At 72.0% G+C, this 112762-nt stretch carries 105 protein-coding genes and 3 pseudogenes (1 of these 108 only partly in view); 57 read left to right on the top strand and 51 right to left on the bottom strand.

Annotation, left to right across the window (positions count from 1 at the left end; translation table 11 throughout):
• Both AQJ84_RS09740 and AQJ84_RS09735 read left to right on the top strand, forming a co-directional pair.
• Positions 1 to 240, top strand: partial view of an MBL fold metallo-hydrolase gene (locus tag AQJ84_RS09740; RefSeq protein WP_030045547.1) — the 3' end only. 507 nt of this gene lie to the left of the window's left edge; the window shows 240 of its 747 coding nt (coding positions 508-747); its start codon lies off the left edge, out of view; it ends in the stop codon at positions 238 to 240.
• Positions 241 to 299: 59 nt separating this feature from the next.
• Complete coding sequence (locus AQJ84_RS09735) at positions 300 to 1538, top strand: DUF4032 domain-containing protein (RefSeq protein ID WP_030045546.1); 1239 nt, start codon at positions 300 to 302, stop codon at positions 1536 to 1538.
• A gap of 6 nt (positions 1539 to 1544) precedes the next feature.
• Here AQJ84_RS09735 and AQJ84_RS09730 read toward each other — a convergent pair whose 3' ends face one another.
• The gene (locus AQJ84_RS09730) at positions 1545 to 2417 is read right to left on the bottom strand and encodes a universal stress protein (RefSeq protein WP_030045545.1); all 873 of its coding nucleotides are present in this window, start codon (positions 2415 to 2417) and stop codon (positions 1545 to 1547) included.
• A gap of 63 nt (positions 2418 to 2480) precedes the next feature.
• Between AQJ84_RS09730 and AQJ84_RS09725 the strand changes: the two genes are divergently transcribed.
• The 5 genes from AQJ84_RS09725 (at position 2481) to AQJ84_RS09705 (ending at position 9622) form a co-directional block, all read left to right on the top strand.
• Entirely contained in the window at positions 2481 to 2834 is a 354-nt protein-coding gene (locus AQJ84_RS09725; RefSeq protein WP_030045544.1) for a VOC family protein, read from the top strand.
• Positions 2835 to 2964: 130 nt separating this feature from the next.
• Positions 2965 to 4641 carry an FAD-dependent oxidoreductase gene (locus AQJ84_RS09720; RefSeq protein ID WP_053191407.1) on the top strand — a complete coding sequence of 559 codons (1677 nt, stop codon included), beginning with the start codon at positions 2965 to 2967 and terminating at the stop codon, positions 4639 to 4641.
• Complete coding sequence (locus AQJ84_RS09715) at positions 4638 to 6104, top strand: ATP-binding protein (RefSeq protein WP_030045541.1); 1467 nt, start codon at positions 4638 to 4640, stop codon at positions 6102 to 6104. Before AQJ84_RS09720 ends, AQJ84_RS09715 begins: the two co-directional genes overlap by 4 nt.
• Positions 6101 to 6463 (top strand): UBP-type zinc finger domain-containing protein, encoded by a 363-nt coding sequence (locus AQJ84_RS09710; RefSeq protein ID WP_030045540.1) that lies wholly within the window; start codon positions 6101 to 6103, stop codon positions 6461 to 6463. The genes AQJ84_RS09715 and AQJ84_RS09710 overlap by 4 nt, the downstream gene beginning before the upstream one ends.
• A 183-nt stretch (positions 6464 to 6646) precedes the next feature.
• The gene (locus AQJ84_RS09705) at positions 6647 to 9622 is read left to right on the top strand and encodes a helix-turn-helix transcriptional regulator (protein ID WP_053191409.1); all 2976 of its coding nucleotides are present in this window, start codon (positions 6647 to 6649) and stop codon (positions 9620 to 9622) included.
• Positions 9623 to 9638: 16 nt separating this feature from the next.
• Here AQJ84_RS09705 and AQJ84_RS09700 read toward each other — a convergent pair.
• From AQJ84_RS09700 to AQJ84_RS44030, 3 genes and pseudogenes are all read right to left on the bottom strand, one after another.
• Positions 9639 to 10787, bottom strand: a pseudogene (locus tag AQJ84_RS09700) (SGNH/GDSL hydrolase family protein); the annotation flags it as partial.
• A 47-nt stretch (positions 10788 to 10834) separates the two neighbouring features.
• Entirely contained in the window at positions 10835 to 11437 is a 603-nt protein-coding gene (locus tag AQJ84_RS44950; protein WP_030045538.1) for a hypothetical protein, read from the bottom strand.
• A gap of 65 nt (positions 11438 to 11502) precedes the next feature.
• A pseudogene (locus AQJ84_RS44030) lies at positions 11503 to 12000 on the bottom strand (alpha-galactosidase D); the annotation flags it as partial.
• Between the two features lie 130 nt (positions 12001 to 12130).
• Between AQJ84_RS44030 and AQJ84_RS09685 the strand changes: the two are divergent.
• The 6 genes from AQJ84_RS09685 to AQJ84_RS09660 all read left to right on the top strand — a co-directional run bounded on the left by AQJ84_RS09685 (position 12131) and on the right by AQJ84_RS09660 (position 19320).
• The gene (locus tag AQJ84_RS09685; RefSeq protein WP_053191413.1) at positions 12131 to 13369 is read left to right on the top strand and encodes a serine hydrolase domain-containing protein; all 1239 of its coding nucleotides are present in this window, start codon (positions 12131 to 12133) and stop codon (positions 13367 to 13369) included.
• A 94-nt stretch (positions 13370 to 13463) separates the two neighbouring features.
• Positions 13464 to 14141, top strand: coding sequence for an AIM24 family protein (locus tag AQJ84_RS09680; protein ID WP_030045537.1), 678 nt, complete (start codon positions 13464 to 13466; stop codon positions 14139 to 14141).
• Positions 14142 to 14320: 179 nt separating this feature from the next.
• Positions 14321 to 15430, top strand: a complete 1110-nt coding sequence (locus tag AQJ84_RS09675) for a tetratricopeptide repeat protein (protein WP_079022665.1) — start codon at positions 14321 to 14323, stop codon at positions 15428 to 15430.
• Positions 15427 to 16452, top strand: a complete 1026-nt coding sequence (locus AQJ84_RS09670) for a polyprenyl synthetase family protein (protein WP_030045534.1) — start codon at positions 15427 to 15429, stop codon at positions 16450 to 16452. The genes AQJ84_RS09675 and AQJ84_RS09670 overlap by 4 nt, the downstream gene beginning before the upstream one ends.
• 109 nt (positions 16453 to 16561) lie before the next feature.
• The gene (locus AQJ84_RS09665) at positions 16562 to 17521 is read left to right on the top strand and encodes a threonine/serine dehydratase (RefSeq protein ID WP_030045533.1); all 960 of its coding nucleotides are present in this window, start codon (positions 16562 to 16564) and stop codon (positions 17519 to 17521) included.
• A gap of 161 nt (positions 17522 to 17682) precedes the next feature.
• A complete protein-coding gene (locus AQJ84_RS09660) occupies positions 17683 to 19320 on the top strand; it encodes a serine/threonine protein kinase (RefSeq protein WP_053191415.1) in 1638 nt (545 codons plus the stop codon).
• Here AQJ84_RS09660 and AQJ84_RS09655 read toward each other — a convergent pair.
• Entirely contained in the window at positions 19312 to 20760 is a 1449-nt protein-coding gene (locus AQJ84_RS09655; RefSeq protein WP_053191418.1) for a serine hydrolase domain-containing protein, read from the bottom strand. The genes AQJ84_RS09660 and AQJ84_RS09655 overlap by 9 nt on opposite strands.
• Positions 20761 to 20846: 86 nt before the next feature.
• Here AQJ84_RS09655 and AQJ84_RS09650 point away from each other — a divergent pair, with 86 nt between their 5' ends.
• The 3 genes from AQJ84_RS09650 to AQJ84_RS09640 all read left to right on the top strand — a co-directional run bounded on the left by AQJ84_RS09650 (position 20847) and on the right by AQJ84_RS09640 (position 23433).
• Positions 20847 to 21818 carry an LLM class F420-dependent oxidoreductase gene (locus tag AQJ84_RS09650; protein ID WP_030045529.1) on the top strand — a complete coding sequence of 324 codons (972 nt, stop codon included), beginning with the start codon at positions 20847 to 20849 and terminating at the stop codon, positions 21816 to 21818.
• A gap of 94 nt (positions 21819 to 21912) precedes the next feature.
• On the top strand, positions 21913 to 22944 hold the full coding sequence (locus AQJ84_RS09645) for a hypothetical protein (protein WP_030045528.1): 1032 nt from the start codon (positions 21913 to 21915) through the stop codon (positions 22942 to 22944).
• Positions 22945 to 23007: 63 nt separating this feature from the next.
• Positions 23008 to 23433, top strand: a complete 426-nt coding sequence (locus AQJ84_RS09640; protein ID WP_030045527.1) for an SsgA family sporulation/cell division regulator — start codon at positions 23008 to 23010, stop codon at positions 23431 to 23433.
• A gap of 51 nt (positions 23434 to 23484) precedes the next feature.
• On the opposite strand, the gene AQJ84_RS09635 is transcribed toward AQJ84_RS09640, so the two are convergent.
• Entirely contained in the window at positions 23485 to 23985 is a 501-nt protein-coding gene (locus tag AQJ84_RS09635) for a DUF6328 family protein (RefSeq protein ID WP_030045526.1), read from the bottom strand.
• A 144-nt stretch (positions 23986 to 24129) separates the two neighbouring features.
• Between AQJ84_RS09635 and AQJ84_RS09630 the strand changes: the two genes are divergently transcribed.
• The gene (locus AQJ84_RS09630; RefSeq protein ID WP_030045525.1) at positions 24130 to 24561 is read left to right on the top strand and encodes a hypothetical protein; all 432 of its coding nucleotides are present in this window, start codon (positions 24130 to 24132) and stop codon (positions 24559 to 24561) included.
• A gap of 231 nt (positions 24562 to 24792) precedes the next feature.
• Positions 24793 to 25134 (top strand): hypothetical protein, encoded by a 342-nt coding sequence (locus AQJ84_RS09625; protein WP_030045524.1) that lies wholly within the window; start codon positions 24793 to 24795, stop codon positions 25132 to 25134.
• 15 nt (positions 25135 to 25149) lie between these two features.
• Here AQJ84_RS09625 and AQJ84_RS09620 read toward each other — a convergent pair whose 3' ends face one another.
• Positions 25150 to 26133, bottom strand: coding sequence for an aldo/keto reductase (locus AQJ84_RS09620; protein ID WP_030045523.1), 984 nt, complete (start codon positions 26131 to 26133; stop codon positions 25150 to 25152).
• 169 nt (positions 26134 to 26302) lie between these two features.
• Here AQJ84_RS09620 and AQJ84_RS09615 point away from each other — a divergent pair, with 169 nt between their 5' ends.
• Positions 26303 to 28030 carry a cholesterol oxidase substrate-binding domain-containing protein gene (locus AQJ84_RS09615; protein WP_053191419.1) on the top strand — a complete coding sequence of 576 codons (1728 nt, stop codon included), beginning with the start codon at positions 26303 to 26305 and terminating at the stop codon, positions 28028 to 28030.
• 14 nt (positions 28031 to 28044) lie between these two features.
• On the opposite strand, the gene AQJ84_RS09610 is transcribed toward AQJ84_RS09615, so the two are convergent.
• On the bottom strand, positions 28045 to 29262 hold the full coding sequence (locus AQJ84_RS09610) for an FAD-dependent monooxygenase (RefSeq protein ID WP_030045521.1): 1218 nt from the start codon (positions 29260 to 29262) through the stop codon (positions 28045 to 28047).
• Positions 29263 to 29609: 347 nt separating this feature from the next.
• On the opposite strand from AQJ84_RS09610, the gene melC1 reads away from it, so the two are divergent.
• From melC1 to AQJ84_RS09595, 3 genes are all read left to right on the top strand, one after another.
• Positions 29610 to 29984, top strand: a complete 375-nt coding sequence (melC1, locus tag AQJ84_RS09605) for an apotyrosinase chaperone MelC1 (protein ID WP_053191421.1) — start codon at positions 29610 to 29612, stop codon at positions 29982 to 29984.
• A gap of 31 nt (positions 29985 to 30015) precedes the next feature.
• Positions 30016 to 30840: a tyrosinase MelC2 gene (melC2, locus tag AQJ84_RS09600; RefSeq protein WP_030045519.1), complete on the top strand. Its 825-nt coding sequence runs from the start codon at positions 30016 to 30018 to the stop codon at positions 30838 to 30840.
• Positions 30841 to 30931: 91 nt separating this feature from the next.
• Positions 30932 to 31384, top strand: coding sequence for an SRPBCC family protein (locus AQJ84_RS09595; protein WP_030045518.1), 453 nt, complete (start codon positions 30932 to 30934; stop codon positions 31382 to 31384).
• Between the two features lie 50 nt (positions 31385 to 31434).
• Here AQJ84_RS09595 and AQJ84_RS09590 read toward each other — a convergent pair whose 3' ends face one another.
• The gene (locus AQJ84_RS09590; RefSeq protein ID WP_030045517.1) at positions 31435 to 32139 is read right to left on the bottom strand and encodes a ribonuclease H family protein; all 705 of its coding nucleotides are present in this window, start codon (positions 32137 to 32139) and stop codon (positions 31435 to 31437) included.
• 31 nt (positions 32140 to 32170) lie between these two features.
• Entirely contained in the window at positions 32171 to 32971 is an 801-nt protein-coding gene (locus AQJ84_RS09585; RefSeq protein WP_078632485.1) for a VOC family protein, read from the bottom strand.
• A 238-nt stretch (positions 32972 to 33209) separates the two neighbouring features.
• On the opposite strand from AQJ84_RS09585, the gene AQJ84_RS09580 reads away from it, so the two are divergent.
• Positions 33210 to 34118, top strand: coding sequence for an SGNH/GDSL hydrolase family protein (locus tag AQJ84_RS09580; RefSeq protein ID WP_030045515.1), 909 nt, complete (start codon positions 33210 to 33212; stop codon positions 34116 to 34118).
• A 4-nt stretch (positions 34119 to 34122) separates the two neighbouring features.
• On the opposite strand, the gene AQJ84_RS09575 is transcribed toward AQJ84_RS09580, so the two are convergent.
• Positions 34123 to 34605, bottom strand: coding sequence for a VOC family protein (locus AQJ84_RS09575; protein WP_030045514.1), 483 nt, complete (start codon positions 34603 to 34605; stop codon positions 34123 to 34125).
• Positions 34606 to 34726: 121 nt separating this feature from the next.
• Between AQJ84_RS09575 and AQJ84_RS09570 the strand changes: the two genes are divergently transcribed.
• The 3 genes from AQJ84_RS09570 (at position 34727) to AQJ84_RS09560 (ending at position 37309) form a co-directional block, all read left to right on the top strand.
• Positions 34727 to 35938 carry an epoxide hydrolase family protein gene (locus AQJ84_RS09570; protein ID WP_030045513.1) on the top strand — a complete coding sequence of 404 codons (1212 nt, stop codon included), beginning with the start codon at positions 34727 to 34729 and terminating at the stop codon, positions 35936 to 35938.
• Between the two features lie 128 nt (positions 35939 to 36066).
• On the top strand, positions 36067 to 36705 hold the full coding sequence (locus tag AQJ84_RS09565; protein ID WP_030045512.1) for an ATP-dependent Clp protease proteolytic subunit: 639 nt from the start codon (positions 36067 to 36069) through the stop codon (positions 36703 to 36705).
• A 1-nt stretch (position 36706) separates the two neighbouring features.
• Positions 36707 to 37309: a ClpP family protease gene (locus AQJ84_RS09560; RefSeq protein WP_053191423.1), complete on the top strand. Its 603-nt coding sequence runs from the start codon at positions 36707 to 36709 to the stop codon at positions 37307 to 37309.
• Positions 37310 to 37333: 24 nt separating this feature from the next.
• On the opposite strand, the gene AQJ84_RS44945 is transcribed toward AQJ84_RS09560, so the two are convergent.
• Complete coding sequence (locus AQJ84_RS44945; protein WP_030045510.1) at positions 37334 to 37753, bottom strand: helix-turn-helix domain-containing protein; 420 nt, start codon at positions 37751 to 37753, stop codon at positions 37334 to 37336.
• A gap of 295 nt (positions 37754 to 38048) precedes the next feature.
• Here AQJ84_RS44945 and AQJ84_RS09550 point away from each other — a divergent pair, with 295 nt between their 5' ends.
• The gene (locus AQJ84_RS09550; RefSeq protein WP_030045509.1) at positions 38049 to 38939 is read left to right on the top strand and encodes an RNA polymerase sigma factor SigF; all 891 of its coding nucleotides are present in this window, start codon (positions 38049 to 38051) and stop codon (positions 38937 to 38939) included.
• A gap of 112 nt (positions 38940 to 39051) precedes the next feature.
• Here the strand turns inward: AQJ84_RS09550 and AQJ84_RS09545 are convergent, their stop codons facing one another.
• Together AQJ84_RS09545 and AQJ84_RS09540 are read right to left on the bottom strand one after the other, a co-directional pair.
• A complete protein-coding gene (locus AQJ84_RS09545; protein WP_030045507.1) occupies positions 39052 to 39507 on the bottom strand; it encodes an ATP-binding protein in 456 nt (151 codons plus the stop codon).
• 145 nt (positions 39508 to 39652) lie between these two features.
• Positions 39653 to 40861 carry a DUF6777 domain-containing protein gene (locus AQJ84_RS09540; RefSeq protein ID WP_079022666.1) on the bottom strand — a complete coding sequence of 403 codons (1209 nt, stop codon included), beginning with the start codon at positions 40859 to 40861 and terminating at the stop codon, positions 39653 to 39655.
• Positions 40862 to 41021: 160 nt separating this feature from the next.
• Here AQJ84_RS09540 and AQJ84_RS09535 point away from each other — a divergent pair, with 160 nt between their 5' ends.
• The gene (locus AQJ84_RS09535; protein ID WP_030045503.1) at positions 41022 to 42314 is read left to right on the top strand and encodes a streptophobe family protein; all 1293 of its coding nucleotides are present in this window, start codon (positions 41022 to 41024) and stop codon (positions 42312 to 42314) included.
• 41 nt (positions 42315 to 42355) lie between these two features.
• Here the strand turns inward: AQJ84_RS09535 and AQJ84_RS09530 are convergent, their stop codons facing one another.
• Genes AQJ84_RS09530 through AQJ84_RS09515 form a run of 4 tightly spaced genes read right to left on the bottom strand, consistent with a single transcriptional unit; the run spans position 42356 to position 46688 of the window.
• Positions 42356 to 43348, bottom strand: a complete 993-nt coding sequence (locus tag AQJ84_RS09530) for a serine/threonine-protein kinase (protein WP_053191428.1) — start codon at positions 43346 to 43348, stop codon at positions 42356 to 42358.
• Positions 43338 to 43883 (bottom strand): hypothetical protein, encoded by a 546-nt coding sequence (locus tag AQJ84_RS09525; protein ID WP_053191429.1) that lies wholly within the window; start codon positions 43881 to 43883, stop codon positions 43338 to 43340. Before AQJ84_RS09525 ends, AQJ84_RS09530 begins: the two co-directional genes overlap by 11 nt.
• Before the next feature lie 8 nt (positions 43884 to 43891).
• Positions 43892 to 46231 carry an ABC transporter ATP-binding protein/permease gene (locus AQJ84_RS09520; protein WP_030045498.1) on the bottom strand — a complete coding sequence of 780 codons (2340 nt, stop codon included), beginning with the start codon at positions 46229 to 46231 and terminating at the stop codon, positions 43892 to 43894.
• 46 nt (positions 46232 to 46277) lie between these two features.
• A complete protein-coding gene (locus AQJ84_RS09515) occupies positions 46278 to 46688 on the bottom strand; it encodes a hypothetical protein (RefSeq protein WP_030045497.1) in 411 nt (136 codons plus the stop codon).
• 335 nt (positions 46689 to 47023) lie between these two features.
• On the opposite strand from AQJ84_RS09515, the gene AQJ84_RS09510 reads away from it, so the two are divergent.
• Both AQJ84_RS09510 and AQJ84_RS09505 read left to right on the top strand, forming a co-directional pair.
• A complete protein-coding gene (locus AQJ84_RS09510; RefSeq protein ID WP_030045496.1) occupies positions 47024 to 47407 on the top strand; it encodes a nuclear transport factor 2 family protein in 384 nt (127 codons plus the stop codon).
• A gap of 91 nt (positions 47408 to 47498) precedes the next feature.
• Positions 47499 to 47783: a DUF1905 domain-containing protein gene (locus AQJ84_RS09505; protein ID WP_030045495.1), complete on the top strand. Its 285-nt coding sequence runs from the start codon at positions 47499 to 47501 to the stop codon at positions 47781 to 47783.
• A 164-nt stretch (positions 47784 to 47947) separates the two neighbouring features.
• Here the strand turns inward: AQJ84_RS09505 and mgrA are convergent, their stop codons facing one another.
• Entirely contained in the window at positions 47948 to 48940 is a 993-nt protein-coding gene (mgrA, locus tag AQJ84_RS09500) for an L-glyceraldehyde 3-phosphate reductase (RefSeq protein WP_030045494.1), read from the bottom strand.
• Between the two features lie 125 nt (positions 48941 to 49065).
• Between mgrA and AQJ84_RS09495 the strand changes: the two genes are divergently transcribed.
• The 3 genes from AQJ84_RS09495 (at position 49066) to AQJ84_RS09485 (ending at position 52123) form a co-directional block, all read left to right on the top strand.
• Positions 49066 to 49983: a LysR family transcriptional regulator gene (locus AQJ84_RS09495; RefSeq protein WP_030045493.1), complete on the top strand. Its 918-nt coding sequence runs from the start codon at positions 49066 to 49068 to the stop codon at positions 49981 to 49983.
• 66 nt (positions 49984 to 50049) lie between these two features.
• Positions 50050 to 51561, top strand: a complete 1512-nt coding sequence (locus AQJ84_RS09490; RefSeq protein WP_053191432.1) for a carotenoid oxygenase family protein — start codon at positions 50050 to 50052, stop codon at positions 51559 to 51561.
• Between the two features lie 46 nt (positions 51562 to 51607).
• Positions 51608 to 52123 (top strand): mycothiol transferase, encoded by a 516-nt coding sequence (locus AQJ84_RS09485; RefSeq protein ID WP_030045491.1) that lies wholly within the window; start codon positions 51608 to 51610, stop codon positions 52121 to 52123.
• Here the strand turns inward: AQJ84_RS09485 and AQJ84_RS09480 are convergent.
• Together AQJ84_RS09480 and AQJ84_RS09475 are read right to left on the bottom strand one after the other, a co-directional pair.
• Entirely contained in the window at positions 52105 to 53175 is a 1071-nt protein-coding gene (locus tag AQJ84_RS09480; RefSeq protein WP_030045490.1) for an adenosine deaminase, read from the bottom strand. The two genes, AQJ84_RS09485 and AQJ84_RS09480, sit on opposite strands and share 19 nt — an antisense overlap.
• Complete coding sequence (locus AQJ84_RS09475) at positions 53172 to 53600, bottom strand: VOC family protein (protein ID WP_051870310.1); 429 nt, start codon at positions 53598 to 53600, stop codon at positions 53172 to 53174. Before AQJ84_RS09475 ends, AQJ84_RS09480 begins: the two co-directional genes overlap by 4 nt.
• Positions 53601 to 53768: 168 nt before the next feature.
• Between AQJ84_RS09475 and AQJ84_RS09470 the strand changes: the two genes are divergently transcribed.
• Together AQJ84_RS09470 and AQJ84_RS09465 are read left to right on the top strand one after the other, a co-directional pair.
• Positions 53769 to 54476, top strand: a complete 708-nt coding sequence (locus AQJ84_RS09470) for a dienelactone hydrolase family protein (protein WP_030045488.1) — start codon at positions 53769 to 53771, stop codon at positions 54474 to 54476.
• Entirely contained in the window at positions 54473 to 54979 is a 507-nt protein-coding gene (locus tag AQJ84_RS09465; RefSeq protein ID WP_030045487.1) for a GNAT family N-acetyltransferase, read from the top strand. The genes AQJ84_RS09470 and AQJ84_RS09465 overlap by 4 nt, the downstream gene beginning before the upstream one ends.
• A gap of 106 nt (positions 54980 to 55085) precedes the next feature.
• Here AQJ84_RS09465 and AQJ84_RS09460 read toward each other — a convergent pair whose 3' ends face one another.
• Positions 55086 to 55772 (bottom strand): maltokinase N-terminal cap-like domain-containing protein, encoded by a 687-nt coding sequence (locus AQJ84_RS09460; RefSeq protein WP_030045486.1) that lies wholly within the window; start codon positions 55770 to 55772, stop codon positions 55086 to 55088.
• A 76-nt stretch (positions 55773 to 55848) separates the two neighbouring features.
• On the opposite strand from AQJ84_RS09460, the gene AQJ84_RS09455 reads away from it, so the two are divergent.
• The gene (locus tag AQJ84_RS09455; RefSeq protein WP_030045485.1) at positions 55849 to 56307 is read left to right on the top strand and encodes a pyridoxamine 5'-phosphate oxidase family protein; all 459 of its coding nucleotides are present in this window, start codon (positions 55849 to 55851) and stop codon (positions 56305 to 56307) included.
• Positions 56308 to 56399: 92 nt separating this feature from the next.
• On the opposite strand, the gene AQJ84_RS09450 is transcribed toward AQJ84_RS09455, so the two are convergent.
• From AQJ84_RS09450 to AQJ84_RS09440, 3 genes are all read right to left on the bottom strand, one after another.
• Entirely contained in the window at positions 56400 to 57305 is a 906-nt protein-coding gene (locus AQJ84_RS09450) for an aldo/keto reductase (protein ID WP_030045484.1), read from the bottom strand.
• Positions 57306 to 57379: 74 nt separating this feature from the next.
• Positions 57380 to 58267, bottom strand: a complete 888-nt coding sequence (locus AQJ84_RS09445) for a glycoside hydrolase family 19 protein (protein ID WP_030045483.1) — start codon at positions 58265 to 58267, stop codon at positions 57380 to 57382.
• A 251-nt stretch (positions 58268 to 58518) separates the two neighbouring features.
• Positions 58519 to 59841, bottom strand: a complete 1323-nt coding sequence (locus AQJ84_RS09440) for an aldehyde dehydrogenase family protein (protein WP_053190152.1) — start codon at positions 59839 to 59841, stop codon at positions 58519 to 58521.
• A 190-nt stretch (positions 59842 to 60031) separates the two neighbouring features.
• Here AQJ84_RS09440 and AQJ84_RS09435 point away from each other — a divergent pair, with 190 nt between their 5' ends.
• On the top strand, positions 60032 to 61069 hold the full coding sequence (locus tag AQJ84_RS09435) for an acyl-CoA dehydrogenase family protein (protein WP_053190151.1): 1038 nt from the start codon (positions 60032 to 60034) through the stop codon (positions 61067 to 61069).
• A gap of 80 nt (positions 61070 to 61149) precedes the next feature.
• Here the strand turns inward: AQJ84_RS09435 and AQJ84_RS09430 are convergent, their stop codons facing one another.
• From AQJ84_RS09430 to AQJ84_RS45090, 6 genes are all read right to left on the bottom strand, one after another.
• Positions 61150 to 62295 carry an LLM class flavin-dependent oxidoreductase gene (locus tag AQJ84_RS09430; protein ID WP_030045768.1) on the bottom strand — a complete coding sequence of 382 codons (1146 nt, stop codon included), beginning with the start codon at positions 62293 to 62295 and terminating at the stop codon, positions 61150 to 61152.
• Between the two features lie 35 nt (positions 62296 to 62330).
• Positions 62331 to 63515 (bottom strand): SfnB family sulfur acquisition oxidoreductase, encoded by a 1185-nt coding sequence (locus AQJ84_RS09425; RefSeq protein WP_053190150.1) that lies wholly within the window; start codon positions 63513 to 63515, stop codon positions 62331 to 62333.
• Positions 63516 to 63520: 5 nt separating this feature from the next.
• Positions 63521 to 64075: an NADPH-dependent FMN reductase gene (gene ssuE, locus AQJ84_RS09420; protein ID WP_030045765.1), complete on the bottom strand. Its 555-nt coding sequence runs from the start codon at positions 64073 to 64075 to the stop codon at positions 63521 to 63523.
• A gap of 59 nt (positions 64076 to 64134) precedes the next feature.
• The gene (locus AQJ84_RS09415; RefSeq protein WP_053190149.1) at positions 64135 to 65352 is read right to left on the bottom strand and encodes an acyl-CoA dehydrogenase family protein; all 1218 of its coding nucleotides are present in this window, start codon (positions 65350 to 65352) and stop codon (positions 64135 to 64137) included.
• 47 nt (positions 65353 to 65399) lie between these two features.
• Positions 65400 to 66521, bottom strand: coding sequence for a dimethylsulfone monooxygenase SfnG (sfnG, locus tag AQJ84_RS09410; RefSeq protein WP_030045763.1), 1122 nt, complete (start codon positions 66519 to 66521; stop codon positions 65400 to 65402).
• Between the two features lie 150 nt (positions 66522 to 66671).
• Positions 66672 to 66749, bottom strand: a complete 78-nt coding sequence (locus AQJ84_RS45090; RefSeq protein WP_353962189.1) for a putative leader peptide — start codon at positions 66747 to 66749, stop codon at positions 66672 to 66674.
• Between the two features lie 143 nt (positions 66750 to 66892).
• On the opposite strand from AQJ84_RS45090, the gene AQJ84_RS09405 reads away from it, so the two are divergent.
• On the top strand, positions 66893 to 67810 hold the full coding sequence (locus AQJ84_RS09405) for a LysR family transcriptional regulator (RefSeq protein WP_053190148.1): 918 nt from the start codon (positions 66893 to 66895) through the stop codon (positions 67808 to 67810).
• Between the two features lie 15 nt (positions 67811 to 67825).
• On the opposite strand, the gene AQJ84_RS09400 is transcribed toward AQJ84_RS09405, so the two are convergent.
• The 3 genes from AQJ84_RS09400 to AQJ84_RS09390 all read right to left on the bottom strand — a co-directional run bounded on the left by AQJ84_RS09400 (position 67826) and on the right by AQJ84_RS09390 (position 70845).
• Complete coding sequence (locus AQJ84_RS09400; RefSeq protein WP_030045762.1) at positions 67826 to 68005, bottom strand: hypothetical protein; 180 nt, start codon at positions 68003 to 68005, stop codon at positions 67826 to 67828.
• Positions 68006 to 68088: 83 nt separating this feature from the next.
• Positions 68089 to 70185, bottom strand: coding sequence for an MMPL family transporter (locus tag AQJ84_RS09395; RefSeq protein ID WP_053190147.1), 2097 nt, complete (start codon positions 70183 to 70185; stop codon positions 68089 to 68091).
• Positions 70186 to 70338: 153 nt separating this feature from the next.
• Positions 70339 to 70845 carry a MarR family winged helix-turn-helix transcriptional regulator gene (locus AQJ84_RS09390; protein ID WP_030045758.1) on the bottom strand — a complete coding sequence of 169 codons (507 nt, stop codon included), beginning with the start codon at positions 70843 to 70845 and terminating at the stop codon, positions 70339 to 70341.
• 100 nt (positions 70846 to 70945) lie between these two features.
• Here AQJ84_RS09390 and AQJ84_RS09385 point away from each other — a divergent pair, with 100 nt between their 5' ends.
• Both AQJ84_RS09385 and AQJ84_RS09380 read left to right on the top strand, forming a co-directional pair.
• Positions 70946 to 72487, top strand: coding sequence for an SDR family oxidoreductase (locus AQJ84_RS09385; protein WP_030045757.1), 1542 nt, complete (start codon positions 70946 to 70948; stop codon positions 72485 to 72487).
• 82 nt (positions 72488 to 72569) lie between these two features.
• Complete coding sequence (locus AQJ84_RS09380) at positions 72570 to 73943, top strand: cryptochrome/photolyase family protein (protein WP_053190146.1); 1374 nt, start codon at positions 72570 to 72572, stop codon at positions 73941 to 73943.
• A gap of 15 nt (positions 73944 to 73958) precedes the next feature.
• Here AQJ84_RS09380 and AQJ84_RS09375 read toward each other — a convergent pair whose 3' ends face one another.
• Positions 73959 to 74960 (bottom strand): MerR family transcriptional regulator, encoded by a 1002-nt coding sequence (locus AQJ84_RS09375; protein WP_030042605.1) that lies wholly within the window; start codon positions 74958 to 74960, stop codon positions 73959 to 73961.
• A 91-nt stretch (positions 74961 to 75051) separates the two neighbouring features.
• Here AQJ84_RS09375 and AQJ84_RS09370 point away from each other — a divergent pair, with 91 nt between their 5' ends.
• Together AQJ84_RS09370 and AQJ84_RS09365 are read left to right on the top strand one after the other, a co-directional pair.
• Positions 75052 to 75636, top strand: coding sequence for a sigma-70 family RNA polymerase sigma factor (locus tag AQJ84_RS09370; protein WP_030042607.1), 585 nt, complete (start codon positions 75052 to 75054; stop codon positions 75634 to 75636).
• Between the two features lie 115 nt (positions 75637 to 75751).
• Entirely contained in the window at positions 75752 to 76192 is a 441-nt protein-coding gene (locus AQJ84_RS09365) for an SPW repeat protein (protein WP_030042608.1), read from the top strand.
• A gap of 73 nt (positions 76193 to 76265) precedes the next feature.
• Here the strand turns inward: AQJ84_RS09365 and AQJ84_RS40730 are convergent, their stop codons facing one another.
• Both AQJ84_RS40730 and AQJ84_RS09360 read right to left on the bottom strand, forming a co-directional pair.
• A complete protein-coding gene (locus tag AQJ84_RS40730) occupies positions 76266 to 76424 on the bottom strand; it encodes an SRPBCC family protein (RefSeq protein ID WP_259294263.1) in 159 nt (52 codons plus the stop codon).
• Positions 76415 to 77158, bottom strand: a complete 744-nt coding sequence (locus AQJ84_RS09360) for a phosphotransferase (protein WP_030042609.1) — start codon at positions 77156 to 77158, stop codon at positions 76415 to 76417. Before AQJ84_RS09360 ends, AQJ84_RS40730 begins: the two co-directional genes overlap by 10 nt.
• A 129-nt stretch (positions 77159 to 77287) precedes the next feature.
• Here AQJ84_RS09360 and AQJ84_RS09355 point away from each other — a divergent pair, with 129 nt between their 5' ends.
• Positions 77288 to 77551, top strand: a complete 264-nt coding sequence (locus tag AQJ84_RS09355; protein ID WP_030042610.1) for a GlsB/YeaQ/YmgE family stress response membrane protein — start codon at positions 77288 to 77290, stop codon at positions 77549 to 77551.
• Between the two features lie 242 nt (positions 77552 to 77793).
• Positions 77794 to 78675, top strand: coding sequence for a GNAT family N-acetyltransferase (locus tag AQJ84_RS09350; RefSeq protein WP_030042611.1), 882 nt, complete (start codon positions 77794 to 77796; stop codon positions 78673 to 78675).
• A gap of 225 nt (positions 78676 to 78900) precedes the next feature.
• Here AQJ84_RS09350 and AQJ84_RS09345 read toward each other — a convergent pair whose 3' ends face one another.
• The gene (locus AQJ84_RS09345; protein ID WP_053190145.1) at positions 78901 to 79677 is read right to left on the bottom strand and encodes a GNAT family N-acetyltransferase; all 777 of its coding nucleotides are present in this window, start codon (positions 79675 to 79677) and stop codon (positions 78901 to 78903) included.
• Between the two features lie 214 nt (positions 79678 to 79891).
• Between AQJ84_RS09345 and AQJ84_RS09340 the strand changes: the two genes are divergently transcribed.
• The 3 genes from AQJ84_RS09340 to AQJ84_RS09330 all read left to right on the top strand — a co-directional run bounded on the left by AQJ84_RS09340 (position 79892) and on the right by AQJ84_RS09330 (position 85626).
• Positions 79892 to 80377 (top strand): nucleoside deaminase, encoded by a 486-nt coding sequence (locus tag AQJ84_RS09340; RefSeq protein WP_053190144.1) that lies wholly within the window; start codon positions 79892 to 79894, stop codon positions 80375 to 80377.
• 158 nt (positions 80378 to 80535) lie between these two features.
• Positions 80536 to 84846: an aminotransferase class I/II-fold pyridoxal phosphate-dependent enzyme gene (locus AQJ84_RS09335; protein WP_053190143.1), complete on the top strand. Its 4311-nt coding sequence runs from the start codon at positions 80536 to 80538 to the stop codon at positions 84844 to 84846.
• A gap of 48 nt (positions 84847 to 84894) precedes the next feature.
• Positions 84895 to 85626, top strand: coding sequence for a class I SAM-dependent methyltransferase (locus tag AQJ84_RS09330; RefSeq protein ID WP_030042617.1), 732 nt, complete (start codon positions 84895 to 84897; stop codon positions 85624 to 85626).
• 206 nt (positions 85627 to 85832) lie between these two features.
• Here the strand turns inward: AQJ84_RS09330 and AQJ84_RS44940 are convergent, their stop codons facing one another.
• Complete coding sequence (locus tag AQJ84_RS44940) at positions 85833 to 86576, bottom strand: chaplin family protein (protein ID WP_030042618.1); 744 nt, start codon at positions 86574 to 86576, stop codon at positions 85833 to 85835.
• 269 nt (positions 86577 to 86845) lie between these two features.
• Between AQJ84_RS44940 and AQJ84_RS09320 the strand changes: the two genes are divergently transcribed.
• Together AQJ84_RS09320 and AQJ84_RS09315 are read left to right on the top strand one after the other, a co-directional pair.
• Positions 86846 to 88441, top strand: a complete 1596-nt coding sequence (locus AQJ84_RS09320; protein WP_030042619.1) for an alpha/beta hydrolase — start codon at positions 86846 to 86848, stop codon at positions 88439 to 88441.
• Between the two features lie 143 nt (positions 88442 to 88584).
• On the top strand, positions 88585 to 89682 hold the full coding sequence (locus AQJ84_RS09315) for a baeRF3 domain-containing protein (RefSeq protein WP_053190142.1): 1098 nt from the start codon (positions 88585 to 88587) through the stop codon (positions 89680 to 89682).
• Between the two features lie 28 nt (positions 89683 to 89710).
• Here the strand turns inward: AQJ84_RS09315 and AQJ84_RS09310 are convergent, their stop codons facing one another.
• Positions 89711 to 90124: an SsgA family sporulation/cell division regulator gene (locus tag AQJ84_RS09310; protein WP_030042620.1), complete on the bottom strand. Its 414-nt coding sequence runs from the start codon at positions 90122 to 90124 to the stop codon at positions 89711 to 89713.
• Between the two features lie 416 nt (positions 90125 to 90540).
• Here AQJ84_RS09310 and AQJ84_RS09305 point away from each other — a divergent pair, with 416 nt between their 5' ends.
• Positions 90541 to 91974 (top strand): PP2C family protein-serine/threonine phosphatase, encoded by a 1434-nt coding sequence (locus AQJ84_RS09305; RefSeq protein ID WP_030042621.1) that lies wholly within the window; start codon positions 90541 to 90543, stop codon positions 91972 to 91974.
• Positions 91975 to 92014: 40 nt separating this feature from the next.
• Here the strand turns inward: AQJ84_RS09305 and AQJ84_RS09300 are convergent, their stop codons facing one another.
• Entirely contained in the window at positions 92015 to 93502 is a 1488-nt protein-coding gene (locus tag AQJ84_RS09300; RefSeq protein WP_030042622.1) for a DNA-binding protein NsdB, read from the bottom strand.
• A gap of 245 nt (positions 93503 to 93747) precedes the next feature.
• Between AQJ84_RS09300 and AQJ84_RS09295 the strand changes: the two genes are divergently transcribed.
• Together AQJ84_RS09295 and AQJ84_RS09290 are read left to right on the top strand one after the other, a co-directional pair.
• A complete protein-coding gene (locus AQJ84_RS09295; protein ID WP_053190141.1) occupies positions 93748 to 94887 on the top strand; it encodes an aminoglycoside phosphotransferase family protein in 1140 nt (379 codons plus the stop codon).
• Between the two features lie 273 nt (positions 94888 to 95160).
• Positions 95161 to 97128 carry an N-acetylmuramoyl-L-alanine amidase gene (locus AQJ84_RS09290; protein ID WP_030042624.1) on the top strand — a complete coding sequence of 656 codons (1968 nt, stop codon included), beginning with the start codon at positions 95161 to 95163 and terminating at the stop codon, positions 97126 to 97128.
• Positions 97129 to 97137: 9 nt separating this feature from the next.
• On the opposite strand, the gene AQJ84_RS09285 is transcribed toward AQJ84_RS09290, so the two are convergent.
• The 8 genes from AQJ84_RS09285 to AQJ84_RS09250 form a co-directional block, all read right to left on the bottom strand.
• Positions 97138 to 97635, bottom strand: coding sequence for a hypothetical protein (locus AQJ84_RS09285; RefSeq protein ID WP_030042625.1), 498 nt, complete (start codon positions 97633 to 97635; stop codon positions 97138 to 97140).
• Between the two features lie 55 nt (positions 97636 to 97690).
• Complete coding sequence (locus AQJ84_RS09280; protein ID WP_030042626.1) at positions 97691 to 98290, bottom strand: CGNR zinc finger domain-containing protein; 600 nt, start codon at positions 98288 to 98290, stop codon at positions 97691 to 97693.
• A gap of 70 nt (positions 98291 to 98360) precedes the next feature.
• Positions 98361 to 99263: a universal stress protein gene (locus tag AQJ84_RS09275; RefSeq protein ID WP_030042627.1), complete on the bottom strand. Its 903-nt coding sequence runs from the start codon at positions 99261 to 99263 to the stop codon at positions 98361 to 98363.
• Between the two features lie 187 nt (positions 99264 to 99450).
• Entirely contained in the window at positions 99451 to 99693 is a 243-nt protein-coding gene (locus tag AQJ84_RS09270; protein ID WP_030042628.1) for a DUF397 domain-containing protein, read from the bottom strand.
• An 82-nt stretch (positions 99694 to 99775) separates the two neighbouring features.
• Entirely contained in the window at positions 99776 to 100942 is a 1167-nt protein-coding gene (locus AQJ84_RS09265) for a thiolase domain-containing protein (RefSeq protein WP_030042629.1), read from the bottom strand.
• Complete coding sequence (locus tag AQJ84_RS09260) at positions 100939 to 101964, bottom strand: thiolase domain-containing protein (RefSeq protein ID WP_053190140.1); 1026 nt, start codon at positions 101962 to 101964, stop codon at positions 100939 to 100941. Before AQJ84_RS09260 ends, AQJ84_RS09265 begins: the two co-directional genes overlap by 4 nt.
• Positions 101961 to 102902, bottom strand: coding sequence for a Zn-ribbon domain-containing OB-fold protein (locus AQJ84_RS09255; protein WP_030042632.1), 942 nt, complete (start codon positions 102900 to 102902; stop codon positions 101961 to 101963). The genes AQJ84_RS09260 and AQJ84_RS09255 overlap by 4 nt, the downstream gene beginning before the upstream one ends.
• Before the next feature lie 47 nt (positions 102903 to 102949).
• Positions 102950 to 103750, bottom strand: coding sequence for a crotonase/enoyl-CoA hydratase family protein (locus AQJ84_RS09250; RefSeq protein WP_030042633.1), 801 nt, complete (start codon positions 103748 to 103750; stop codon positions 102950 to 102952).
• 195 nt (positions 103751 to 103945) lie between these two features.
• On the opposite strand from AQJ84_RS09250, the gene AQJ84_RS09245 reads away from it, so the two are divergent.
• Together AQJ84_RS09245 and AQJ84_RS09240 are read left to right on the top strand one after the other, a co-directional pair.
• Complete coding sequence (locus AQJ84_RS09245) at positions 103946 to 105565, top strand: acyl-CoA synthetase (protein ID WP_053190139.1); 1620 nt, start codon at positions 103946 to 103948, stop codon at positions 105563 to 105565.
• A 115-nt stretch (positions 105566 to 105680) separates the two neighbouring features.
• Positions 105681 to 107501, top strand: a complete 1821-nt coding sequence (locus AQJ84_RS09240; RefSeq protein ID WP_030042634.1) for an alkaline phosphatase family protein — start codon at positions 105681 to 105683, stop codon at positions 107499 to 107501.
• Between the two features lie 33 nt (positions 107502 to 107534).
• Here the strand turns inward: AQJ84_RS09240 and AQJ84_RS09235 are convergent, their stop codons facing one another.
• Positions 107535 to 108407, bottom strand: coding sequence for an alpha/beta fold hydrolase (locus tag AQJ84_RS09235; protein ID WP_053190138.1), 873 nt, complete (start codon positions 108405 to 108407; stop codon positions 107535 to 107537).
• 177 nt (positions 108408 to 108584) lie between these two features.
• Between AQJ84_RS09235 and AQJ84_RS42110 the strand changes: the two are divergent.
• A pseudogene (locus AQJ84_RS42110) lies at positions 108585 to 108752 on the top strand (phenylacetate--CoA ligase); the annotation flags it as partial.
• 696 nt (positions 108753 to 109448) lie between these two features.
• On the opposite strand, the gene AQJ84_RS09225 reads toward AQJ84_RS42110, so the two are convergent.
• Positions 109449 to 110066: a TetR/AcrR family transcriptional regulator gene (locus AQJ84_RS09225; RefSeq protein ID WP_030042637.1), complete on the bottom strand. Its 618-nt coding sequence runs from the start codon at positions 110064 to 110066 to the stop codon at positions 109449 to 109451.
• 68 nt (positions 110067 to 110134) lie between these two features.
• On the opposite strand from AQJ84_RS09225, the gene AQJ84_RS09220 reads away from it, so the two are divergent.
• On the top strand, positions 110135 to 111469 hold the full coding sequence (locus AQJ84_RS09220; protein ID WP_053190137.1) for an alpha/beta hydrolase: 1335 nt from the start codon (positions 110135 to 110137) through the stop codon (positions 111467 to 111469).
• A 575-nt stretch (positions 111470 to 112044) separates the two neighbouring features.
• The gene (locus AQJ84_RS44025) at positions 112045 to 112404 is read left to right on the top strand and encodes a hypothetical protein (RefSeq protein ID WP_225877340.1); all 360 of its coding nucleotides are present in this window, start codon (positions 112045 to 112047) and stop codon (positions 112402 to 112404) included.
• Positions 112405 to 112762: the final 358 nt, after the last annotated feature.

The following is a 112762-nucleotide window of genomic DNA, read 5'->3' as shown; positions in this document are numbered from 1 at the left end:
CACCTCCCCGACACCGGGGTGGTGATCTCGGGCGACGCCCTGGTCAGCGGGCACCCCACCTCGCGGGTCGAGGGCCCGCAGCTGCTTCCCGACATGTTCCACCACGAACGGGCCCGTGCCGTGGCCTCGCTGGACGTCCTCGCGGACCTCGCGGGCGACACCCTGCTGCCCGGCCACGGGCCGGTGCACCGCGGTCCGGTCCGTGGAGCGTCGCTTCAAGCCAGGGAGCGCGCACTCTAAGGTGAGGTGACGATCACCGGCGCGGCAGCACGCGACACGCACATAAGGACACACGAGCCATGGCCCTGCAGATCAGCGCGACCAACCCGGAGCACCCCGCGCTCCTGCTCGAACTGCCGTGGCACCTCCCCCTGGAGGAGTGGCCCGAGGAGTACCTGGTGCCGTTGCCGCGCGGCATCTCCCGCCACGTCGTGCGCTACGCCCGCGCCGGCGACGAGGTGATCGCCGTCAAGGAGCTCGCCGAGCGTCCGGCGCTGCGCGAGTACGAACTGCTGCGTGACCTGGACCGGCTCGGCATCCCCGCGGTCGATCCGCTGGCCGTGGTCACCGGCCGCACCGACTCGGGGGCAGGGCCGCTGGAGTCGGTGCTGGTCACCCGGCACCTGGGTGGCTCGATGCCGTACCGGTCGATGTTCGAGACGACCATGCGGCCGGCGACCATGCACCGGCTGATGGACGCCCTGGCGGTCCTGCTGGTGCGGCTGCACCTCGCCGGGTTCGCGTGGGGCGACTGCTCGCTGTCCAACACCCTCTTCCGACGCGACGCGGGCGCCTACGCCGCGTACCTGGTGGACGCGGAGACGGGTGATCTGCACTCGCAGCTCAGCGTCGGCCAGCGCGAGTACGACCTCGATCTGGCCCGGGTCAACATCAGCGGTGAGCTGCTCGACCTGGAGGCGTCGGGGGCGTTGCACCCCTCCGTGGACCCGATCGAGTTCGGCACGGAGATCTGCGCGCGCTACGGGCGGCTGTGGGAGGAGCTGACCCGCAGGTCGGTCTACCCGGCCGGCAAGTACCACTACATCGAGCGCCGGATCCGCCGGCTGAACGAGCTCGGTTTCGACGTGGCCGAGATGCAGATCGAGCACTCCTCCAACGGCGACTCGGTCACCTTCGTGCCCAAGGTCGTGGACGCGGGCCACCACCAGCGCCAGCTGCTGCGCCTTACGGGCCTGGACACCGAGGAGAACCAGGCCCGGCGCCTCCTGGGCGACCTGGAGAGCTGGATGGCCACCCAGGACGACTACGCCCCGGGCGACCCCCTCGCCGCCCGTCCCGAGGTGCTCGCGCACCGCTGGGTGCGGGACGTCTTCCGTCCGACCGTGCGGGCCGTGCCCCTGGAGCTGCGCGGGTCCATGGACGCGGCCGAGATCTACCACGAGCTGCTGGAACACCGCTGGTACCTGTCCGAGCGGGCCCAGCACGACATCGGGCTGGACACGGCCGTCGAGGACTACCTCAACAACATCCTCCCCACGGCCCGCGAGACGCTCAGGCCCACCCCGGCCGCCGACTGACCGGCCTCAGGCGTGCGGCACCACGGCCACCGGGCAGCCGGCGTGGTGCAGGACGCCGTGGGCGACCGAGCCGATGCGGGCGCCGACGGCCGTACGGTGGGCGCGACGGCCGACGACCATCAGCTGGGCCGCGCCGGCCACCGAGAGCAGCACCTGTCCGGCGCTGCCCATCTCCACGTGCTCGGTCACCGGCACGTCCGGGAAGCGGTTCCGCCACGGCTCCAGCGCCGCGGACAGGGCCTTCTTCTCGTACGGCTCCAGTCCGCCGGCCTCGTCGAGGAGCCTGAGCGAGCCCGGGCTGTAGGCGAAGACCGGCGGCAGGGTCCAGGCCCGGACCGCACGGACCGACGCGCCGCGCGCCGCGGCCGTCTCGAAGGCGAACCGCAGCACCTCGGCGCTGTCCTCCGGGTCGCCCTGCTGACCCACGACGATCTCGCGGCCTGCGGCCTCACCGGAGGCCTTGTCGCCGGAGCGCACCAGGACGACCGGGCGCGGGGCCTCCACGATGACCTGCTGGCCTACCGAGCCCACCAGGAACCCGACGACCGGGCCGTGACCGCGCGAGCCGAGGACCAGCATCTCGGCCTCGGCCGCGGCGGCGACCAGGGCGTCCACGCTGCCGCCCGCCACCACGTCGGTGGACACCTCGAGCTCGGGATGCCGCTCGGTCACGGTCCGGGCGGCCTCGCCGACCGCCTCCTTGGCCCATCCGGCCTGCACTTCGGGGTCCGCCGCCTCGATCACCTCGTACGGCTGGAACCGCCAGGCGTGCACCACCCGCAACGCCAGCCTCCGCCGGACCGCCTCCCTGGCCGCCCAGGCCAGCGCGGCCAGGCTCTCCTCGGATCCGTCGACCCCTGCCGTGATCGGGCGCGTCATTCTGTGGGCCTCCCCTGTGTCGTGGTCTCGTGACCGGTACCCAGTCTTCACTACGCTGACGACATGACCTTGGAATGGGAACAGGTTGTCGTGGACGCGGCCGACCCGGGGGCTCTGGGCCGCTGGTGGGCCGAGGCGCTCGGGTGGGTGGTCGTGGGCGATCTCCCCGACGAGTTCGAGATCCGGCCCCAGAAGGACCGGCTTCCGGGGCTGCTCTTCGCGCCGGTGCCGGAGGGCAAGACCGTCAAGAACCGCCTCCACCTCGATTTCCGGCCCGTCGACCAGGAGGCCGAGGTGGCCCGCCTCCTCGCCCTCGGCGCACGGCACGCGGACGTCGGCCAGGGCGAGCAGTCGTGGGTGACGCTCGCGGACCCCGAGGGCAACGAGTTCTGTGTGCTGGGGCCCCGCCACGGCTGACGCCCGCGAGCTCCCGCGCGCCTGAGCGGAGCGGGACGATCGAACATACGATGGACGGGAACCGGCACGGTGGCTTGATGACAGCGGGGACCGCCGTGCCGTGCATCCGGACGCTCGGGGTGGGAGACGTATGGCACAGGCCGCGGAGACGGCGCGGACCGTCATCCTGACCGTGGACGACGACCCGGGAGTGTCCCGAGCCGTCGCCCGGGACCTGCGGCGCCGCTACGGCGAGTCGTACCGGATCGTGCGCGCGGAGTCCGGCGAGTCCGCCCTGGAGGCACTTCGCGAGCTGAAGCTGCGCGGTGACCTGGTCGCCGTGATCCTGGCCGACTACCGGATGCCGCAGATGAACGGCATCGAGTTCCTGGAGCAGGCCCTGGACGTGTATCCGGGGGCCCGGCGGGTCCTGCTGACCGCCTACGCGGACACGAACGCCGCGATCGACGCCATCAACGTCGTGGATCTTGACCACTACCTCCTCAAGCCGTGGGATCCGCCCGAGGAGAAGCTGTATCCCGTCCTCGACGACCTCCTCGAGGCCTGGCGGTGCAGCGACTTCCGGCCGGTGCCCGCCACCAAGGTGGTCGGTCACCGCTGGTCGGCGCGCTCGTCGGAGGTACGGGAGTTCCTGGCCCGCAACCAGGTGCCGTACCGCTGGTACTCGGCGGACGAGCCCGAGGGGCGGCGGCTGCTGGCGGCGGCCGGGCAGGACGCCCGGCGGCTGCCGCTGGTGATCACACCGGACGGCACCGCGCTGGTCGAGCCCGAGGCCCCCGAACTGGCCGCGCGGGTGGGTCTCGCCACCACGCCCGCGGCCGACTTCTACGACCTCGTCGTCATCGGCGGCGGTCCGGCCGGGCTCGGCGCGGCCGTGTACGGGGCCTCCGAAGGCCTGCGGACCGTGCTCGTGGAGCGCTCGGCGACCGGCGGACAGGCCGGGCAGAGCTCCCGGATCGAGAACTACCTCGGCTTCCCGGACGGCGTGTCGGGCGGCCAGCTCACCGACCGGGCTCGGCGGCAGGCGACGAAGTTCGGCGCCGAGATCCTCAGCGCGCGCGAGGTGACCGGGCTGGAGGTCAACGGGGCCGCTCGGGTCGTACGGTTCTCGGACGGCTCGGCGATCGCCGCGCACAGCGTGATCCTGGCGACCGGCGTGTCCTACCGGCAGCTGGAGGCGCCCGGCACCACCGACCTGACCGGCTGCGGGGTGTTCTACGGTTCGGCGTTGACCGAGGCCGCGTCCTGCCAGGGCCACGACGTGTACATCGTGGGCGGCGCCAACTCCGCGGGGCAGGCGGCGATGTACCTGGCCCGGGGCGCCAAGTCGGTGACACTGCTGGTGCGCGGCGCGTCGCTGTCGGCGTCGATGTCGCACTACCTGATCCAGCAGATCGAGGAGTCCCCCAACATCTCGGTGCGCTGCGGCACGGTCGTCGAGGCCGCGCACGGCGCCGGACACCTGGAGCAGCTCACGCTGCGCGACCTCGGCAGCGGGGCGAGGGAACTCGTCGACGCACAGTGGATGTTCGTGTTCATCGGCGCGGCCCCGCTGACCGACTGGCTGGACGGCACGGTGCTGCGCGACGAGCACGGGTTCATCCTGGCCGGGCCCGACCTCACCCCGGACGGGCGACCCCCGGCGGACTGGGAGCTGGACCGGCCTCCGTACCACCTGGAGACCAACGTTCCCGGCGTGTTCGTCGCGGGCGACGCCCGCGCCGAGTCGGCGAAGCGGGTCGCCTCCGCCGTCGGAGAGGGAGCCATGGCCGTGATGCTCGTACACCGGTATCTGGAGCAGTCGTGAGCGGGCAGCCCATGCCGTGCAGCCCGCAGGAGATCGGGGCGCTGTTCCTGTTCGAGAAGCTGTCCCCCGGGCAGCTGGGCCAGCTGTGCGCCGCGGGGCGGGTGGAGAGGTTCGAGGCCGGGCCCGTCTACACCGAGGGCGAGCCCGCCACCTGCTTCTACGTGATGCTCGAGGGCACGGTCGTGCTGTCCCGCCGGGTCGGCGGTGACGACGTGGAGGTCAGCCGCACCTCGCAGCGCGGGGTGTACGCCGGGTCCATGCAGGCGTATCTGGGCGACCGGGTGCGGCAGGTCTACAACAACTCGATGCGTGTCACGGAACCGACGCGGTTCTTCGTGCTGCCCGCGGACGTGTTCGCGAGCTTCATGCAGGAGTGGTTCCCGATGGCGGTACATCTGCTGGAGGGGCTGTTCTTCGGCTCGAAGAACACCCAGCGGGCGATCGGGCAGCGCGAACGGCTGCTGGCGCTCGGTTCGTTGTCGGCCGGTCTCACCCACGAGCTGAACAACCCCGCGGCGGCGGCCGTCCGGGCCACCGCGACCCTGCGGGAACGGGTGGGCAAGATGCGGCACAAGCTCGCCGTCATCGCCCAGGGCTCCTACTCCCCCGAGGTGATGGCGAACCTCATCGACATCCAGGAACGCACCGCCGAACGCGTCGCCAAGGCCCCCACGTTGAGTCCGCTGGAGGCCTCGGACCGGGAGGACGCGCTCACGGACTGGCTCGACGACCACGGCATCCCGGAGGGCTGGCGGATCGCGCCCACCTTCGTGCAGGCGGGTCTGGACGCGGACTGGCTGGACCAGGTAGCGGCGGCCGTGGCCGCGGAGATCCTGCCGAACGCGATCGGCTGGCTCAACTACACGGTCGAGACCGAGCTGCTGATGGACGAGATCAACGACTCCACCAACCGCATCTCTCACCTGGTGGACGCCGCCAAGCAGTACTCCCAGCTCGACCGGGCCCCCTACCAGGTCGCCGACGTCCACGAACTCCTCGACAGCACCCTGCTGATGCTGTCGGGCAAGATCGGCCCGCGGATCAAGGTCGTCAAGGAGTACGACCGCACGCTCCCGAGGGTGCCGGCGTACCCGGCGGAGCTGAACCAGGTGTGGACCAACCTGATCGACAACGCGGTGCAGGCCGTCAACAGCGCGGGCGGGGAAGGCACGTTGACCGTGCGCACGGCTCTCGACCACGACCGGCTGCTGGTGGAGTTCCGTGACACCGGGCCCGGCGTCCCACGGGAGATCCGCAGCCGGATCTTCGACCCGTTCTTCACCACCAAGCCGGTCGGTGAGGGCACCGGGCTCGGGCTGGACATCTCCTGGCGGATCGTCGTCAACAAGCACCACGGCACCCTGCAGGTGGAGTCCGAGCCGGGCGACACCCGCTTCCAGGTCCTTCTGCCGCTCACGGCGGCGGAGTCCGAATCCGACACGGCACCCGAGGAGCTCGCATGACCAGCGACAGCGGAGTCGACTCAGTCGCTCCGGACATCCCGCCGAGCGGCGCCGGATGCGTGGAGTGCGACGCGGCGGGCGGCTGGTGGTTCCACCTGCGGCGCTGCGCGCGGTGCGGGCACATCGGCTGCTGCGACTCCTCCCCGGGCCGGCACGCCACCGGTCACTACCGGGCCACCGGGCATCCCCTGGTGCAGAGCTTCGAGCCCGGCGAGGGCTGGTTCTGGGACTACGCGACGAACGAGCTGTACGAGTCGGGACCGGAGCTGGCGCCCCCGGCCAGCCACCCCGCGGACCAGCCGGCACCGGGCCCGGCGGGACGGGTACCGGCCGACTGGGCCCGGACGTTGCGGCAGTGAGCGCCGGTCCGCGACCGCGGAGGTGAGGGAGGGTTCGCCCCTGCCGCCCTGAGGGCGCGGCCCGGCGGCTCCGGTGACCACGTGGAAGCCGTCGCGAGGCCGCCCGGCGCTCGTCCCCTCCGGGTGCTGTCCTTGGCCTCGCGGCCGGCCGGATGTGCCGGTGTGACGTGCCAGGATGGGTTCGTGCCGACGATCTCGAACATCACACCGCTCATCGGCCGGGAGGACGAACTCGCCCGCCTCTCCGGTCTGCTGGAGCGTGCCCGCAGCGGCGAGTCCCGGGCGGTGCTGATCGCCGGGGACGCGGGGGTCGGCAAGACCCGGATGCTGGACGAGATGGCCGGGCGGGCCGCCGCGGCCGGTATGACGGTGCTGACCGGGCACTGTGTGGACCTGGGGGACGTCGGTCTGCCCTATCTGCCGTTCACCGAGGTCCTGGGCGTGCTCGCGGCCGACGAACGGTTCGCGGACGCCCTCGCCGCGCATCCGGTGATCGACCGGCTGCTGGGCGGCGGCACGGACGCCGTGCGGGACTTGGGCGGCCGACTGCGACTGTTCGAGGGCATCGCGGGCGTGCTGGCCGATCTCGCGGACATCTCGCCCCTGCTGCTGGTCCTGGAGGATCTGCACTGGGCTGACCAGTCCTCCCGGGACCTCCTGCGGTTCCTGCTCAGCCGCGGCGTCCTCCAGCGGGCCGCGGGCGGTGTGCCCACCCACCGGCTCGCGGTGTTCGCCTCCTACCGCGCGGACGACCTGCACCGCCGCCATCCGCTGCGTCCGTTGCTGGCCGAGCTGGTGCGGCTGCCCGCCGTGGAGCGGCTGGAGCTGCGGCCCATGGCCGACGCCGAGGTGACGCGGCTGGTGCGCGCGGTGGAGGCCCGTCCGCTGCCCGAGGCCACGGTCCGGCGGATCGTCGAGCGCGCCGAGGGCAACGCCTTCTACGCGGAGGAACTCGTCGCGGCCACCGCCACGGAGGCCGACGGGGTGCCCAGCGGGCTCGCGGACGTCCTCCTCATCCGCTTCGAGCAGCTGTCCGAGACGGCCCAGCAGGTGCTGCGCACGGCCGCGGTCGCGGGCCGCCGTGTCGAGCACGACCTGCTGCGGCGGGCCGTGGGGCTCCCCGAGGACGAGCTGGAGTCGGCGCTGCGCGAGGCCGTGGGGCGGCAACTGCTGGCCCCCGGCGAGGGCGACACGTACGCGTTCCGGCACGCCCTGGCCCGAGAGGCGGTGTACGCGGACCTGCTGCCCGGCGAGCGGGCCCGGCTGCACGGCGCGTTCGCCCGGCTGCTCGCCGGCCGGGGCCACCGGGCCGAGAGCGCGGCCGAACGGGCCCACCACTACCGGGAGAGCCACGACCTGCCCGAGGCGCTGGCCGCGTCGCTGGAAGCCGCGGACCACGCCCAGGGGGTCGGCGCGCCCGCAGAGGAGCTACGCCATCTCGAAGCCGCCCTCGACCTGTGGTCGGCGGTGGAACCGACGGCACGGCCCGGCGGCGAAGGTGTCGACCGGGTGACCCTCACGCTGCGGGCGTCGGCGGCCGCCGCTCACGCCGGCGAGGCGCACCGGGCGGTCTCCCTCACCCGGGCCGCGCTCGCGGGCGTCGGCCAGGACGCGGACTCCGAGCTGGCCGCCCGGGTGCGGTACACGCTCGCCGGGAACCTGCTGAGCGTCGACAGTCTGACGGCGGCCTTCGCCTACAGCAGCGAGGCGCTCGCCCTGATCCCCGCCGAGCCCCCGTCCCGGACCTGGGTGTGGGCGGCGGCCACACATGTGATGACGGCACGTCAGGTGGGTGAGAACGAGACCGCGTTGCGGGTCGCCCGGCAGGCCCTCGCCGTCGCCGAGCAGCTGGACGTCGCGGACGCCAGGGCCGACCTGCTGGTCTCCCTCTCGACGCTCGAGGGCGGCGGACGGCGTACCCCGCGGGGGCAGGAGCGACTGCGGGAGGCGCGGGAACTGGCACGCGGTGCGGGCAACGCTCTGGTGGAGCTGCGCGCTCTGTTCAACCTCGCCGTCGGCTGCTTCGAGTCCGGTGATCTCGACGCGTGTCTGCCCTGGCTGAACGAGGGGCTCGACCGGGCTCGTCGCGCCGGGCTGCTGTCCTCGCCGTATCCGCTGGAGATGCGCTACCTCCGGCTGCTGGCGCTGTACACGCTGGGGCGGTGGGACGAGTGCGTGAGCGCGGCGACCGCCGACTCGGATGTGCTCCCGGCGGCCGGTGGCTACACCGTCGGGCCCGCGCTGTACGTGGCGACGGCACGCGGCGATCTCAGGGCCGCCGACCGGGCCGGCGCCCTGCTGGACGGGCCGTTCGACTGGATGGCCACGCTCGTCGCGGGCATCGTGCTGACCGACGCGGCGGCGCGGCGAGGGGAGCCGGAGGCCGCCGTGGAGCGGATGCGGTCCACCGTCTCCGCGCTGACCGACAACGCGGGCACACTGCCGGACGTCACCGTCCGGCTGGCCGCCCTCGCCCTCTCCGCGGTGGCCGACCGGGCCGCCGCTCTCCGTCTCACCGGCGACGAGACGGGGGCGCGCGCGTGGGCGGACACGGCGACCGAACTGCGCGACCTGGCCCGGATCACGGCCGGGCGAGGCGAGGACGGCACACCGCAGGGGCCGGAGGGCCAGGCGTGGCTGGCCCGGACGGAGGCGGAGTGGACGCGGGCCGTGACCGGGCCCGACGTCGAAGTCTGGGCGAAGGCGGTCGAGGCCTTCGACTCCGGTGACGCGTACGAGCGGGCTCGCTGCCAGGAGCGGCTGGCCGAGGCCCTGCTGGTGGCCGACCGGCGTGAGGAGGCCGCCGTACAGGCGCGCGCGGCGCGGGAGACGGCCGTCCGCTTCGGTGCGACACCGCTGCGGGAGCGGCTCGACTCGCTGATCCGCCGCGGCCGCCTCTCCGACTCCCCGGCCGCCGCCGACCGCGCCGCCGTGCTCACCGCCCGCGAGCAGGACGTGCTACGGCTCCTCGCCCTCGGCCGCAGCAACCGGCAGATCGGCGAGGAGCTGTTCATCAGCGGCAAGACGGCGAGCGTCCACGTCTCCAACATCCTCGCCAAGCTGGGTGCGGCGAGCCGGACGGAAGCGGTGGCCGTCGCCTACCGGCAGGGCCTGATCGCCCCGGAGACGAGCGGACCGGGCCGCGGTTCGTCGTCCTGAGCCAGGGCAGTGGGTCGGCGCAGTCCAGTCGCGCCAGGTCGACGGCGTCGGCCATGGCCTGCATGCCCTTGTCGTTGGGGTGGAGGTGGTCACCGTCGTCGAAGGCGGGGTGGATGCGCTCGGGGTCGGAGGGGCTGCGCAGGACGCGGTCGAAGTCGGTGACGGCGTCGAACTCGTCGCTGTTCCTGATGAACTCGTTGACCTCCCGGCGTACGGCCTCGGCGTCCTCGTCCCATTCGGACCAGCCCTTGAAGGGGCCGACGGTGGCCGCGGCGACGCACTTGCCGGCCGCGTGGGCCCGGTCGACGATCTCGCGGTAGCCGTCGATCAGAGCGTCCGCGGAGACACCGGGGTGGGCCTTGATGTCGTTGACGCCCTCGAAGAGGAAGACGGTGTGCAGGCCCGGCTGGGACAGCACGTCCCGGTCCAGGCGGTTCAGGGCGCTGTCTCCGGCGCCGTCGGCGAGGACCTTGTTGCCGGCGACGCCCTCGTTGGCGACGCCCTTGACGGTGGTGTCCGCCTGTCGGAGGCGGCGGGCGAGGTAGTCGGGCCAGCGGCGGTTGTGGTCGCTGGTGGAGTGCCAGCCGTCCGTGATCGAGTCGCCGAGGGCGACGACCGCTCCGGTCGAGGGGCTCGCCCGGACGGAGACGGCGTCGAGGTAGAACCAGGAGCCCGTGGTCTCCGTCCAGTTTGTGGCGTTCTCCTCGGCGGTGTGGTCGCCCCAGGTGGCGTAGGAGCTCTGCATGGCCATCCAGTGACCGGTCGCCGGTCCGGCCGCGTCGGGTGTGTGGATGCTGACCACCAGGTTGCTCTGGGCTGGCAGCCTGCCGGGGAGCGGGTCGCTCAGTACCGTCTCGCCGGCCGGGACGGTGACGGAGCGGGCCCCGTCGAAGGTCACCCTGCGGTTGCTGCCGCGGACCAGTTCGGCGCCCTGCCTCTGGAGACCGGCGTAGGCGCTGCCGAAGGTCACCGGCCGGTCGCCGAAGGCGTTGGAGAGCCGGATCCGCGGCTCGCGGCCTCCGACGCTGGTGTGCACGACGAGCCGGTAGCCGCGGTCGGCGGCGGCCTCGCCGAAGCGGTCCGCGCTCGCTCCCCAGGTGACCACACCGGCCGGGACGTCGAACGTCCCGGCCGGTGTGGACGGGGACTGGCAGGCACAGGCCAGCAGTAGGACGGCGACCGGGCGGCCGGCCAGGCGGGCGCGACGGGCCTTCACCGGGCGAAGTCCTTCCGGGTGACGGACTCCCCAGACCGCGGACTCACGGTCCGTGCCTGTTCGATGTGCCCCGGACGGGAGTAGAGCAGCATCACGGTCATCGCGGCCGGTGTTCCGAAGTGGGCGTCGGTCTGGAAGATGCCACGGCCCTGTGACACCTCGTGGATGTCGAAGAGGTTCGGGGCGGCGCCGGTGCTGCCGCCCGGACGCCACCACCAGCCGTTGCCGCCGTGGGGGTTGGTGGAGATGGCGACGGTCCAGCCGGCCTTCCTCCCACTGAGGTTGCGGTAGCGGTTGCGGGGGTCGTTGACGTGTCTTCGGGTGAGGTCCGGGAGGACTTCGCGGCCGGGGTCGTTGCCCGCGAGGGCCCCGAGGTGGCCGTGGCCGACGGGCAGTCCCTGTTCGATCACCGAACGGTCGTCGGCGGGGGCCCGCCACCACAGTTCGTGGCGTGGGTCGGCGTCGGGCAGGGGTGGGTGGACGGGTCGCCGCGGAGCGGCGGTGGCGGTGAACGTGGGCAGGGTGGCGAGTGCGCCCGTCATCGCGGCGCGGCCGATGAGGTGGCGCCTGGGCAGGCCCGAAGGGCGGTCGGGGTCCATGGCGGGGGCTCCTGGGAGGCGGGTCGGGACGGCTTCGGGACGTCGATGCGGTCGAGGTCGGGGGCCTAACCCGGACCGCTGTCGAAGGTGACCGTGTTGCCGCCCGCCTTCAGCGTGACCGGCACGGACACCGTCTCCACGGGTCCCCGGTCGCCGGTGGGCGGGAACGTGTGGCGGGTGGCGCCGCCGGTGTTGGCACAGACGTCGACCGATCGGGCATCACCGCTGACGTAGGAGACCTTGATCCAGTAGGTACCCGCCTTACCGACCACGACGTCGTCGAAACGCACTTGCCGCCGAGACACAGGTTGCCGGCCTTCTTGCCACCGGAGCAGGCGGAGCGGTCGGCGGGCGCGGCGTCGCCGCCGAGGGTGTGGGCCGGGGCCTCGGCCTCGTGGGCGGTCGTGCCGAGCGCGTCGCCGCGCGGGCGGACGGTGAACAGCCGGGAGCCGCGGACGAGCAGGGCCACGGTGACCTTGTTCGGACGGGGTGACCGGGCGCGCGGGCGGGGTGGGGCCCTGGTTGAGGGCGACGGCCTCCCGGTTGGCCGGCAGAGACAGCCCCGAAATGGCCGATTTGGGGCTATTGAGCGGCAATACTGCACGCACCCACACCGCGTGGTGATCACCCAAGGGTCAACCGGGTGCCCGCTGTGCGGAGGTGACTGGCCGACAGGAACAGGAGAGCAGTCGCATGACATCAGCGAAGGCGCGCGGGGGCACGGCGGTGGGGGCGGTCCTGCTCTGCCTCACGGCGGTCCCCGCGCAGGCCGCACCCCAGGATCCGACGGCCCACGAGGCGGCCGGCAGCTCGGCCGCCGCACTGCCGGAGCCCGACCTCATCGGCCTGCGGGACGTCCTGCGCACGGCCCTGAAGCAGGGCGCGCCCGGCGCGATGGCCCGGATCGACGAGGGCGGCACGGTCCGGCTGGTCACCACGGGTGTCGCCAACCGCACGACGGGGCGCGCCCTCGACGACATCGACCGCTTCCGGATCGGCAGCGTCACCAAGACCTTCACCGCGACGGTGCTGCTGCAACTGGTCGACGAGAAGAGGCTGGACCTCGACGCCTCGGTGAACCGCTACCTGCCGGGGCTCCTTCCCGACAGCGGGATCACCGTGCGGCACGTGCTGAGCCACCGCAGCGGGCTGTACGACTACACCAACGACATGTTCGCCAGGACCGCCCCGGGCTTCGAGGCGGTGCGCACCAAGGTGTTCACCCCCCGCCGGCTGGTGGAGCGCGCACTGCGCAAGCCGCGGACCAACGCGCCGGGCGCGGTCCACGCGTACTCCAACACCAACTTCGTCGTCGCCGGCATGCTCGTCGAGAAGCTGACCGGCAACCCGGTGGGGACCGAGTACCAGAAGAGGATCATCGAGCCGCTGCGGCTGCGCGACACCTTCTATCCGCATCCCGCCACGACGATCCCCGGCCGCCACGCCCGCGGCTACCTCACCCCCGACACGGCCGGCGACGCCCTGGTCGACGCCACCCGGCAGACGGTGTCGTGGGCGCAGAGCGCGGGTGCCGTCGTCTCCAGCACCCGGGATCTCAACACCTTCCTCGGCGCACTGCTCGGCGGCCGGCTGACCTCGGCCGCCCGACTGGCCCAGATGCAGCGGTGGGTGCCGGCGGGCAGCACGCAGTCGTACGGACTCGGCCTGCGCCGGCGCACCCTGTCGTGCGGTGTGTCGGTGTACGGCCACACGGGCGCCGTCCAGGGCTACTACACCTACGCCTTCACCTCGAAGGGCGGCACGCGCAGCCTCACCGCACTCGCCAACACCTCCAACAACGGCTCCGTCCTGAACACGATGCCGGGCGCCCTGGAGTCCGCGTTCTGCGGCAAGCAGACGAAGCCGCGGCGCGGCACGGCGGCGCCCGTCGAACGGCACGAGGACATCGCGCCGGGGGTCGCCCTGGACTGAACCGCGGGCGCCGCCCTAGGAGATCGTCACCGATCAGCTACGAATCCTGCCCGTGATCTTGGCGGAAGCAATCCCTCCGGGACACGATGCCCGCATGAAGGGTGACCTCTTTTCCAGTGAGCACATAGTGCAGCCGGCCTCCGCGCCGGGCATGACGGTCGAGAACTCCAAGTGCATCAGGTACGCGGTGCACGGCGAGATGCTCGCCCGCCAGGGGGCGATGGTCGCCTACCGCGGCAATCTCCAGTTCGAACGCAAGGGCCAGGGCGTGGGCGGCATGCTCAAGCGCGCGGTCACCGGTGAGGGACTGCCCCTCATGGCGGTCCGCGGGCAGGGCGAGGCCTGGTTCGCGCACGAGGCGCAGAACTGCTTCGTCGTCGAGGTGGACCCCGGTGACGAGTTCACCGTCAACGGGCGCAACGTCCTGTGCTTCGACGCCTCGTTGTCGTACCGGATCGCCACCGTGAAGGGGGCCGGCATGACCGGCGGTGGCCTGTTCAACAGCGTGTTCACGGGACAGGGCAAGCTCGGCCTGGTGTGCGAGGGCGCCCCGCTGGTCCTCCCGGTCTCGCCGCAGAACCCGGTGTACGTCGACACGGACGCCATCGTCGGCTGGACGGCGGGCCTGTCGACCTCGCTGTCCCGTTCGCAGTCCATCGGCTCGATGCTGCGGGGCGGTTCCGGCGAGGCCGTGCAGTTGATGCTGCAGGGAGAGGGTTTCGCCGTCGTCCGGCCGAGCGAGGTCACGCCGCAGAAGGCCCAGCAGCACTGACAACTCCCGTGCCCGTGAGGTGATCTGCGCCTCACGGGCAACCTGTTCGGTCCCGTCAGCGTCTTGATCGACAACAGACCACGCCCCGGCCTTTGGACCGGGGCTGGCTTCCGACGCTCTATACACGCCGCGTATACATGCAATGTATAGATGGCGTGCATACGGACCGAAAGGCATGCATGTACGGCAAGGCATTCGCCCCGGAGTACCAGGGCGCCCTCACCACCCTGTCCGTGAACTCCTCGCTGAGCGACGTACTGGCCGCCGGCACCGAGCAGTTGCGGGCCGCCGAGCGGGCCGGGGAGCACGGGGAGGCGGCGCGCTCCGGTCTCGCGGTCGCGGAGGCGCACCGCAGGCTGGGCCGCATCGGGGAGGCGGACCGGGCCTGGAAGGCGAGTTACCGCGCGGCCCGGGCGGCCGGGGACACCGCGGCGATGGCCTGGGCCCTGTGGAGCGGCGGCACCCTGGCCCGGCAGCGCGGCGCCCTGCCCCTGGCCCGGCGGCTCCTGGAGCTCGCGGCCGAACTGGGTGAACACGGCGGCGATGTCGTCGTCCGCGGCTACTCGCTCGCGGGCCTGGCCGAGACCGGCCGCATCCAGGGCGACTACGAGGCCGTCGGCAGGCTGCACGAGCAGCTGCTGGCCGAGGCCCGTCGGCGCGGCGAGGCACGGCACACGGTGTGGGCGCTGGAGGGCATCGCGCAGATGCATCGCAACACCGGCGCGTACGACACTGCGTACGCGATGTTCGAGGAGGCGGCCGAGATAGCGGCGCGCGCCGACGACCGGCGAGGGCACGCCTGGGCGCTGCGCGGTCTCGCCGACGTCGTCTCCGTGCGCGACGGCGACACCGATCGGGCTCTCGCCCTGCTGTCCGAGGCGGAGACCACATGCCGCACGATGAAGCTGTCGAGCGCGCTGGCGTACAACCACAAGATGCGCGGCAACGTCCTCTACCGCGCCGGGCGGTACACCGAGGCCCGTGACCTCTATGAGCAGGCGCTGGCGGAGTTCCGTGCCATGAGCGAGCCTCGCGGTGAGGCACTGGCCCGGCTCGGGCTCGCCAAGTCATCGGCCCGGCTGGGCCGCGACCGCACCGAGACGGCTGCCGAACTGGCCGACCTGGCGGAGGTGCTGGAGCGGATCGGACTGCGGCACGCGCGGCAGATGGTGGCGCGAGCCCAGGAGGAGTTCGGCTTGCGGGAACCGGAGGGCACCTCTCCCGCACCGCACGACGACGCCCCGCCCGCGCACGCGGAGACCGCGGTGAAGACGGCGGCCGTACGGTGACGGCGCTGACGTCGGCCGTCACCGCGCCCGGAGTGCTCGGCCGTTCCCGCGCCTTGGTGCGGCCCGCGCTGAAGGAGGCCGTGGGGCGGATGCATCCGTGGGTCGGTGAGATGGCCGCCTACTCCTTCGGCTGGTGCGAGGTGGGCGGCGGCCCCGCCGTCGCGTCCGGCGGCAAGGGAGTACGCCAGGCGCTCGCGGTGCTCGGCGCGGAGGCGGCCGGTGCGCCCGGGCGGGCCGGGGTGCCCGCGGCGGTCGCGGTGGAGCTGGTGCACACCTTCTCCCTGCTGCACGACGACATCATGGACGGCGACGCCGCCAGGCGCCGCCGCCCGACCGTGTGGAAGGCGTACGGCACCGGCCCGGCGGTCCTCGCGGGCGACGGGCTGTTCGCCCTGGCCGTGGAGACGCTCGCCGGGACGTCGGCGGGGCCCGCAGCGCTGCGCCTGCTGTCCGCGTCTCTCGGTGACCTGGTGCGCGGGCAGGCCGACGACCTGCTGTTCGCCACCCGCCCATGGGCGGGTGCGCGCCGCGTCCGGCCGGGCGAGTACCTCGCGATGGCGGAGCACAAGACCGGTGCCCTGCTGGGGTGTTCGGCCGCGCTGGGCGCGGTGCTGGGCGGCGCGCCGCCCGCCGTGGTCACCGGTCTGGACCGTGCCGGGCGGCATCTCGGGGTGGCGTTCCAGATCGTCGACGACGTGCTGGGGATCTGGGGGGACCCGGAGGTCACCGGGAAGCCCGTCCACGGCGATCTGCGGGAGGGGAAGAAGACCTATCCGGTCCTGGCGGCGCTCGACGCCCCCTCCCCCGCGACCGCGCACCTCGTCACCGTCCTGGAGTCGGCCGGGGATCCCGCGGTGGCGGCCGCGCTGATCGACGAGGCGGGCGGCCGGACGGCGGCACTGGCCGAGGCGCGACGTCATGTCGCCGCGGCCGAGGCGGCCCTCGCCGGTCTGCCGATCCCGGCGGGAGCGGCCGACGACCTGCGGTCGCTACTGGACTTCCTCGTCTGTCGCGATCTCTGAGAGCACACCGCCCGACACCTCGGCACACCGTCGGGCCGACCCGTGTCGCGGCCCACACCAGGGGTGCGAGACTGCGTGGATCACCACCCACGCCGGAAGGACGACTGCCTTGATCGGGATCACGGACATCGAGACCGCGGCCGAACAGATCGCCGGACACGTCGTACGCACCCCGACGGTGCCGAGCCCGGGCCTGTCCTCGCTGCTCGGTGTCCCCGTCACGGCGAAGCTGGAACTGCTGCAGCGCACCGGCTCGTTCAAGGCCCGCGGGGCGACGGCCAAACTGCTGTCGCTGAGCGGGGCGGAGCGGGCCGCCGGGGTCGTGGCGGTCAGCGGGGGCAACCACGGGATCGCCCTCGCGGTCATGGCGGCGGCTCTCGACGTGAAGGCCACGGTCGTCATGCCGCGTTCGGCGCCCGCCCGTTCGGTCGAGATCGTGCGCGAGGCGGGCGCGTCGGTGCAGCTGACCGACGACATGGACGGCGCCTTCTCTCTCGTGGCCCGGCTGCGGGACGAGGGCCTGACGCTGGTGCACCCGTTCGACGATCCGGTGGTGATCGCCGGGCAGGGCACCGTCGGGCTGGAGTTCGCTCAGGACGCCGACGACCTCACCGACGTGCTGGTCAGTGTCGGGGGCGGCGGGCTGCTCGCCGGAGTGGCGGCCGCACTGCGGGCCCGCCGTCCGGGGCTGCGGATCTGGGGCGTGGAGACCGAGGGCGCCGAGGCCATGTCCCGGGCGCTGGCCGCGGGCGGCCCGGTGCCGGTCCCGCTGTCGTCGATCGTGTCGACGCTGAGCGCGCCCTCCGTGTCGCCACTGACGTACGACCACGTGTCCGCCCTGGTGACCGAGGTGCTCGTGGTGCCGGACCGGGAGGCCGTGCGGGGCTCGCTCGAACTCGCCGACCACGCCAAGGTGTGGGCCGAACCGGCGGCCGGCTGTCTTCTTCCCGCGGCCCGGCAGGTCCTCGAGCGGGTCGGTGAGGGAGCCCGCCTGGGACTGGTGGTGTGCGGGGGAAACGCGACCACCGGTGACGTACTGGCCTGGTCGGAGCGGTTCGGGCTTCGGTGAGAACGCACAACTACGGTCTTTCTCAGGCCAGTTGTCACCGACCTGCCGAACAACGGACGAACAAAGGAAAACAGGGGCGCTTGAGTTGCGGATTCGTTGAACACATCCCGCTGCGGCCTCCGTACCTGTGGGAAAGGTGAGAGCCGGCGGTTCAACGAGGGATGACCATGGTCAAGGCGCACGTCTCCACACACGAGCTGGTGGCCGGCAGGTACCGGCTCCTGGAGGTGCTTCACCGCGAGACGAACCGCATCTGCTGGTACGGGGAGGACATCCAGGTCGAACGCCCCTGTCTGCTCACCCAGATCGGGCTGCCGGCCGACCCGGAGGGGGACAGCGCACGCCGGGCCACCGCCCGGGTCATCCGCATGTCGGAGACCATGGGGCTGCTGTGCCCCGGCAGAGTCGCCCCGGTCGTCGACGCCGTCGTGGAGGCGGACACCCTGTGGACCGTCACCGACTGCATCGACGGGATACCGCTGGGCGAACTCACCGCACGGCAGGGCACGTTCAGCTACGTGCGGGCGGCGCGCATCGGCCTGGAGCTGCTCGACGTGCTGGAGGCCGCGCACGGCGAGGGCATCACGCACGGCGAGCTGAGCCCGGGCCAGGTGTTCGTGCGGGAGGGAGGCGCCGTCGTCGTCACCGGGTTCGGACTGGCCGGCGCGACCCTCGCGCCCCGGGTCACCGCCCCGTCGTACGCCTCGCCCGAACAGGCCCGCGACGAGCGGATCGGGCCGGCCGCCGACCTGTGGGCGCTCGGCGCGATCCTGTACACGATGATCGAGGGCCGGCCCCCCTTCCGTGACCGGGACCGGCCCGAGACCACGTTGAAGGGCGTGGACCGGCTGCCGCTGCGGACGCCCGTGCGGGCCGGTCCGCTCGCCCAGACCGTGCAGGGGCTGCTTCGCAAGAACTCCCGGGAACGGCTGACCCGCCCGGTGGTCCGAGAAGCCCTCGCCCGCGCTCTCGACGAGGACCCCGACACGGCCGTGAGCCCGGCGTCCCGGCCCCGGCTGCGGGGGATGTACACGGCGGGCCCCGGCTGGAGCAGGCGCGCCCTGGTCGCCGGTACCGCCCTGTCCGTCGTCACCGTGGCCGTGGCCGTCCTCGCCGTGACCCGCCAGCTGCCGGGCACCAGCACCTCGGCGAGTGACGCACCGCCGAGCCCGTCGCCCTCCGCGTCCACCGTCGCACCGGGCGGCGGCACCGACCGGCAGACCTCCCCGCCACCGGCGGCCTCACCGACCCCCACCGAGCCGGCCACCTCACCCGCGCCCACTCCGCCGAAGACCTCCCCCTCCGCGACCGCGACCCCCACGGGCGACGGGCTGCCTGCCGGATACCGCGTCTTCCACTCCCCCGAGGGCTTCTCCGTGGCCCTGCCCGAGGGGTGGAAGGCACTGCGCACCACGCGGATGTCCGATCTGGCGTACCGCGTGATCCTCGGCGCGAAGGACGACCCCCGCACCCTCGCCGTCACCTACAGCGCGCGGGTGGGCCCGGACCCCGTCGCCGTGTGGCGGGACGACGTCGAGCCGGGCCTCAGGACGTCCGGCGACTACCGGCGGATCGGCGAGATCCGCGCGACGACGTACCAGGGGCGCGAGGCCGCCGACATGGAGTGGCTCGCCGACGTCGGCGGCACCCGGGTGCGCACGTTCGGCCGCGGCTTCCTGATCGGAGAGGGCCGCAGCTTCTCACTGCGCTGGACGACCCCGGCCGCGGACTGGAACGACAGCGCGAACCGGGAGGCACTGGACACCTTCCTGAAGACGTTCCGCCGTACCTCAGGATGACCCGCGAGGCGCCTTCAGCGAGCGCAGACGCCTCGCGTGCAGCGGCTGGGTGCGCCATCGCGCCGTGCACGTCCGGTCCGTGAGCGAGCAGGTCACCACGAGGTGGTGCGGTGTCTCCAGGAAGAGCAAGTCCGCCACGAGGGTGTCCGCGTCGGTCCACCCCGCGCTCACCGCGACGGGCACCGGCTCCTCGGCGACGGCCCAACCCCCGGGTCCGAGCGGCAGCTCCAGCCGGTCCCCCTCCTCGACGAGCGTCAGACACCAGCCGTCCCCGTCGGACGAGACCTCGACCGTGCTCCCCGGACGCAGGGCACCGTCCTCGGCCGCGTCAGCTCCGAACTCGGCGCCGGCCCAGGCCTCCGTCCGGTCCGGCGGTGCCGGCTTTCCCGGGGCCGACGGCAGCGACAGCCGGGCCAGCCGCTCCGCCAGGGCCGCGTCCCGCGCCTGCCGGCCGGCCGACGGTCCGGGCTCGAAGGCGGGCGTCAGATGCTCCCAGACCAGGTCCAGGACCTCCTGCATGTCCTCGCTCTCCGAGGTCATCGCGACCACCGCGTCCTGCTCGGGCAGCACCAGGCAGTACTGCCCGTACGCCCCGTCTCCGCGGTAGCCGTGCCGGGACCGCCAGAACTGGAGGCCGTAGCCGTTGCGCCAGTCCGCCATGGTCGCGTCGGCGGTCTCGATGTGCACACGGCTGGCCTCGGCCACCCACCCTTCGGGCAGCAGCCGTTCGCCCTCCCACACCCCGTCCCGCAGGTGCAGCAGACCGAACCGGGCGATCGCCTCGGTGGTGGCGTGCAGGCCGCTGAAGCCCAGCTCGCGCCCCGCCCGGTCCCGCGTCCACGCCACCTCTTCGATGCCCAGCGGGTCCAGCAGCCGCGGCCTCAGGTACTCGGTCAGCGACTGACCGGTGACCCGCTGGAGTATCGCCGCCAGCGTGTACGTCGTGGGCTGGTTGTACGCGAACACGGTCCCCGGATCCCCGTCGGGCGGCAGCAGCAGGAAGCCCCGGACCGGTTCGTCCCGGTCCAGCGCCAACGCCCGTTCGTGGGTCTCCTCGTCGTGCCCGCTGGACATCGACGCCACGTGGCGTACGAGCATCGCGCGGCTGCGCGGGTCGGTGATGTCGGACGCGAACTCCGGGAAGTACGAGATCACCGGGTCGTCCAGCCCGATCAGCCCCTCGGCGACCGCGAAGCCGGCGGCAGCCGCCGTGAAGCTCTTGCTGAGGGAGTACAGGAGATGGACGCGGTCCGGCGTGTACGGCGCCCACCACCCGGCCGCCACCACGTGGTCGTGCCGCAGGATCATGAGACTGTGCGGCTCGATGCCCGGGGCGGCTTCGAGAGCGTCGAGGAATGCCTCGATACCCGAGGCGTTCACGCCCTGGGCGGCGGGGGTACTCGTGGGCAGGGCACGACGGGGAGGACGGCGAGGGCTCATGCGGGCATCCTGCCCCGATTCCCGGCCGTGATCGAGAGCCCCCGATCGGCCCGTTTTCCCACCCGCCGACCGGGGACCCGGCTCCTATGGTGCAAATCGGATACACGATGATGACCGAGCAGGCCGGCCCCCGCGACCTCGTCGACCACGTGGTGCGGGCCGAGGAGGCGGGCTACGACTTCTCGGTGACCTCGGACCACTACTTTCCGTGGCTGCGCTCGCAGGGGCACTCCCCCTACGCGTGGAGTGTGCTGGGTGCGGCCGCCCAGGCGACCTCGCGCATTCCGCTGATGACGTACGTCACGTGTCCCAGCGTCCGCTACCACCCGGCGGTCGTCGCGCAGAAGGCGGCGACGATGCAGCTGCTGTCCGAGGGCCGCTTCCGGCTGGGGCTCGGCTCGGGCGAGAACCTCAACGAACACGTCGTGGGCGGCGGTTGGCCGGCCGTCGACGTACGCCACGAGATGCTCGAGGAGGCGGTGGAGATCATCCGCGCGCTCTTCGAGGGTGGCCATGTGAACCATCACGGGACGCACTTCGACGTCGAGTCGGCCCGGCTGTGGGACCTTCCCGACCAGCCGCCGCCCATCGGCGTCGCCGTCTCCGGCGAACAGTCCTGCTCCCTCGCGGGCCGGCTGGCGGACCTGGTCATCGCCACCGAGCCCAAGGCGGACCTGCTGGACGCCTTCGACCGGCACGGCGGTTCGGGCAAGCCGCGCGTGGGCCAGTTGCCGGTCTGCTACGACCCCGACCGGGACACGGCCGTCAAGCGCGCCCACTCGCAGTTCCGCTGGTTCGGCAACGGCTGGAAGGTCAACTCCGAACTGCCGCACCCCGACGCCTTCGAGGCGGCCACCCAGTTCGTCAGGCCGGAGGACGTCGCCGGCTCGATCCCGTGCGGCGACGACCCGGAGGACTTCGTCGAGGCGGTACGGCCGTACGCGGAGGCCGGTTTCACGGAGATCGCGCTGGTGCAGATCGGCGGGGAGTCGCAGCCCGCGTATCTCGACTGGGCGGCGAAGTCGCTGCTGCCGGCGCTGCACGACGCGTTCGACTGAGCGGGCCCCGGCTGCCGCGGGGGCGAGCGGAGGTGCAATAGGCTGCCGTGCCGCACAGTGTGCGGTCCGACCAGCCTGCCCAGGAGAATCACCCGTGACCCTTGCCATCGTCCCGTCCGAGACGTCCCCCGTGCCCCTGTCCGACCTCGTGGCGCGGGACGCGCGTGAGTTCGGGGTCTACGCGCGGACCGGAGGATGGGCCTTCGGCCTGATGGTGGCGCGCAGCGTGCGCCCCGGCGGCCAGGGCGCGGACGAGACGCCGAAGGTGTCGGCGAAGGAGTTCGCCGAACTCGCCGGCTGCTCGCCCGAGCGCGTCATGCGCTACTACAAGGCGTGGGACAAGGCCGCCGACGACGGTCTCGTCCCGCACTTCGAGGCGCTGTCCCCGGGCCAGGAGGTGGAACTCCCGGACGCCGACGTGTGGCTGGGTTACTACGTCTCCCGCAACAGCGCCACGTCCGAGCGCGGCACCGCCATCGCCGAGGCCGCCGAGGCCGAGGGCATCCGTCCGACCAAGGCGCTGGAGGTCGCCGAGAACCCGACCGCCCTGCGCGCCGCCATCCTCGCCGACCCCTCCACCGCCCGCGCGGCACGCAGCGCCCTGCTGGACCGGCTGAAGGAGGACCCCGAACTCCAGGCCGAGTTGGCGCGTGACGTGGTACGCACAGACGACCTCAAGAAGGCCGTCGCCACCGAGAGCCGGGCGGCCGACCGGATCGGATACGTGCGTCAGATCGCCGAGTCCGGTCAGGTCAGGACCCCTGCCGGGCAGACGATCGACGCGCCCGTCGACCTCCGCCAGGAGGCAGAGCGTCATCTGTCGCTCCTGGACGAGCTGGAGGAGGACGAGGACACCGGCGAGTGGGCGACCGAGGCGTACGACACCATGAAGTCGCTCGTCGTCGAGGTCGTGGAGGCCGATCCCGAACTGCGCGTCCAGGAGCGGCGGACGAAGTTCTACAGCAGCCTGCAGAAGGCGACGAAGGTGTTCGAGGAGCTCACCTTCGACGACGCCCAGGACTTCTACGAGGACGACATGGTCCAGCGCCTGGAGGAACTCCAGAACGCCATCGCCACCTGCATCACGTCGCTGCGAGGAGCCCGCGGGATTCACCCGGAGGGCTGAGCATCTTGTGCAGGACGGGGGTACTAGAGGTCTCTAAAACTGGTTCCTTCCGGAGGCCCTCTAGTGAACACCATCGTGCACAAGACTCTCGTCGTGCAGCTCCAGGCGGGCGCCACGGACCGCTTTCCGGTTCTCGCACACCTGAGCTACGACGCGGCGGACCCGTTCGCCGTCACCGTGGTGTTCAGCCATGACGGCCGGGTGCTGGCGCGGTGGCGGCTGGACCGGGAGATGCTCACGGCCGCCCTCGCCCGCCCGGTCGGGGTGGGCGACGTACGCATGCGTCCCGTCTCGACCGGGGTCTGGGAGGAACTGCGCCTCGAGTTCCTCGGCGACGCCCGCCCCGACGGCGGCCGTCAGTGCGCGGTGGTCTTCGCGTGGGCCCCGGCGCTCGCGACCTTCCTGCGGGAGACCCGCGAGGTCGTGGCACCGGGGCGGGAGGAAATCCGGATCGACGACTTCCTCCAGGACGTCTTCGCCGGCGGCTGACCCGGGCGCCGCCGGGCGTGACACCTCAGCGTGCCGCGTCGCCCGGCGGCGTCACTTCAGCGAGTTGCGCTGCCGCACCACCATCGGGATGAGGAACCAGCACAGCAGGTACCAGGCGACGACTCCGGCGACCAGCCACGGCACGTACCCGTCGTGGGTCGCGACCCGCAGGATCAGCAGCAGCGCCGACGTCATGGTGGCGAGCAGGAGCAGCAGGCCGACGAAGGTCAGCCGGGAGGCCCACACGACCGCGTGGGGTTTGACCCGGTGCCCCGACACCAGGCGGTGCAGGGACACCGGGCCGATCAAGGCACCCGTGGCGGCGGCGCCGAGGACGACCGTGACGAGGTAGATGGTCTTGTTGGTGTCCGTGAGGTCCTCGTACCTCGGGGTGAACACGACGGTGAGCAGGAAGCCGAAGAGGATCTGCACGCCCGTCTGGGCGACCCTCACCTCCTGGATGAGCTCCGCCCACTTACGGTCGGCCCTCTCCTCCTCGGTCTCGTCGCGACCCGTTCTGTTGGTGTCCGCTGTGCTGCCGCTGGCCGACAAGCTTCCTCCCTGGCCCGATCGAACGCTGCTTTCGTTCTTGTGCACCGTGTTCCCTGTTTCAAGCGTTTCTGACCGGTCGCGACAGCGGAGAAAGGGACCCGAGGGATCGTGTTTGCGACGGAGCCGAACGGCAAACCGGACCCCATGACGGATTCGGACAAGGAAACGAACAAGAAGACCACCACCACCGCTTCGGCCACGGCGTCCAAGGCGCGGCAGAACGCCGACAAGGCGACCGCCCCCGCCACCCGGACCGCCCGGGCGGCGGCCACGAAGACCGACGAGGCGGCTTCGACCGCGAAGGCGGGAGCACAGCGTGCGGCCGACGCGACGAGCGCGGCCGCGCAGACGGCGGCCAGGAGCGTCGAGGTGAGCCGACAGGCGATCGTCTCGGCCTCCGGGCAGGTCGCCGCGGGCGCCAAGACGGCGTGGACGGTGCTCAGCCACCGCAAGCTGGTCGCCGCGGGCGTCGGAGCGGGCCTCACCGTGCTGAGCGCCGCGTCCTTCGCGGCCGGCCGCCGTTCGGAGCGGCACACCTACGGGCCGGTCACCCGCCTGACCGGCGGCCGGCTCTGAAGGCCCAAGGCTCCACGGCTCCGCGGGCCTGAGAACGTGACGGTCCGCGGATCCGAAGGACCACCGCCCTGAGAGCCGGTCTCCTCGCGGCTCGGGCGCCAACCGGGGGCGGGCGGCTGTTTCAGCGATCACCGGGCGGTTACACGGAGCACGAGCGGCCGTGGACCACGCGGTGCACCCGCGTCAGCCGTCCGCCCCGCCCCCAAGACCCCGACGATTCGAGGAGTCCCGTTGACCACGCCCGGCACCGAACTCACTGTCACGCTCTCCGGCGGAAGCACCGCCGACGCCCAGAAGGTCGTACGAGCCCTGGAGCCCGCCTTCGGCGCTCCGGACAAGCTGCCGAGCGACGAGAACGCCACCGTCCACACGGCCACGTTCGCCGCCGGTGCGGGCGGGCCCGGTCAGGGGGACGTCGGCCGCCTGTCCGCCCCGGTCACGGTCACCGTGCAGGGCGCGCCGGAGGTCGTCGAGAAGGCGAGCGACACACTGACGCGCGCCTTCCACGCCGACGACCAGGGGACCGCGTCGGGCGACCAGGAGCAGGAGCGCCAGCTGGTGCTCAGCCCCTGACCCGGCCCGGTCGGGCTACCAGCGGCCCTCCACCTGGTCCTTGATCCGCCGCTCGTACAGCTCACGGATCGCGCTGAGCGTCGCCTCCGAGAGCTCCGGCAGCTTGGCGGCGGCGGCGTTGGCGCGCGCCTGTTCGGGCGAGCGGGCGCCCGGGATCACCGTGGTCACGCCGGGCTGCTGGATGATCCAGCGCAGCGCCAGCTGGGCCGGGGTGTAGCCCTCGGGGGCGAGCGCGGCGAACTCCGCGGCCGCCTCGACGCCGGTCGTGTAGTCGACGCCGGAGAAGGTCTCGCCCTGGTCGAAGGACTCGCCGTGGCGGTTGTAGGTGCGGTGGTCGTTCTCCGGGAAGACGGTGTCCTTGGTGTACTTGCCGGACAGCAGGCCCGAGGCGAGCGGCACACGCGCGATGATGCCGACGCCCGCCTCCCTGGCCGCGGGCAGCACCTCAAGCAGGGGCTTCATCCGGAACGGGTTCAGGATGATCTGGACGCTCGCCACGCCCGGCCGGGCGATCGCGGTCAGCGCCTCCTGGCAGGTCTCCACGCTGACGCCGTAGGCGGCGACGCGCTCCTCCTCGACGAGGGTGTCCAGGGCGTCGAACACCTCGTCGGTGGAGTACACGGGAGTCGGCGGGCAGTGCAGCTGGACCAGGTCGAGGCGGTCGACGCCGAGGTTGCGGCGCGAACGGTCGTTCCACTCCCGGAAGTTGTCCAGGACGTAGTTCTCCGGGATCTGGTCGACGCGGCGACCCATCTTCGTGGCGACCAGCACATGCAGGTCGGGCCGGCCGCTGAGGAAGGCGGCGATGGTCTGCTCGCTGCGTCCGTCGCCGTACACGTCGGCCGTGTCGAAGAAGGTGACCCCCGACTCGGCCGCCGTCTCCAGCACCGTCAGGGCTTCCTTGTCGTCGACGTCTCCCCAGTCGGCACCCAGCTGCCAGGTGCCGAGGCCGACGACGGATGCGTGCTGCTGCGACCTACCGAATGTGCGCTCGTCCATGGCGTCAGTCTGTCACCCGGCACCACCTCGCGCGGAACCGGCCGCTCCGACCCGACACCGGCGCGTCATTCACTCACACGAGTGATAAGACTCCAGGGAAGACATGCACGTGTCAACCGGCGCCTAGCGTGACCACGTGACTGATCGTTCAGCAAGCAACTTCCCTCCGGTGCCACCGGCAGACCGCGTAGGTGCGGAAGACCCGCAGGACCCGTCCTGGACCCGCCGCGGCTTCCTCCGCTCCGCCGCCGCCCTGGCCGCAGTGCCCGTGCTGCTGGCCGCCGATCCGGCCGTCGCCGCCGCGGAGTTGCCGGACTTCCCGGCGGCTGTCGCCCTGTACCGCTCGGCGTACCGCAACTGGGTCGGCGAGATCACCGCCGACGGGCTGTGGGCCTGCGCGCCGGAGAACGGCGAGCAGGCGGCCGCCGTCGTCAACTGGGCCTGGCGGCACGGCTGGACGGTACGGCCGCGGGGATCCTCGCACGGCTGGTCGCCACTGACGGTCGAGGAGGGGACGCCCTCGGACGCGCGGGTCCTCCTCGTCGACACCGCCTCCCGTCTCACCGGCCTGGCCCTGGAGTCCGCCTCGTCCGTCCGGGCCGGCACGGGCGTCACCATGGAGGCGCTGCTCACCTATCTGGAGGGGCACGGGCTCGGCGTCACGGCGGCGCCCGCTCCCGGTGACCTCACGCTCGGCGGTGCCCTGGCCGTCGACGCGCACGGCACCGCCGTACCGGCCGAGGGTGAGCGGCGGCTGCCCGGGCACACGTACGGCTCGCTCAGCAATCTGGTGCTGTCGCTGACGGCGGTGGTGTGGGACGAGGACGGCGGCGCCTACGTCCTGCGGACCTTCCACCGCGACGAGGCGGACTGCGCGGCTCTGCTCACCCATCTCGGGCGGACCCTGGTCACCGAGGTGGTGCTGCGGGTGGGGGCGAACACCAACCTGCGCTGTGTGAGCCGGGTGGACATTCCCGCGGGTGAGCTGTTCGCGGCACCCGGGGAGGAAGGACGGACGTTCGCGAGCTACCTGGAGGAGTCCGGGCGGGTCGAGGCGATCTGGTTCGCCTTCACCGAGTTCCCCTGGCTGAAGGTGTGGAGCGTCTCCCCCACGAAACCGCTCACCTCACGGCGCGTCACGTCGCCGTACAACTACCCGTTCTCCGACAACGTCCCGACCCTGGTGGCGGACCTGGCGGGGCGGATGGTGTCGGACGCGGCCTGGTACCTGGCGCCGGTGCTCGGCAACGCGCAGTACGACACGGCCGCGCTCGGACTGGTGGCGACGCTGTCCGCCGACATCTGGGGGCCCTCCAAGAACACCCTGCTGTACCTGAAGCCGACGACGCTGCGGGTGACGGCCAACGGGTACGCGGTGCTGACCACCCGGGACCAGGTGCAGCGGGTGGTGTCCGAGTTCACCTCCCACTACCGCGAGCGGCTGACGGCGTACGCGGCCCGGGGTCGCTTCCCGGTCAACGGCACCGTCGAGATCAGGGTGACCGGCCTCGACGAACCGGCCGACGCGGACCTGGTGGGCGCCCGCGCCCCGCTGCTGTCGGCGCTGCGGCCGAGCGAGGAACACCCCGAGTGGGACACGGCCGTGTGGCTGGACGTCCTCACCCTGCCCGGCACCCCGTACGCGGAGATGTTCCTGCGCGAGATCGAGCTGTTCCTGCTGGACGCCTACGACGGCGGGCACGCCCTCACCCGGGTCGAGTGGTCCAAGGGGTGGGCGTACACGGACGAGGCGGTGTGGAGCGACGAGGAGGTGATCGGCACGGTGGTGCCCGCCTCGTTCGGTGAGTCCGCCTGGGGGCAGGCGGCCGGGACGCTGGACCGGCTCGACCCGCATCGCGTCCTCGGCAACGGCTTCCTCGACCGGTTGTTCCGCTAGCGCGTGGCGCGTGGCTACTTGCGGGAGGCCAGCGCCCTGGCGTGCACGGTCCGTGCCACCTTCGGTCCGAGCCAGCGCTTGAACCTGCGCAGCGCCTCCAGCTGCCCGGCCGCCCTGTCGATCCGGTAGTACAACCGGGGCGGTACGTGGGGCAGCAGAGGCGAGTGGCGCTGCCCGAGCAGGGCGAACATCTGGTCCGGGGGCAGGCTGATGTAGCGCGGCAGGTTCTCGTACCACTGGGCGCTGTAGCGGGCGGCGCTCTGGATCGACAGCAGCTGCGACCTCCGCTCGCGCTCGTAGTGGGCGAGGGCGCGCGGTAGTTCGGCGTGCTCGCCCAGGGCGCCGGCCAGGGCGACCGCGTCCTCCAGCGCGAGGGTGGTGCCGGCGCCGACGGAGTAGTGGGTGGTGTGGGCCGCGTCGCCGAGCAGCACCAGGTTGCCGCGGTGCCAGGTGCGGTTGGTGAGCGTGCGGAAGTTCAGCCACTGGGCGTCGGCCCGGTCCGAGGAGCGGCCGATCAGGGGGTGGCCGTCCAGTACGTCGGCGAAGAGCTTCTCCAGTACGGCGAGACCGTCGGCCTCGTTCGCCTCGTCGAGGCCCAGGCCGCTCCAGGTCTCCGGCGCGCACTCGACGACGCAGGTGCTGCGCTCGGGGCCGAAGGCGTAGCCGTAGCACCAGATCCAGCCGTGGTCGGTCTCGACGAACGCGAAGGTGAAGGCGTCGAAGACCTGGGTGGTGCCGAGCCAGATGTAGCGGTTGCGCCCGGTCCTGATCTCGCTGCCGAAGTGGTCGGCGTGCCGGGTGCGCAGCGCGCTGTGCACGCCGTCGGCCGCCACGACGAGGTCGGCCTCGGGGAGGTTCCCGTCCGTGATCTCGTGCGCGAACTCCAGCCGTACGCCCAGGGATCGGGCCCGTCCGGCGAGGATCTCCAGGAGGCGGTGCCGGCCGATGCCGAAGGCCTCGTCACCGCGGTGCCGGGTCGCCAGGTCCCGGACGTGCGCGACGCCCTCGCTCCAGCGGACCGAGTGCTCCTCCAGGGCGCGGGCCGATTCGGGGTCGTACGTGTGCAGTTTGTCCAGCAGTCCACGCCAGTACGTCACTCCCCAGCCGTAGGTGGAGCCTTCCTGGTCGCGTTCGTGGACGGTGATGTCGTGGGACGGGTCCTGTCGTTTCAGCAGGATCGAGAGATACAGGCCGGCGGGCCCGCCGCCGACGCAGGCGACCTTCACACGCACTCCTGACGGTTACTCAAAGCGGTTGATTGGCAACGCAGGGTAGCAGGCGGGGGATGTCGTCGACGGCCTTCCCGATCACGCCACTTTCAGCAGGTGAGCCACGCCACGGGCGCCCCGCCCGTACGCCAAAGACCATCGAGAACGCGGCTGCCGCGAGAAGGAATTCCCCCTTCCGGGGCGGGACGAGCCCTCCCGAAGCAAGATCAACTTTGTTCAATCTTGTATGACATGTGGGTAATTGTCTGGATCGGAGCCAACCGGCCTCGGGGGATTTCTCCCGCTCTCCACCCGACCGATAGGCATGCGGAGTCGTAACCGAGCATTTCCCGCATCCCAGGAGGTCCCCCATGCCCGAACTCAGTCGCCGCCGGGCACTCGCCGCCGCGGCCGCCCTCGCCACGGCGGCCGGAACCCAGGCCGCCGCCGCACAGGGCGCGTTCGCCGCCGACCCTCACTCCCACCACGGCGCGCCCGCCTCCTTCGACGAGGTCTACAAGGGCCGCCGAATAGTGGGGCGCCCCTCCGCCGGCGGCGGTCATCACCACGGCACCGGCTACGCCGTGTTCATCGACGGGGTGGAACTGCACGTCATGCGCAACGCCGACGGCAGCTGGATCAGCGTCGTCAGCCACTACGACCCGGTCGCCACCCCGCGTGCCGCCGCCCGCGCCGCCGTCGACGAACTGCAGGGCGCCGCACTGATGCCCTTCCCCGCCAACTGACCTGCCCCGCACCTCCCTTGGAGACCCGCACATGACCGTCCGCAAGAACCAGGCGACCCTGACCGCTGACGAGAAGCGCCGTTTCGTCGCCGCCGTCCTGGAGCTCAAGCGCAGTGGCCGCTACGACGCCTTCGTCACCACGCACAACGCCTTCATCGTGGGCGACACCGACAACGGGGAACGCACCGGGCACCGTTCGCCGTCGTTCCTGCCCTGGCACCGCAGATTCCTCCTGGAGTTCGAGCGTGCCCTGCAGTCGGTGGACCCGTCGGTCGCGCTGCCGTACTGGGACTGGAGCAGTGACCGTTCGACGCGGTCCTCGCTGTGGGCGCCGGACTTCCTGGGCGGCACCGGGCGCAGCCGGGACGGGCGGGTGACGGACGGGCCCTTCGCCGCCGACTCCGGCGCCTGGCCGATCAGCGTCCGCATCGACGGCCGTACCTACCTGCGGCGTTCGCTCGGCACCGGGGTGCGGGAGCTTCCGACGCGGGCCGAGGTGGAGTCCGTCCTGTCCATACCGACGTACGACATGGCCCCCTGGAACAGCGCGTCGGACGGTTTCCGCAACCATCTGGAGGGCTGGCGGGGCGTCAACCTGCACAACCGGGTCCACGTCTGGGTCGGCGGCCAGATGGCCACCGGTGCCTCCCCCAACGACCCGGTGTTCTGGCTGCACCACGCGTACGTCGACAAGCTGTGGGCCGAGTGGCAGCGCAGGCACCCCGGGTCGGGTTATGTGCCGACCGCCGGGACGCCGGACGTGGTCGACCTCGGCGAGACCATGAAGCCGTGGCACGACACGCGTCCCGCGGACCTGCTGGACCACACCGTCCACTACACGTTCGACACCGACTGACCTATCGCCGACGGGGTTTGCCCCGCAGGTCACGCGGTACCCGCGCGCCACAACACCCGAAGTCCCCATGAAGACGAAGGAGGGAAATCCCTTGTCGAAGGTCGAGGAATCCATCGAGGTCTCCGTCCCGGTGCACACGGCCTACAACCAGTGGACGCAGTTCGAGACCTTCCCCGAGTTCATGAGCGGGGTGGAGCGCATCGAACAGCGCACCGACACCCTCACCCACTGGGTGACCAACGTGAACGGCGTGCACAAGGAGTTCGACGCGGAGATCACGGAACAGATCCCGGACGAGCGGGTCGCGTGGACGACCATCGCCGGGGAGGCCAAGCAGGCCGGTGCGGTCACCTTCCACCGGCTCGACGAGAGCCACACCAAGGTGATGCTGCAGATGGACTTCCATCCGGACACCATCACCGAGAAGGTCGGCGACAAGCTCGGGTTCGTGACGCGGCAGGCCAAGGGTGACCTGGAGCGCTTCAAGAAGTACATCGAGGAGCGCGGCCAGGAGACCGGCGGGTGGCGCGGCGCGGTGATCTGACCGGCACAGCCGTGCCGCGGGCGCGGTGATCCGGCCCGCGCCCGCGCGGGCTACCCGGCCGCCGCCGTGCGGCACTCCGGGTGGCCCCAGCCCTGATCGTTCTTGGCGATGGGTTCCCCGGCCGCGTAGGTGCGCCCGCACAGACAGCGGCCGGGGAACTTCGCGTTGATCGTGCGGGCGGCGCCGCCGCGACCGCCCGACGGTTTCGAACCGCCGGGCCGCTTGCGCGGGGCTCGCGCGGCCGGCGCGTCGGGGGCGGGCGGCGGCTCGGGGGAACCCAGCTCGCTGCCCGCCGCCTCCTGCGCGGTCGCCGCCTGGCTGGCAGCCCGGTCGGCGAAGTCGTTGAGCGGGTCACCGTCCACCTGGTGGGCGGGCACGTAGCGGAACTCGACCGAGCGGCCGTCGAGCAGTTCGTCGATGCGCACGACCAGCTCCTGGTTGGCGACCGGCTTGCCGGCGGAGGTCTTCCAGCCGTTGCGCTTCCAGCCGGGCAGCCAGGTGGTGACGGCCTTCATGGCGTACTGCGAGTCCATCCGGATCTCGAGCGGTACGCCGGGGTCGGTCGACGCCAGCAGGCGCTCCAGCGCGGTCAGTTCGGCGACGTTGTTGGTGGCCTTGCCCAGTGGCCCGGCCTCCCAGCGGTCCGGTGTCTCCGCATCGTCCGCGACGACCCAGGCCCAGGCCGCCGGTCCCGGATTTCCCTTCGAAGCCCCGTCGCACGCGGCCACCACACGTTCACGCATGCGCCCGATCATGCCATGGCCGCGCGGGGCGTCCGGACGTCGCTCAGGAGACGTCCGTGAGCTGCGGCATCTCTCCCTCGGTCTTCGAGACGTCGATCACCGAGAAACTCGCGCCCTGGGGGTCGCTGATCGCGGCGAACCGGCCGAACGGGGTGTCCATGGGGCCGAACCGGAGCACGCCGCCGAGCTTGGTGGCCCGCGAGACGGCCTCGTCACAGTCGTCGACGGCGAAGTAGACGTTGATATAGGGCGGCACCTCGGGCGGGAACTCGTCCGTCATCCTCATCCGGCCGAGGATCATGTCGCCGTCCACCTCGAAGAGGCGGAAGTCGACCCCGTCGTCCTGCATCTGCTTCGCGGTGTACGGGAAGACGGCCGGGAAGAACGCGTCGGACTTCTCGGGCTCGCGGGTGAAGACCTCGGCCCAGCAGAACGCGCCGGGCTGCTCCGGCGGTGCCTCGAACCCCTCGTGGACGCCCGCCTGCCACACGCCGAAGACGACGCCGCTGGGGTCGCGGGCCAGGCACATGGTGCCGAAGTCGCCGACCTGCATCGGCCCCATCAGTACCTCGCCACCGTTCTCACGGATCCTGCCGGCCGTGGCCGCCGCGTCCGGGGAGGCGAGGTACAGGCACCACTGCGACATCCCCTCCTGGCCCGGCATCGGAGGTACGACGGCGGCGACGGCCTTGCCGTTCGCGTAGGCCTGGGTGTAGTTGCCGTACTCCGACGACGACTCGCCGAAGGTCCAGCCCAGGACGTCGCCGTAGAAGCTCTTGGCTCCCTCGACGTCGCTGAACATCGCATCGGCCCAACAGGGGGTTCCCTCAGGTTGTACGGCCATGACTGCGGCCTCTCCGATTCGGTGGGTGGTGCGTTTCCGGTGGTGCGTTTCTGGTGGTGCGTTTCCGGTGGTCCGTTTCCTCACGCTAGCCATGCGCCCGCCGGACCGCGCGTCGAACGGCCCGGCCCGTGTCGGAGGGGACAGAAGAGGTCACCTCCCACGGTCGTGGGTCTTCCGCCCGGGGCCCGGCTGTGCTTGCCTGGGGAGCCGTTTCGGTGACCGGGGCGGGAGTGGTCGGATGCGCAGGGCGTGGGTCGTGGGAACGCTGCTCGCCGGGCTGATGCTCGGCGCGTGCACGGATCCGTCCTCCGGTCCGGAGGGGGCGCCTCCCCCGCCCGACGTGCCGGCCTCGTCGCCCACCACCGAGCACCGGCGGCCGGCCGCCTCCGAGCGCCCCCCTGTGAAGGCGCCCACCGTGCTGTACCTCGGCGACTCCCTCGCGATGGAGAACCAGCGGGTGCTCGGCCGGGAACTGCGCCGGGACCTGCGCGCGAAGTACACGAGTGCCCCCTACTCGGGGACCACGCTGTGCGACTACCTCGAGGGCACCAAGGCGCGGTCGCTGGTACCGGACCGGGACAAGGCGGCCGCCCTGGTGCGCTCGCTGCGCCCGGACTACGTGGTCCTGCAGTTCTGGGGCAACGCCTGGGGCTACACCTGGTGCATGGACGGGATCACGCACAACGCCTCGCCCGGCGAGTACTTCGAGCGGTACGCCGCCGACGCCGAGCGGCTCACCGAGCAGATCGCCACGGCCGGCGGGGCGAAGCGGCCGAAAGTCGTCTGGGTGCTGCAGGGCCCGGACCCGCTCACCCCCGACCGGATCCGGCGGGTGAACGACCTCTACCGGGAGCGGGCCGCCGCCTCGGGCGACCTCGTCGCCGACGCCGGGAAGACCGTCAGCCCCGCCGGCGCCCGTCAGAGCTGGGTCCAGTACCTGCCGTGCACCGCCTACGAGCGCGAGCACCCGGACTACTGCACCCAGCCCGACCGGGACCGTACCGCCCTCCACCTCGACAAGGACTACCTGCACTTCTGCCTGGCGCCCACGACGGCCGAACCGAAGCCCTGCCCGGTCCGCTCCCCCGGCATCACGCGTATCGCCCGGGAGATCACGCGGGTGGTCGGCGAGAGCCTGCGCGAATAGGAGCTCACCCGCCGGCGGCCGCCTTCTCCAGCGCGGCGATGTCGATCTTGCCCATCGTCATCATGGCCTGGGTCGCGCGGGCGGCCTTCTGCGGGTCGGGGTCGGTGGTCAGTTCGACGAGGCGGTCGGGGACGACCTGCCAGGACACGCCGTACCTGTCCTTCAGCCAGCCGCAGGGGCCGGGCTCGCCGCCGCCCTCGGTGAGCTTGGTCCAGTAGAGGTCGACCTCGTCCTGGCTCTGGCAGAAGATCATGAAGGAGACCGCCTCGGTGAACTTGAACTGGGGGCCGCCGTTGAGCGCGAGGAACCTGTGGCCGTTGGCCGTGAACTCGACGGTCATGACACTGCCGGCGGCCTGGGGCGCTCCCTCGGGGTAGCGCGCGATCTTGCCGATACTGGAGTTCTTGAAGACCGAGACGTAGTGGTGGGCCGCCTCCTCCGCCTGGCCGTCGAACCAGAGACACGTGGTGAATCCGTCGGTGGTCATGAGTACCTCCTGGGTGTGGAACGCGGTCATCTGTGTCGACCGCTCGCACGCGCGGAACTCATCGGTCGCCCGACCACCAATCCAGGTGGCCAATACATCGTTCGGAACTACCATCGCCACCATGACGTCTTCGCCCGCCACCGGCGGCATCCGGCCCTTCCGCATCGACATACCGCAGAGCGACCTGGACGACCTGCACGACCGCCTCGACCGGGCCCGGTGGCCGGACGAGCTGCCGGGGGTGGGCTGGGCGTACGGCGTTCCGTCGGACTACCTGCGCGAACTGGTGCGGTACTGGCGGCACGAGTACGACTGGCGGGCGGCCGAGACGCGGCTGAACGCTTGGCCGCAGTTCACGACCGGGATCGACGGCGCGCAGGTGCACTTCGCGCACATCCGCTCCCCCGAACCCGACGCCACCCCGCTGATCATCACGCACGGCTGGCCGGGGTCGATCGTCGAGTTCCTCGACATCGTCGGGCCGTTGACGGACCCGGCGGCCCACGGGGGTGACCCCGCCGACGCCTTCCACGTCGTGCTGCCGAGCATCCCCGGCTTCGGGTTCTCCGGGCCCACCCGGGAGACCGGCTGGGAGGCGCGCCGGATCGCCGACGCGTGGGCCGAGCTGATGACGCGCCTGGGCTACGAGCGGTTCGGCGCGCAGGGCGGCGACTGGGGCGCCGCGATCTCCCGCGAGCTGGGACGCGTCCACCCCGACCGGGTCATCGGCATCCACCTCAACCTGCTGCCCGGCGCCCAGGCGGCCACCGAGCCGACCGCCGAGGAGCTTTTGGCGCTGAGCCCCGAGGAGCGGGAACGCACCCTCGCCTCCTGGCACCGGTGGGACAGGTGGTTCCGGGACGGGACGGGCTACTTCCACGTGCAGTCCACCCGGCCGCAGACCCTGTCGTACGCGCTCACCGACTCGCCGGTCGGTCAACTCGCCTGGATCGTCGAGAAGTTCCGGGAGTGGACGGACAGCGTCGAGCTGCCCGAGGAGGCCGTCGACCGGGACCTGATGCTCACGAACGTGATGCTCTACTGGCTGACGGGGACGGCCGGTTCCTCCGCCCGCGTCTACTACGAGCGCGCCCACGCCACCGGAGCGCGGATCGCCGCTCCGCACGAGCCCTCGACCGCCCCGACCGCGGTGGCGTCCTTCCCGGGCGACCCGCAGATTCCGCTGCGCCACAAGGCGGAGCGGACGGAGAACATCGTCCGCTGGACGGAGCTCGACCGGGGCGGGCACTTCGCGGCGATGGAGGAGCCCGACCTGCTGGTGGACGACGTGCGCGCGTTCTTCCGGCACCTGCGTGACAAGGGCGTCCGCTGACCCGGTAGGGGCCTTGGCCGCCCGCTCTGCCCGTGGCGAATCTGCCGCGGGCAGAGAACCCGGCCGCGGGCACCGTCCGCGGTCAAGAGTGGACTCGACGGCATCCCCGCCACCACGAGGAGAAACCGATGACTCCACTCGCCACGCTCGCTCCGCGGGCCGAGGAGGGCGACACCCCGCCCACCCGGTTCGACGACCACCTGGCCGCCCAACTGCTCGGCCGGCGCATCGTCCTCCTGGGCACCCAGGTCGACGAGGTCTCCGCGAACCGGGTCTGCGCCCAGCTGCTGATCCTGTCCGCCGAGGACCCGCGCACCGACATCAGCCTGTACGTCAACAGTCCCGGCGGTTCCGTGCACGCGGGCCTGGCCATCTACGACACGATGCGGCTGATCCCGAACGACGTCTCGACGCTCGCCATGGGCTTCGCCGCGAGCATGGGCCAGTTCCTGCTGAGCGTCGGCACGCCGGGCAAGCGGTACGCGCTCCCCAACGCGCGGATCATGATGCACCAGCCGTCGGCCGGTATCGGTGGCACCACCGCGGACATCGAGATCCAGGCGGAGAACCTGGAGCACACCAAGCGGACCATCGAGCGGATCACCGCGGAGCACACCGGGCAGAGCCCTCAGACCATCTCCCGCGACGGCGACCGCGACCGTTGGTTCACGGCCGAGGAGGCCCTGGAGTACGGCATGGTCGACCGGGTCGTCACGTCCCTCGAGGACGTCCGCCCGGCCGCCTCGAAACGACGGATGGGACTGTGACGTGGGGACCTACACGATTCCGAACGTCGTCGAGCGGACCCCGCAGGGCGAGCGGTCGTACGACGTGTTCAGCCGCCTGCTGTCGGAGCGGATCATCTTCCTCGGCACCGAGATCGACGACGGTGTCGCCAACGTCGTCATCGCGCAACTCCTCCATCTGGAGTCGTCGGCGCCGGACAACGAGATCGCGATCTACATCAACTCCCCCGGCGGATCGTTCACTTCGCTGATGGCGATCTACGACACGATGACGTACGTGCAGGCGCCGATCTCAACGTTCTGCGTCGGACAGGCGGCCTCGACGGCGGCCGTACTGCTGGCGGGAGGGGATCCGGGGCGGCGGTTCGTCCTCGAGCACGCGCGGGTGCTGCTGGGGCAGCCGGCCAGCGGCGGACGGCAGGGCACGGTGTCCGATCTCGCCCTGCAGGCCAAGGAGATGGTGCGGATCCGCTCCCAGGTGGAGGAGGTGCTGGCGCGGCACACCGGCCGGGACGTCGCGGCGCTGCGCGCGGACATGGACCGCGACAAGGTGTTCACCGCCGCGGAGGCGGTGGCGTACGGGCTGGCCGACGAGGTGGTGAGCCGGCGCCTCGCGAGGGTCTGAGGCGCCGGCTGCCGGCGGGTCGCGTCAGGCGGCGAGGCAGAGCCCGTCGTAGGGCGCCGCGGACCGGCCGCGGCCGCGGACCGCCGAGGTCCGGCGGGCCAGCTCGCCCTGCGTCAGCGACAGCAGGTCGCCGAGGCCGAGGCCCAGGGCGTGCGCCGCGGCCGCGAGGACCTCCGAGGAGGCCTCCTTGCGGCCGCGCTCCACTTCCGAGAGGTACGGCATGGAGATCCGGGCGGCGTCGGCCACGTCCTTGAGCGTGCGCTCCTGGGCGAGGCGCTCGCGGCGCAGGACGTCTCCGACCAGGTCACGCCAGAGGGGTTCCCTGCCGGCGGGTTCGGGAGGCGCGGTGGCGGGGCGTTCGGACGCCGGGCGGGCGGTCCCCGGGCGTGCGCTCTGCGGGCGCAGGGGGATCACGCGGGCTTGGTTCGTCGCTTGGCTGCTCACCGCTTCAGCCTAGTTTTCCTGGACTTCAGGGGAAGGGGCGGGCATTCCGCCCTGGGTGGAATCGTCAGTGGTTCGTCTTGATCCTCGTCGCCACCGATGTCGCGCCGCGCGGCCACAGAGGAGGCATGGGTCGTCACAGTCCGGGTACGCGCTACGAAGAAGAACCCGTTCGGTTTAGTTCTACGTGCATACGTTGCCGCCGTTCGGGTACCCGCAATCCGCGCACCCGAAGCAGGACCCGATACAACCCAGGCCGAAGAGGCAGACGTCGAGCCGTGACTTTGTGGGAGAGGTAATGGACACCGCCGTGATCCGGTCGGAGGCCAAGGTCGTCGAACAGACCGCCAGGACCAGGACGACGGGTGACGGACCGCTGCCTGGAGTCGACAACCCGCGGACCGTGGCGCCGCGCGACGCGCGGCAGCTGTCCCGCCAGTTCTTTCGTCGCCTGACCGAACTCGAGGAGGGGACGCACGAGTACCAGTACGCGCGCAACACCCTGATCGAGATGAACATGTCCCTCGTGCGCTTCGCGGCCGGCCGTTTCCGCGGTCGCGGCGACGACATGGAGGACATCGTCCAGACCGGGATGATCGGTCTGATCAAGGCCATCGACCGCTTCGAGCTGAGCCGCGAGGTCGAGTTCACGTCGTTCGCGCTGCCCTACATCGTGGGCGAGATCAAGCGGTTCTTCCGCGACACCACGTGGGCGGTGCACGTGCCGCGCCGGCTCCAGGAGCTGCGCGTGGAGCTGGCCAAGGCCCGTGAGGAGCTCGCCAGCCGCCTGGACCGCGATCCGACCGTCGCCGAGCTCGCCACCCTGATGAACATCCCGGAGAACGAGGTCGTCGAGGCGCAGATCGCCTCGAACGGCTACAACTCCTCGTCGCTGGACGCCGCGCTCACCGGTGACGGGCCCGAGGGCGGCGAGGCGGTCCTCGCCGACTTCATCGGTGTGGAGGAGAACGGCCTGCGGCTGGTGGAGGACTTCCAGTCACTGGCTCCGCTCATGGCCGAGCTGAGCGACCGCGACCGCCAGATCATCCATATGCGGTTCGTGGAGGAGGCCACCCAGGCGGAGATCGGCGAACGCCTCGGCTGCTCGCAGATGCACGTGTCGCGGCTGATCAAGCGGATCATCACGCGGCTGCGGCAGGGCATGCTGGGCGAGCTGGGCTGCGCCTGACACGGACACGGACTCACCGAGAGCGGGTGCCTCCCCACACGATGTGGGGAGGCACCCGCGACGAGTGGCCGGAGAAGACGCCGACGAACAAGACGAACAACGAGAAGACGCGTCACTCGCGCCCGAGGTCCACGACGGCGCGGACGCGCTTGCCGACCGGCACCCGTTCCACAGCGAGGTCGGCCGCCAGCACGTGGACGATCTCCAGCCCGTGCCGCCCGATGCGCTCGGGATCCTTGGGGAAGCGCCGGGGCAGCGCCGCGCTGCTGTCGTAGACGATCACCTCGACCGTGGCGTCCGTGCCCTCCAGCTCCAGGATGTACGGCCCGTTGCTGTGCCGGTCGGCGTTGGTGACCAGCTCGCTCACCACCAGAAGCACCGCGTCCTCGGCCCGGGCCGCGACGTCGGCGCACCACTCGGTCCTGAGCTGCTGGAGGAACGTCGCGGCGAAGGACCTGGCCTCCGCTATGCATCCCGGTTCGCCCGTGTAGTGCGCCGCCCGCCGTAGCGGTTCCACGGGCACGTCGAAACCAGTCGGTATCACTGCCCCGTCCAGATGCTCGATCATGCGTTTCTCTCTCGGAAGCCGGACTGGCCGGACGCTGCTGCATCAGTCCTCGTACCCCGAGCCGCGCGTCACAGTCCCAGTGTCCCCGTGACACTGCTTACGCGGTGGCCGAACGGTCCGAGTAGTGGCCGAACGGTCCGAGTGGTCACGGCACGGGTGAGGATTCGGACGACGGCGGCTCGCTGGTGACCACTTCGGGGCTCGACGACTCCGAGGAGGGCGGCGGGGAACTGGAGGACGGCGGCTGGGAGCTCGACGACGACGGCGATTCGGAGCTCGACGACGGCGAGGACGGTGCTGTCGACGTGGGCGACGGGCAGGGATCTGCCCCACCGACCCCGGTCCGGTCCCCGGTCAGGGAGACGCAGGGCGACGGGGAGTCGGACGACGGGGACTTCGGGGTGGACACGGTCGTCGACGGTGTGACCCCGTGCTTGGGCGGCTTGGCCTTCTTGTCCTTCCCGCCGGTGTCCCCCGGGTGCCGGGCGAACCAGTCGCCGCGGTCCGGGTCGTAGATCACGAAGACTTTCACCACCTGCGGCGCGGGAGCGACCACGACCACGTTCGAGGGCTGGTACGACGGCCAGGAGTCGCCAATGCGGCGGGGCGTGGTCTGCAGGGCCACCGGCGGGGTGAGCGGGTTGCCGCAGGCGCAGCGGACGCGGGGCACTCCACGGCCGTCGACGAGAACGGCGGTGCCGGACTGCAGGACCGCCTGGTAGCTGGTGGCGGCGCCGTCGCGGTAGCCGTGGTTGGTGACGCGGGTGTCCATGCGCAGTTGCAGTGGGGTCAGGGCGCGCAGGTAGGCCGGCACCTCGGACGGGGTGACGCCGGCCACGGAGGCGAACGCCCTGTTCTTCGCCGGGGTCGCCCGGAGTGCGGTGATCTGTTTCTCCACGTCACAGCTGGCGACGTTGCGGGTACCGCCGTAGAGGCCGGGGGCCCCGCCGTCGACGCTCCGTACCGCGTTGGCGGGCGCCGACCGTGTGGTCGCGGGTGCGGAGGCCGGCGGGGCGGAGCTGTCCGTCGCCGACGACTCGGTGAACGGGTCCGGGCCGGTCTTGCCCGCCGCCTGGAGGAAGACCTCCCCGCCCCCGCTGCCGCCCGCGCTGCTGCCCGAGCCGCCGTCGGGGCGGGTGAAGACGACCGCGAGGACCACCGCGGCCACCACCAGCATGGACACGACGGCTACGCGGGGCGCGGACTGCCACCAGGGGCGGCCCGGTTCCGGCGCGTGCGCTCCGCCCCCGCCCGGAGGTTGCGAGGGTGGGCCCGAGGGCGGCTGGGAGGGGCCTGACAGAGGTCCGGAGGGGGGTCCTGTGGGTCGGCCGGAGGACGGCGGTTCGACGCTCACGAGCTCTTCTTCCCGACGGGGATTCCAGCGTCTTTTGTGTAGGTACTTCCGCTTATTTCCTCAACATCCCATTGTGTGCTCCGGTGCGGTGCCGCCCGCAAGCCGACGCGGACGGCTCTCCCGGCGGGCGCGGCGCACGGGCGCTGCTTAGCGTGGCAGGGTGAGTGTCCGAACCCGCTCCGACCAGGCAGTCCTCGCCCGCCACGGCTGGGTGCAGGCGCTGACCGTCGTTCTGGCCGCGCTGATCGCCATGGGGGTGGTCGCCGGCCTGGGGCTGTGGGCGGCCGGGGCCGGGGACCTTCCCGACAACGCGTTCCCCCGGGTCGTGGCGGCGACCGTGGTCACGGCGGTCGGCGGCACGATCGAGCTGTCGGGGAACGCCGGTGAGCTCGCCGACACGAAGGCGGGGCTCACCGTCATCCCGCTCTCGGTGACGCTGGTCGGTGCGCTGGTGCTCGGGGCGGGCTTTCTGCGGCCCCTTCGGCACCGGGCGGTCGCGAGCGCCGGGGAACTCGCCGGGTGGGCGGCGCGGATCGCCGTACTGTGGCTGCTCGCCCAGCTCGGTCTGGCTCTCACGGCCCGGCAGACCTTCGCGCTCTCCCTCGGTGAGGGAACGGTGAGCGACCTCGGTGACCTGTTCGGCGTGTCGCCGAAGGTCGGGTTCACCACGGATGTGCCGCCGACGCTGTTCTTCGGGCTGCTGTGGATGACCGGAGTACTGGTGCTTGCCGTACTGGTGTCACGCGGGGCGCCGCTGCCCGGTCGGCTGCTGCGGTTTCAGGCGTCGGTGCGGCCCGCCGCGTACGCCATGGTCGTGCTGCTGCTCACCTACGTGGCCCTGGGCGTGCTCGTCGCCCTCGTCGTCGCAGTGACCCGGGGCCATGCGGCCGAGACCCTGGCGGTGATCCTGCTCGGCATGCCGAACCTCGTGTGGCTCACCCTGACGATCGGCCTCGGCGCCACCTGGAACGGCCGCGTCGAGGGGCCCTTCGGGCTGCCGATGCCGCACGTGCTCGACGAGGTGCTGCGCTCCTCGGACACCGCCACGCTCAATCTGGGCACGCTCGCGGAACAGGACGGCAGGGTGTGGTGGCTCCTGGTGGTGAACGCGGTGCTGCTGACGGCCGCCGCCTTCGTCATGGCCGCGCGCTCGCCGGCCCGGATGCGTGCGTGGCAGCACGCCGTGCACATGGCGGTGGCCCTCGCGCTGACGGTGCTGATGATCTGCCTGGTCGGCCGGATCTCCGCGCACTACGGTCTGTCCGTCCTCGGCATCGGCGACCTCGGCGGCGACCTGGGCGGCGACCTGTTCCTCAGGCCCGAGATCTGGACGGCGGTCGGCCTGGCCCTGCTGTGGGGCCTGGCCACCGGCTTCCTGGGCGCACTGCTGGCCAGACCGGTACGGCGCCGGGGCGCGGCCGGAAACGGCCGGACACCGTCGTCGAGTGAGTGAGCCGGCGCGCCAGTCGCCGGTGAGCCGGTGGCCCACCGGCGTCATCCCCGTCCGAAGACCGGTGCGGCCCAGGCCGGTGGCGGCGCGGGCTGCCCCTCCTCCCTCTCCACGACCCGCAGGTCCACCTCCGTCGGCGGGTGGCCGGTGGCCGGAGCGACGCCGGTTGCGGCGGTGCGCAGGGCCGCGACGAAGGCGAGGCAGGAGTCGTGGCGTTCCTCGGGGCTCTTCGCGAGCGCTTTGGCGAAGACGGGGTCGAGGTGCTCGTCGAGGTCGGGGCGCTCCCCTGTCAGCGGGGGCGGCTCGTCGTACTGGTGGGCCCAGAGCAGGGCCATGTCGTCGTCGCGCCGGAAGGGCGGGCGGCCCGCGAGGGTCTCGTAGACGACGCAGGCGAAGCCGTAGACGTCGCAGCGGCCGTCAACGGGGCGGCCGGAGATCTGCTCGGGGGCCACGTAGTCCAGGGTGCCGACGAACTGGCCGACCGAGGTGAATCCGGTGAGGGACAGGGACTTCTTCGTCAGGCCGAAGTCGGTCAGGTACACGTGCTCGGGGTGGTCGCTGTCGGTGCCGCGGGCCACCAGGATGTTGCCGGGTTTCACGTCCCGGTGGACCAGGCCGTTTTCGTGGGCCGCGTCCAGCGCGGAGGCGACCTGCGCGGCGATACGGACCGCGGTGGCGAGCGGCAGGGGGCCGTCGCGGTCCAGGAGGTGGCGCAGATCGCTGCCGGAGACGTACCGCATCGCGATGTACAGGACGCCGTCGGTCTCGCCCGCCTCGAAGACCGGCACGATGTGCGGATGGTCGATGGCGGCGGCCACCCGGGACTCGTGGGTGAAGCGCCGGCGGAAGGTGTCGTTGCGGGCGAGTTCGGGGGCGAGCAGTTTGAGGGCGACGGTCCGGTCCAGGCGCAGGTCCCGGGCGCGGTAGACGACGGCCATGCCGCCCCGGCCGATCTCGTGTTCGAGGCGGTAGCCGGCAACCTGCTTGCCGACCAGCTCGGAGGGCCGCCCCGAGAAGAGGCTCGCTTCACGCGCCATCGGGGCTCACGACCTGGGTGGGGGCGTGTCCGGCCTCCCCGGCCGCGGCGCGGGGCCCGTCGTCCGTGGCGTAGGTGCTCAGGCGTGCCCCGTCCGCGTACGCCCACCGGCCCTGCTCGGCGTCGTACAGCCACATCGACTCCCCGTCCACGACGACGCCGAGCCGCAGGCCCCGGGTACGCCCCCGGAAGGCCTCGCCCGCCAGCCCGCCGGCCGCGAGTTCCTCGACGGCGGCCCGGTAGCGGGCCAGGGCCTGTTCGGCGCGGGCGAGCAGGGGGCGGGGGTCGGCGGCGCGGGTGAGAGGGCCGTCGGCGAGCGGCGGGTCCTGGGGTACGGCGACCAGTCGGCGGCCGTCGACCCAGGCGGACCAGCCGTTGGCGCACAGGACGTACGCCCAGTCACCGCGTCGTTCGGCGAGCTGGACGGGCAGCAGCGCGTCGAGGGGCACGGTGGGCCGGGTGGGGTCGGGAACCTCCCAGGCAGGCATCCCGTCCTGCGGGACGACGTGGGTGGGCCGGAATCCGGGGGTCGTCATCGCCGCCCCTACTTCCGCATCACGGCGGGCTCGTGCCGGCGCAGCAGCCGGGCGACGACGTATCCGAAGGCCGCCGACAGCACAACCAGCATGGCCACGTTCAGCAGCCACACCCCGGCAGCGTGGTCGAAGAGCGGGTCGCCGGTCAGTTCGCCTGGCACGATCCGGGCCAGGCCGATGGTGCCGGCCATCGCGCCCAGCGCCCAGCGTGAGGGCACCAGCCAGGACAGCTGTTCCAGGCCGGGCACGCCGTCGAGTTTCAGCAGGGCGCCGCAGAAGACCACCTGGACGATGGCGAGCAGCACGAGCAGCGGCATCGTCACCTCCTCCTTGCGCACCATCGCGGAGACCACCAGGCCGAGCATCATCGCGGTGAAGGCCAGCAGGGCGACGGCGACGGTGATCTCGACAAGGGGCGGCATCAACACGCCTTCGCCACCCGGCGCGTTGAGGTCGACGCCGAGCAGGGCGACCAGGGTGAGCACGACGGCCTGCACCACGGTGATCGTGCCGAGGACGACGACCTTGGACATCAGGTACGCGGATCTGGACAGCCCGACCGCCCGTTCGCGCCGGTAGATCACCCGTTCCTTGACGAGTTCGCGCACGGCGTTGGCCGCCCCGGTGAGGACTCCGCCGACGCACAGGATCAGCAGGGCGTTCATCGCCGTCTCCTGGGTCAGCCTGCTGCCCGCGAGGGCCCGGGCCATGGCGCCCATCACGAACGGCAGCGCGATCATGATGGCGAGGAAGGTGCGGTCGGCGCCGAGGGCGGCCGCGTACCGGCGGACGAGGGTGCCGAGCTGGGCGCCGCGGCTGCGGGGGCGCTGCGGCGGTGTGATGACCACGGGACCGGAGCGGGGCTGCCGGGGCTGGGCGGTCGCGTCCAGGACGTATCGCCGCCGGAGGAACGAGGTGCGGAACTCCCCCGCCCAGTCGCGGTCGCGGTCCCGTTCGAAAGCCTCGAACGCCTCCGGCCACTCGGCGAAACCGAAGAAGGCGAGGGCGTCCTCGGGCGGGCCGTAGTAGGCGATCCTCCCGCCCGGCGCGAGGACGAGGAGCCGGTCGCAGACGTCGAGGCTGAGGACGCTGTGTGTGACCACGATGACCGTGCGGCCGTCGTCAGCGAGGCCACGCAGCATGTGCATCACCGAGCGGTCCATGCCGGGGTCCAGACCCGAGGTCGGTTCGTCCAGGAACAGCAGGGACGGCTTGGTCAGCAGTTCCAGGGCCACGCTGACCCGCTTGCGCTGGCCGCCCGACAGGCTGTGCACGGGCTGTCCGGCGCGCTGCTCCAGGCCCAGTTCCCGGATGACCTCGTCGACCCGGGCCCGGCGCTCGGCCTTGGCGGTGTCCTGCGGGAAGCGCAGTTCGGCGGCGTAGGTCAGGGCGCTGCGGACGGTCAGCTGGGCGTGCAGGATGTCGTCCTGCGGGACGAGGCCGATGCGCTGGCGCAGTTCGGCGTAGTCCCGGTAGAGGTCGCGGCCGTCGTAGAGGACGGTGCCGTGGTCCGCGGGGCGCTGCCCGGTGAGGGCGTTGAGGAGCGTGGACTTTCCTGCGCCGCTCGGGCCGACGACGGCGAGCAGGCACTTCTCGCCCACCGGGAACGACACCTGGTCGAGGAGGGTCTTGCGGCCGTGGTCGACGGCGACGGTGAGGTCCTGCACGTCGAGGGAGACCTCGCCGGTGTCGACGTACTCCTGCAGCTCGTCGCCGACCAGGCTGAACGCCGAGTGGCCGATGCCGACGATGTCTCCCGGGCCCAGGGGGGCGCGGGAGACGGGCAGGCCGTTGAGGAAGGTGCCGTTGTGGCTGCCGAGGTCGACGATCTCGTACGTCCCGTCCGGCAGCGCGCACAGCTCGGCGTGCCGGCGGGAGACCACCAGGTCGTCGATGACCAGGTCGTTGTCGTCGGCGCGGCCGATGCGGACCGCGCGGGTGGGCAGCGGCCGTACCGTCGTGGGCTGCCGGAAGGTTCCGGTGAGGGCGGGCATCGACACCGCTGAGGGGCGTTCGGGAGCGGGGGGCGGGCGCGTCGCCAGGACGACGCACGGGCCGTCGGCGGGGCTGCCGAAGCGGATCACACTGCCGGGGCCCACGCCCCACTCGTGGACGCGGCGGCCGTCGGCGTAGGTGCCGTTGGTGCTGTTCTCGTCCTCGATGGTCCAGTGGCCGTCCTCGGGCCGCAGCACCGCGTGGTGCCACGAGACCCGCGCATCGTCGATGACGATGTCGCTCAACGGGTCGCGACCGACGTGGTAGTCGTGGCCCGGGCTCACCACCGTGGAGCCGGTCTCGGTCTCCAGGACGAGCTCGGGCGCCGTCGGTGCGACCGGCCGCTCCGCCATGCCAGAATTCTACCGATTAGCCCGAGTGTGTGCTTGACGTCGCCGCTCAGGCCACGGGCGTGAACAGGGTCGAGGCGGTGCGCTGCATGCGCAGTGCGTCCACGGACTCCGCCAGCAGCTCGTACTCCGTGGTGTCGTCGCACGCGGCGATCCGCACCAGCCGTCCGGCGGCCAACTCGTCGGCGACCAGCCCTTGCTGGATGACGTCACCGCACCAGGCGCGCAGCACGCCGGGCACGTCGGCCACGGTGCCGGCGACCGGGACGAGCGCGCCGGAGGGGAAGTGCTCGGCCTCGGGCTGGGGGTCTAATCGCTCGGCGATCCAGGAGGCACGGTCACGCAGCCACCACAGGGCGAGGGCGAGGGTCGGGGCCCGATAGGTTCCGAGAGGTACGCCGATGCGCCGCCCGGCGCAGGTGCCGTACCCCGTGACATGGCACAGGAATTCGTCGTGCACGATCCACTCCCCCGGGTGCTTCGCTCGCTTGCCGGTCGGGCCTCGCTTTCGATGCGGCTCAAGTGCTGTGTGTGACTGGCTCTTCGCTGGATGTGAAGCCCTAGAAACTGAGTATGTTCACTACTGAAACACTGTCACCACGACTTTTTGGCCACTCTCCTGGCATATTCACCGCCCGACCTGGCCGAAAAATGACGAGTGCATGCCGATGCCGTCATTACCTGAGGAGTAATCGACCCTCCGGCGCGATCCCGGCATGGTTGCGGTACCGGGTCACACCAGCGCGGACCCGGGTTCCTACCAGCAGATACGTCCTCGATGGAGGTTGATCGCCCATGACCGCGAACACCGACCGGTACGAGAGTGCCGTCGCCCGCTATTTCGAGGCCTGGAACGCGCGGGAGCCCGAGGCCCGGGCCAAAGCGGTCGCCGCAGCCTGGACCACGGACGGCACCTACACCGACCCGCTCGCCGACGTCGGCGGCCAGGAGGGGATCGCGGCCGTGATCGCGGCGGCCCACGAGCAGTTCCCGGGCTTCGCCTTCCGGCTCACCGGTGCCGTGGACGGGCACCACGACACGGCGCGGTTCTCCTGGGAGCTGGTGAGCGATACGGACGGCTCGGCGCCGGTGGCCGGCTCCGACGTGATCACGCTGGACACGGACGGCCGGATCCGGGCCGTGCTCGGGTTCCTGGACCGGGTTCCCGCCGGGGCGTGAGGGGCGACGCCCCGCGATGAGTTTCGCCGCCACCGGTGGTCTCTTGAGTGGAAGCCCCTGATTCGGGAGACCACCGGCAGCGGAGGACGACATGACCACGACCGGGAAAGTGGACGCGGAATTCACCGCCGAGCTGAGCAAGAGCCCGGAGAAGGGCAGCTGGACCTGCGTCCGCTGGCCCGCCTCCGTGGAGTTCTTCGGCACCCGGGGACTGGTGAAGGTCCGCGGGACGATCGACGGGCACCCCTTCCGCAGTTCCTTCATGGCTCTGGGGGACGGCACCCACATGCTGCCCGTCAAGGCCGAGGTACGCCGGGCCATCGGGAAGGAGGCGGGGGACACGGTGACCGTGTGTCTACAGGAGCGGCTCAGCTGACGGTGCCCACGCCCGGCGGCGCCCGTGCTCGGGTACCGGCCGTCCCACCGCGGCCGGTCTCCCACCGGCGCCGGGCACCGCACGACGGCTGTCGGGCACCGACCCGCGGCCCGGTGCCCGGCACCTTCGGCTTCAGCCGCTTCCGGTCATGGCCGGCTCGCGGGTCAGGCCTTGACGATCGCGTCGATGCGGGCCAGTTCCTCCGCGTCGAAGTCCAGGTTGCGGATGGCGCCCACGCTGTCCTCCACCTGCTGCGGGCTGCTCGCGCCGATCAGCGCGGAGGTCACCCGGCCGCCGCGCAGCACCCACGCCAGCGCCAGCTGGGCGAGGGTCTGGCCACGGGACGCGGCGATGTCGTTGAGCTCGCGCAGCCGCCCGACCAGGTCCTCGGTGACCGCGTCGGAGTTCAGGAACGGGCTGCCGCTCGCCGCCCGCGAGCCCTCGGGGATGCCGTCGAGGTAGCGGCCGGTGAGCAGACCCTGCTCCAGCGGCGAGAAGACGATGGAGCCGACCTGGAGCTCGTCCAGCGCGTCCAGCAGGCCGCCCTCCTCGGGGCGCCGGTCGAGCATGGAGTAGCGGGGCTGGTGGATGAGGAGCGGGGTGCCGAGCTCGCCCAGGATGCGGGCGGCCTCCCGGGTCTGCTCCGCCGAGTAGTTGGAGATGCCGACGTAGAGCGCCTTGCCCTGCTGGACCGCGGTGTGCAGGGCGCCCATCGTCTCCTCCAGGGGAGTCTCCGGGTCGGGGCGGTGCGAGTAGAAGATGTCGACGTAGTCCAGGCCCATCCGAGTGAGGCTCTGGTCGAGCGAGGACAGCAGGTACTTGCGCGAACCCCACTCGCCGTACGGGCCGGGCCACATCAGGTAGCCGGCCTTGGTGGAGACGACCAGCTCGTCGCGGTACGACGCGAAGTCGGCCTTCAGCGCCTCGCCGAAGGCGGACTCGGCGGCGCCGGGCGGCGGGCCGTAGTTGTTGGCCAGGTCGAAGTGGGTGACGCCGAGGTCGAAGGCGCGGCGCAGGATCGCGCGCTGCGTGTCGACGGCACGGTCCGGGCCGAAGTTGTGCCACAGGCCGAGCGACAGCGCGGGAAGCTTCAGACCGCTGCGTCCGGTGCGCCGGTAGGGCATCTCGGCGTAGCGGTCGAGGTGTGCGGTGTACAACGCGACTCCAGAGGGGTGGGCACGGCGGAACCAGGTTCCCTGAACCGGTGTCCACTCTTTCGCGACCTGGGCGCATTGGTCCAACAGAAGAATCCGATGGTATTCAGCGGATACGCTTCTCAATCATGGAGCTCCGCCATCTTCAGCACTTCGTCGCGGTCGCCGAGGACCAGCACTTCACCCGGGCCGCGGAACGGCTGATGGTGTCCCAGTCCGGCCTGTCCGCCTCCATTCGCGCGCTGGAGCGTGAGCTGCAGACGCCGCTGTTCGTGCGGACGACCCGCCGGGTGACACTCACCCCGGCGGGGCGGGCGCTGCTGGGCGAGGCGGAGCGGATCCTGGCACAGGTACGGTCCGCCCACGAGGCGGTGGCCGCGGTGCAGGGGGTGCTGCGCGGCACACTCACCCTGGGGTCGGAGCAGTGCATCGCCGGGGTGCACGTGGCGGGGCTGCTCGCGGCGTTCCGGCGACAGCACCCGGACGTGGAGGTCTGTCTGCGGCAGGCCGGTTCCGGCGCCCTCGCTGAGGAGGTGGCAGCCGGGCGGCTCGACCTGGCCTTCGCAGTCCGGGCGGCCCAGGAGGACACCGACCAGCTGCGCGCCGTACCGCTGAGCAGCGAGTCCATGACGGTGCTGTGCCATCCCAGCCACCGGCTGGCGGCGGCCGGGGCCGCGGTCACCCCCCAGGACCTGGGCGGCGAGGTCTTCGTCGACTTCCACCCGGACTGGGGACCGCGCCGGACCACCGACGCCGCGTTCGCCGCCGCGGGCGTCCGCCGGACCGTCGCGCTGGAGGTCAACGACGTGCACAGCCTGCTCGACCTCGTGGACGAGGACCTCGGTGTCGCCGTCGTCCCGGCGCACTTCCGCCACAAGCGGGCGTCCCTCACCGCGCTGCCGGTCAAGGGCACCGGCGAGACCGTCTACGAGACCGTCGCCCTGCTGCCGCCCGAGCAGGCCACCAGCCCGGCGGCGCGGGCGCTGATGACCCTGCTGGAAACAGGGGGTGTAACACCACCCCGAGACGGGGCTCACCCCTCCTGACCCGGGCCGTCCCGCGCCGCAGACTCGTGACGTCACCGAAGACGACTGCGGTCAGGAGTGCGGAAGATGACGAACCACACGCGGCGCAACGTACTGCGCGGAGCGGCGGCGATCACGGCGGCCGGTGGCCTTGTCGGCACGGCAGCGGCAGCGGCGCCCGCCGCGGCGGCACCCACGGCGGCGGCACCCACGGCGGCGAGGCGTTTTCCCTTCCTGGAGGGCGCGTTCGAGCCCGTCACCGAGGAGCTGACGGCCTTCGACCTCCCGGTCACCGGCCGCATCCCGCGCGAGCTGAACGGACGCTACCTGCGCACCGGGCCCAACGTCCTGGGCCTGGAGGACCCGCGCGCCCACCACTGGATGCTCGGCGACGGCATGGTGCACGGCGTCCGGCTGCGCGAGGGCCGCGCCGAGTGGTACCGCAACCGCTGGGTGCGCTCCTCCCAGGTGGCGAGGAAACTGGGCGAGCCCTACCCGGGTCCGGTGCCACCGGACGACTTCCCCTGCAACACGCACGTGATCCCGTACCGGGGGCGGATCCTCGCGCTCCAGGAGAGCGGGCCGCTGCCCTACGAGCTCGACGACGAGCTGAACACCGTGGGCACGTTCGACTTCCGGGGCACCCTGCAGGGCGCGTTCACCGCGCACACCAAGTACGACGCGCACGCCGGCGAGCTGCACGCGATCGCCTACTACCCGGCCTGGGACCATGTGCGGCACCTGGTGGTGGATCCGGCCGGCCGCGTCTCACGCGGGACGAGGATCCCGGTGGCGGACGCGCCGATGATCCATGACTTCGCACTCACCGAGAACCACGTGATCATCCTCGACATGCCGGTCACGTTCGACCCGGCGGCCGCCGGGCGCGGCGACGTCGTGCCCTACGTCTGGAACAGGCAACACCCGGCGCGCGTCGGAGTGCTGCCGCGCGCGGGTGGTGCGGTGCGCTGGTTCGAGGTGGACCCGGTGTACTACTCGCACACCCTCAACGCCTACGAGGAGGGCCCGAACATCGTCGTCGACATGACGAACTTCGACGCCCCCTTCTTCGTGGCCGGCCGGGGGTCGGGCGGACCGTACGGGAAGGGCACCGCCAGGCTCGACCGCTGGACGATCGACCTGCGCCACGGCCGGGTGCGGACCAGGACCCTCGACGACCGCCCGCAGGAGTTCCCGCGTGTGAACGAGGCGCTGGTGTCCCGTCGGCACCGCTACGGCTACTCGGCGGCGGCCGCCGAGATGAACCTGGCCTATCTCACGGTCGACGGCAACCCGCCCGACCGGGCCTTCGGCAACGCGCTCTTCAAGCACGACCTGCTGCGCGGCACGGCGCAGGTCCACCGGCTGCCGCGGGGCGCGGCGGCGAGCGAGGCGGTGTTCGTGCCGTCCGATCCGGCCGACCCGAGGTCGGCCGAGGACGACGGGTACGCGGTCGCGTACGTGCACGATCCGGACCGGGGGGCGTCGGACCTGCTGATCCTCGCCGCTCAGGACTTCGGCGGTGAGCCGGTCGCCAGGGTCCATCTGCCGGGGCGGGTACCGCTGGGCTTCCACGGGAACTGGGTTCCCGACGCGTGATGCGGCGTGATGCGCGTGATGCGGCGTCTTGCGCGATGGTGGACGCATGCATGCAAAGGACGTTCTCATCGACGGTCACAGCCGCATCAGGGAAGAGGTCCACGCGGCCGTCGAGGGCCTCGGCCCCGACGACCTGAACGCCCGCCCCTCCGAGGAGGCCAACTCGGTCGCCTGGCTCGTCTGGCACCTCACCCGGGTGCAGGACGACCATGTCGCGGACGCCTTCGGCCTCGAGCAGGTGTGGCTGTCGCAGGACTGGGAGAAGCGCTTCGGCCTGGACCTGCCGCGCCGCGACACCGGATACGGCCACAGCCCGGCGAAGGTCGCCAAGGTGCGGGTCGACTCCGGCGACCTGCTGACCGGCTACTACGACGCCGTGCACGAGCAGACGCTCGGGGCCCTGCGCGGACTGACCGCGGCGGACCTGGAGCGGGTCGTGGACGAGCGCTGGGACCCGCCGGTCAGCCTGGGCGTACGGCTCATCAGCGTCCTGTCCGACGATCTCCAGCACGTCGGACAGGCCGCCTACGTCCGGGGTCTGCTTCAGAGCGCGGGCTCGTAGCCCGGCAGGACGACGTCCTCGATGAGGGCCTTGCGCTCGTCGAAGGGGATGAAGGCGCTCTTGAGGGCGTTCACCGTGACCGTGCGCAGGTCCGCCGCCGTCCAGCCCGCCTGTTCGACCAGCAGGGACATCTCGCGGGTCATCGTGGTGCCCGACACCAGACGGTTGTCGGTGTTGAGGGTGACCCGGAAGCCGAGGTTCTTCAGCTCGGTGATCGGGTGCTCGGCGATCGAGGTGGCGGCACCGGTCTGGAGGTTGGAGGTCGGGCACATCTCCAGGGCGACGCGGCGGTCGCGGACCCAGCCCGCGAGGCGGCCGAGCTTGCCGTCCACGATGTCGTCGGTGATGCGGACGCCGTGCCCGATGCGCTGGGCGCCGCACACCTGGAGCGCCTGGTGGATGCTGGGCAGGCCGTGCGCCTCACCGGCGTGGATGGTGAAGGGCACGCTCTCGCGACGCAGGTGCTCGAAGGCGGCCAGGTGGTCGGCGGGCGGGAAGCCGTCCTCGGCACCGGCGATGTCGAAGCCGACGACCCCCGAGTCCCGGAAGGCGACGGCCAGATCGGCGGTCTCCTTGGTGCGGTCGAACATCCGCATGCCGCACAGCAGGGTGCCGACCCGTACGGGGGTGCCCGCGGCCTTCGCCTTCTCCATGCCCGCGGCCAGGCCCTCCTGGACGGTCTCGACGACCTCGGGCAGGGTCAGCCCGCCGTTGACCATCAGCTCGGGGGCGTAGCGCACCTCGCCGTAGACCACGCCGTCCTCGGCGAGGTCGAGGACGTACTCCTCGGCGGTGCGCAGCAGGCCCTCCCGGGACTGCATCACGGCGAGGGTGTGCTCGAAGGTGGCTATGTACCGGACCAGGTCACCGGAGTTGGCGGCCTCGAAGTACCAGGCCGCCAGCTCGTCGGGGTCCGTGGTCGGCAGGGTGTGGCCGACCGCGGCCGCGAGCTCCACCACGGTGGCGGGGCGCAGACCGCCGTCGAGGTGGTCGTGCAGCACGGCCTTGGGCAGCCGGCGGAGGGTGTCGGTGTCGATGCGGGGCGCGGTCATGTGCGTCGTGTCTCTCTTGCGTCGGGCTGGTCGGTGGTGGCGGGCTGGAGCAGGTCCCAGCGGTTTCCGTACAGGTCCTGGAAGACGGCGACCGAGCCGTACGGCTCGTGTCGGGGCTCCTCCAGGAAGGTCACGCCCGCGGCGAGCATGCGGGTGTGGTCGCGGGCGAAGTCGTCGGTGTACAGGAAGAACCCGACGCGCCCGCCGGTCTGGTCGCCGACCCGGGCCCGCTGGTCCTCGTCCTTCGCGCACGCCAGCAGCAGATCGGTGCCGCCTTGCCGGGCGCCCGGCCGTACCACGACCCAGCGTGAGCCGTCCGGGCGCGGAGTGTCCTCGACGAGACGGAAGCCGAGGGCCTCGGTGTAGAAGCGGATCGCCTCGTCGTAGTCGTCGACGACGAGGGTGACCAGGGCGATGCGTCTCATCGGGGCCTTTCGGAGCGGGCGATTGACGGGTGAGGTTATACGTAAAACGTCGGTGACGCCAGTCCGCCCCGGGGGCGCGTGGAAGGGGCCGCTCCGTGCGTGGCAGGGTGGAGATCACTTCCGGGGGCCGAGCCCCCGCCCCGCGTTGTCGGACAGGAGTCGCGTGCCATGACCGAACTGCCGAAGTCGACCGGTGCCCCGGCCCACCAGAACGTCACCTTCCCCAGTGGCGGGAGCACCGCGCACGGCTACCTGGCGCTGCCGCCGTCCGGTCGCGGACCGGGTGTCATCGTCATCCAGGAGTGGTGGGGGCTGACCGACCACATCGCCGACGTGGCCGACCGGCTCGCGCAGGAGGGTTTCGTCGCCCTGGCCCCCGACCTCTACGGCGGGAACGTGGCGCACGAGAGCGAGGAGGCCCTGCGGATGATGCGGGACCTGCCGGTCTCCCGCGGTGTGGAGCTGCTCTCGGGTGCCGTCGACCATCTGCTGTCGCTTCCGGAGGTCACGTGCGACACGGTCGGCGCGGTCGGCTTCTGCATGGGTGGCGGCTTCGTCCTGTACCTGGCGGCGGCAGACCCGCGGGTGAGCGCCGCCGTGCCGTTCTACGGCGTCATCCAGGGCGACCTGCCCGATTTCACTCGGCTCGAGGCACAGGTCCTGGGACACTTCGGTGAACTCGACCAGAGCATCCCGAGGCAGACCGTGGACCGGCTGGCCGACGCCGTCCGGCAGCAGTCGGGCGGTGAGCCCGACTTCCGCTTCTACCCGGCCGACCACGCCTTCTTCAACGACGGCCGCCCTGTGTACGACGCCGAGTCGGCCGCCCGTGCCTGGGCGAGCACCGTGCCCTTCCTGCGTGAGCGGCTGGGATGAGCGTCCGCTCCTCGGACGAGGTCGTGATCGTGCGCGGGCCGGGCCGGGCCCTTCCCGCAGAGAACGGACTGTCCGGGTTGTTGGCGGCCTACCATCTGCGGACGGAGGCCGAGAAGGGTGCGGCCGTCGCCGACGTGGACGGGCTGCCGGACCGCTACCGGGCCGAGATCGCGGACCCGCGCACCGCGTTCGCCGACGATGCCGTGCTGGTGGCCATGAGCGGGGGCAGCGCCGTGGGCTGTCTGGTGGTGACCGCCCCCGCAGGTGGGCGGTCGGAGATCAAGAGGCTCTGGACGGACCCGGCACTCCGGGGCCGGGGCATCGCGTCCGGCCTGCTCGACGCCGCGCTCGCGCATGCCGCCGAGCGCGGCGTGGGTGTCCTGCGGCTGTCGGTGTGGGTCTGGCGGACCGGGGCCGTCGCCCTGTACGAACGGTTCGGCTTCGCCGTCACCGAGTCCTGGGACGAGCGGGATCAGCTGGTGTGCATGGAACGCGCCGTGTGAGGGCTTCCGACCGGACGTTGACGGCCGCGACGAGAGAACCGGCAACTCGTGGCGGACCGTGGGACGTCAGTGCGGAGCGCGGGTCCGTGCGCCTTCCTGTCCGCGCTCAGGCCCGTGCACCGGGGTACAGCACGGCGAAGAGCCCCTGGGCGCGGGTTCCGTCCGGGAGCTGCCAGGGACCGGCGACATGGCCGACGGCGCCCGGCGGCGGGACGGGGGTGCCGTTGGGGGCGGGCCGCAGAACCCGGCACAGGCGCAGGGTCGCGCCCTGGCCGAGGGACAGCTCGGTGCCCTCCTCGTCGTCGGTGGCGGTGGCGGTGGCGGTGGCGGTGGCGGTGGGGTGAGCGGACGGTGAGGGGATGTCACCCGCGCAGGAGCGGACCACGTCCCGGTCAGGGGTGTCGGTCTCGCTCTGGGCCTGCGCCTGCGCGCTCCCACCGATCAGCGCGAGCAGCCGGTCCGCCAGCACCGGGTCCTGGCAGCCGTCGTAGGCCCAGCGGGGTCCCAGCACCCCGTGCTCCATGGTGCCGACAAGGGCGTGCTCGGCACCCTCCAGCGGGGCGCCCCGGTAGGTGAGCGGCACGAGATAGGCGGACGGGTGGGGGCCGGAGGTGTCGGTGGCCACCATGAACTCGATGCCGACCTCGCCCCGCGGGTCGTCCAGCCGGAATCCGCCGGCCTTGGCGAGCCGGGGTCCGTCGGGGTCGCCGGTGTACCAGGGGCGGGTGGGCAGCCAGGCTGTGAGCAGTTCGAGCTTGGTCGGCTTCAGAGTGGTGCGGTGGATGACGGCCATGCCGAGGCTCTCTTTCCGTCCGGCGGATGCGGGGTTCACACTCTCGCATCCGCATGCGGACGGTAGCGTCCCCGGCATGAGGATCACCGAGCCTTCCCGCACCCCGGAGCAGCGCAAGCAGGACGTACTGGCCCGTCTGGAACGGGAGTCGGACGTCTGGGTGGCCTCGGCCGACGCCGGAGGGCTGCCGTGTCTGGTCGCCCTGTGGTTCGTGTGGGACGGGGAAGCGGTGTGGGTGTCCACGCGCCTGACCAATCCCACGGGCCGCAATCTGCGCGACGGCGGCCGGGCCCGGCTGGCGTTCGGGGACACCCAGGACGTCGTCCTCCTCGACGGCGACGTGCGGACGTTCGAGGGGCGGGCCGTGCCGCACGCGGCCGTCGAGGCGTTCGTGGCCAGGACGGGCTGGGATCCGCGTGCGGACAGCGCGTCGTACGCCTTCTTCCGCATCCGGCCGCACACCGTGCAGGCCTACCACGGGGAGCACGAGATGCGGGGACGGCATCTCATGCGGTCCGGCGAGTGGGTGGTCTGACCCCCGGGTGGGCCTTGGGGTACAGCGCGTGGCGGGTGGGAGTCCAGCTCAACCCGCCTTGCGGTGCAGCGCGTCGAGGGCGGGAGTCCAGCTCAACCCGCCTTGCGGTGCAGCGCGTCGAGGGCGGCCAGCTCCTCGCCTGTGAGGCGGAGCGCGCCGGCGGCGACGTTCTCGACGAGATGGTCCGGGTTGCCGGTGCCGGGGATGGCCAGGACGTGCGGGCCCTGATGGAGGGTCCAGGCGATCCTGACCTGGGCGGGACTGACGTCGTGGGCGCGGGCGACGGCGAGCACCTGCTCGTCGTGGGCCGTGGTCGCACCCTGCGCCCCGGCGTCGCCGGCCACGGCGAAGAACGGCACGAAGGCGATGCCCTGTTCGCCGCACAGGCGCAGGACCTCGTCGGTGGCGGGGTCGTGGAGGTCGAGCCCGAACCGGTTCTGCACGCACACCACGGGCGCGATGGCCTGCGCCTCGGCGAGGTGGCGGGGTTCGACCCCGGAGATGCCGAGGTGCCGGATCAACCCCGCCTCGCGCAGCTCGGCGAGGGCGCCGAAGTGCTCGGCGACGGAGTCCTGCCGCATACGGCGGAGGTTGACGACGTCGAGGTGGTCACGGCCGAGCTGACGCAGGTTCTCCTCGACGTGTCCGCGCAGTTGGTCGGGGCGGGCCGAAGTGCCCCACTCCCCCGAGTAGTCGCGGAACGGACCGACCTTCGTGACGATCAGGAGGTCGTCGGGGTACGGCGCGAGGGCGCTGTTGATGAGCTCGTTGGCCGAGCGCAGGGCGGAGAAGTAGAAGGCGGCCGTGTCGATGTGGTTCACGCCGAGCTCGACCGCCTTGCGCAGGACGGCGGTTGCGCGCTCTCGGTCGCTCGGTGTGCCGTGGTGGAAGGCCGCGCTGCCTGTCAGCCGCATCGCGCCGAAGCCGACGCGGCTGACGGTGTGGTCGCCCAGTCTCCAGGTGCCCGCGGCGCCCGCAGTGATCGTTTCGGTGGTCATCGGCGGATGATGACACGGCCCGCCGCAGCGCCTCGGACACTTTGCGAACTCCTGAACGACACTCAGAACGACACTCAGCAGTACAGATTGCCGCCCGGTGACACCCCGAGGATCTGCGAGAACTGCTGGTACTTGGACACCCGGCTCTGCACCTGCGCCGGGTTCTTGCCGTCGCACTCCAGGGAGCCGTTGATGCTGCGGATGGTCTGCCCGAAGCCGGCGCCGTTCACCATGGCGTTGTGCGGGGTCATCGTGCCGGGTCCGTTCTGCGTGTTCCAGTACCACAGGGCGGTCTTCCAGGCGACGGCCGCGTCGTTCTGCACCAGCCAGGGGTTGTTGAGCAGGTCGATGCCGAGCGCGTCGCCCGCGGCCTTGTAGTTGAAGTTCCAGCTGAGCTGGATCGGGCCGCGGCCGTAGTACGCCGCCTGTCCGGCCGGGCAGCCGTAGGGCCGGCTCCAGTCGCAGTAGTGCGGGTAGTTGGCCGTGTTCTGCTCGACCACGTGCACCAGTCCGCCGGTCTCGTGGCTGACGTTGGCGAGGAAGGCGGCGGCCTCCTGCTTCTTCACCGTGTCGCCGCCGGTGTTGGCGAATCCGGGATAGGCGCCGAGGGCCGCGGTCAGGCCGCTGTACGTGTAGAACGAGTTCCGGCCCGGGAACATCTGGTTGAACTGCGCCTCGCTCACCACGAAGGTGCCGACGGGCGTTCCGGTCCCGCCGCAGGCGTAGGGCTCCCAGTACCAGGTGCTGATCGTCGGGTCGTAGCCCGGGTTGGCGTGCTCGGCGATGTAGGCCTTGCCGTCGGTGTAGCGGACGATGTCGCCGGCCGCGTAGGACCGTCCGGCCACCCAGCCGGGGTAGCTCGAACAGGCGGCGGCGGAGGCGTCGGCGGTGGGCAGGAGTATCGGCACGGCGGTCGCCAGGACGAGTGCGGTCACGGCTGCGGAGATGCGGCGCCTCGACACGGGATCAACTCCTTCGCGGGGCACGGCCGCTCCCGGCCAGGGGCAGCGCGAGGCTGGCCCTGGTGCGCACCTGCCGGTCGGTCGGGCGGGGCTGGGGGCGGCCGTGGTGGGGGGTGGTGAGCCCCACTCAAGCGCTTTGGTATGTACCAGTCAAGGGTGTAGACCAGTTCACTCGTGTCAGCCGTCGGCGGGCCGGGTCCCGCGGGACCCGGCCCGCCGACGGCGCTCGACCGCGCGGTCTCCCGTCTCGCTCAGCCCAGCGGCTTGTCCAGCACTGCCTTGCGGTGGCTGAACGTCTCGATCGAGTAGCGGCCGTGGTAGTTGCCCATGCCGCTCTCCCCCACCCCGCCGAACGGCAGGTCCGAGACGGTCAGATGGGCGAGCGGCAGGCCGTAGCCGAGGCCGCCCGAGGAGGTCTCCTCGGCGATGCGCCGCCGGGTCCCGTCGGACTCCGAGAAGACGTACAGGGCGAGGGGCTTGTCCCGGTCGTTGATGAAGGCGATCGCCTCGTCGAGACCCAAGACCGACACGATCGGCAGGATCGGCCCGAAGATCTCCTCCCGCATGACGGGTGCGTCGGGGTCGACGTCGGCCAGGACGGTGGGCGCGAGGTACTTCGCCGTGCGGTCGCCGACGCCGCCCACGACCACGCGGCCCGAGTCGACCAGGCCCGAGAGGCGGTCGAAGTGGCGCTCGTTGACGATGCGGCCGTACTCGCCGGAGGCCGCCGGGTCGGTGCCGAACAGCGCCTCCACGGCCCGGGCGAGCGCCGGCTCCAGGGCTGCGGCGGTGGCAGGGTCGGTCAGGACGTAGTCGGGGGCGACGCAGGTCTGGCCGGCGTTGAGGAACTTGCCGCGGGCGAGCCGGTCGGCGACCACGTCGAGGTCGGTGTCGCGGTCCACGAACGCCGGGGACTTGCCGCCGAGTTCGAGGGTGACCGGGGTGAGGTGCTCGGCGGCGGCGCGCATCACGATCCGGCCCACCGTGCCGTTGCCGGTGTAGAAGATGTGGTCGAACCGCTCGGCCAGCAGGGCCGTCGTCTCGGGGATACCACCCTCGACCACGGCGACCGCGTCGGTGTCGAGGTGGGCGGGCAGCAGCCGGGCCAGCGCGGCGGAGGTGGCGGGCGCCATCTCGCTCGGCTTGGCGACCACCGCGTTGCCGGCGGCAAGGGCGCCGACCACGGGGGCGAGCAGGAGCTGGGCCGGGTAGTTCCAGGGGGCGATGACGAGGACGACGCCGAGGGGGTCGTACTGCGTCCAGGCCGTCGCGTCGGCGCCCAGGTGCGCCGGGACCGGGGCCGGCTCGGGGCGCAGCCAGTCGGCGAGGTGCTCCAGGGTGTGGTCGATCTCGCGGACGGTGAAGTCGATCTCGGTGCGGTACGCCTCGGTGACGCTCTTGCCGAGGTCGGCCTGGAGGGCGGCGGCCAGGTCCGCGCCGTGGTCCGTGAGCATCTCGCGCAGGCGCCGCAGCTGGGTCATGCGCCATGCGACGGGCTTGGTGCGGCCGGTGCGGAAGGTGGCGCGCAGGCGGGCCACGACGTCGGCGGGCTGCTCGGGGGTGGAGTGGTTCACGGTGCCTCGCTGGTCAAGCGTGGGCGCTTCGGCCCACGGTGCGGTCGGGACGGTCAGGTGTATATGCCAACCATTGAGTGGTGAGATTCATTCCGGACGGATGGAGAACGACGGATGGAAACATCGTCGGCGACCCGGCGCACGGGGACGGCGGCCTGGATCTGCCAGGGCTCCGGGGAGAATCTCCTCCATGACCATCGCCCCGCACCCCCACCCCCTCGTCGTCCGCGCCCGCCGGCTCGCCGACGACCTGCTGGCACCGCACGCCGAACGGGTCGACCAGGAGGGCGTGCCCGTCGGCCACATCGACGCGGTGCGGCGGTCGGGGCTGCTCGGGCTGGGCGCGCCGCGAGAGTACGGCGGTGCGGCGGCGCCCGCCCCGGTGGGCCGGGAGGTCGCGGAGATCCTGGCGGGGGCGTGCTGCTCGACCTGGTTCGTCCAGACCCAGCACCACACGCCCGTGGCGACCCTGACCAGGAGCGAGGGCCCGGTACGGCAACGTCTGCTGGGCCCGCTGGCCCGGGGCGAACTGATGTCCGGGGTCGCCTACGCGCACCTCCGCGCCCACCCACGGACCCCGGTACGGGCCACCCGGGAACGCGGCGGCTGGCGCTTCGACGGAACCGTCCCCTGGTACACCGGCTGGGGCCTGAACGACGTCATGCTCCTCGCCGGGGTGACGGACGACGACGAGGCGCTGTTCGCGTTCACCGAGGCACGGGAGCAGCCGGGCCTCGTCGCGTCGGAGCCGATGCGCCTCGCGGCTCTCACCGCCGCGCGCACGGTGTCACTGGAGCTGGACGGCCTGTGGCTGCCCGAGGAGTCCGTGGCGCTGCGGCAGCCGTACGAGACGTGGGCGGCGGCGGACCGGTTGAAGACGGTGGCCGCCTCTCCCGCGGTGTTCGGCGTCGCCGAGGCCGCACTGGCCCTGCTGGACGCCACGACAGCCGCCCCGCTGCGCTCCCGCCTCGGCGATGTCCGCGACCGCGCGTACGCCCTGGCCGACCACCCCGACCCGGAGGAGCACCGCGCGGAGCGACTCGCCTTGCGCACCCGCGCCCACGAGCTGATGTGCGCGGCCACCACGGCGGCGGTGGTGGCCGGCGGCGGCAGGTCGCTGACCTTGGCCGCCACGCCCCAACGCCTGGCCCGGGAGGCCCTGTTCCTGCTGGTCCAGGGCCAGACCACCCAGTCCCGCACGGCCCACCTGGAGGCGCTGCTCGGCTGACTCCCGCACGGGGCGGCGGGGGGCCCCCGAGCGGCCGCCTCCAAGCGGGTAGCCGCCCCGTGTGACCGAGCGCGTCCGGCTCAACTCGCGAAGGGCACCTGCACGGAGGATGCCGCCCGCGCGCCGTCGGGGTGGCGCCACAGCCCCTCGGCGGCGAGCCTCGGCAGCACCCCCTCCCCGAACCAGTACGCCTCCTCCAGGTGCGGATACCCGGACAGCACGAACTCGTCGATGCCCAGCGCGTGGTACTCCTTGATCCGCTCGGCGACCTCCTCGTGGCTGCCCACCAGCGCGGTCCCGGCCCCGCCGCGCACCAGCCCGATGCCCGCCCACAGGTTGGGGTGGATCTCCAGCCCGTCGCGGCCGGTGCCCCCGTGCAGCGCGAGCATCCGCTGCTGTCCCTCCGACTCGCTGCGGGCGAGCCCGGCCTGCACCGACCGCACGGTCTGAGGGTCGAAGCCCGCCAGCAGACGGTCCGCCTCGGCCCACGCCTGCTCGGAGGTGTCGCGGGTGATGACGTGCAGCCGGATGCCGAACCGCAGGGTGCGCCCCTCCTTCGCCGCGAGCCCTCTGATCCACGCGATCTTCTCGGCGACCTGCGCGGGCGGCTCGCCCCAGGTCAGGTACACGTCGACGTGCCGGGCGGCGACCTCGCCGGCGATCGGTGAGGACCCGCCGAAGTACACCTCCGGGACCGGCTCCGGCACCCGGGCCAGCTTCGCGTCCTCGACCTGGAGATGCTCGCCGCGCAGGTCGACGGTCTTGCCCTCCCACAACGCCCGTACGATCTCGAGGAACTCGCCGGTGCGGCGATACCGCGCGTCCTTGTCGAGGAAGTCGCCGTAAGCCCGCTGTTCGTGACTCTCACCGCCGGTGACGACGTTGAGCAGGAGCCGTCCGCCGGTCTGCCGCTGGAAGGTGGCGGCCATCTGCGCGGCGAGCGTCGGGGAGACGAAGCCGGGCCGGAAGGCGACCAGGAACTTCAGCCGCTCGCTCTGCTGGGCGACCATCGCGGTGGTCAGCCAGGCGTCCTCGCACCAGGCGCCGGTGGGGGTGAGCGCGCCCACGAAGCCCAGGTCCTCGGCGGCGCGGGCGATCTGGCTGAGGTAGGCGACCGTCGGCGGCCGGTCCCGTCCCGAGGCGGTGGCCGGGGTGCCGTGGCCCCCGCCGACGACATGACGGCTGTCGCCGTTGGTGGGGAGGAACCAGTGGAAGGTGAGGGACACGTGCGTGCTCCGTTCGGGAAGGTCGTCGCGGTCGTCTAGAGGAGGCCGTGGCGTGGTGGCCGGGTGCCGTTCAGCACGTACCTGCCGATGTGCTGGACCTTCCACCGGGCCGGGTCGTGCAGGGTGTGGGTCCGGGCGTCGCGCCAATGGCGGTGCAGGTTCAGCGAGTCGAGGGCGGAACGGGTGCCGGCCACCTCGAACAGCGCGCCCGCCACCTCCACGGCGGTCCGAGCGGCGTGCGCCTTCACGGCGGCGACCGCGACGGACGCCTCGGCCGCCGTGTCGTCGGTGAGATCGGCCCGGGCCGCGTCCACGGAGCGTGCGGCCGCGGTGAGGAGGGCCTCGGACGCACGCACCCGGATGGCGAGTTCGCCGAACTGCTGGATCAGCAGCGGGTCCTCGGCGGCCGTCTCGACCCCGCTCTCGAACCACGGCCGGCTCTTGGTGCGGACGAACACCGCGGCCGCGGCCAGGGCTCCTGCCGCGATCCCCGTGTCGATGGCCGCGTGCAGCAACTGGGCCACCGCGCCGTGCAGTTGCGGCCCCCGGAAGGTGAGGTGGTGCGGCAGGACCCGGTCGGCCGGCACCGGTACCGCCTCCAGTCGCACGGTGCCGCTGGCGGTCGTGCGCTGCCCCATGCCGTCCCAGTCGTCGACCACCGTGAGTCCGGGGGCGTTCCCGGGCACGTACGCCACATGCAGGTTGTCGTCCTCGGCACGGGCGAGCACCGGGATCCAGTCGGCGAAGAGGGCGCCGGTGGAGTAGTGCTTGACACCGGTCAGCGTGTACGAGCCGTCGGGGCGGGGTTCCAGGCGGGTGCGGATGTCCTGGACGTGTTTCGTCCCGGCCTCCGACTGGGCGTTGCCGAAGCGCCGCCCGGCGAGGACCTCGCCGAAGAAGAACTCCCTCTGTCGCGCACTGCCCTGACGGGCGATCACGTTGACGTACACGAAGTGGCTCTGCGGGATCTGGGCGAGGCTGGCGTCGGCCGCGGCCAGCAGCCGGAAGACCTCGGCGAGGGTCTCCTGGCGTACGTCCGCTCCCCCGTAGCCGGCGGGCACGGTGACCGCGAGCAGTCCGGATTCGCCGATCCGGTCCAGCTCCGCGCGGGGCAGGCGGCGTTCGGCGTCCCGTTCGCAGGCGGTGGCGCGGAACTCGTCGGCGAGGGCTGCGGCCACGGTCAGGGCCTCGGCGTCGTCGGCGATGACTTTCGCGGTCATGTCCGTCAGCCCGCCGCTGCCAGCACCGGGGTGCGGCCCAGGGCCGTCGAGAACTGGTCGAGGACCTGGGTCAGCGCCTCGATGGCGGTCGGGGTGACGGTGAGGGAGCCGTCGTCGTGGGCGGTGATGTCCTTGTCGAGGGTGAACCAGCCCTGCACGATGTGCGCCGCGCCCATGGAGCTGAGCACCGGGCGCAGGGCGTAGTCGATGGCCAGGACGTGGGCCGTCGTGCCGCCGGTGGCCAGCGGGAGGACGGTCTTGCCGGCGAGGGCGTACTGCGGGAGCAGGTCGAGGAGGGCCTTGAGGACGCCGGAGTAGGCCGCCTTGTAGACGGGTGTGCCGATGACGACGCCGTCGGCGCGCGCGAAGAGCTCGGTGGCCTCGACGATCGCGGGGTGCCGGAAGTCGGCGCCGAGCAGGGCCTCGGCCGGAATGGTGCGCACGTCGAGCGGGATCACCTCGTGGCCGTGGGCGGCGAGGCGGGCGTCGAGGTGGCGCAGGAGCTTGCCGGTGCGGGAGGAGGCGGAGGGACTGCCGGAGACGGACAGGACGGTGGCCATGGGTCCTCTTTCGGGGAGGAGGGGCGCCCGCGCGGGCCGCGGGCGCCCCGGGGAAGGGGTCAGGAGTACCAGGTGGGTTCGGGCAGTTCGCCCTCGAGGACCCACCGGCCGACCTCGCGTCGCTTGTAAGCGACGGGGTCGTGGAGGGTGTGGGTGCGGACGTTGCGCCAGAACCGGTCCAGGCCCTCGGCACTGGCCGTGGAGCGGGCGCCCGTCACCTCGAAGACGCGGCTCGCGATCTCCAGGGAGACGTCGGTGGCGCGGGCCTTGACCGCGGCCACCCGTACCTCGAAGTCACCACGGGTCTGCTCGGTGACCGCGTCGGGGTCGTCGTGCAGTTTCCGCCCCTCGGCGGCGACGGCGTCGGCGAGCGCCTCGACCGCCCAGAGCTTGGCGGTGAGATCGCCGTAGGTGTCGATGACGTACGGCTCGTCGACCGCGCGCTCGTGGCCGCCGTGCAGCCAGGACCGTGCCTTCTCGCGGGTGTAGGTGGCGGCTGTCTCCAGGGCGCCGGCCGCGATGCCGAGGTAGAAGTTGACGAAGACCAGCTGGATGGTGGGGACGTTGAGGGTGTTGTACGTGCGCGGCTGGAACCGCCGGTCGACGTAGCCTGCCGCCGACGACCACGGTGTGCGGACGCCGTCGAGGGTGACGCCGCCGCTCTCGGTGAGGCGCTGGCCGATGTTGTCCCAGTCGTCGTGGAAGGTGAGGCCTTCGGAGTCGGAGGGCACGATCGCGAAGACGTGCTGGTCGGTGCCCTCCAGGACGCCTTCGAGGACGGTGACGTCGGAGACCTTGCTGCCGGTGGAGAAGGACTTGCGGCCGGTGAACAGGAGGTCGTCGCCGTCCTCGGTGACGGTCACGTCCTGGTCGCGGGGATTGACGGCGCCGCCGAAGAACCAGCGGTTGCGGGCGGCCTCGGCCTCGACGTGCTCCCACTGCTCGCGGGTGCCGACCAGGCGGGCCGCCCAGTTCCACAGGTAGTGGTAGCCGAGGAGCTGGCCGATGGAGCCGTCGGCCTTGGCGACCTCGCGGACCACCCGGTAGGCGGTAGGCCAGTCCTGGCCCGCGCCGCCGTGCTCCGTGGGGCCGAGCAGGGTGACCAGGCCGGAGTCCTTGAGCAGTTGGACCTCGGCGTACGGGGTGGCGCCGGCCTTGTCCCGGGCGGCGGCGTCGGTGGCGAGGACGGCGGCGACCTCGGCGGCGCGGGCGATCCAGTCCTCGGCGGTCCGCGGGGCGGGACGGGTCTGCCAGTCGGTGGGCGTGACGGTGCTCATGCGGGGGTGACCTCTTTCGCGGTGGGGTGCGGAAGGCGTGGGGGCGGTCAGGCGGGTACGGGAGCGGAAGCGGGTTCGCCCTCGGGCAGGCGGGCCTCCAGCTCGCGGACGAGGGGCAGCACACGCTTGCCGAAGTACTCGACCTCCTCGTGGTAGTGGAGGAACCCGAGCAGGAAGAGGTCGACGCCGAGCTTCTTGTAGGCCACGATCCGTTCGGCGATCTGTTCCGGGGTGCCGATCAGGCCCGTGCGGAAGCCGTCGTTGTACTGGATCAGGTCCTCGAAGCCGGAGTCCTGCCACATGCCCTTGCCGTCGGCGGTGGACCGTCCCGCCTGCCTGACGGCCGCGCCGAATCCCTCGACCGCCTCGCTGTCGGCCCGCGCGACGATCTCCCGGAGGGTCTCGCGGGCCTCGGCCTCGGTGTCGCGGGCGATGAGGAAGCCGTTGAGGCCGAACTTCGGTGCCGTGCGGCCTGCTTCGGCGGCGGACTTGCGGACGTCCTCGACCTGCTCGGCGACTCCGTCGAAGTCCTTGCCGTTGGAGAAGTACCAGTCGGAGACCCGGCCGGCCATGGCGCGGGCGGCGGTGGAGTTGCCGCCCTGGAAGATCTCCGGGTGGGGGCGGTCGGGTGTGTTGAGCGGCTTGGGCTTGAGCGAGAAGTCGCGCAACCGGTAGAAGTCACCGGCGAGTTCGGTGTGGTCCTCGGTCCAGATCTGTCGCAGGGCTCGGATGAACTCCTCGGAGCGCCGGTAGCGCTCGTCGTGCTCGAGCCAGGGCTCGCCGAGGGCGGTGAACTCGCCCTTGAACCAGCCGGAGACGACGTTGACGGCGAAGCGGCCCTTGGAGAGGTGGTCGGCGGTGGCGCCGAGTTTGGCGAGGACGCCGGGGTGCCACAGGCCGGGGTGGACGGCGGCGATGACCTTCAGGCGCTCGGTGGCGAGCAGCAGGGCGAGGCTGAAGCTGGTCGACTCGTGCTGGTACTCGGCGCCGTAGCTGGCCATGTAGCGGACCTGGCTGAGGGCGTAGTCGAAGCCGTTGTTCTCGGCGAGGACGGCGAGTTCGCGGTTGTAGTCGTATCCCCAGTCGGTGCGCTGCTCGATCTTGCTGGTGACGAGGCCGCCGCTGACATTGGGGACCCAGTAGGCGAATTTGAGGGGCGCTGCGGGCATGCGGAACTCCTGTTGCGGAATTTTGGGTACGCCGAATCCGAAGGGCGTGCGGGATCGCCGAATTCACGGAGAGAAGTGGCGAGAACACGGCACACGGCTGTCCGACGACAGGCGCGGCACGGAAAAGGAGACGGCGGCGGATCGGTGGGATCAGGCCGCGGAGCAACAGGAGGCGCTGGAGACGCGCGCGAGGTCGACATGGCGTCGCCGCGTGAGGTCCAGTCGCATCTTCATGCCGTCGATGGTGGCAGTCGGCCGCGAGGGCAGTCAAGGAGAACCCGACCGGTCTCGTATCGCGGACCATTGAATTTCACGAGCGTGTGACAGGGAAACCCTTGAACGTTCCGCGAATTCGGCCGCATTCTTCTGGGGTGCGGACCGAACAACTGGAATACATAGCGGCGGTGACCCGGCTCGGTTCCCTGCGCCGTGCCGCGGAGGAACTGCGCCTGTCGCAGCCCGCGTTGAGCGAGACCGTGCGGAACCTGGAGCGGGAGCTGGGGGTCGATCTCCTGGAGCGCAAGCGGTCCGGGGCGACGATGAGCGCGGAGGGCCGGGAGCTGCTGCCGCACATCGTGGGCGTGCTGGAGGCGGTGGACCGGCTGCGGGCCGCGGCCGACGAGCGGCACCGTGTCAGCCGGATGGTGCGCGTCGGTACGGTGAACGCGGCGACGGTGCCGCTGCTCGTCCCGGTGGTCCGCGCCTTCCGCGCGGCGCATCCGGTGACCCAGGTCGAGGTGGTGGCGGCGCAGCAGTCGGACATCCACCGGGCGCTGTCCGAGGGCGGTCTCGACCTGGGCCTGGTGAACCACCTGGACGGTGACGACGTGCCCGCCGGCTTCGAGTCCACCCGGCTCCTGTGCGGCCGGCCGGTGGTGTGCGTGCGCCCCGACAGTCCGCTGGCGTCCCGGCCGACGGTGACGGTGGACGACCTGCTGGCCGAGCCGCTGATCGCGATGCGCTCCGGTTACGTCATGCACCGCTATGTCCACCGTCTGCTGGACGGGCGCACCCCGTCGTTCTCGTACTCCACCGACGGCGCCGAGATGGGCAAGCTGATGGTGGCCGAAGGTCTCGGCGTGACGGTCCTGCCGGACTTCAGCGTGGCCGGGGATCCGCTGGAGCGGCTCGGCACGATCACCTACCGTCCGCTCGCGGGCGACACGCCACGGGTACTGCTGATGCTGCAACGCCGTAGGGCCGAGTCGGTGCCGCGGGCGGCGCAGGACCTGTACGAGGTGTTCCTGCGTCTGGCGCGGGAACTGGGCGGGACTCCCGGCGAGCGCTGAGAGTCCCGTACGGCTTCAGGCGGCGTGCTGTTCCTCGTCGTGCACCGGGACCACGACGAGGAACGCGTCGGACTTCAGGTCCATGACGACCCGCGCCGGCTCACCCTCGGCGCGGCGCGCCGCCGCGTATTCCTCCGCCGGCCACGATCCGCGCGGAGCTCCCGCAGGAAACCGCTCCAACACCTTCGCGCCCATAGCGGCAGCACCTCCAGGTAGGACTTCTGACTGCGTACGCCAGCTCTCGTACAGTGCACCTGCCCGCGAAGGGCGCGGGCATGTCAGGCCCGTGGCCGTTTCACGCCGAGCCGGCTGGGCCACCAGGCGACGGCCCCCGCGTCCCGGACGAGGGCGGGAACCAGCAGCGAGCGCACCACGAGCGTGTCGAGCAGCACTCCGAAGGCGACGATGAAGGCTGTCTGCGCGAGGAACGCCAGCGGGATCACGCCAAGCGCGGCGAAGGTGGCGGCGAGCACCACGCCGGCCGAGGTGATCACCCCGCCCGTGGTGACCAGACCGCGCAACACGCCCTGGCGCACGCCGAGTCGCAGCGATTCCTCACGGACCCGCGACATCAGGAAGATGTTGTAGTCGACGCCCAGGGCGACCAGGAAGACGAAGCCGTACAGCGGCACGGACGGGTCGGTGCCGCCGAAGCCGAACACGTACCGGAAGACGAGAGCGGAAACCCCCAGCGTGGCCAGGAAGTTGAGAGCGACGGTGGCCACCAGCAGGGCCGGCATCAGCAGGGACCTCAGCAGCACGGTCAGGATGAGGAAGATGATCACGAGCACCACCGGCACGATGAGGGTGCGGTCCCGCTCGGCCGTGCGCAGGGTGTCGTACCGCTGGGCGGTGTAGCCGCCGACCAGGGCGTCGGCCTCGGGCACCTCGTGCAGGGCGGTCCGCAGCCGGGCCACCGTGTCCTTCGCGGCGTCACTGTCGGCGACGAAGCTCAGGGTCACGTCGATCCGCACCCGCCCGTCGACCACGAGCGGTTCACCGCCGGGGCGGCCGGAGTCGGTCACGCCCGCCGCGGAGGCGACGCCGTCGGTGTCGCGGGCGGCCGCCACGACCCGGTCCACTGTGTCGGCGTTCGCGATGACCACGGTGGGATTGCCCGACCCGCCGGGGAAGTGGTCCGCCAGCGTGCGCTGTGCCGCGACGGACGGGGCGTCGTTAACGAAGGTCTCGTCGAGCGGGACGCCCCGGGAGGCGAGCGTGGGGGCGAACGCGGCGCAGGCCAGCAGGGCGGCGAGCGCGACCGCCCACACCCTGCGCGGGGCCCGGTCGACCAGTTCGGCGACGCGCTGCCACACCCCGTCGCCGGCGCCGCGTCCGTCGGCGGGCCGGGGCTTGGCCGGCCAGTACGCGGCGCGGCCGAGCAGGACGAGGACGGCCGGCAGGAAGGTCAGCGAGCTGAGTACCGCGCAGGCGATGCCGATCGCGCCGACCGGCCCGAGCGCCCGGTTGTTGGTCAGGTCGCTGAGCAGAAGGGCGAGCAGGCCGAGGGCCACCGTCGCCGCACTGGCCACCACCGCGCCCCAGGACTGCCTGAGCGCGGCCCGCACGGCGAGGTACCGGTCGGACCGCAGGGCCAGTTCCTCCCGGTAGCGGGCGGTGAGCAGCAGGGCGTAGTCGGTGGCGGCGCCGATCACGAGGATGGAGAGGATTCCCTGGACCTGTCCGTCCACCCGTACGATCTCGCGGTCGGCCAGGGCGTAGACGATGGCGCAGGCAAGGCCCAGCGCGAAGACAGCGCCGAGGATGATCACGAGGGGCAGCAGCAGGCTGCGGTAGACCAGCAGCAGGATGACCAGGACGGTGGCCAGGGCCACGGCCAGCAGCAGTCCGTCGATGCCGGCGAAGGCGTCGGACAGGTCTGCCTGACTGGCGGCCGGCCCGGCCAGCCGGACCGTGGTGCCCGGCACGGCCTCGGCGGCGCTCCGGATCCGGTCGAGGGCGTCGGGGAGGCGGTCGCCGAGGTCGGGCCGGAGCTGGACCACGCCCTGGAGTGCCGCTCCGTCCCGCGAAAGGAGCGCGGGCGACACCTCGCCCACCACTCCCGGGGTCCCGCCGAGGGACGCGAGCGCGCGGTCGGCCGCGTCCCGCAGGCCTGTGACGCGGCCGTCGCCGTCGGCGGTCCAGACGACGATCGCCGGCAGTGTCTCCTCCTGCCGGAAGGCGCGCTGCTCGTCGATCACCTCGGTGGACTCGGCGCTGCGGGGCAGGAAGGCGGCCTGGTCGTTGGTCGCGACCTCACCGAGTCTCCCCGCGAAGGGGCCGAGGGCGCCGCCGATCCCGAGCCAGAGGAGCAGCAGCAGGACGGGAACGAGGCGGCGGGCCGCCCGGGGGCTCGGACGGGGCGTGGTGGGCATCTCTCTCCAGCTGGTATCTCAATGAAAAACAATCTCAATGATTGAGATATATCTCGGGCCGATCGTAAGGGACAGCCCCTCTTCCCCGAACGGCCGGTCGCCGGATGCGGCGGGACGCACCCGAATTCCCGGGAACCGGATGCGTGCGGGTGGTCAGTGCCCGGCGGACCTCATGGCGGAGAGCTCCTCGTTCATCGCGCCCAGGAAGCGCACCACCACGGCCAGTTCAGCCTCGGTGAAGCGGGTACGGGCGGACTCGGTCGCGTTCGCGAGCGGTCGGAAGTGGCTGCGCGCCGCGGACCGGGCATCGTCCGCGTAGTACAGGTGGACGACCCTGCGGTCGGCGCTCTCGCGTACGCGGCGGATGTGACCGGCGCGTTCGAGCCGGTCGACGCAGGCCGTCACGGCACCGGAGGTCAGCCCGAGGTGCTCGCGCAGCCGGCCGGGCGTCATGGGTTCCTCGGCGTCGAGGATCGCGGCGAGCGCCTGGACGTCCGTCGCGTGCAGTCCCTGCTCCCCGGCGAACCCGTGGACCAGCCGGTTGATCTCGCCGTTCATCCGGCGCAGCTGGACGGCGAAGTGCTGGAGGTCGGTCGGTGCCGGGGCCCCCGGCGGCTTCCGCTCCCCCGTGCGCTGCGTCCGTTCGTCTGCTGTGGCCACGCGATCAGCCTATAGAAGCCCGCGCATCCGGTTGGCCCCGCGCGAGGGAAGAGATCACTGGGAGAGGAACGGCACCGACGGAACGAGGGAACGAGGCCAGATGGACACGGACGACTCCCGGCCGGGACCGCGCTGCCTGGTGACCGGCGCCACGGGCTACGTCGGTGGGCGGCTCGTCCCGGAGCTGCTGGCCGCGGGGCACCGGGTGCGCTGTCTGGCCCGCTCGCCCGGGAAACTGCGCGACCACCCCTGGGCGGGCGACGTGGAGGTGGCACGGGGGGACGTCACCGACGCGACGTCGGTCGCCGAGGCCCTTCGGGACGTCGACGTCGCCTACTACCTGGTGCACGCGCTGGGCACGGGCGGCGACTTCGAGGACACCGACCGGGCGGCGGCGCGGATCTTCGGCGAGCAGGCCCGGGCCGCCGGGGTGCGCCGGATCGTCTACCTCGGCGGCCTGACGCCCGCGGGCGTGCCCGAGGCCGAGCTGTCGCCGCATCTGCGCTCACGCGCCGAGGTGGGCCGCATCCTGCTGGACTCGGGCGTGCCGACGACCGTGCTGCGGGCCGCGGTGGTCATCGGCTCGGGTTCGGCGTCCTTCGAGATGCTGCGCCACCTCACCGAACGTCTGCCGGTGATGGTCACCCCGAGCTGGGTGCACACCCGGATCCAGCCGGTGGCCGTACGGGACGTGCTGCGCGCCCTGGTCGGCAGCGCCCGCATGCCGGACGATGTGAACCGGACGTTCGACATCGGCGGACCCGACGTCCTGACCTACCGGGACATGATGGCGAGGTACGCCGTCGTCGCCGGCCTTCCGCGGCGCGTGATCATCTCGGTGCCGCTCCTCACCCCGGGGCTCTCCAGCCACTGGGTGGGGCTGGTGACGCCGGTCCCGGCGGCGATCGCCCGGCCGCTCACCGAGTCGCTGCGCCACGAGGTGGTGTGCCACGAGCACGACATCGCCCGGTACGTGCCCGCCCCGCCCGGACATCCGCTCGGTTTCGAGGAGGCCGTCCGGCTGGCGCTGCGGCGCGTCCGGGACGCCGACGTCGCCACCCGCTGGTCGTCGGCGTCGGTGCCCGGCGCGCCGAGCGATCCGCTGCCCACCGACCCCGCCTGGGCGGGCGGCAGCCTGTACACGGATCACCGGGAGCTGACCGTGGAGGCCTCCAGGGACGCCCTGTGGCGGGTGATCGAGGGGATCGGCGGGGACAACGGCTGGTACTCCTTCCCGCTCGCGTGGGCGGTGCGCGGCTGGCTGGACCGGCTGGTGGGCGGAGTCGGACTGCGCCGGGGACGCCGGGACGCGGCCCACCTGCGGGCGGGGGACTCGCTGGACTTCTGGCGGGTCGAGGAGATCGAGCCCGGGAGGTTGCTGCGGCTGCGGGCGGAGATGCGGCTGCCGGGACTGGCCTGGCTGGAGATGTGCGCCGAGACGGACGACAGCGCCGACGGCGAGGTCCGCACACGCTATCGCCAACGGGCCCTGTTCCATCCGCACGGTCTGCTGGGGCACCTCTACTGGTGGAGCGTCTCGCCCTTCCACGCCGTCGTGTTCGGCGGCATGGCCCGCAACATCGCGAAAGCGGCGGCACGGGCACCGCTCGCGCGCACGGGGCGGAGGGAAACGGCTCGCTGACCACCGCATCCAGGAGGGCGTCCGCGACCGAAGCACATCCCTGTAGACCTCGCTTGTCCCGTTCCCCACCGGAGTGCGCCTCATGAACGTCTCGGTCGTCCTGTTCACCTCCGACCTGCGGCTGCACGACCACCCGCCGCTGCGGGCAGCCGGGGACGGGGGCCGCCAGGTGGTGCCCCTGTTCGTGCGGGACCGGGCCGTGGACCTGGCCGGGTTCGCCGCCGCCAATCGGCTCGCCTTCCTCTCCGACTGTCTGCGGGACCTCGACGCCGGACTGCGCGAGCGGGGTGGCCGGCTCGTGATGCGCAGCGGGGACGTGGTCGACCAGGTGTGCAGGGTCGCCGCCGAGGCGGACGCCGACGAGGTCCACATGGCGGCCGAGGTCAGCGCGTTCGCGCGGCGCCGCGAGGAACGGCTGCGGCCGGCCCTGGAGGCAGAGGGGCGCCGGCTCCACGTCCACGACACGGTGACCACGGCGGTCGCACCGGGAGCGGTCACCCCGGCGTCCGCCGACCACTTCGCCGTGTTCACCCCGTACTTCCGCCAGTGGTCCGCCCAGCATCTGCGCGACACCCTCGCCGCACCCCGTGCCGTACGCGTGCCGGACGGTGTCGGATCCGAGCGGCTTCCCGCCCGCGGCGACGTCCAGGGGGTGTCGGAGGGGCTGGCGTCCGGTGGAGAGCGGGAGGGCAGGGACCGTCTGACGGCCTGGCTGGGTGGCGGCGTCGCCGCCTACGAGGACCGGCACGACGACCTCGCCGGTGACGCCACCTCGCGACTGTCGCCGCATCTGCACTTCGGCACCCTCTCCCCCGTCGAACTGGTCCACCGGGCACGCCTGGCCGGCACCCCGGGCGCCGAGGCCTTCGTACGGCAGCTCGCCTGGCGCGACTTCCACCGGCAGGTCCTCGCGGCACGCCCCGGTGCCGCCACCGCCGACTACCGCACCAAGCACGACCGCTGGCGCTCCGCACGCTCGGCCCGCGAGGACATCGAGGCCTGGAAGGAGGGCCGCACCGGCTACCCGGTGATCGACGCGGGGATGCGCCAACTGCGCCACGAGGGCTGGATGCACAACCGCGCCCGCCTGCTCACCGCCTGTTTCCTCGCCAAGACGCTCTACGTCGACTGGCGGATCGGCGCCCGGCACTTCCTCGATCTGCTGGTCGACGGCGACCTGGCCAACAACCAGCTCAACTGGCAGTGGGTGGCCGGCACCGGCACGGACACCCGCCCCAACCGGGTCCTCAACCCGATCACCCAGGCCAAGCGGCATGACCCCGACGGGGTGTACGTGCGGCGCTGGGTTCCCGAACTCGAGGGCGTCGAGGCCCCGTCGGTGCACGAGCCCTGGAAGCTCCAGGGCCTGGACCGGGCCACGCTCGACTACCCGGACCCGATCATCGACCTGCCCGACGGACTGGCGCGCTTCAGGCAGGCTCGCGAGCGAGGCTGAGGCGCGGCCCGTCCTTCACGGCGCCACCGCCCCGTACACGCTCGCCAGGGTGTCGAGGGCGTCCTTCAGTCCCGTCGGCCGCGACATCCCGGGCGCGGGGCGGCCCGCCCAGCCGGGGCCGGCCAGCATGACCAGGGGCTGTCTGCGTGCGCCCTTCACCCCCCATCGCGTGTCGGCGACCTGCCGGGCGAGCACGGGAGTGGCCGCGGAACGGGCCTGTGCCCACAGGACCACCGCCGACGGCCCCAGCCGCCGGACCGCCGCCGTCAACGCCTCGGCGGGCACCGCGGCGCCGAACATCCGGGTCGGCAGCCGTAGTTCGTTCAGTCCTGCGTTCAGGGCCTCGATCGCCAGGGTGTGCTGTTCGCCGGGCACGCAGGCCAGCATCACGGGTCCGGCGGCGGCGAGGGCTTCGGGCGCGTCCGGGGAAGCGACCCTGCGCAGGGTGGTAGACACGTGCCAGGACAGGAGGTGCTCCACCTCGATGTACCGGTCGCCGGACGACGCCCACTTGCGCCCCACCGCGTGCAGGGTCGGCACCATCACCTCCTGCCAGGCGATTACGATTCCGTGCTGCTCGACGGCGGCCGCCAACCGCTCCCCCACCGCCGGGGCGTCCAGCCGTACGGCGGCACGCGCCAGACCGCGGCACTCCTGACGTACGTTGCCCAGCGGCAGGGCGCCCGCAGCGTGGGAGGCCCGGGCCCGCACCGGGCGCCCCGCCGGCGCGGGTGGCGCGGTGCCGTCGGGGAGACCGCCCGCGCTCTGTCTCGCGTGACGGGCCGCCTCGGCCGGCGGCACCCCCGACGAGGCCAGCCGGCACATCGTCTCCACCATCAGCACGTCCCGCGGCGTCCACCGGCGGTGCCTGCCGTCGGCCCTGACCGCCGGACCGATGCCGTATCTGCGGTCCCAGGACCGGAGCGTGGTGGGGGAAACCCCCAGTCTGCGCGCGAGAGCCCCGGTGGTGACGGCCGCCCCCGGCACCTCGTCCCCCTTCTGCTCGAACTCGTCCATACGTCGACTATACGACGCAGAATCGATGCGAGTTGAGAAGCGCGTCCGACGGCTCGCACGATGACGGCACCCGAACCGAGGAGTCGTCACCATGAGGCCGCAGCCGACCTGGGAGTCGCTCACCGACGAGGAACTGGCCCGCGGACTGACGTCCGGCGACGAGGCCTGCCTCGAAGCCGCCTATCGCCGGTGGTCGTCCCTGGTGCACACCCTGGCCCAGCGCTCGCTGGGCGACGCGAAGGAGGCCGAGGACGTCACCCAGCAGGTGTTTCTCGGCGTGTGGCGCGGACGTGCGGGCTACCGCCCCGAACGCGGCACGCCGGCCGGGTGGATCGTCGGCATCACCAAGCGCAAGATCGCGGACGCCCTGTCCGCACGGTCCCGCCGCACCGAACTCGTCACCTCGGCCGGCTCCGCACTCCTGCTGGCCGACCCCGACCGCGGGCGCCCCGAGGCGGCCGTCGACCGGGTCCTGGTACGCAGTGCGCTGGCCGGGCTGCCACAGCCCCAGCAACGGGTGCTGCGCCTCACCTTCTACGAGGACCTCAGCCAGACCCAGATCGCGGAGCGCACCGGTTGGCCCCTGGGCACGGTGAAAAGCCATGCGCGGCGCGGTCTGCTGCGGCTGCGGACCCATGTCGTCGCCTCCGAACCGGGCCGGCACGTGGACGCCTGATCCTCCGTTCCACCTCTACACATAAAGGGCGAATAAGCGCAGAATGAGCTTTACGCGGCGCTTACCGCATACCGCACAGCCGCGGTCTGGCCCAGTGAGTCGAAGGAGACGAGTCATGGCCAACGTCTCGCCCACCAGAGGTGACATCACCAGCCACCCTGACGCACCCGAAATGCGGGACCGCTACGCCCGCATGCTCGGCGGTCGTGATGTGGCGCTCGTGGACGGACCGGTGTTCCTGCTCGGTCTGTACTGCGCCGTATCCCCGTGGATAGTCCACTACACGACGAGCCAGCCCGACCTCGTGGTCCACAACCTGATCGTGGGCATAGCGATCGGTCTGCTGGCCCTCGGGTTCACCCAGACCCCGGACCGCATGTACGGCCTGAGCTGGGCCATGTGCGCGCTGGGCGTATGGATGGTCGTCTCGCCGTGGATCGTCGGCGACGGCCCGGACGCCGGAGTCATCTGGAACAACATCATCATCGGCGCCCTCGCCGTGATCCTGGGCCTGATGTGCATCGGTACGGCGGCGAAGAGCGCCCCCAGGCCGTAGACACCCGCACGGAAGGACGGACGCGGACACCGGCCGGTCCCGCACCCGCGCGGACCGGCCCCTTCGTGTCCGCTCAGCGGGCGGGCACCTCCCACGGCTCCTGCGGCAGCGGACTGCCGGTCTCCAGCAGCGACTCGAGACGGGACAGCACGGCCGGCCAGCCGCCGGCGACGTCGGCGTGCTCACCCTCGTCGCCGAGGTCCTCGTGGGTCACGCAGTTGCCTACCTGCATGTCAATGCGTTCCTCAACTCGTCCCTCCGGGAGGCGACCCACGTCCAGGCCTCCCGCACCTCGTCGACCGCCCCGGCATCACGCAGAGCGACCATGGCCGACTCCCCGCGGTCCGCACCGGCCTCGATGCCGCGCCGGCAGCGGTCCTGCCACCACAGGACGGTGTCGACCAGCTCGTCGCGCTCGTCGAGGCCGTAGGCGTCGCACACCAGACGCATCCGGCCCGCCGCCCGAGGCACATCGCGCACCGCCGGCCCCAGGTCCAGGTACTGCCAGCAGAGGTGGGCGACGTCGTGAACCCGCTCCCCGGGTGCGGCGAGGTCCCAGTCGACGAACGCCAGCGGCCTCCAGCCGTCGCCGTCCACGGCGTACACGGTGTTCTTCGGGGCCAGGTCGTTGTGGCAGACGACGTCCCGCTCGCCGGCCAACGGGGTGCCGTGGGTCAGATCATGGAAGGCACGGACCAGCCGGGCGATCCGGACCAGGTTCGCGTCGGTGCGGGCAGCGGCCCGTTCGGCGGGCGTCACGGCCGCCTGCCCCGCCAGGTAGTCGAACACGTCCCGGCCCCGCTCGTCCCTCCCCAGGAACCGCGGCGCGCCCCGCCACCCCCGCCGCTCGAACAGCCCGAGCAGGTCTCGCACATAATCCGAGCGGGCCGTCCGCGTACGCCGCACGGTCGCTCCGACCCGTACGACGTCGTTGACGGCACCTCCATGCAGGGGTGTCTCCTCCACCGCGACCTCCTCCGAGTGACACCGCCCCCTTCTCAAACGCGGGCGGAACAGTGAGGGAAAGCGGGGCGGAGTGTCCCGGATTCCCGGGGGCATCCGGATTGGTGCGGGGGTCTTGGGAAGAGGGTGGAGATGGAGATCGACGGCATCATCAGTGCCATCGTGATCGGCATCGTCATCGGTGTCCTGGGCCGGCTCGTGGTCCCCGGGCGCCAGCGCATCGGGATTCTGTGGACGATCGCCGTCGGCATCATTGCCGCGCTGATCGGCTCGGCGATCGCGGGCGCGTTCGACGTGGCCGACACCGAGGGCCCGGACTGGATCGAGTGGCTCATCCAGATCGGCCTCGCCGCGCTGGGCGTGGCCGCACTGGACCGGTCGAAGGCACGTCGCTGAGGCGAGCCGACGACACGGCGGCGGCGAACGTAGCCAGCCGCACGTGACACGAGGCGCGCCCCGCGCATGCGGGGCGCGCCTCACACTGTCGGCGGGCCCCGCACACCGGGAGAACGATGCGAAGCGCCCGCCCGCGCAGTGCTGGTGACTCCCCCGCCGCCCCGAAGAATTCCGTTGCCGTCCGCACGTCACGACGGCTACCTTCGGCCGCTCGCGCCCGACCCGACCGTGACGGAGCCCCGTTGACCCCGCGCATCATCCCGCTCGCCGATCCCGAGACCGGTGTCTCCAGTCGTCGTCTGGCCTGGCTGGCCGCCGGACCCGACGGGGCTCCGACGGGGTCCGCCTTCCTCCGGCTCTTCACCCGGGAGGGGCAGGAACACCTCGCCGAGCTGGAGATCGCGGTGCACGGCGCGGAGCGGCGCGGTGGCGTCGGCACCCGGCTCCTGGACGCCGCCGTGGCGGCGGCACGGGCGGACGGGCGCCGCTCGGTCCTCGCGCAGGCCGAGCACGGCTCCGCCGCCGACGCGTTCCTGGCGGCGCGGGGCTTTCGCCGCGTGCTGGGACTGACGTACGCCAGACTGCCGCTGGCCGGCGCCAACCTGGCGGCGATCGGCCGGCTGGCCGAACTCCCTTGCCCGGGCTACCGGTTGACGGAGTGGGACGGCACCGTGCCGGACGAGCTGGCGCTGTCGTACGCCGAGTCCCGGCGGGCCATGGACGACATGCCGATGGAGGGCACCGACTACGGCACGGTGGTCTGGGACGTGGAGCGGGTGGTCGCCGCGGCCGAGGCCGTCGCCCGGCGCGGGGAACTGCTGCACACCGTGGCCGCCGTGGACGTGTCCGACGGGTCGGTGGTCGGGTTCTCCGAGCTCGTGGTCCCCGGGGACGGCCGGGGCGACGGACAGCACTACGGTACGGCGGTGCTCCCCGGACACCGCGGCCACGGACTCGCCCGCCGGATGAAGGCGGCCTCGATCCTCCGGGCCCGCGCACGGCACCCCGAACTGGCCGGACTGTGCACCGACACGGCCGACAGCAACGCGCCCATGCGCGCGGTGAACGAGGCGCTCGGTTACGCACCGACGCACCGCGCCGTGGAGTACCAGCTGGACCTGTAGACGGGTCGGCGGGCGGTCGCACGGCGCCCGCGTCACCGCTGGGCGAGCCACGCCTCGTACCAGGTCGCGGTGGCGTCGAGCGCCTTTCATCTCCGCGTACTCCACCCTGAACTGCCCGTCGAACGGCCCGCAGGCGCGGTGCGCCGGCAGGACGGCGACGTCGAGCGGCCGGCCGGTCCCCTTTTCGGTCATGGTGTGGATCTCACGGGTGCCCGGACACCGCGCCTACGGCACGTACACGTACGGCGTCGTCGTGGTCAGCGGCTGGAAGCCGAGCCGTTCCAGGATGGGGCGGCTCTGGCTGGAGGCGTCGACCTGGAGGTAGCGGTAGCCGCGCTCCGCGGCCGCGTGGGCCCGCTGGGCGACCAGGGCACGGTAGATGCCGCGGCCTCGCCAGGCCTCGACGGTGCCGCCGCCCCAGAGGCCGGCGAAGCGGGTGCCGGGGACGAGTTCCATGCGGGCTGCGCTGACCGGCGTGTCCCCGGCGAGCGCCACGACCGCGACGACGGTGTCCGGGTCGGCCGTCAGCCGGGCCAGCAACTGCTGACGCAGCCGGGAGCTGTCGGTGCCGAACGCCTTCTCGTGGACGTCCGCCACGAGGTCGACGCCCGCACGGTCGACGGCCGGAAGGAAGCGGATGCCCTCGGGCGGCTCGGCGTCGAGCACCAGGTCGGAGACCTCGGCGATCATCAGGGTCTCCTCGGCTTCGGGCGTGAACCCCGCGGCCGCGAGCCGGGGGCCGAGGTCCGCCGGCAGGTCGTGCCCGTAGAGCTTCCACTCGAAGTCGAGGCCCAGCCCGGAGTAGTGGGCGATCTGCTCGGCGATCACCGCGCCGGCGCTCGCCGGATCCAGGTCGGACCAGACCACACCGTTCCAGCCGTGTGACGCGGCGACCTGGCGGACCACGCGTCCCACCCGCTCGATCCCGGCGTCGGGGCCGTCCGGCTGCGCCCCTTCACGCATGTCCCGGTCGTACAGGGCGAGCACCGCTTCATGATCCATGCGGCCACTCCAGCATCCGGGCCCGCCCGGGGGCAACGGCATTTAACGGCCCGCGCCGTTCGACGGGGCGCCCCGGGACGGTGGCGGGCGGCCGGCCACGGGGACGCGCCGGGCAGCCGACACGCGCCCGGCGACCCGCGGCACACCTTCCCGCCCGCGCGCCGGCGACCGTAGTCTGCGCCCCGGAGACCAGAGCACGAGGAGGCCCTACGCCATGGTCGTGAAGGACGCCGAGCTGCCCTACCTGCGCCGTTGCGTGGAGCTGGCGGCCGAGGCGCTGGAAGCGGGGGACGAGCCGTTCGGCTCGGTCCTGGTGGGCGCGGACGGCACGGTCCTCGCCGAGGACCACAACCGGGTGGCCTCCGGCGACCGCACCCGCCATCCCGAGTTCGAGCTGGCGCGCTGGTCGGCGGCCCGCATGACACCCCGGGAGCGGGCGGCCGCGACCGTCTACACCTCAGGCGAGCACTGCCCGATGTGCGCGGCCGCGCACGCCTGGGTGGGCCTCGGGCGGATCGTCTATGTCGCCTCGTCGCGGCAACTCTCCTCCTGGCTCACCGAGTTGGGTGTGCCCGCGCCGCCGGTACGGACCCTGCCGGTCAACGAGGTGGCCCCCGGCGTAGCGGTGGACGGGCCGGTACCCGAACTGGCCGAGCGGGTACGCGCGTTGCACCGCCGCTTCCATCGCGCAGAGCACTGACGCCGGCACCGCCCGTAACCGGCGCCCGGGGCGCTGATCCGCTCGAGATGCAGGCGGCTGCCTCGGGTGCCTACGATCGATGAAGACCCAGGCCAGGTGGACACCCGGTCTCCCTCCGGCGGGGGGAGGCGCTTGCGTTGCTGCCGGCACAACGGCTGATGGCCGTTCACCTCGCGCTGATGGCGGTCGCCACGAGCGTCTACATGACGGTTCCCGCGACCCGCACCCCCCTGTGGGCGGTCATCGGCCTCACCGGTGTGGCCGCCGTACTGACCGGGGTGCACGTGAACCGGCCCGCGCACCGCTGGCCCTGGTGGATGCTCGCCGCCGGACTGCTCACCTTCATCACGGGCGACACGTACTACTACGTGATGGAGGACTACTTCAACGCCTCCAACCCGTTCCCCTCCCCCGCGGACGCCTGCTACCTGGCCACCTACCCGCTGTTCGCCGCCGGGCTGTACGGTCTCGCCCGTCACCGCTGGGGGGACGCCCACGACCTGCCCAGCCTCCTGGACGCGCTGATCTTCACCGCGGGACTCGCCCTGCCGGTGTGGGTCTACCTGGTCCAGCCGCTGACCGAGGTCGAGGGTCTGACCTGGCAGCAGCGGGCCATCAGCATCGCCTACCCCCTCGGGGACGTGCTGGTCCTGGCCCTGCTGGCCAGACTGCTCACCCCACGTCCCCTGCACGGGCGCAACCGGTCGGTGCAGCTGCTGGTCGTGGGCACGGTGACGCTGCTCGGCTTCGACATCGCGTACGGCTTCATGCAGCTCAACGAGATATGGCAGACCGGAACGCTGCTGGACGCCGGGTGGATCGTCTTCTACACGGCCTGGGGACTGTCCGCGCTGCACCCCTCGATGGTGGACCTGACCGCCTCCGTGCCGCAGCGGGCGTCCCTGCTCCCGCCACCGCACCGGCTGGTGCTGCTCGCCGTCGCGACCCTCATCGCACCGGGGATCCTGCTCTACGAGGGCGTCACCCGCGCGGCGCACGACGCCGCCGTGATCGCCGTGTTCTCCGGCGTGCTGTTCCTCCTGGTCATCGCGCGCTTCGGAGGGATGGTCGTGGCACATCGCAGCGCGGTGGCCAGGGAGCTGGCGCTGCGCTCGGCGGCCGCCTCGCTGGTGTCGGCCTACCGGACACAGGAGGTGAGGCAGTCGTGTGAGACGGCCGTCACCACCCTTCTCGGGCCCACGGTCACGCACCACACCCTGCTGCTGCCCGCCGAACGGGCGGCGAGCCTGGCCCCGGAAGGCCGCACCCGGCTCATCGCCGCCGACGACCTCGGCTCCGACCTCCTCACCGAGGTGGACGGCCTGCCGAGCGTGCTGGTGTGCCCGATGATCCAGCCCGACCGTCCGTCGGCCGCGGAGGTCCCGGGCGTCCTGTTGGTCGCCGGGCCGCCCCGGCCGCTCACCGAGACGTCGAGCTCCCTGGAGATCCTCGCCTCGCACGCGGGGCTCGCGATGGAACGGATCGCGCTGCGTCAGGAGGTCGCGCGGCGAGAGAACGAGGCGTACTTCCGCACCCTCGTGCGCAACACCTCGGACGTCATCCTCATCCTGGAGGACGACGACACCATCCGGTACGCGAGCCCGTCCGCGGCCTCCGTGTTCGGCACCTCGGAGCTGACGGGCGTCTCACTGCCGGACCTGCTCGACGCCCGGGACCGGCAGCGGGCGACCCGGGAGCTGACCGCCGTCCGGGAAAGCGGGCCGCGCACGGCCCACGACCACTGGTGGGTGCGCAGCCGGGGAGGGCGGGTCGAGGTGGAGGTGCGGTGCAGCGACTTCCGCGACGAGCGCACCGTGGCCGGGCTGGTCATCACCCTGCGCGACGTCACCGAGCAACGGCGGCTGGAGCACGAGCTGACCGAGCGGGCCTTCCACGACGCGCTGACCGGGCTGCCCAACCGGACGCTCCTGCTGGAGCGGATCGAGCGCGCCCTGCTGCGCGGCCGCCGCGAGTCGTCCCTGACCTGTCTGCTCTTCGTCGACCTGGACGACTTCAAACTCGTCAACGACACGCTCGGGCACTCGGCGGGCGACCACCTCCTCAACGCCGTCGGGCAGCGTCTGTCAGGGGCGCTGCGCCGCACCGACACCGCGGCCCGGCTGGGCGGGGACGAGTTCGCCGTCCTCATGGAGGACGCACGGGAGCCCTTGGACGCGGATCTGCTGGCCGCCCAGGTCATCCAGACGCTGACCAGGCCTTTCGTGCTCGGCGAGGAGTCGGTGACCGTGTCGGCGAGCGTCGGTGTGGCCACCGCCCGCGACAGCGCGGACGCGGATGAGCTGCTCGGCCACGCCGACCTCGCGCTGTACGCGGCGAAGTCGGCGGGCAAGCGGCAGTGGCGGCGCTTCCAGCCGCTGCTGCGCGCCCGGGTGGTCGAACGGCACGATCTGCAGAGCCGGCTGGCCGAGGCGGTCGCCGGGCAGGAGTTCGCCCTGCGCTACCAGCCTGTCGTGGACATCGCCGCGGGTGAGGTGGTCGGGTTCGAGGCGCTGGTGCGCTGGCCGCGCGCCCCCAGTCCGCCCGTGCCGCCGGAGCAGTTCATCACCCTGGCCGAGGAGACCGGGCACATCGCGCCGCTGGGAGCGTGGGTCCTGGAGAACGCGGTCCACGACATCGTGGGGCTGCAACGGCTGCCGGGGCCGGGCGGACCTCCGTACGTCAGTGTGAACGTGTCCGCCCGGCAGTTCCGCGACGCCGGGTTCGTGGACCAGGTCGGCGAGGCGCTGCGGACGCCGGGGCTGGCGCCGGGCTCACTGCAGCTGGAACTCACCGAGACGGTGCTGCTGCGCCGCGACGGCCAGATCCAGGCGGTCCTGCAGGCCCTGAAGGAACTGGGCGTGAACATCGCGGTCGACGACTTCGGCACCGGCTTCTCCTCACTGCGCTATCTGCGGGACTTCCCCATCGACGTACTGAAGATCGACAAGACGTTCATCGACGACATCACGCACGATCCGCAGCAGGTCGCGCTCGTCGAGGGCATCGTGCGCATCGCCGACACACTCGGCCTCCAGGTGATCGCGGAGGGGATCGAGGAGACGGCGCAGCGGGATCTGCTGGCGGGCATGGGGTGCCGGTTCGGACAGGGCTTCCTCTTCGCCCGGCCCATGACGGTGGAGCAGAGCGAGCGGGCGCTGCGGGAGCGGGACGGCAACGGGCGGGAGCTCCGCTCCGCTGCTCCGGCCGGCGCGGGGCGCCGTAAGCCGCCGGCCCACGAGTCGCGCTGGGCGGACCTGGAGCATCTGCGCCGCAGCAGCCCGATGAGCGACGCGGTCATCGACGAGGTGCGTGGCCGGCACATCCGCAGCCGTGGCCACTGGCTGGTCGACTTCGCCTCCTGCAACTACCTCGGTTTCGACTGGGATCCGGAGATCGCCGCCAGCATCGAACCCGCCGTACGACGCTGGGGCACGCACCCGAGCTGGTCGCGGCTGCTGGGCAGTCCACAGCTGTACCCGGAGATCGAGGAACGGCTCGCGGCGCTCTTGGGCGCGCCCGACACCCTGCTGCTGCCGACGCTGACCGTCATCCACTCGTCGGTGATCCCGGTCCTCGCCGGGGGCGGCCATGTCTTCGTCGAGGCGACCGCGCACCGTACGGTCTACGACGGCTGTGTCGTCGCCCGCGGGCGGGGCGCCACCCTGAGCCGGTTCCACGCCGAGCGGCCCGAGGAGCTGGACGCGATGCTGGCCTCGGCGCCCGTGGACACGCCCCGGCTGGTCTGCCTGGACGGCGTCAACAGCATGAGCGGGAACCTGCCCGACCTGCCCGCGCTGACCGCGGTGTGCCGCGACCGGGGCGCCACCCTGTACATCGACGACGCGCACGGCTTCGGCGTGATCGGTGAGCGCCGGCCGGACGAGAGCTGCCCCTACGGCATGCGCGGCAACGGCGTGGTGCGGCACAGCGGTGAGTCGTACGACGGGATCGTGCTGGCCGGCGGTTTCTCCAAGGCGTACTCGTCGCTGCTCGCCTTCCTCGCCCTGCCCACCGCGCTGAAGAACCGCCTCAAGACCGCGGCCGCGCCCTACCTGTACTCGGGGCCTTCACCGACGGCGTCCCTGGCTACCGCGCTGGCCGGGCTGGACGTCAACGACAGCCGCGGCGACGCCCTGCGTGCCGATCTGTACCGCAAGACGGTCCGGGTACTCGACCGGCTGGAGGACCTCGACGTGTACACCCTCAACACGGACCGGCTGCCCATCGTGGAGATCCCGCTGGGAAACCCGGCCGACCTCGACGCGGTCGCGGCGTTCCTGTGGGACGAGGGCATCTACGTGACGCTGGCGGCGTATCCGCTCGTTCCGCGCGACCGGGTCGGTTTCCGGGTCCAGATCACGGCCTGCAACTCCGACGAGGACATCGACCGTCTGAACAGCACGCTGACCCGGCTGGCGGCGCGGTTCCCGCTGCGATCCAAGGAGCGAGACGGCCATGTCAAGGGCTGAGAGGAGACCAGGCCGATGACCGATCGAGTGTCGACGGCCGGGAAGGCCATGGAGACGCACAACGACGACGTGGACTGGGACAGCTGGCCGGTGGCGGACTACCTCGCCGAGAACTACCGCGAGGTGCACCCCTCGGACGCGGCGGTGATAGCCCACCACTCCGCGTTCTACCGGCGGTTCCCGCCGGACGGCGTCGACCGCTCGGTGGAGTTCGGGGCCGGGCCGAACCTGTACCCCCTGATCCTCGCGGCCGCCGCGAGCCGCCGTATCGACGCCGTCGAGGCGGGGGCCGGCAACGTCGCCTATCTGGAGCGGCAGATCCTGTGCGGGCCCGAGGCCAGCTGGCTGCCGTTCCACGCACTGTGCCGGGAGCTGAACCCGGGCCTGCCCGCGACCCTGGCGGGGTCGCTGGCCCGCGTCGACGTCATCCACGGCGACGTCCGCGACCTGCCGCCGGGCGGGTACGGCCTCGCCTCCATGCACTTCGTCGCGGAAGGGGCGACCGAGGACCGTGCGGAGTTCGCCGACTTCTGCCGGGCCTTCGTGCGCTGTGTGGCGCCGGGCGGGTATCTGGTGGCCGCGTTCATGGAGAACATGCCGACCTACCGCATCGGGCCCGCCTCGCGCTGGCCCGGCTGCCCCGTGAACCCGGAGGTCGTCTCGGAGGTCTTCGCGCCACTGACCCGGGAGCTGACCGTCACCCGTATCGACGCCGACCCGACCCTGCCCGACTACGGCGACTCGGGGATGGTCCTGCTGACGGGGACGACGGTGGCGTGAGCGCCGCTGCCGGGTGTCGGATCCGCCGATGTCCGCTCGATCCGCCGATGTCCGCGTGGCGGTCGGCGCGGTCGGTGTGGTCGGCGGTCGGTGTGGCGGAGGCCCCGCCGGTCCTGCCCGGTGGGGCCTTCCGTCGTCCGCTTCAGGTCTCCGTCTTCCGGTCTCCGTCTTCCGGTCTCCGTCTTCCGGTCTCCGTCCGGGTGCGGTCAGCGCGTCGCGTGCGGGCGACAGCGCCGGTACACGACCGCGCCGCCCACGATCAGTGCCGCGCTCCCCGCCACCGCGGACAGGGTCTGGCCCGCTCCCGTCTCGGCGAGTTCGGCCGTGAAGTGGGGCCGCGGAGCGGGCGGGGCCACCTCCGGACCCGGGTTCGCCCGGGGTGGCTGAGTCGGCTTCGGTGCCGGCTGCTCGGGCTGCTCGGGCTGCTCAGGCGGCTGTACCGGCTGCTCGGGACGGCCCCCTGAGTCGTTGACGGACTCGTTGCCGACGACCGCGTTGCCGACACCGACCACGTTCACGCTGTTGCCGCTGACGTTCGCCGGGACATCCACCGGGAGCTGCACACCGTTGCCGGAGAGAACGCCCGGCGAATCCTTTCCGCCGCCGCTCGCGGTGGCCCCGCCGTGGGTGCCCCCGCCGTGGGTGGCCGCCCCACCGTTCGTCGCGGTCCCGCCGTCCCTTGCCGACGTACCGGGAGTACCGCCGCCCGTGCTCTCGTTCGCACAGCGGTTGCCCGCCGCCGGATTGAGCAGCCCCACCACGTTCACGGTGTTCCCGCACACGTTCACCGGGACGTGCACCGGGAGCTGGACGGTGTTGCCGGAGATGACTCCGGGGGAGCCCGCCGCCGTGCCGTCCGCACCGGACGCGGCGTACACGGGCGCGGTCACTGCCATCGCGCCGGACGCGGCGGCGAAGGCGATCACACCGTTTCGGGTAACCCGTCTCATAGGTTCCCTGCCTTCCAGACATGGTCACGGGCACTCGCCCGCACCGGATAGAACGCGGGCGCGCCGTCCGAGTTATGGCCTGTCTGTCTTTCACCCCATCGAGCGTCATGGTGTTCGAACCGGTGACGGAACGGGCCGGAGGGCAGAGCACGTCCCGGGGCACCGACCCGTCCGGAGGCGCGCCCTCCGCGGCCCGCCTATCGTGAGCGAGAAGGCGCTCGGACCGGGCGCAGGTCCCGGCCCGCGGCGGGCGTCCTCTGGAGGAATCCATGCCGGCCAAGCTGTCGACTCGGCCCACGCTCCGGCGCTGCGCGATGACGTCGGGCATCGGTCTGGTGCTGTTCGGCGCGGGGCTGCCTGCGGTGGTCATGGACGGTTCCGAGGCCGACCTGTCCCGCTTCTACCGCCAGAAGGTCGTGTGGTCGAAGTGCGACGGCGTGGAGATACCGAAGGATCTCCAGTGCGGGAAGGTCACCGTTCCCCTCGACTACGCCAGACCCGAGGGGGCCACCCTCGATCTGGCGCTCGCGCGCTACCGGGCGACGGGCGAGTCGCGCGGCTCGGTGCTGCTGAACTTCGGCGGTCCGGGCGGTGCGGGAGTCAGCGAACTCGCCGCCGGCGCCAAGGACTTCATGAGTCTGACCAACGGCTACGACGTGGTGTCCTTCGATCCGCGCGGTGTCGGCCGCTCCTCGCCGGTGACCTGCGGCAACAACGCCGACGCGGTGGCGGCGACGGACCCGGACGCCGACGCCGATCCCCGCACCGTCCTCGAACAACTGCGCAAGGCGGCCTCCGCGTGCGCCAAGCACTCCGGTCCGGTCCTGCCGCACATCGGCACGGTGAACGCCGCACGCGACCTCGACGTGATGCGCCAGGCGGTCGGCGACAAGAAGCTCAACTACCTCGGGTTCTCGTACGGGAGCCGGCTCGGCGCGGTGTACGCCGCCCAGTTCCCCCGGAAGGTGGGCCGGATGGTGCTCGACGGCGTCGACACGCTCACCGAGCCGCTGACCGAACAGGGGCTGGCGGGCGCCGCGGGCCAGCAGACGGCACTGGACGACTTCGTCGACTGGTGCGTGAAGGACATCGCCTGTCCGTTCGGCACGGACGCGCGCACCGCCCGGGAGGAGGTCGTACGCCTGATCGAGTCCCTCGACCAGGATCCGGTGCCGACCGACTTCGGCGAGGACTTCACCGGGCAGGACCTCGTGGGCGCCATCGGCCAGGCCCTCTACAGCAAGGACCTGTGGCCTTCCCTGGAGCGGGCGATCGCCGCGCTGGTGGAGGACGGCGACACCCGGCCTCTGCTGTGGTTCTCCGGTGGCGGATCGGGGCTGCGCACCGGTGACGGCGCCGCCCACCGCGCCGACGGCGGGACGGACGGCGGCCTGGTCGACCAGGAGGACGTACCGCTCGACAACCTTCCGGCGGCCCTGATGGCGATCAACTGCGCGGACGATCCCGACCGTCCCAGTGCGGAGAGGATCACCAGGGATCTCAGCCGGCTGCGCGACGAGTACGAGCAGGCCTCCCCGGTGTTCGGCCGCTACCGGCTCACCGAGGTGCTGATGTGCTACGGCCGCCCCAAGGGCACCGACTTCATCCGCGACGAGGTCCGTGACCTCGACTCCCCGAAGATGCTCCTCGTGGGCACCCGGGGTGACCCGGCGACCCCGTACCGCTGGACCGTGGAGACGGCCGAGCGGCTCGGCGACTCGGCGGTGGTGCTCGACAACAAGGGCGAGGGTCACACCGGTTACGCCTCCTCCAAGTGCGTGCACCGCAAGGTCGACGCGTTCCTGCTGTACGGCTCCCTGCCGCCCGACGGCAGCTCCTGCGGTCCGGAGAACGACGGCCGCTGACGTACGCCGTCACCGGCCCTGCTCGGCGGGGCCGGCCCCGGCGCTGCCCGCGATGCCCGCCCTGCACAGCGGCGAGTTGCCACGTTTTGATCATCTTCGTCGCCCCTAATGCCTGATCGGCGATTCGGCCCTATCGTGCTGGTATGGAGCACGCACTCAGTCCCACGACCCTCTCCGAGCTGCGGCGCCCGCGCCCCTATCCGGCGGTCTCCGTGCTGACCCCGACCCATCGCCGTGAACCCGAGAACGCCCAGGACCGGGTCCGGCTGCGCAATGTGGTGGCCGAGGCCAAGCGGCAGCTGGAAACCGATCCCGCGATCCCCCGGGAGCGGCGGCTGGATGTCGCACAACACCTCGACCAGGCCCTCGCCGAGGTCGACCTGGCCCACACCGAGGACGGCCTGGTGATCTTCGCCGCTCCGGGCGAGCACCAGGTGTGGTCGCTCGCCCGGCCGGTGCCCGAGCGCGTGGTGCTGGCGGACACCTTCCTGACCCGCAACCTGGTCTCGGCACAGGCCGCCGAGCGGCCGTTCTGGGTGCTCTCGGTCTCCGCCGACCACGTCACCCTGTGGAGCGGGGGCGTGGACCGGGTCACCGAGGACCACACCGGCGGGTTCCCGCTCACCAGGACCCGGGAGAACTTCGACGCCGAACGCCAGGAACGGATCGGTGACCTGCCGAGCACGTTCCGGGACGAGGCCACCCGCCAGTTCCTGCGCGAGGCGGACACCGCGATGAGCACCGTGCTGCGCGAGGCGGACAGGCCCCTGTACGTCACCGGCGACAAGGCGGCGCTCTCCCTGCTGGACGAGGTCGGCAGTGTCACCAAGAAGGCCGCCCACGTACCGCACGGAGGGCTCGCGCACGGCACCCCCGACACCGTGTGGCAGGCGGTACAGCCACTGGTGGCCGCCGAGACACGCCGGAACACCGACTCCGTGACGCGGGAGCTCGAATCGGCCCGCGGCCACCGGGCGTTCGCGGCCGGTGTCGACGAGGTCTGGCAGAACGCCCGTGAGGCCCGGGTACGGCTGCTGGCCGTCGAGGAGAACTACCGGGTGACGGTCCGCGACGGCGGCGGCGACCACCTGATCCCGGCCGTGAGCGGCGACCTCGACGCCCGGGAGGACATCGTGGACGAGATCGTCGAGCAGTGCCTGGAGACGGGCGCCGACGTCCGCTTCGTGCCGGACGGCGCGCTGGGCGACGCGGACGGGATCGCGGGCGTACTGCGGTACTGAGCCCTGTCCCGCCGGACCGCCCACACCCTCAGACGCCACCGAAGAGCGAGGTCAGCCCCCGCTCGACGGCGGCGCCGACATCCTCCCGGCCGGCGCCGACGACCGCGTAGGTCCGCAGCAGGAAGCGGCGCAGGGCGGCGGTGTCGAACTGGAGCAGGGCCAGCCCGCAGGGCGAGTGCAGCTCCACGACCGTGAGCGCCCCGCCGCACGGCCACAGGTGCACGTCACCGCTTCCCGCGGGCCCGGTCAGCCCCTCCTCCAGCAGGCCGCGGGCGAAGGTCCAGGTGACACCCTCGCCGTCCAGGGAGACGTCGGGCGGGAAGTCGAGATACACCGCCAGCGGGTCCGCCGAGGCGTAGCGCAAGGTGGCGGCGACGGGCAGTTCCTGGCTCTCCGCGGTGACCAGTCGGGCGCGGGCGGGCTGCTCGATGGTGATGTCCATGCCTATACGAGCTCGCAGGTGCCGTTCGCATTACGCCGAACCCGGAAGAAGTTATGTGACCTGCATCACACTCGCCCGCCCTACGACCGCCGGGAGCCCGTGCGAGCGGCCCCCTGGCAGGGCTCACCCCCCATATGCCACACTCCCTAGAACACAGTGCCGTCGAACACACAACTGAACACCGCGTCGGCCACCCCGACGGTCCCTCAAGTCACGTACCCCACCTACGACTTGACCCATCTGACGTGATGCGTCAGGCGTACGCCGACCCCACCCTGTGAAGACTGTGGCATATGCCAGAAGCACCACCGTATCGGGTGTTGCCAAATCCCTTACAGGGCGTTGAGGGCTGTGCAAGAGTCATAACGGTCCCTCCCCCTCCGCCTTGGTCGTACCGTCCCGCATCGGAGTGCGTCATGCCGTCCCATCTCTCTGCGGACCGCCCAGCCGCCCAGCCGCCCGGACGCGGCTCGGTCGACGCACTCATTTCGCAGGCGCGACGGCTCAAGGGCGACGTGGACGCCGTACGCAGGGGCACCCAGAGCGACGGTTCACAGGACCCGCAGGACCGCTGGCAGCGCGCGCTGTACGACCTGGCGCTGCACCAACTGTCCGACCTGGACGAGCACTTGGCACAACTGCGGGACGGCCCGCCGCCCGTGCCCGCACCGACCGACGCGCCCCCCGCCGTCCGAGCCGTGCCGACCGCTCCCCGGCGCGGCTCCCTGCTCAGCCGAGTCGGCAGTGCGGAGTGGAACCTGCTGACGGACGAGGCCAGTTGGTCCGCAGAGCTCTACCAGATCCTGGGCCGTGACCCCGCCGCTCCCCCGCTGACCCTCGACGAGCTGCCGTCCATGGTCCTCGACGAGGACCGCCGGAAGCTGACGACGATGGTCACCGACTGTCTCGTCGACGCCAAGCCCATCGACGGCGAGTTCCGCATGGTGCGCCCGGACGGCGACGTGCGGACCGTGCACATGATGGGCGAGCCCGTGCTCCACACCGACGGCAGTACCGCCTCGATGTGGGCGGTACTGCGGGACGTCAGCGAACTGCGCCGGAGCGAACGGGCGGTGAGCGAGACCCAGGAGTCGTTACGACGCGACCGACAGCGCGCGCAGGACGAGCACCGGCTCGCGGTCGAACTGCAGGAAGCCGTGCTGCCACCGTGGCGCGGCTCCCTGCGACTCCCGCACCGGGGACCCGAGACGCTCGACCTCGCGGCCCACTATCTGCCCTCGTCGACGAGCACCCTGATCGGTGGCCACTGGTACGACGCGCTCGAACTGGCCGACGGCGAGACCCTCCTCAGCGTCGGCGACCTCACCGGCCACGGGGTCGCCGTGACCTCCGGCATGGCGACGCTGTTGGGCGCCGTCCGCGGCATGGCGATGGCCGGCACCGAGCCGGGCCAGCTGATGGCCTGGCTCAACCAGTTGCTCGACGCCACCGTGCAGCCGGCCCTCGGCAGCGCGGTCTGCTGCCGCTACCGGCCCACGACCCGCACCCTGGTGTGGGCGCAGGCCGGGCACCCCGCCCCGCTGCTGTTCCGCGACGGGACGGGGCGCAGGCTGCACACACCGGACGGCGTCCTGCTCGGCGCGACCTCGGGAGCCGTGTACGAGCAGACCGAGGAAACCCTCCGGCCCGGTGACCTGCTCCTGCTGCACACCGACGGGCTGGTGCCCAGGCACGGCAGCGCGGAGGCCGTGGACCGACTCCTCGGCCTGGCCCCGCGGTTCGCTCAGGTGCGGACCGCGCAGGACTGCGTTCGAGTCGTCGTGGAGGAGTTCGGCGAGGCCGAGCGTGCGGACGACGCCTGCGTGCTCGTCGCCAAGGTGACGTCATAAGGGAACATGAAGGACTGCGCCGGCAGCGCGGTCCTCGTGGTCATGCCTGTGTGCTGCTGCCCCTCCCCTTCGTCTTCGGCAGCGCCAGCCTGATCTCCTCCCGCAGCTCGTTGATCTTCGGGTAGGAGGAGTACTCGGCGGTGAGCCGGTACATCTGGCCCAGCCGGTCCCAGGTGCGGCGCGAGGAGTTCGCGCCCATCGACATCAGGGCCAGCCGTGCGTACCGGTCCGCCTGTTCGGGGTCGTCCGCGATGAAACAGGCCGAGGCCATGGACAGATGATCGAAGATCTTCGACCGCTCCCGGCCGTCGTTGCGCAGTGCCAGGGCCTTCTCCGCGTAGTGCTGGGCATGCACGGCCGCGCTCGGTTCGTGCTCCGCCAGGGTGCGGTAGGCCAGGGCCTGCATGCCGTACAGGTCCGCCTCCTTGAAGGTCTGCATCCAGCTCGGCGGCGGCACGTCGCCCCGGTCGGAGACGAAGAGGTCCTCCGCCTGCCCCAGGGTGCGGCGCATGGCCTGGCCCTTGCCCATGGATGCCTGGGCCCAGGCCTCGATGGTGTACAGCATCGCCTTGGTGCGGGGCAGTACCTCGTCGCCGGAGCCGGACTGGGCGAGCTTCATCAGGTCGAGTGCGTCGTCGGGCCGGCCCAGGTGCACCATCTGGCGAGCCGCCCGGGAGAGCGCCTCCCCGGCGCGGGGCCGGTCGCCACCCTCTCTCGCGGCATGGGCGGCGATGACGAAGTACTTCTGGGCCGTGGGTTCGAGGCCGACGTCGTGGGACATCCAGCCCGCGAGGACGGCGAGGTTGGCGGCGACGCCCCACAGGCGCCGCTGGAGATGGTCGGGGTGTCGGTAGGCGAGCATGCCGCCCACCTCGTTGAGCTGGCCCACGACTGCCTTGCGTTGCAGTCCGCCGCCGCGGGCCGCGTCCCAGGCCCGGAACACCTCGACGGAACGCTCCAGTTCCTCGATCTCCTGCGACCCGATGGGGGCGGCCTCGTAACGGTCGAACCCAGCGGGGTCGGCGTGCAGGGGGTCGTCGAGCCGGGGAGCGTCGGCGGTCAGGGTCGGATCGGTGTGCAGCCAGTCGTACATGGCGCTGCTGAGTGCTGATCCCGCGGCGAGCGCGGCACCCGCGCCCACCAAGCCGCGTCGGTTGAGCATGAGGTCCATTCCCGTGAATTCGGTGAGGACCGCAGCAGTCCGCTCGGGCGCCCACGGCACGTCGTCGGGATGTTCCACACTCCCGCCGGGCCGTTTCCCCGTACGCCCGTGCCGGACCAGACCGAGGTCCTCGATGGTCACGACACGGCCGAGACGCTCGGTGAACAGAGCCGCCAGCACCCGAGGCACCGGATCGCGCGGGATCTCTCCCATGTCGATCCAACGCCGCACCCGGGAGGTGTCGGTCGAGAGCTGGGGGTGGCCCATGGCCGCCGCCTGCCGGTTGACCAGCCTCGCGAGTTCACCCTTGGACCAGCCGGCCAGGCCGAACAGGTCCGACAGTCGGGTGTTGGGTTGTCCGCTCACGTCAAGCCCCCAGGTTCTCGGCTGAGTTGACAGTAGCCCGGTGAGAGTTGCCGGGCGACTATTCGCCAGGGTTCGCCAGGGCACGCCAGATGGTGTGCCACTGGGCATCGGGTGTCAGGTAGGAATGCGCCACCCCGACCCGGTTCGCCGCTCGACACAAGGGACGTACTCCCCAGGGTGCGTCCGGGCGGCCGGGCCGGGCGGCGCACTGACGTCGCAGGCACACGAAGGGATCTGTTTCGCCCATGTACGCAGCATCGTCCTCCGTGTCCGCCCCGCCCCGGTCGCTGCACCCCCGTCCGGTGGGCGGCGGCCCCTACCTCGACCCCGCGCGTCCCGCGGCTCCCGTGCTCGGCGCGGGCAGGGCGCGGCGCGCTCCGGGGATCGGGACCCAACCGCTCAGCGGGAGACTCGACTTGTCCGGCCCTCAGGGCGCCCAGCTGCGCACGGCGATCGCGTCGGTGCACCGGATCTGCCCGGAGTTCGCTCCGGTGCAGGTGCTGCGCCGCAGCGGACGCTCCGTGCTCCTGGTCGGCACCACTGGACGCAGCACCGCCGTCGCCAAGTGCTTACTGGACCACTCCCCCGTGTGGGCCGAGCGGATCCGCCACGAGATAGCCGCATACCGCTCGTTCGTCCGGCACCGCCCTCCGGTGCGGGCGCCGAGACTGATCGCGGCGGACCCGGACAACTGCACACTCGTGATCGAGCGGATGCCGGGCCGGGTCGCGGCACTGCACCGGCACCCGGCGGAGGCCCCGCCCCGCGCGGACATCAGGGCGGCACTCGGCGCGATCTGCCGACTGAACGCCTGGCGGCCGCCGGCGGGCACCTTCGACGCCCCGCTCGACTACCCGACCCGCATCAACCGGTACCACGAGCTGGGTCTGCTCACCGACCGGGACCTGGGCGACCTGCAGAAGCTGCTGCACGGCATCGCGGCCTCCTCGGGCCGGCACGGCATGGGCCAGTTCTGCCACGGCGACGCACTCCTGTCCAACATCCTCCTGTCACCGGCCGGTCCAGTGCTGGTGGACTGGGAGCACGCGGGCTGGTATCTGCCGGGCTACGACCTGGCGACGCTGTGGTCGGTCCTCGGTGACGCGCCGGTGGCCCGACGGCAGATCAGCCAGATCGCCCAGTCGGCGGGCCCGGCCTCACGGGACGCGTTCCTGGTGAACCTGATGCTCGTCCTGACCCGGGAGATCCGCACCTATGAGACGGCCGTGCAGCGTTCGATGCACGACGCGACCCCGGCGGCACCGGGAGCGGCCCACCCGGGTGCTGCGCCGTCCGGCGAGGAACAGCGGCTGCTGCTGAGGCGGCTGCACGACGACTGCCAGTTGGCCCGCCGGGCCGTACGCGCGGCGGTCGGCACTCGCTGACGGGGACGACGGTCCGCGGTGCGCCACGCGAGCGGCGCACCGCGGACCGTCGTATGTCGGGGCCTCGCTTTCGGGTCCGAACGGCCCATTGGTGTACGCCACTGGCGCCCCGCAGGTCCGCGGGGCGCCACCGCGAAACTCCCCTCCCACCTCGACTGACGTGGGAAATCACCTCGTCCTGGGCATCATTGACGGGTCGTCGGCGAGCCGGTACCACTGACGGACGCCCGGCCCCGCACGGCGCATCGCGCTCGACCGTCCCAGGAGGCTGCATTGCGAGAATCCGCCACCGCCACCGACCGAGCCGCCGGGCACAGACGCCTCCGAAGGGCCGCGGGCGCGGTGGGGACCGCCGCCCTGCTGGTGCCGCTGCTCGGCGCGGCCCCGTCCGACGCCGGGACCTCCGCGTCCGGGCTGCAGCGGGCGTTCGCCGCCGCGGCCGCCGAGTACCGGGTGCCGCAGAGCGTGCTCCTAGGCGTCTCCTACCTGCAGTCCCGCTGGGACGCGCACGCCGGCGCGCCCAGCGTGACCGGCGGGTACGGCCCGATGCACCTCACCGACGCCCGCACCGCGCTCGCCGAGGCCCCGCCGCACCACAGCGAGGGTACGGAGGACCCCCGCGGCGACAGCGCCCGCGCCCCTCTGCGCCCCGAGGCGAAGATGCCCCGGCCCTCAGACCTCCCCGCCCGTCTCAGGACCCTGCCGAGGGCGGCCGAACTGACCGGCCTCGCCCCCGGGCGACTGCGCGATGACGCCGCCGCGAACGTGGCGGGCGGTGCCGCGCTGCTCGCCGCCGCCCAACAGGACCTCGGCGAACCCCTGAGCGACGACCCGGCGGACTGGTACGGCGCGGTGGCCCGATTCTCCGGCGCCGACGACACCGCGACGGGCGCCGCGTACGCCGACGACGTGTTCGACGTGCTGCGCACCGGCGCGCAGCGCGTCACCGACGCGGGTCAGCAGGTGTCCCTGGCCGCCCGGCCGGGCCTGGCCGCCGACACCGCGCAGCTGGCGCGCACGGGGCTGCGCACGCTGGACACCGAGGGCACGGAGTGCCCGACGACGGTGTCGTGCGAGTGGATCCCGGCCCCCTACGAGGAGTTCGGCGACGGCGACTACGGCAACCACGACACGGGCGACCGCCCGCGGTCCCAGGACATCGACTACATCGTCGTCCATGACACGGAGGGCGCCTGGGAGGGGGTCCTCGACCTGGTCCAGGACCCCACCTACGTGTCGTGGAACTACTCGCTGCGCTCCACGGACGGCCACATCGCCCAGCACGTGAAGGCGAAGGACGTGGCCTGGCACGCGGGCAACTGGTACGTCAACGCCAGGTCGGTCGGTCTGGAACACGAGGGCTTCCTGGCGAACCCGGACGCCTGGTACACGGAGGCGATGTACCGCTCGTCGGCGCGACTGGTGAAGTACCTGGCGAAGAAGTACGACATCCCGCTGGACCGGCAGCACATCATCGGCCACGACAACGTGCCTGGTCCGACCACGGCGACCGTCGGCGGCATGCACACCGACCCGGGCCCGTACTGGGACTGGCGCCACTACTTCGCCCTGCTGGGCCGCCCCTTCGAGGCCACGGCCGGCAAGGACGCCGACGTGGTGACGATCCGCCCGGACTACGCCACCAACCAGCCGGGGTTCACGGGTTGCGTGGCGAAGGACGAGCCGTGCGCGGCCCACGGTTCGAGTGCGGTGCGGCTGTACTCCGGGCCCGGTGAGACCTACCCCCTGATCAAGGACGTCGGTATCGGCGGCACGCCCGGCACCGGGGTCAACGACCTGTCCTCCCGGGTCTCCACCGGTCAGCAGTACGCGGTCGCGGGCCGCGAGGGTGACTGGACGGCGATCTGGTATCTCGGTCAGAAGGCATGGTTCAAGAACGCGAAGAAGAACCGGGCCGCGGTGAACGCGACCGGCCTTCTCGTGACACCCAGGGAAGGCCTGACGAGCATCCCCGTGTACGGTCGCGCCTACCCGGAGGCCTCCGCGTACCCGGCGGGGGTGCCCGCCCAGGCGGTGTCGCCGCTGCCGTACCAGCTGCTCGCGGGCCAGAGGTACGTGGCCGGTGACAAGGTGCCCGGCCAGTACTACTACGCGGTGACCTTCGACGAGGCCGACCACAGGGTCGTGGTCGGCAAGGATCAGTACTACGAGATCCAGTTCGGCCACCGGGTGGCGTTCGTGCGGGCGGCTGACGTCCGCGCGGAGCGGTCGGCCGGGTAGCCGAGGGCCTCAGCCCTGCTGGAAAAGCTCCGCGGGGAGCGGCTTCAGCAGGGCGTACAGGTCGTCGGTGATGGGGCGGTCCCAGGCGGCGATGGTCACCAGGACGTTGTCGCTGCGGTCGAACTGCACGCAGGAGATCCGGCTCTCCGACAGTTTGAGGCGGCGCACGATCAGCAGGTTGTCGCCCTGCATCACCGGGACGTCCTCGCTGCCGACGACGGTGACCTCCTCGTCGTTCTCCAGCGCGAGCAGCAGCTGGCCGACCTCGAAGGGGATCTCGCCGTCGGTGACCTCGCGGGCCGGGGAGCCCTCGGGCAGGTTCCCGATGATCATCGCGGGGCCGCGGCCGCCGAACAGGTCGTATCGGAGGTAGACGCCCTGGCAGGTGCCGTCCGGCGCGGGCAGCAGGCCGGCGCCCAGGTTTCCGGGCCAGTCGCCAGGATCCATGGCCAGTACGTCGAAGTCGGGCCCGGCGGGCGTGGCGCTACGGCGGCGGAGGAACGACATGCCGCCATGGTACGTGCCCGGGCCTGCCCGATGACGTGCGGGCGGTCCATCTCGCCTAGGCGCTCGCGCGGTGACGCTCGTGGTGGCGGGCCACACGGGCGCGGTTTCCACAGGAGGGCTTGCACCACTCCTGACGCGGATGCTCCTTGAGGAAGTACCGCACACAGCGCGGCGCGTGGCAGGACCGCAGTCGCTGCCGCTCGGGGCCGCCGAGGAAGGCGATCGCGGCGTGCGCGATCGCCGCGCCGAGGTCACCCCCTCCCTGTGCCGCCCGATGCCGTACGACGGGTTCGGCGTCCTCGGCCCAGTGCAGCTCGGGAACGGTGGGCGTGCGGGCGGCAGCGGCGTTGAGCCGCTCCAGGGCCTCGGGGACGGGCAGGAGGCGGGCGGCGTCGGCGGGGCTCGGGGCGGCGGGCCGTACGGCCCTGGCGAAGAGGGCGCGGATCGCCGCGCGCAGGTCACGGACAGCGGTGAGCGCGGCCTCGTCGGCGGCGTACCCGGCGGTGTCCCGGAGGGCGTCGGGGCGGGCCCGGACCCAGGCCGTGAGACCGGCGGGGTCGGTCAGGTCGTCGGCGACACCGCCGTGGCCGTCGTGGCGGATGGTCAGCGCCAGGTCGAGGACGAGCCGGGCGTCGCTGGTGATCGTGTCCTGCATGACGCTAATGATAGGTCCGCCTACATCCATTAGCTCCACGGTCTCCGGGTACCGGCGGGGGCAGGTCGTCTCAGTCGCCGGGTGGCGCCGGCGGTACCACCGCGACGGGGCTCGCCGCGTGCAGGAGGACGGCCTGGGTGACGGAACCGATCATGCGGGCCGGCGCCGACAGCCGGCGCCGGTGGCGGCCGACGACGACCAGGTCGGCGCCCTTCGAGGCGGCGACGAGGTGGCCGGCCGCGGCGCCCGGCGCGACGGACGGGTCGGTGCGGACGTCGGGGTGCCGGGCGCGGTGCGGGGCGAGGAAGCCCTCGGCCAGGGCCCGCGTCTCGTGCTCGACGACGTCCTGGTCGATCATGAGGGGCGCGAGTTCGCCGGGGAGGGCCCAGTCGTGGATCGGCCAGAGGTAGGCGGCGACGACCTGGAGTCGCGCGCCGCGCAGGGCCGCTTCGGCGAAGGCGAAGGCGAGGGTGGCCTCGTCGGGGCTGTCCACCTGGAGGCCGACGACCACGCGGGGGCCCGACCCGGCCGACGCCTCGCCGTACACCTCGCGTCCGGGCCGGGGCACCACGACCACCGGGCATTCGGCGTCGCGGGCGGCGGCCATGCCGTTGGAGCCGAGCAGCAGGCTGGCGAAGCCGCCGCGCCCCCGGGAGCCGAGCACCAACAGCTGGGCGGTGGCGCCGAGTTCGGGCAGCAGGGCGCCGGGCGCGCCCTCCAGGGCGACGTACTCGGCCCCCGGGGGACCGGTCCGGCCCTCCAGGCGGCCGCGCACCTGGTCGAGCACGGGGTCGCCGTCCGGGTCCGCAAGACCGGCGACCACAACCTCGGACTGGCGCCAGGCCGCGTACTGCCGCACATGAACCACGCGCAGGGGCGCCTCACGCCGACGGGCGGCGTCGAGGGCCCAGTCCAGGGCGCGCAGGCTGTCGTCCGAACCGTCGACCGCCGCGACCACCGGCAGAGCGCTCATGGGTCACCCACCTCCGGATTGCGACCTTCCACTTCCGGGGGTCAGCCTTGCTCAGGCATGAGTCCCGGGAAAGCGTTCAGGGTCGTGTGTCCGGAAAAACGGGCGGAACACCGCCGGATCGGCCGCCGGGCGGCGGGTGACGGCAGACGGTCACGGCCCCCGGCGTCCACGGTGTCGGCCGGCCGGCTCAGGTCAGGTCGAACTCCCCTTCCCTCGCGCCCGACACGAAGGCACCCCACTCCGCGGGTGTGAAGATCAGGGAGGGGCTCTCGGGCCGGTCGCTGTTGCGCATCGCGATGAATCCCTCGACAAAGGCGATCTGGACATCCCCCAGGCCACGGCTGCTGGAGTGCCAGTCGGCCTTGCTGAGGTCCAGCTCGGGCTTGTCCCAGCCCACGAGCGGCTGCTGCTGGATGGTGGTCTCGGCCACGTCCGTGCTCCTCCCGATTGCGTCGTCCGCGGCCAGCCTAGCGATCGGTTCCGGGCCCCAACAGGCCACGTGAGGGGGACTTTCAGGAGGCGGGGGGCTCGGACCCCACGAGCCACATGGAGAAGAACTGCGATCCGCCGCCGTAGGCGTGCCCCAGCACCCGCCGGGCGCCCTCGACCTGGTGTTCCCCGGCCAGCCCGCGCACCTGGAGCGCGGCCTCCGCGAACCGGATCATGCCGGAGGCACCGATGGGATTGGTCGACAGGACGCCGCCGGACATGTCGACGGGCAGGTCTCCGTCCAGTTCGGTCACGCCGGACTCGGTGAGCTTCCAGCCCTCGCCCTCGTCTGCGAAGCCGAGGTTCTCCAGCCACATGGGCTCGTACCAGGAGAACGGCACGTACATCTCGACGGCGTCGATCTCCCGGCGCGGGTCGGCGATCCCGGCCTGCCGGTACACGTCGGCCGCGCAGTCCTTGCCGGCCTGCGGCGACACGCAGTCCTTGCCGGCGAAGAGGGTGGGTTCGCTGCGCATCGCGCCGCCGTGCATCCAGGCGACCGGACGCGGGGCGCGGGCGGCTCCGGCCCGGTCGGTGAGGACCATCGCGCAGGCGCCGTCGGAGGACGGGCAGGTCTCCGAGTAGCGGATCGGGTCCCAGAGCATGGGCGAGGCCTGGACCTTCTCCAGGGTGATGTCGTGCTCGTGCAGGTGCGCGTAGGGGTTTCGCAGCGCGTTGCGCCGGTCCTTGTAGGCGACCAACGAGCCGACCGTGTCGGGGGCGCCGCTGCGTCGCATGTACGCGCGCACGTGCGGGGCGAAGAAGCCGCCGGCGCCGGCCAGCAGCGGCTGCTGGAAGGGGATCGGCAGGGACAGCCCCCACATGGCGTTGGACTCGGACTGTTTTTCGAAGGCCAACGTCAGCACCGTGCCGTGGACGCGGGCGGCGACCAGGTTGGCGGCGACCAGCGCGGTCGAGCCGCCGACCGAGCCCGCCGTGTGCACCCGGAGCATGGGCTTGCCGACGGCGCCCAACGCGTCGGCGAGGTACAGCTCCGGCATCATCACGCCCTCGAAGAAGTCGGGCGCCTTGCCGATGACGACGGCGTCGACGTCCGCCCAGGTCAACTCGGCGTCTTCCAGGGCCCTTTGCGCGGCCTCCCGCACGAGCCCCGCGATGGAGACGTCCCGGCGCGCGGCCACGTGCCGGGTCTGGCCGATCCCTACGACGGCCACGGGCTCCTTGCTCATCGTGGATCCCCTTCGAGTACGGCGACCAGGTTCTGCTGGAGACAGGGGCCGGAGGTGGCGTGGGCGAGGGCGCGGTCGGACCGGCCCCGGTGGATACCGGCGGCGGCCTCGCCGATGCGGACGAGCCCGGCGGCCATGACCGGGTTGGCGGCGAGGGCGCCGCCGGAGGGGTTGACCCGTACGCCGTCGTCCAGCCGAAGCGCCTTGCGCAGCACGACCTCCTGCGAACTGAAGGGCGCGTGCAGTTCCGCGGTGTCGACGGGCCGCCGGAAGGCGCCCGCCCGCTCCGCGGCGAGACGGGTGGAGGGCGAGTCGGTGAGGTCGCGGACGCCGAGGGCGTGTGCCTCGATGCGGTGGTCGATGCCGCGGATCCAGGCGGGACGCTCGCACAGTTCCCGGGCCCGGTCCCCGGCCGCGAGGACGACCGCGGCGGCTCCGTCGACGACGGGCGGGCAGTCGCCGGTGCGCAGGGGTCGTACGACGTAGTCCCCCTGCGGCGCCGCGTCGGCCCGGGAGCCACGGCTCCGGGCCGCCACCGCGGCCAGTGCCGGCTCGTCCGTGTCGCCGGCGTCGATGAGGGCCTGGGCCTGGAGGGCGGCGAGGGCGACGGAGTCCGGCCACAGGGGCGCCACGTAGTACGGGTCGAGCTGGCGGGTCAGGACGTCGCGGACGGAGCCGGGTGTCGACTTGCCGTAGGAGTACACGAGGGCGGTGTCGGCGTCGCCGGCCAGCAGCTTGGTCCACGCCTCGTACAGCGCCCAGGCGCCGTCCATCTCGACGTGGGACTCGGAGATCGGCGGCCAGGCGCCGACCCCGTCGAGGGCGAGGGTGAAGGAGAAGGCGCGGCCGGCCAGGTAGTCGCAGGAGCCGGAGCAGGTGAAACCGATGTCGGCGGTCTTGAGGCCGGTGCGGTCGAGCACTTCGTGCAGGACCGGCATAAGCATCTCCACCTCGGAGAGCTCGTCGGCGCCGCGCCGGTGGTCGGTCCGGGCGAAGGCCACCACGGCAATCTCACGCGTCACAGCAGCTCCTTGTACGTCTCGTAGTCCGCGTCGGGCTCGCCGGTGGGCCGGTAGTGGTCGGGGTGGCGGGCACCCTCCGTCCACACGGGTTCGACCCGCAGTCCCATGCGCACCTGGTCGTAGGGGATGCCTCCGATACGGCCGTGCAGGGCGAGGTCGGCGCCGTCCAGGGCGATGTGGGCGTAGACGTAGGGCACCTCGATGTCGAGGTTCCTGGCCTTGATGTTGACGATGCAGAACGTGGTGACCGTGCCGCGGGGCCCCACGTCCACCTGTTCCGATGTGGCCACGCCACAGGTGGGGCACGCCCCCCTCGGCGGGACGTACACCTTGCGGCAGGAAGGGCAGCGCTCGCCGACCATCCGCCGGTCGGAGAGGGCGTGGAGGTAGTCGGTCTGGGCCCGGCCTGGCGAGTAGGTGTAGTCGAGTCGGGCCGGGGCGACGATGCCGGTGACCGGGTTCTCGAAGTCGCCGGTGTGGCCGGATGGCTGGGCCGGGTCACCGTCGTACGGCTCGAAGCACGCGATGTCGGTGACGGCGCCGGTGCGTTCGCCGGCCCAGCGCACGCGCACGCGCATCCCGGTGCGCACGGCGTCGGGGCCGGGGGCGTCGAGGGCGTGCAGGAGGGCGGTGTCGGCGCCGTCGAGGCGGACCAGGGCCCAGGCGAAGGGGGTGTCGAGTGGCTGGCCGCGGCGGGGGGCGTGGTTCCAGGCCCAGGTGGTGACGGTGCCGGTGGGGGCGACCTCGACCAGGTCACGGATCTCCTCGGCGGTGACGGGGTCGTACTCGACGGGCGGCACCAGGATCCGGCCGTCGCCGGTCCGCACCCCGAGGACGACGCGTTCGCGCAGGCCGGTGAGGAAGGCGCTCTGGACGGGGCCCAGGGAGCGGGTGAAGGGGAACTCGACGACGAGCGGCGCTTCGAGGACTTCGGGCATTGCGGACGTCTCCTTCTGCGCGAGGTCAGGCGCGCTGGTACGGGAGGTCAGGCGCGCTTGTAGGCGGGCGGGCGCTTCTGGGCGAAGGCGCGGGCGCCCTCCTTGGCGTCGGCGGTGTCGAAGATCGGCCAGCCGCGCTTGAGTTCGGCGGCGAGCCCGTCGGCCTCGGTCATCTCGGCGGTCTCGTACACCGAGGCCTTGACGGCCTCGACGGCCAGCGGGCCGCACGCGTTGATCTGTTCCGCGATCTCCAGGGCCCGGTCGAGGGCCGTGCCGTCGGGGACGACATGGCCGACCAGACCGATGGCGGCGGCCTCGCGGGCACTGTAGGGGCGGCCGGTGAGCAGCATCTCCAGGGCGTGGGTGCGCGGGATCTGCCGTTGCAGCCGGACGGTGGAACCGCCGATCGGGAACAGGCCGCGCCTGACCTCGAACAGCCCGAAGGTGGCCGACTCGCCCGCCACCCGGATGTCGGTGCCCTGCAGGATCTCGGTGCCGCCCGCCACGCAGTGCCCCTCGACGGCCGCGACGACCGGCTTGCGGGGGCGGTGGTGGCGCAGCATCGCCTTCCAGTGGAGGTCGGGGTCGGCCTCGAGGCGGTGCCGGTGGCGTTCACCCTCCATGCCCTGGCCGGCGAGGGCCTTGAGGTCCATGCCGGCGCAGAACGCGCCGCCCGCGCCGGTCAGCACGATCGAGCGGACCTCGTCGTCCTCGTCGGCCTCGACCCAGCCGTCGTACAGGCCGACGAGCATGGCCAGCGAGAGTGCGTTCCTGGCGTCGGGCCTGTTGAGCGTGAGCACCAGTGTGGCGCCCTCGCGCCGCACGGTGAGGTGTTCCGTCCCACCCATTTGCCCATCTCCCCTCTGAGAGAACGAGAACAGGTTGCAGGAGGCGCGTGGGCACTTCAAGGGTTTTCTGACACCCAGTCAGATTTCTTCGCCGCGCACCCTTCACAGTTGCCGTGGCCTTTGCTCTGATGACCGCGAACCGCCACAGAGCCAGAACCTGTTCGGCGGTGGGGCCGTCCGAGGTCAGGAGGAGCGGTGGAGTACAACCTTGCCGACCTGTTCGAGTCGGTCGTCGACGTGGTCCCGGACCGCGAGGCACTGATGTACATCGACCATCCCGGTACGGGCGCGGAACGCCGGCTGACGTACGCGGAACTGGACGCCGCCGCCAACCGCGTGGGCCACCACCTTCTCGACAGCGGGGTGCGCCCCGGCGAGCACGTCGGGCTGCACCTGTACAACGGCGTCGAGTACCTCCAGACCGCGCTCGGCTGCCTGAAGGCGCGGATCGTGCCGGTCAACGTCAACTACCGCTACGTCGAGGACGAGTTGGTCTACCTCTACCGGGACGCCGATCTGGTGGCCCTGGTCTTCGACGCGGAGTTCACCGACCGGGTGGCGGCGGCACTGCCGCACACCGGGGCGCTACGGCACCTGGTCCGGGTCGGCTCACCGGCCCCGGGGGCGGCCGAGGTGCCCGCGGTCGGCTTCGCGGAGGCGGAGAGTTCCGGATCACCGGAGCGCGGGTTCCCGTCCCGCTCCGGTGACGACCAGTTCATCATCTACACCGGGGGCACCACCGGGATGCCCAAGGGCGTGATGTGGCGCCAGGAGGACCTGTTCTTCTCGGGGCTCGGCGGTGGCGCGCCGACCGGCGAGCCGGTGAAGAAGCCGGAGGAGCTCGCCGAGCGGGTCGCGGCCGGCGGCGCCGGGATCACCTTCTTCCCCGCTCCCCCGATGATGCACGGCACGTCCACCCTCACGGCGTTCATCGGTTTCAACTTCGGCCAACGGGTCGTACTGCACCGCAAGTTCGTGCCCGAACAGGTGCTGCGGACGATCGAGAAGGAGAAGGTCACCAGCATGTCGCTGGTGGGCGACGCGATGCTGCGGCCGCTGATCGACGCGCTCGAGGGGCCGTTGAGGGGCATCGACATGTCCTCCATGTTCAGCGTGTCCTCGTCGGGTGCGATCATGTCCGACACGGTGCGCAGGCAGTTCCGGGCGCTCGTCCCGAACGTGATGCTGCTCAACAACTTCGGCTCCTCCGAGTCCGGCTTCAACGGCACGGCGACCGAGGACTCTGGTCCGGAGCGGGGCTTCCGCGTCCGCGTCAACTCCCGCACCCAGGTGGTCGATCCGGCGACCCACGAGCCGGTGGCCGTCGGGGCGGTGGGCCGGGTCGCGCAGTGCGGCCATGTCCCGCTGGGCTACTACAACGACCCGCGCAAGACCGCCGAGACCTTCTTCGAGAAGGACGGTGAGCGGTGGGTGCTGCTCGGCGACATGGCCACCGTCGACGAGGAGGGCGTCGTCACCGTCCTCGGGCGGGGCTCGCAGTGCATCAACACGGGCGGCGAGAAGGTGTACCCGGAGGAGGTCGAGCAGGCGCTCAAGTCCCATCCCGACGTCTACGACGCACTGGTCGCCGGAGTGCCGGACCCCCGGTGGGGCCACCACGTGGCGGCCGTGGTGCAGCTGCGCGAGGGAGCGGTACCACCGTCCCTGGACGACATCCGCACGCACTGCCGAAGCCGCCTCGCCGGGTACAAGATCCCCCGCCAGCTGGTGGTGACCCAGGCCGTGCGGCGGTCGCCGAGCGGCAAGGCGGACTACCGGTGGGCTCGAGAGGTGGCGGTGGCGGCGGACGAGTGATTACCCACTCCGGCGATTGAACCGAAGGTGACCTGCGGACGTACTGGTAGTGGCAGGCTGGGCCGTCGGCCCCGTTTGCCATGCCAGTCGCACCACCGCACGGAAGGACCACCGGGTGTCGCTCTTCACTCGCTCTCGTCAGCTGTCGGACACCGAGGGCGGGGCGGACACGGACGGCGACACCGCCGTGACGGCGAAGGCGGGAGAGGACTCCGGCGCCGCACGGGAGAGAGAACACGACGGCGCCGAGGAAGCGGAACCCGGGCCCGAGGCGACATCCGGCGCCCCGCAACCAGGCTGGTTCGGCTGGCGGCGCCGCTTCCCCCGCACGGCACACGGCGTGACCGTCGGGACGTCCGTGCTGGCCGGCGCGCTCGTCCTCTTCGCGCTCCTGCTGCCCAACCGCCTCGAACGGCTCAACTTCGAGGCGTTCTTCCGCATCCCCGCCGAGGGGATCCTCCTCGTGGCGCTGCTGCTCGTGCTGCCGCCGAGGCCACGGCGGATCGCGGCGGTGGTCTCGGGAGTCCTCCTCGGGCTGCTGACCGTCCTGAAGTTCGTCGACATGGGCTTCTACCAGATCCTGGCCCGGCCCTTCGACCTGGTCCTGGACTGGATCATGCTCCGGAACGCGACGGACTTCCTCAGGGAGTCCTTCGGCCGCACCGGTCAGGTTCTCGCCGTGGTCGGCGTCGTCGTCCTGTTCGTCGCCCTGCTCGTGCTGACCACCCTGGCGACGGTGCGGCTGACCAACCTCATGGTCCGCCACCGTCCCGCCGCCGCCCGCACCACACTGGTCCTCGGCACCGCCTGGATCACCTGCGTGACCCTGGGCGTGCAGTTCAGCGGCGTCCCGCTCGCCACGAAGGGCAACACCGAGTTCCTCGGCAACCGCGTGGAACAGGTGCGGGCGGGCCTCAAGGACGCCAAGGTCTTCCGGAAGCAGGCCGCCGTCGACGCGTTCGCCGCGACGCCGCCCGACCGGTTGCTGACCGGCCTGCGCGGCAAGGACGTTCTGTTCACGTTCATCGAGAGCTACGGCCGGGTGGCGATCGACGACCCGGACATGGCGCCGCAGATCGACGCCGTCCTCAAGGAGGGCACCAGCACCCTGAAGTCGGCCGGCTTCGAGTCGCGCAGCGCCTGGCTGCGGTCGCCGGTGACCGGCGCCGGCAGCTGGCTCGCCCACTCGACGTTCCTGTCCGGTCTGTGGATCAAGAACCAGCAGCGGTACCGGAGCCTGACCACCAGCGACCGCGCGACCCTCACCAGCTACTTCCAGAAGACCGGCGACTGGCGGACGGTGGGCATCGTGCCGGGCGTCCGCCGCGCCTGGCCGGAGGGCAAGTTCTTCGGACTCGACCACATCTACGACTCCGAGCACCTCGGTTACCAGGGCCCGTACTTCAGCTGGACCCCCGTGCCGGACCAGTTCAGCCTGGAGGCCTTCGAACGCCTGGAGCACGGCAGGAAGGACCGCGAGCCGATCATGGCGGAGATCATCCTGGCCTCCAGCCACAACCCCTGGTCCCCGCTGGCCGAGATGATCGACTGGGACGACCTCGGCGACGGTTCGGTGTTCCACGAGATCAAGAAGCGGGGCGAGGACCCCAAGGAGGTCTGGAAGGACCCCGAGCGCGTGCGCACCGAGTACCGGCGGGCCATCGAGTACTCGCTGCGCAGCCTGACCGAGTGGGTCGAGCGCTACGGCGACGAGGACACGGTGCTGGTCTTCCTCGGCGACCACCAACCGGTCCCCACCGTCACCGCGGGCGACACCGGCAAGGACGTGCCCGTCACCATCGTCGCCCGCGACAAGAAGGTGCTGGACAGGATCTCCGACTGGGGCTGGACCGACGGCCTCAAGCCCGCCGGGAACGCTCCGCAATGGGGCATGGACAAGTTCCGCGACCGCTTCATGACGGCGTACGGGCAGTGACGACCGGGAACTCCCCAGCCCCGGCCCCGTCCGTCAGACGTCCGCCGTCGACGGTTCACGAGCGGCGCCGTCTGTGTCGAGGAACGCGGTGAGCCGGCGTACGAACCATTCCGGGTCGTCCAGCCACGGATAGTGGCCGGCGCCCGGCTGGACGGCGAACTCGGCGTTCGGGAACACGTCCGCGGCACGGCGGGCCAGGGCGGGACGCGGCCCTCCGTCGACTTCGCCGGCGAGGACGAGGACCGGGGCGGTCAGCCCCGCCAGGACGGCACGGGTCGCGGGTGGGTCGTAGGCGCCCTCGGAGCCGTAGACGTCGCCCGCCTCGTCGTTGAACTGGTCGTCCGCGCGGGCCTCGTGTTCCTTCGCAGCCTCGTCCCAGCGCCCGTGGAAGAAGGGCGCGAACGCCGGGTCGAAGTCGCCGGTCCCCGTCAGCCAGGCCTCGAACGCCGGGAAGGCGTCCTCGAACCAGGGCTCGCCCGCCCGCAGCCGGGCCGCCGCCAGCCGGTCCTCGCCCGTCGCCGGCATGCCCAGCGCCCAGGGTGTCGCGGTGACCAGCGCGAGGCGCCCCACCCGCTCGGGGTACCGGGCCGCGTACAGCATGGCGAGGCTGCCGCCCGCCGAGTGCGCGAGCAGGTCCATGCGCGCCGACCCCAGGTGGGCCCGCAACGCCTCCACGTCGTCCACGAGCCGGTCGCAGCGGTACGTCGCCGGATCGTCCGGCACCGCGGAGTTCCCGGTCCCCCGCAGATCGAGCAGCACCAGCCGCCGGTGCCCGGCGAGCCCGCCCAGGTCCCCGAGGTAGGCGGAGGCCCGCATCGGGCCCCCGGGCAGGACGACGAGCAAAGCGCCCTCGCCGCGGACGTGGTAGGTGAGTTCGGTCCCGTCGGGCGCGGTGAAGATCGGCATGACGCCGATCCTGACGGCGTACCGAGGCGTCCGCAACGGGGTTGTCCGTCGGCGACACGGGAGAAAGTGCGGGCAGGCGTCTTACCCGCGCCGACCCGGCCTGGATTACTGATCCCGAAGACCACGACCGAATGATCGGTCGCCCGGATGGTCGTGCTGGACGAGGGCGAGGTGCCGATGGTGGACGCGGCGGACCTGTTCGACGCGGGGGAACGGCTCGACGGGGCGGGTTTGCGGGCCCTGCAGCTGGAGCGGCTGCGTGCCTCGCTGCGGCACGCGTACGAACACGTGCCGTTCTACCGGGAGTCCTTCGACAAGGCCGGTGTCCACCCGGACGGCTGCCGGCGCCACACCTGCGGCCAAAGCCTGCGCCCGTTCGACGGGCGTGACCTCGCCGACAGCATCACCCGCGACTGCTGCCGGTTCGTCGCCTACCCCACCCGCACCGACTGGCGGATCCGCAGGGCGTCGGAGGACACCCCCGGCGCTCTCCTCGTCACCTGGATGTACGCCCAGGACAGCCACACCCAGGACATCGCCGATCCCGTCCACAACCCGGCCTGCGGGCGCCCCAGCCGCGGACTCGACTACGACCCCCAGACCTGTCACCGCGTACACCTCTGCCCCTCACCCGCCTGCCGGCACCAGTGGCCCGCCGACGACTTCCCCACGCCCTCGGACCACGCGGCCACCGAACACGACCAGCGCCCCGCCCTCGCGACCCGCTGACCCCGCTGGCCGGCCGGGACACCCTTCATGCCTGCGGGGCGGCCGTCGACACCGACTCCGGCCGCCCTGTCCCGCCGCCGGCCGCCGGCCGCCCGCATCGAAGACGTCCGTCACCGCCTCCGCGACCCGGCCGCCGCCCGCGACATCCTCGACCTGGACGGCCTCAACCCCCGGGTCCAGGACATCGTCCTGAACACTCCCGGCGCCCGCGAACTCATCGCCAACCTCGCCGACTACGCCATGCCGGTCTTCACCGACCACACACTTCTGCTTCAACCAGGATCGGGAGAGCCAGATACCGGCCTGATCCTGTCACCGAGCGAGTTCGGCTTGGCGAAGACCGCGGAACACCTCCGCAGTCGTCCATCCGCGCAGCGTGGCGTGAATCGACGAGCGGAATGCGGCCTCAGCCGTGGTGGCGTCGAGGGCCCCGGCCAGTTCGAGAGTCACGAGCCCGTGCAGGGTGGCCCAGATCGACAGGGCGATCGCCGTTGCGTCGCCAGCGAGGACGGACGCCGTCAAGGCGCGATCGATCGCCGCGAGGAGCGGACGGATCGGGTCACTGGCACCGACCTCCCCCGACGGGTCGAAGGCCTGCACACCACCGAACAGCACCGTGTACAGGTGACTGTGTCCGCGCCCCCAACGACGGTAGGCGACGGCCAGCGCGTAGAGGTCAGCGAGAGGGTCCGCCGAGGTCTGCACCGCCGACACGTCCCGGAACAGGCCAGCGACGGCTCTGTCGCGCACCGCACCGATCAGCCCGTTCTTACCACCGAACAACGAGTACACCGCCGTCGTCGACGCCTCGGCAGCAGCGGCCACGGCGCGGACCGAGACCGACTCCCGCGGACGGGTGGCGAGCATCTCGGTCGCGCACTCCACAAGCCGCTCTTTGACGGCCTCGTCGTTTGTTCTGGGCCTACCCACGGTCATCAGCCTACCTTCTTTGATAACGTCGTTTTGAAACAGTGTTCTGAAACTGTCGGAGGTCCGCCGTGCCCACGTCCGCCATACGTCTCGTCCGCTTCACCGGACGCTTACTGCTGGCCCTGGCCGCAGTCGCGACGCTGGTCGTCGTCTTTCTCGCACTGATCACCCTCACGGATGGGGCAGGTTCGGGGCTCGCCGCATTGTTGACGACCCTCGGGGCCGGGACTGTCCTCGCGCTGTGGCGGGGCTGGCACCGCACTTGGCCGGCGCGGCTCGTGCCGTTCCTGCCGGTGGTCGTCGCGGCGGCGTTGACGGCGACGGTCTGCATCCCGACCGTGCCGACGGCCCGGCGGTACCCGCCCGCGCTGCCGTTCGTGTCCACTCAGCACTGGAACCTGGCCACGGGCAGCCGGGTCGCCGTGTATCACTACCCGCCCGCGAACCCCGGGCCCCGGCATCCCGTCCCGTTCGTGTACCTCCATGGAGGACCCGTCCGCGGCATCTCAGTGCAAGACCACCGGTTTCTGCGACTCCTGGCACGCCAGGGCTACGACGTCTACGCCTACGAACAGGCCGGTGGCGGACGAAGCGACTTGCTCACCATGGACCAGTACACGATCTCCAGATCGGTCCGTGACCTCGCCGCCTTCGTCGACCACCTGGACAAGGGCAAGGTCGCCATCCTCGGATTCTCCTCAGGCGGAGTCGTGCTCACCCGAGCCCTAGCCGACCCTGGCGTCGCCGCACGCCTGCACCGGGCGATCATCGCCGAGCCCGGGCCCATGGACGGCCCCACCGCACACATCACCGGGCACAAGGGCCGAGCATCCGCACGGGGCCTCGCGCCCGCACCGACCGGACCGCGATCAACGGACGTTCCCCGGTACGCCGTGGCATTCGGTCTCATGCGACTCGGACTCCTCACCCCCGACACCGGACTGATCGGGCAGGCCGAAGGCGACAACGCCTTCACCGCCGCCGACCTCGGCAGCGACACCGCATCCGCCTACTGCGCGCGCGACGCGCACCGCATCCCCACCGAGGACACCGCACAGAACTTCTCCTTCAGTCCCGCCGCCAGCCTCCGCATCCAGCAGACGGTCAAGGACTCACCCTCCATCGCCCCTCAACTGAGGCGCTCACGTACCCCCGCGATGCTGATGATCGCCGAGTGCTCCTCCCAGGTCCGTCAATGGGCGACCGCCGCGCTTGCCAATGACCCCGCCATCCAGCGCACGCAGTACATGCCTGGAGTCGGACACCACATGTGGAACGGCCTCGACGACAACAACGACCGGGCTGTCGCCGTCATCACTGCGTTCCTTCAGAACAAGCCAGCCCCCCTGCCGAACTACCCGACCCGCGACGAGATCCCTACCTTCCTGCGCGACCACAAATGAAGACGTTGCCGCCCGGCACCGGCAAAGGGGGGCGAAACCTCGAAGCCGCCTGGGCCCTGCGCGAACTACAGCCAAGGACGAGCTCTTAGTCCGGAAAAGTGCGGCCGGCCTCACCGAACTCCTTGCCCGCGCACTCCGCGACCGCGGCAGCCAGGTCGAAGTCGAGCACCTCCATGTCCACCTGCCGCGCGTGCTGAAAATGCTTGCCGCCAACCCCACCCACACCAACCCCGAGCAGGAGCCCATCCGATGAAGCACCTATTCCGCCGCTGCGGCCACGCGCCCGGCCCTCTCAGCCCCGAGGACCAGGCCGCCATCGACCAGTGCCGCGCGCTGCTCGCCGCACTGCGCGACATGGAGCCCTGGACCCCCGGCCTCTACCGGGACATCGCCTTACGCGTCGGACCGTTCGTGGAAAGGGCCCACCCCCGCCCGGGCGAGGACCACGGTCCCGACCTGATCGCCGTCTCCCTGGTCCACCCCGACACCCCGCACACCGCGGCCTACCTCCACGGCCACCAACTCGGCTACACCGGCAAGGCTGGCTGCGCTGCGAGACAGACAAGATCCCCGAAGTGTGTAACCCGGCCCTCACACCGCTCCCCCACCCCGCAGCGGACCTGGACCTCCCCGACGACGTCGACATGGAACCCGCGCACTACGCCATCCACGTCGAAGCCCGCCGGAAGGACAACTCCGGCCGCATCCTGCTCCGCATGGGCCCGTACACCCAGACCTGGCTCGCTTCCCGTGACGCGGAACGCCTCAGCACACAACGGGAGGGCAAGGCAGCCACCGTCATGCCCCGGTACACGGTCACCGCGAAGGACACGCTGTTCCACGTCAGCGACCACGCCTCCTACAACGACCCGCACGAGACCGACGCCTGCGAGCTCCTGGCGGCCCTCCTCGAGGACATGAGCGCCTCATGGTGACCACGGCCCTGTACGAGATCGAGACCAGCGAGGCCGACGACGGCACGACCTTCCCCGCCGCAGGCATCTGGGCCCCCAGCAGTGAGGACGCGGCCGACAACGGGTTCATCACCTACGGCGGGCTGTACGTCGCCGGCATCGGAGCCCCGAACGATGACCGGCCGCACCCGGACAGGTTCGTCGCCCTCGGACACCAGCGTGGGCGGACACCTGGCGCCTCGTCTGGACACCGCCCACCGAGCCCGGCGCCGTCTCGATCACAGCCATGCGCCACCCCGCCGCCCCGGAGCCGTCACTGGCCTCCCCAACCCTGACCAAGGAGAGCCCGCCACCTGACGCACCCTGACGCACCCTGACG

It is taken from the genome of Streptomyces resistomycificus (assembly GCF_001514265.1).
In the GTDB taxonomy this organism is placed as follows: Bacteria; Actinomycetota; Actinomycetes; order Streptomycetales; family Streptomycetaceae; genus Streptomyces; species Streptomyces resistomycificus.
This window is presented reverse-complemented; position numbering and strand designations above follow the sequence as displayed.

Coding starts and splice junctions, on each gene's coding strand:
- AQJ84_RS09575 (WP_030045514.1), bottom strand. CDS start 34,605: ATGACCACCGACGGATTCACCACGTGTCTCTGGTTCGACGGCCAGGCG.
- AQJ84_RS09475 (WP_051870310.1), bottom strand. CDS start 53,600: ATGAGACGCATCGCCCTGGTCACCCTCGTCGTCGACGACTACGACGAG.
- AQJ84_RS09620 (WP_030045523.1), bottom strand. CDS start 26,133: ATGGACGAGCGCACATTCGGTAGGTCGCAGCAGCACGCATCCGTCGTC.
- AQJ84_RS09480 (WP_030045490.1), bottom strand. CDS start 53,175: ATGACCGCGCCCCGCATCGACACCGACACCCTCCGCCGGCTGCCCAAG.
- AQJ84_RS45090 (WP_353962189.1), bottom strand. CDS start 66,749: ATGCGACTGGACCTCACGCGGCGACGCCATGTCGACCTCGCGCGCGTC.
- AQJ84_RS09235 (WP_053190138.1), bottom strand. CDS start 108,407: ATGCCGATCTTCACCGCGCCCGACGGGACCGAACTCACCTACCACGTC.
- AQJ84_RS09570 (WP_030045513.1), top strand. CDS start 34,727: ATGACGTCTTCGCCCGCCACCGGCGGCATCCGGCCCTTCCGCATCGAC.
- AQJ84_RS09525 (WP_053191429.1), bottom strand. CDS start 43,883: ATGACGACCCCCGGATTCCGGCCCACCCACGTCGTCCCGCAGGACGGG.
- AQJ84_RS09285 (WP_030042625.1), bottom strand. CDS start 97,635: ATGTCGTTCCTCCGCCGCCGTAGCGCCACGCCCGCCGGGCCCGACTTC.
- AQJ84_RS09460 (WP_030045486.1), bottom strand. CDS start 55,772: ATGGCCGTCATCCACCGCACCACTCTGAAGCCGACCAAGCTCGAACTG.
- AQJ84_RS44940 (WP_030042618.1), bottom strand. CDS start 86,576: ATGAGACGGGTTACCCGAAACGGTGTGATCGCCTTCGCCGCCGCGTCC.
- AQJ84_RS09655 (WP_053191418.1), bottom strand. CDS start 20,760: ATGAGCCCTCGCCGTCCTCCCCGTCGTGCCCTGCCCACGAGTACCCCC.
- AQJ84_RS09650 (WP_030045529.1), top strand. CDS start 20,847: ATGGTGCAAATCGGATACACGATGATGACCGAGCAGGCCGGCCCCCGC.
- AQJ84_RS09265 (WP_030042629.1), bottom strand. CDS start 100,942: ATGAGCAAGGAGCCCGTGGCCGTCGTAGGGATCGGCCAGACCCGGCAC.
- AQJ84_RS09365 (WP_030042608.1), top strand. CDS start 75,752: ATGGCCAACGTCTCGCCCACCAGAGGTGACATCACCAGCCACCCTGAC.
- AQJ84_RS09315 (WP_053190142.1), top strand. CDS start 88,585: ATGGAGCACGCACTCAGTCCCACGACCCTCTCCGAGCTGCGGCGCCCG.
- AQJ84_RS09330 (WP_030042617.1), top strand. CDS start 84,895: ATGGAGACGCACAACGACGACGTGGACTGGGACAGCTGGCCGGTGGCG.
- AQJ84_RS44950 (WP_030045538.1), bottom strand. CDS start 11,437: ATGGACCCCGACCGCCCTTCGGGCCTGCCCAGGCGCCACCTCATCGGC.
- AQJ84_RS09450 (WP_030045484.1), bottom strand. CDS start 57,305: ATGACCACCGAAACGATCACTGCGGGCGCCGCGGGCACCTGGAGACTG.
- AQJ84_RS09490 (WP_053191432.1), top strand. CDS start 50,050: ATGACGAACCACACGCGGCGCAACGTACTGCGCGGAGCGGCGGCGATC.
- AQJ84_RS09295 (WP_053190141.1), top strand. CDS start 93,748: ATGTACGCAGCATCGTCCTCCGTGTCCGCCCCGCCCCGGTCGCTGCAC.
- AQJ84_RS09545 (WP_030045507.1), bottom strand. CDS start 39,507: ATGATCGAGCATCTGGACGGGGCAGTGATACCGACTGGTTTCGACGTG.
- AQJ84_RS09585 (WP_078632485.1), bottom strand. CDS start 32,971: ATGGCCGTACAACCTGAGGGAACCCCCTGTTGGGCCGATGCGATGTTC.
- AQJ84_RS09435 (WP_053190151.1), top strand. CDS start 60,032: ATGACCATCGCCCCGCACCCCCACCCCCTCGTCGTCCGCGCCCGCCGG.
- AQJ84_RS09340 (WP_053190144.1), top strand. CDS start 79,892: ATGGTCGTGAAGGACGCCGAGCTGCCCTACCTGCGCCGTTGCGTGGAG.
- AQJ84_RS09565 (WP_030045512.1), top strand. CDS start 36,067: ATGACTCCACTCGCCACGCTCGCTCCGCGGGCCGAGGAGGGCGACACC.
- AQJ84_RS09710 (WP_030045540.1), top strand. CDS start 6,101: ATGACCAGCGACAGCGGAGTCGACTCAGTCGCTCCGGACATCCCGCCG.
- AQJ84_RS09510 (WP_030045496.1), top strand. CDS start 47,024: ATGACCGCGAACACCGACCGGTACGAGAGTGCCGTCGCCCGCTATTTC.
- AQJ84_RS09310 (WP_030042620.1), bottom strand. CDS start 90,124: ATGGACATCACCATCGAGCAGCCCGCCCGCGCCCGACTGGTCACCGCG.
- AQJ84_RS09400 (WP_030045762.1), bottom strand. CDS start 68,005: ATGGGCGCGAAGGTGTTGGAGCGGTTTCCTGCGGGAGCTCCGCGCGGA.
- AQJ84_RS09720 (WP_053191407.1), top strand. CDS start 2,965: ATGGCACAGGCCGCGGAGACGGCGCGGACCGTCATCCTGACCGTGGAC.
- AQJ84_RS09725 (WP_030045544.1), top strand. CDS start 2,481: ATGACCTTGGAATGGGAACAGGTTGTCGTGGACGCGGCCGACCCGGGG.
- AQJ84_RS09465 (WP_030045487.1), top strand. CDS start 54,473: ATGAGCGTCCGCTCCTCGGACGAGGTCGTGATCGTGCGCGGGCCGGGC.
- AQJ84_RS09320 (WP_030042619.1), top strand. CDS start 86,846: ATGCCGGCCAAGCTGTCGACTCGGCCCACGCTCCGGCGCTGCGCGATG.
- AQJ84_RS09675 (WP_079022665.1), top strand. CDS start 14,321: ATGTACGGCAAGGCATTCGCCCCGGAGTACCAGGGCGCCCTCACCACC.
- ssuE (WP_030045765.1), bottom strand. CDS start 64,075: ATGGCCACCGTCCTGTCCGTCTCCGGCAGTCCCTCCGCCTCCTCCCGC.
- AQJ84_RS09370 (WP_030042607.1), top strand. CDS start 75,052: ATGAGGCCGCAGCCGACCTGGGAGTCGCTCACCGACGAGGAACTGGCC.
- AQJ84_RS09630 (WP_030045525.1), top strand. CDS start 24,130: ATGACGGATTCGGACAAGGAAACGAACAAGAAGACCACCACCACCGCT.
- AQJ84_RS09375 (WP_030042605.1), bottom strand. CDS start 74,960: ATGGACGAGTTCGAGCAGAAGGGGGACGAGGTGCCGGGGGCGGCCGTC.
- AQJ84_RS09355 (WP_030042610.1), top strand. CDS start 77,288: ATGGAGATCGACGGCATCATCAGTGCCATCGTGATCGGCATCGTCATC.
- AQJ84_RS09680 (WP_030045537.1), top strand. CDS start 13,464: ATGAAGGGTGACCTCTTTTCCAGTGAGCACATAGTGCAGCCGGCCTCC.
- AQJ84_RS09550 (WP_030045509.1), top strand. CDS start 38,049: ATGGACACCGCCGTGATCCGGTCGGAGGCCAAGGTCGTCGAACAGACC.
- AQJ84_RS09345 (WP_053190145.1), bottom strand. CDS start 79,677: ATGGATCATGAAGCGGTGCTCGCCCTGTACGACCGGGACATGCGTGAA.
- AQJ84_RS09530 (WP_053191428.1), bottom strand. CDS start 43,348: ATGGCGCGTGAAGCGAGCCTCTTCTCGGGGCGGCCCTCCGAGCTGGTC.
- AQJ84_RS09520 (WP_030045498.1), bottom strand. CDS start 46,231: ATGGCGGAGCGGCCGGTCGCACCGACGGCGCCCGAGCTCGTCCTGGAG.
- AQJ84_RS09250 (WP_030042633.1), bottom strand. CDS start 103,750: ATGGGTGGGACGGAACACCTCACCGTGCGGCGCGAGGGCGCCACACTG.
- AQJ84_RS09255 (WP_030042632.1), bottom strand. CDS start 102,902: ATGCCCGAAGTCCTCGAAGCGCCGCTCGTCGTCGAGTTCCCCTTCACC.
- AQJ84_RS09380 (WP_053190146.1), top strand. CDS start 72,570: ATGAACGTCTCGGTCGTCCTGTTCACCTCCGACCTGCGGCTGCACGAC.
- AQJ84_RS09275 (WP_030042627.1), bottom strand. CDS start 99,263: ATGAGCGCTCTGCCGGTGGTCGCGGCGGTCGACGGTTCGGACGACAGC.
- AQJ84_RS09415 (WP_053190149.1), bottom strand. CDS start 65,352: ATGAGCACCGTCACGCCCACCGACTGGCAGACCCGTCCCGCCCCGCGG.
- AQJ84_RS09590 (WP_030045517.1), bottom strand. CDS start 32,139: ATGATCGGGCGCATGCGTGAACGTGTGGTGGCCGCGTGCGACGGGGCT.
- AQJ84_RS09395 (WP_053190147.1), bottom strand. CDS start 70,185: ATGCCCACCACGCCCCGTCCGAGCCCCCGGGCGGCCCGCCGCCTCGTT.
- AQJ84_RS09735 (WP_030045546.1), top strand. CDS start 300: ATGGCCCTGCAGATCAGCGCGACCAACCCGGAGCACCCCGCGCTCCTG.
- AQJ84_RS09485 (WP_030045491.1), top strand. CDS start 51,608: ATGCATGCAAAGGACGTTCTCATCGACGGTCACAGCCGCATCAGGGAA.
- AQJ84_RS09305 (WP_030042621.1), top strand. CDS start 90,541: ATGCCGTCCCATCTCTCTGCGGACCGCCCAGCCGCCCAGCCGCCCGGA.
- AQJ84_RS09505 (WP_030045495.1), top strand. CDS start 47,499: ATGACCACGACCGGGAAAGTGGACGCGGAATTCACCGCCGAGCTGAGC.
- AQJ84_RS09335 (WP_053190143.1), top strand. CDS start 80,536: ATGGCCGTTCACCTCGCGCTGATGGCGGTCGCCACGAGCGTCTACATG.
- AQJ84_RS09385 (WP_030045757.1), top strand. CDS start 70,946: ATGGACACGGACGACTCCCGGCCGGGACCGCGCTGCCTGGTGACCGGC.
- melC2 (WP_030045519.1), top strand. CDS start 30,016: ATGACCGTCCGCAAGAACCAGGCGACCCTGACCGCTGACGAGAAGCGC.
- AQJ84_RS09455 (WP_030045485.1), top strand. CDS start 55,849: ATGAGGATCACCGAGCCTTCCCGCACCCCGGAGCAGCGCAAGCAGGAC.
- AQJ84_RS09660 (WP_053191415.1), top strand. CDS start 17,683: ATGACCATGGTCAAGGCGCACGTCTCCACACACGAGCTGGTGGCCGGC.
- AQJ84_RS09280 (WP_030042626.1), bottom strand. CDS start 98,290: ATGCAGGACACGATCACCAGCGACGCCCGGCTCGTCCTCGACCTGGCG.
- AQJ84_RS09730 (WP_030045545.1), bottom strand. CDS start 2,417: ATGACGCGCCCGATCACGGCAGGGGTCGACGGATCCGAGGAGAGCCTG.
- AQJ84_RS09685 (WP_053191413.1), top strand. CDS start 12,131: ATGACATCAGCGAAGGCGCGCGGGGGCACGGCGGTGGGGGCGGTCCTG.
- AQJ84_RS09580 (WP_030045515.1), top strand. CDS start 33,210: ATGCGCAGGGCGTGGGTCGTGGGAACGCTGCTCGCCGGGCTGATGCTC.
- AQJ84_RS09470 (WP_030045488.1), top strand. CDS start 53,769: ATGACCGAACTGCCGAAGTCGACCGGTGCCCCGGCCCACCAGAACGTC.
- AQJ84_RS40730 (WP_259294263.1), bottom strand. CDS start 76,424: ATGCAGGTAGGCAACTGCGTGACCCACGAGGACCTCGGCGACGAGGGT.
- sfnG (WP_030045763.1), bottom strand. CDS start 66,521: ATGCCCGCAGCGCCCCTCAAATTCGCCTACTGGGTCCCCAATGTCAGC.
- AQJ84_RS09495 (WP_030045493.1), top strand. CDS start 49,066: ATGGAGCTCCGCCATCTTCAGCACTTCGTCGCGGTCGCCGAGGACCAG.
- AQJ84_RS09425 (WP_053190150.1), bottom strand. CDS start 63,515: ATGACCGCGAAAGTCATCGCCGACGACGCCGAGGCCCTGACCGTGGCC.
- melC1 (WP_053191421.1), top strand. CDS start 29,610: ATGCCCGAACTCAGTCGCCGCCGGGCACTCGCCGCCGCGGCCGCCCTC.